At 51.1% G+C, this 115,343-nt stretch carries 93 protein-coding genes and 2 pseudogenes (2 of these 95 only partly in view); 21 read left to right on the plus strand and 74 right to left on the minus strand.

What is annotated here, in order from left to right:
* From prpC to ACKGJP_RS21155, 8 genes are all read right to left on the minus strand, one after another.
* Positions 1-762, minus strand: the 5' portion of a protein-coding gene (prpC, locus tag ACKGJP_RS21120) for a 2-methylcitrate synthase (RefSeq protein WP_409340778.1). 375 nt of this gene lie to the left of the window's left edge; the window shows 762 of its 1,137 coding nt (coding positions 1-762); it begins with the start codon at positions 760-762; the stop codon falls past the left edge of the window.
* Positions 749-1,687, minus strand: coding sequence for a methylisocitrate lyase (prpB, locus tag ACKGJP_RS21125; protein ID WP_409340779.1), 939 nt, complete (start codon positions 1,685-1,687; stop codon positions 749-751). The genes prpC and prpB overlap by 14 nt, the downstream gene beginning before the upstream one ends.
* Positions 1,684-2,823 carry an acyl-CoA dehydrogenase family protein gene (locus ACKGJP_RS21130; RefSeq protein ID WP_409340780.1) on the minus strand — a complete coding sequence of 380 codons (1,140 nt, stop codon included), beginning with the start codon at positions 2,821-2,823 and terminating at the stop codon, positions 1,684-1,686. Before ACKGJP_RS21130 ends, prpB begins: the two co-directional genes overlap by 4 nt.
* A 135-nt stretch (positions 2,824-2,958) precedes the next feature.
* Positions 2,959-3,822: a 3-hydroxybutyryl-CoA dehydrogenase gene (locus tag ACKGJP_RS21135; RefSeq protein WP_409340781.1), complete on the minus strand. Its 864-nt coding sequence runs from the start codon at positions 3,820-3,822 to the stop codon at positions 2,959-2,961.
* A 249-nt stretch (positions 3,823-4,071) separates the two neighbouring features.
* Positions 4,072-5,265 carry an acetyl-CoA C-acetyltransferase gene (locus ACKGJP_RS21140; RefSeq protein WP_409340782.1) on the minus strand — a complete coding sequence of 398 codons (1,194 nt, stop codon included), beginning with the start codon at positions 5,263-5,265 and terminating at the stop codon, positions 4,072-4,074.
* 12 nt (positions 5,266-5,277) lie between these two features.
* Entirely contained in the window at positions 5,278-6,432 is a 1,155-nt protein-coding gene (locus ACKGJP_RS21145) for an acyl-CoA dehydrogenase family protein (RefSeq protein ID WP_409340783.1), read from the minus strand.
* A gap of 274 nt (positions 6,433-6,706) precedes the next feature.
* Positions 6,707-6,901 (minus strand): DUF4177 domain-containing protein, encoded by a 195-nt coding sequence (locus tag ACKGJP_RS21150; RefSeq protein ID WP_409340784.1) that lies wholly within the window; start codon positions 6,899-6,901, stop codon positions 6,707-6,709.
* Between the two features lie 30 nt (positions 6,902-6,931).
* The gene (locus ACKGJP_RS21155; protein WP_409340785.1) at positions 6,932-7,324 is read right to left on the minus strand and encodes a hypothetical protein; all 393 of its coding nucleotides are present in this window, start codon (positions 7,322-7,324) and stop codon (positions 6,932-6,934) included.
* Positions 7,325-7,620: 296 nt separating this feature from the next.
* On the opposite strand from ACKGJP_RS21155, the gene ACKGJP_RS21160 reads away from it, so the two are divergent.
* Together ACKGJP_RS21160 and ACKGJP_RS21165 are read left to right on the plus strand one after the other, a co-directional pair.
* Entirely contained in the window at positions 7,621-8,223 is a 603-nt protein-coding gene (locus ACKGJP_RS21160) for a TetR/AcrR family transcriptional regulator (RefSeq protein ID WP_409340786.1), read from the plus strand.
* Positions 8,220-8,645 (plus strand): DUF3995 domain-containing protein, encoded by a 426-nt coding sequence (locus ACKGJP_RS21165; protein ID WP_409340787.1) that lies wholly within the window; start codon positions 8,220-8,222, stop codon positions 8,643-8,645. The genes ACKGJP_RS21160 and ACKGJP_RS21165 overlap by 4 nt, the downstream gene beginning before the upstream one ends.
* A gap of 92 nt (positions 8,646-8,737) precedes the next feature.
* Here the strand turns inward: ACKGJP_RS21165 and ACKGJP_RS21170 are convergent, their stop codons facing one another.
* Positions 8,738-9,475, minus strand: a complete 738-nt coding sequence (locus tag ACKGJP_RS21170) for a gamma-glutamyl-gamma-aminobutyrate hydrolase family protein (protein WP_409340788.1) — start codon at positions 9,473-9,475, stop codon at positions 8,738-8,740.
* 297 nt (positions 9,476-9,772) lie between these two features.
* Between ACKGJP_RS21170 and pyc the strand changes: the two genes are divergently transcribed.
* Positions 9,773-13,240, plus strand: coding sequence for a pyruvate carboxylase (pyc, locus tag ACKGJP_RS21175; protein WP_409340789.1), 3,468 nt, complete (start codon positions 9,773-9,775; stop codon positions 13,238-13,240).
* Positions 13,241-13,350: 110 nt separating this feature from the next.
* Here pyc and ACKGJP_RS21180 read toward each other — a convergent pair whose 3' ends face one another.
* From ACKGJP_RS21180 to ACKGJP_RS21190, 3 genes are all read right to left on the minus strand, one after another.
* Complete coding sequence (locus ACKGJP_RS21180; RefSeq protein ID WP_409340790.1) at positions 13,351-13,929, minus strand: permease; 579 nt, start codon at positions 13,927-13,929, stop codon at positions 13,351-13,353.
* 114 nt (positions 13,930-14,043) lie between these two features.
* Complete coding sequence (locus ACKGJP_RS21185) at positions 14,044-14,631, minus strand: WHG domain-containing protein (protein ID WP_409340791.1); 588 nt, start codon at positions 14,629-14,631, stop codon at positions 14,044-14,046.
* A gap of 3 nt (positions 14,632-14,634) precedes the next feature.
* Positions 14,635-15,366, minus strand: a complete 732-nt coding sequence (locus ACKGJP_RS21190; protein WP_409340792.1) for an MBL fold metallo-hydrolase — start codon at positions 15,364-15,366, stop codon at positions 14,635-14,637.
* A 789-nt stretch (positions 15,367-16,155) separates the two neighbouring features.
* On the opposite strand from ACKGJP_RS21190, the gene ACKGJP_RS21195 reads away from it, so the two are divergent.
* Positions 16,156-16,278, plus strand: a complete 123-nt coding sequence (locus tag ACKGJP_RS21195; RefSeq protein ID WP_409340793.1) for a hypothetical protein — start codon at positions 16,156-16,158, stop codon at positions 16,276-16,278.
* Positions 16,279-16,489: 211 nt separating this feature from the next.
* On the opposite strand, the gene ACKGJP_RS21200 is transcribed toward ACKGJP_RS21195, so the two are convergent.
* The 7 genes and pseudogenes from ACKGJP_RS21200 to ACKGJP_RS21230 form a co-directional block, all read right to left on the minus strand.
* Complete coding sequence (locus ACKGJP_RS21200; RefSeq protein WP_409340794.1) at positions 16,490-16,966, minus strand: UPF0158 family protein; 477 nt, start codon at positions 16,964-16,966, stop codon at positions 16,490-16,492.
* Between the two features lie 128 nt (positions 16,967-17,094).
* The gene (locus tag ACKGJP_RS21205; RefSeq protein ID WP_409340795.1) at positions 17,095-17,418 is read right to left on the minus strand and encodes a hypothetical protein; all 324 of its coding nucleotides are present in this window, start codon (positions 17,416-17,418) and stop codon (positions 17,095-17,097) included.
* 201 nt (positions 17,419-17,619) lie between these two features.
* Entirely contained in the window at positions 17,620-18,468 is an 849-nt protein-coding gene (locus ACKGJP_RS21210; RefSeq protein ID WP_409340796.1) for a GNAT family N-acetyltransferase, read from the minus strand.
* A 163-nt stretch (positions 18,469-18,631) separates the two neighbouring features.
* Positions 18,632-19,135: a GrpB family protein gene (locus ACKGJP_RS21215; RefSeq protein WP_409340797.1), complete on the minus strand. Its 504-nt coding sequence runs from the start codon at positions 19,133-19,135 to the stop codon at positions 18,632-18,634.
* A 107-nt stretch (positions 19,136-19,242) separates the two neighbouring features.
* The gene (locus ACKGJP_RS21220; RefSeq protein WP_409340798.1) at positions 19,243-19,530 is read right to left on the minus strand and encodes a hypothetical protein; all 288 of its coding nucleotides are present in this window, start codon (positions 19,528-19,530) and stop codon (positions 19,243-19,245) included.
* 389 nt (positions 19,531-19,919) lie between these two features.
* Positions 19,920-21,229 (minus strand): annotated as a pseudogene (locus ACKGJP_RS21225) (IS110 family transposase).
* Positions 21,230-21,350: 121 nt separating this feature from the next.
* Positions 21,351-21,728: a winged helix-turn-helix transcriptional regulator gene (locus ACKGJP_RS21230; protein ID WP_409340799.1), complete on the minus strand. Its 378-nt coding sequence runs from the start codon at positions 21,726-21,728 to the stop codon at positions 21,351-21,353.
* 128 nt (positions 21,729-21,856) lie between these two features.
* Here ACKGJP_RS21230 and ACKGJP_RS21235 point away from each other — a divergent pair, with 128 nt between their 5' ends.
* Complete coding sequence (locus tag ACKGJP_RS21235; RefSeq protein ID WP_409340800.1) at positions 21,857-22,900, plus strand: zinc-binding alcohol dehydrogenase family protein; 1,044 nt, start codon at positions 21,857-21,859, stop codon at positions 22,898-22,900.
* A gap of 602 nt (positions 22,901-23,502) precedes the next feature.
* Here ACKGJP_RS21235 and ACKGJP_RS21240 read toward each other — a convergent pair.
* Positions 23,503-23,917 (minus strand): annotated as a pseudogene (locus ACKGJP_RS21240) (transposase); the annotation flags it as partial.
* Here ACKGJP_RS21240 and ACKGJP_RS21245 point away from each other — a divergent pair.
* The 3 genes from ACKGJP_RS21245 (at position 23,862) to ACKGJP_RS21255 (ending at position 27,389) form a co-directional block, all read left to right on the plus strand.
* Positions 23,862-24,287, plus strand: coding sequence for a hypothetical protein (locus ACKGJP_RS21245; RefSeq protein WP_409340801.1), 426 nt, complete (start codon positions 23,862-23,864; stop codon positions 24,285-24,287). The pseudogene ACKGJP_RS21240 and the gene ACKGJP_RS21245 overlap by 56 nt on opposite strands.
* The gene (locus tag ACKGJP_RS21250; protein ID WP_409340802.1) at positions 24,288-24,464 is read left to right on the plus strand and encodes a helix-turn-helix domain-containing protein; all 177 of its coding nucleotides are present in this window, start codon (positions 24,288-24,290) and stop codon (positions 24,462-24,464) included.
* A gap of 258 nt (positions 24,465-24,722) precedes the next feature.
* Positions 24,723-27,389, plus strand: a complete 2,667-nt coding sequence (locus tag ACKGJP_RS21255; protein ID WP_409340803.1) for a hypothetical protein — start codon at positions 24,723-24,725, stop codon at positions 27,387-27,389.
* A gap of 327 nt (positions 27,390-27,716) precedes the next feature.
* Here the strand turns inward: ACKGJP_RS21255 and ACKGJP_RS21260 are convergent, their stop codons facing one another.
* From ACKGJP_RS21260 to ACKGJP_RS21440, 37 genes are all read right to left on the minus strand, one after another.
* Positions 27,717-28,094, minus strand: a complete 378-nt coding sequence (locus tag ACKGJP_RS21260; RefSeq protein ID WP_409340804.1) for a hypothetical protein — start codon at positions 28,092-28,094, stop codon at positions 27,717-27,719.
* 106 nt (positions 28,095-28,200) lie between these two features.
* On the minus strand, positions 28,201-29,583 hold the full coding sequence (locus ACKGJP_RS21265; RefSeq protein WP_409340805.1) for a sensor histidine kinase: 1,383 nt from the start codon (positions 29,581-29,583) through the stop codon (positions 28,201-28,203).
* Positions 29,580-30,290 (minus strand): response regulator, encoded by a 711-nt coding sequence (locus ACKGJP_RS21270; RefSeq protein ID WP_409340806.1) that lies wholly within the window; start codon positions 30,288-30,290, stop codon positions 29,580-29,582. Before ACKGJP_RS21270 ends, ACKGJP_RS21265 begins: the two co-directional genes overlap by 4 nt.
* Positions 30,291-30,405: 115 nt before the next feature.
* Complete coding sequence (locus ACKGJP_RS21275) at positions 30,406-31,377, minus strand: carbohydrate ABC transporter permease (protein WP_409340807.1); 972 nt, start codon at positions 31,375-31,377, stop codon at positions 30,406-30,408.
* Positions 31,378-31,396: 19 nt separating this feature from the next.
* A complete protein-coding gene (locus ACKGJP_RS21280) occupies positions 31,397-32,263 on the minus strand; it encodes a carbohydrate ABC transporter permease (RefSeq protein WP_409340808.1) in 867 nt (288 codons plus the stop codon).
* Positions 32,260-34,512 (minus strand): DUF5696 domain-containing protein, encoded by a 2,253-nt coding sequence (locus tag ACKGJP_RS21285; RefSeq protein WP_409347222.1) that lies wholly within the window; start codon positions 34,510-34,512, stop codon positions 32,260-32,262. The genes ACKGJP_RS21280 and ACKGJP_RS21285 overlap by 4 nt, the downstream gene beginning before the upstream one ends.
* 2 nt (positions 34,513-34,514) lie before the next feature.
* Positions 34,515-36,656 carry a YIP1 family protein gene (locus ACKGJP_RS21290; RefSeq protein WP_409340809.1) on the minus strand — a complete coding sequence of 714 codons (2,142 nt, stop codon included), beginning with the start codon at positions 36,654-36,656 and terminating at the stop codon, positions 34,515-34,517.
* 222 nt (positions 36,657-36,878) lie between these two features.
* Entirely contained in the window at positions 36,879-37,793 is a 915-nt protein-coding gene (locus tag ACKGJP_RS21295; protein WP_409340810.1) for a carbohydrate ABC transporter permease, read from the minus strand.
* Positions 37,794-38,738, minus strand: coding sequence for a carbohydrate ABC transporter permease (locus ACKGJP_RS21300; RefSeq protein WP_409347223.1), 945 nt, complete (start codon positions 38,736-38,738; stop codon positions 37,794-37,796). It abuts the gene before it with no gap.
* 13 nt (positions 38,739-38,751) lie between these two features.
* A complete protein-coding gene (locus tag ACKGJP_RS21305; protein ID WP_409340811.1) occupies positions 38,752-41,763 on the minus strand; it encodes an extracellular solute-binding protein in 3,012 nt (1,003 codons plus the stop codon).
* A 123-nt stretch (positions 41,764-41,886) separates the two neighbouring features.
* Positions 41,887-43,011: an ABC transporter ATP-binding protein gene (locus ACKGJP_RS21310; RefSeq protein WP_409340812.1), complete on the minus strand. Its 1,125-nt coding sequence runs from the start codon at positions 43,009-43,011 to the stop codon at positions 41,887-41,889.
* Between the two features lie 234 nt (positions 43,012-43,245).
* Positions 43,246-44,346: a hypothetical protein gene (locus tag ACKGJP_RS21315; protein WP_409340813.1), complete on the minus strand. Its 1,101-nt coding sequence runs from the start codon at positions 44,344-44,346 to the stop codon at positions 43,246-43,248.
* 400 nt (positions 44,347-44,746) lie between these two features.
* Positions 44,747-46,813 carry a NosD domain-containing protein gene (locus ACKGJP_RS21320; RefSeq protein WP_409340814.1) on the minus strand — a complete coding sequence of 689 codons (2,067 nt, stop codon included), beginning with the start codon at positions 46,811-46,813 and terminating at the stop codon, positions 44,747-44,749.
* Positions 46,814-46,846: 33 nt separating this feature from the next.
* The gene (locus ACKGJP_RS21325) at positions 46,847-47,860 is read right to left on the minus strand and encodes a Gfo/Idh/MocA family protein (RefSeq protein WP_409340815.1); all 1,014 of its coding nucleotides are present in this window, start codon (positions 47,858-47,860) and stop codon (positions 46,847-46,849) included.
* A 116-nt stretch (positions 47,861-47,976) separates the two neighbouring features.
* Positions 47,977-49,548, minus strand: a complete 1,572-nt coding sequence (locus ACKGJP_RS21330) for an extracellular solute-binding protein (protein ID WP_409340816.1) — start codon at positions 49,546-49,548, stop codon at positions 47,977-47,979.
* 48 nt (positions 49,549-49,596) lie between these two features.
* The gene (locus ACKGJP_RS21335) at positions 49,597-50,958 is read right to left on the minus strand and encodes an ABC transporter substrate-binding protein (RefSeq protein WP_409340817.1); all 1,362 of its coding nucleotides are present in this window, start codon (positions 50,956-50,958) and stop codon (positions 49,597-49,599) included.
* Between the two features lie 262 nt (positions 50,959-51,220).
* Positions 51,221-53,257 (minus strand): helix-turn-helix domain-containing protein, encoded by a 2,037-nt coding sequence (locus ACKGJP_RS21340; protein ID WP_409340818.1) that lies wholly within the window; start codon positions 53,255-53,257, stop codon positions 51,221-51,223.
* 686 nt (positions 53,258-53,943) lie between these two features.
* A complete protein-coding gene (locus ACKGJP_RS21345) occupies positions 53,944-54,240 on the minus strand; it encodes a hypothetical protein (RefSeq protein ID WP_409340819.1) in 297 nt (98 codons plus the stop codon).
* Positions 54,241-54,479: 239 nt separating this feature from the next.
* Positions 54,480-55,355: a sugar phosphate isomerase/epimerase family protein gene (locus tag ACKGJP_RS21350; RefSeq protein WP_409340820.1), complete on the minus strand. Its 876-nt coding sequence runs from the start codon at positions 55,353-55,355 to the stop codon at positions 54,480-54,482.
* A gap of 34 nt (positions 55,356-55,389) precedes the next feature.
* Positions 55,390-56,775: an ABC transporter substrate-binding protein gene (locus tag ACKGJP_RS21355; RefSeq protein WP_409340821.1), complete on the minus strand. Its 1,386-nt coding sequence runs from the start codon at positions 56,773-56,775 to the stop codon at positions 55,390-55,392.
* Between the two features lie 50 nt (positions 56,776-56,825).
* Positions 56,826-58,541 (minus strand): glycosyl hydrolase family 28-related protein, encoded by a 1,716-nt coding sequence (locus tag ACKGJP_RS21360; RefSeq protein WP_409340822.1) that lies wholly within the window; start codon positions 58,539-58,541, stop codon positions 56,826-56,828.
* A 37-nt stretch (positions 58,542-58,578) separates the two neighbouring features.
* Positions 58,579-60,633: a glycosyl hydrolase family 28-related protein gene (locus tag ACKGJP_RS21365; RefSeq protein WP_409340823.1), complete on the minus strand. Its 2,055-nt coding sequence runs from the start codon at positions 60,631-60,633 to the stop codon at positions 58,579-58,581.
* Between the two features lie 136 nt (positions 60,634-60,769).
* A complete protein-coding gene (locus ACKGJP_RS21370) occupies positions 60,770-61,654 on the minus strand; it encodes a carbohydrate ABC transporter permease (protein WP_409340824.1) in 885 nt (294 codons plus the stop codon).
* Positions 61,655-61,685: 31 nt separating this feature from the next.
* A complete protein-coding gene (locus ACKGJP_RS21375) occupies positions 61,686-62,540 on the minus strand; it encodes an ABC transporter permease (RefSeq protein WP_409347224.1) in 855 nt (284 codons plus the stop codon).
* Positions 62,541-62,655: 115 nt separating this feature from the next.
* Complete coding sequence (locus ACKGJP_RS21380) at positions 62,656-64,341, minus strand: extracellular solute-binding protein (protein WP_409340825.1); 1,686 nt, start codon at positions 64,339-64,341, stop codon at positions 62,656-62,658.
* A gap of 105 nt (positions 64,342-64,446) precedes the next feature.
* Positions 64,447-66,105 (minus strand): response regulator, encoded by a 1,659-nt coding sequence (locus tag ACKGJP_RS21385; protein WP_409340826.1) that lies wholly within the window; start codon positions 66,103-66,105, stop codon positions 64,447-64,449.
* Positions 66,102-67,910: a histidine kinase gene (locus ACKGJP_RS21390; RefSeq protein WP_409340827.1), complete on the minus strand. Its 1,809-nt coding sequence runs from the start codon at positions 67,908-67,910 to the stop codon at positions 66,102-66,104. The genes ACKGJP_RS21385 and ACKGJP_RS21390 overlap by 4 nt, the downstream gene beginning before the upstream one ends.
* Positions 67,911-68,241: 331 nt before the next feature.
* Positions 68,242-68,760 carry a hypothetical protein gene (locus tag ACKGJP_RS21395; protein ID WP_409340828.1) on the minus strand — a complete coding sequence of 173 codons (519 nt, stop codon included), beginning with the start codon at positions 68,758-68,760 and terminating at the stop codon, positions 68,242-68,244.
* A 210-nt stretch (positions 68,761-68,970) separates the two neighbouring features.
* On the minus strand, positions 68,971-71,448 hold the full coding sequence (locus tag ACKGJP_RS21400) for a discoidin domain-containing protein (RefSeq protein ID WP_409340829.1): 2,478 nt from the start codon (positions 71,446-71,448) through the stop codon (positions 68,971-68,973).
* A gap of 24 nt (positions 71,449-71,472) precedes the next feature.
* Positions 71,473-72,342 (minus strand): carbohydrate ABC transporter permease, encoded by an 870-nt coding sequence (locus tag ACKGJP_RS21405; protein ID WP_409340830.1) that lies wholly within the window; start codon positions 72,340-72,342, stop codon positions 71,473-71,475.
* Positions 72,336-73,319, minus strand: a complete 984-nt coding sequence (locus ACKGJP_RS21410; RefSeq protein WP_409340831.1) for an ABC transporter permease — start codon at positions 73,317-73,319, stop codon at positions 72,336-72,338. Before ACKGJP_RS21410 ends, ACKGJP_RS21405 begins: the two co-directional genes overlap by 7 nt.
* Before the next feature lie 72 nt (positions 73,320-73,391).
* A complete protein-coding gene (locus tag ACKGJP_RS21415; protein ID WP_409340832.1) occupies positions 73,392-74,963 on the minus strand; it encodes a hypothetical protein in 1,572 nt (523 codons plus the stop codon).
* Positions 74,964-75,162: 199 nt separating this feature from the next.
* Positions 75,163-77,178, minus strand: coding sequence for a helix-turn-helix domain-containing protein (locus ACKGJP_RS21420; RefSeq protein ID WP_409340833.1), 2,016 nt, complete (start codon positions 77,176-77,178; stop codon positions 75,163-75,165).
* 415 nt (positions 77,179-77,593) lie between these two features.
* The gene (locus tag ACKGJP_RS21425) at positions 77,594-78,985 is read right to left on the minus strand and encodes an MFS transporter (protein ID WP_409340834.1); all 1,392 of its coding nucleotides are present in this window, start codon (positions 78,983-78,985) and stop codon (positions 77,594-77,596) included.
* A 205-nt stretch (positions 78,986-79,190) separates the two neighbouring features.
* A complete protein-coding gene (locus tag ACKGJP_RS21430) occupies positions 79,191-79,562 on the minus strand; it encodes a DnaJ family domain-containing protein (protein ID WP_409340835.1) in 372 nt (123 codons plus the stop codon).
* Between the two features lie 106 nt (positions 79,563-79,668).
* Positions 79,669-80,160 (minus strand): GyrI-like domain-containing protein, encoded by a 492-nt coding sequence (locus ACKGJP_RS21435; protein ID WP_409340836.1) that lies wholly within the window; start codon positions 80,158-80,160, stop codon positions 79,669-79,671.
* Positions 80,161-80,183: 23 nt separating this feature from the next.
* On the minus strand, positions 80,184-80,591 hold the full coding sequence (locus ACKGJP_RS21440) for a pentapeptide repeat-containing protein (protein ID WP_409340837.1): 408 nt from the start codon (positions 80,589-80,591) through the stop codon (positions 80,184-80,186).
* A 209-nt stretch (positions 80,592-80,800) separates the two neighbouring features.
* Between ACKGJP_RS21440 and xerS the strand changes: the two genes are divergently transcribed.
* Positions 80,801-81,880, plus strand: coding sequence for a tyrosine recombinase XerS (gene xerS / locus ACKGJP_RS21445; RefSeq protein ID WP_409340838.1), 1,080 nt, complete (start codon positions 80,801-80,803; stop codon positions 81,878-81,880).
* A 388-nt stretch (positions 81,881-82,268) separates the two neighbouring features.
* Here the strand turns inward: xerS and ACKGJP_RS21450 are convergent, their stop codons facing one another.
* Entirely contained in the window at positions 82,269-83,834 is a 1,566-nt protein-coding gene (locus ACKGJP_RS21450; protein ID WP_409340839.1) for a DUF5050 domain-containing protein, read from the minus strand.
* Between the two features lie 492 nt (positions 83,835-84,326).
* Here ACKGJP_RS21450 and ACKGJP_RS21455 point away from each other — a divergent pair, with 492 nt between their 5' ends.
* Positions 84,327-84,893, plus strand: a complete 567-nt coding sequence (locus ACKGJP_RS21455) for a hypothetical protein (RefSeq protein WP_409340840.1) — start codon at positions 84,327-84,329, stop codon at positions 84,891-84,893.
* Positions 84,894-85,088: 195 nt separating this feature from the next.
* On the opposite strand, the gene ACKGJP_RS21460 is transcribed toward ACKGJP_RS21455, so the two are convergent.
* A complete protein-coding gene (locus ACKGJP_RS21460; RefSeq protein ID WP_409347225.1) occupies positions 85,089-85,337 on the minus strand; it encodes a GNAT family N-acetyltransferase in 249 nt (82 codons plus the stop codon).
* 523 nt (positions 85,338-85,860) lie between these two features.
* Between ACKGJP_RS21460 and ACKGJP_RS21465 the strand changes: the two genes are divergently transcribed.
* From ACKGJP_RS21465 to ACKGJP_RS21500, 8 genes are all read left to right on the plus strand, one after another.
* The gene (locus ACKGJP_RS21465) at positions 85,861-86,364 is read left to right on the plus strand and encodes a MerR family transcriptional regulator (RefSeq protein ID WP_409340841.1); all 504 of its coding nucleotides are present in this window, start codon (positions 85,861-85,863) and stop codon (positions 86,362-86,364) included.
* Positions 86,365-86,366: 2 nt separating this feature from the next.
* Positions 86,367-86,807 carry an SRPBCC family protein gene (locus ACKGJP_RS21470; RefSeq protein ID WP_409340842.1) on the plus strand — a complete coding sequence of 147 codons (441 nt, stop codon included), beginning with the start codon at positions 86,367-86,369 and terminating at the stop codon, positions 86,805-86,807.
* Positions 86,804-87,007 (plus strand): hypothetical protein, encoded by a 204-nt coding sequence (locus ACKGJP_RS21475; protein WP_409340843.1) that lies wholly within the window; start codon positions 86,804-86,806, stop codon positions 87,005-87,007. The genes ACKGJP_RS21470 and ACKGJP_RS21475 overlap by 4 nt, the downstream gene beginning before the upstream one ends.
* Positions 87,008-87,221: 214 nt before the next feature.
* Positions 87,222-88,016 carry an alpha/beta fold hydrolase gene (locus ACKGJP_RS21480; RefSeq protein ID WP_409340844.1) on the plus strand — a complete coding sequence of 265 codons (795 nt, stop codon included), beginning with the start codon at positions 87,222-87,224 and terminating at the stop codon, positions 88,014-88,016.
* A gap of 116 nt (positions 88,017-88,132) precedes the next feature.
* The gene (locus ACKGJP_RS21485; RefSeq protein WP_409340845.1) at positions 88,133-88,522 is read left to right on the plus strand and encodes a DoxX family protein; all 390 of its coding nucleotides are present in this window, start codon (positions 88,133-88,135) and stop codon (positions 88,520-88,522) included.
* A gap of 631 nt (positions 88,523-89,153) precedes the next feature.
* Entirely contained in the window at positions 89,154-90,608 is a 1,455-nt protein-coding gene (locus ACKGJP_RS21490) for a DUF5050 domain-containing protein (RefSeq protein WP_409340846.1), read from the plus strand.
* 362 nt (positions 90,609-90,970) lie between these two features.
* Positions 90,971-92,173, plus strand: a complete 1,203-nt coding sequence (locus tag ACKGJP_RS21495; protein ID WP_409340847.1) for an IS110 family transposase — start codon at positions 90,971-90,973, stop codon at positions 92,171-92,173.
* 381 nt (positions 92,174-92,554) lie between these two features.
* A complete protein-coding gene (locus ACKGJP_RS21500) occupies positions 92,555-93,325 on the plus strand; it encodes an amidohydrolase family protein (RefSeq protein WP_409340848.1) in 771 nt (256 codons plus the stop codon).
* A 573-nt stretch (positions 93,326-93,898) separates the two neighbouring features.
* Here ACKGJP_RS21500 and ACKGJP_RS21505 read toward each other — a convergent pair.
* The 14 genes from ACKGJP_RS21505 to ACKGJP_RS21570 all read right to left on the minus strand — a co-directional run bounded on the left by ACKGJP_RS21505 (position 93,899) and on the right by ACKGJP_RS21570 (position 110,073).
* A complete protein-coding gene (locus ACKGJP_RS21505) occupies positions 93,899-94,030 on the minus strand; it encodes a class I SAM-dependent methyltransferase (RefSeq protein WP_409340849.1) in 132 nt (43 codons plus the stop codon).
* A 117-nt stretch (positions 94,031-94,147) separates the two neighbouring features.
* Complete coding sequence (locus ACKGJP_RS21510; RefSeq protein WP_409340850.1) at positions 94,148-94,471, minus strand: hypothetical protein; 324 nt, start codon at positions 94,469-94,471, stop codon at positions 94,148-94,150.
* 98 nt (positions 94,472-94,569) lie between these two features.
* A complete protein-coding gene (locus tag ACKGJP_RS21515) occupies positions 94,570-95,727 on the minus strand; it encodes a trans-sulfuration enzyme family protein (RefSeq protein ID WP_409340851.1) in 1,158 nt (385 codons plus the stop codon).
* Between the two features lie 105 nt (positions 95,728-95,832).
* Positions 95,833-96,849, minus strand: a complete 1,017-nt coding sequence (locus tag ACKGJP_RS21520) for a Gfo/Idh/MocA family protein (RefSeq protein ID WP_409340852.1) — start codon at positions 96,847-96,849, stop codon at positions 95,833-95,835.
* Positions 96,850-96,869: 20 nt separating this feature from the next.
* Entirely contained in the window at positions 96,870-97,955 is a 1,086-nt protein-coding gene (locus tag ACKGJP_RS21525; RefSeq protein WP_409340853.1) for a Gfo/Idh/MocA family protein, read from the minus strand.
* 22 nt (positions 97,956-97,977) lie between these two features.
* The gene (locus ACKGJP_RS21530) at positions 97,978-99,435 is read right to left on the minus strand and encodes a hypothetical protein (protein WP_409340854.1); all 1,458 of its coding nucleotides are present in this window, start codon (positions 99,433-99,435) and stop codon (positions 97,978-97,980) included.
* Between the two features lie 12 nt (positions 99,436-99,447).
* On the minus strand, positions 99,448-100,851 hold the full coding sequence (locus ACKGJP_RS21535; RefSeq protein WP_409340855.1) for a hypothetical protein: 1,404 nt from the start codon (positions 100,849-100,851) through the stop codon (positions 99,448-99,450).
* Positions 100,852-100,959: 108 nt separating this feature from the next.
* Positions 100,960-101,985, minus strand: a complete 1,026-nt coding sequence (locus tag ACKGJP_RS21540; protein ID WP_409340856.1) for an ABC transporter ATP-binding protein — start codon at positions 101,983-101,985, stop codon at positions 100,960-100,962.
* 1 nt (position 101,986) lies between these two features.
* On the minus strand, positions 101,987-102,988 hold the full coding sequence (locus ACKGJP_RS21545) for an ABC transporter ATP-binding protein (protein ID WP_409340857.1): 1,002 nt from the start codon (positions 102,986-102,988) through the stop codon (positions 101,987-101,989).
* Positions 102,989-103,014: 26 nt separating this feature from the next.
* Positions 103,015-103,875, minus strand: coding sequence for an ABC transporter permease (locus ACKGJP_RS21550; RefSeq protein ID WP_409340858.1), 861 nt, complete (start codon positions 103,873-103,875; stop codon positions 103,015-103,017).
* A 67-nt stretch (positions 103,876-103,942) separates the two neighbouring features.
* Positions 103,943-104,899 (minus strand): ABC transporter permease, encoded by a 957-nt coding sequence (locus tag ACKGJP_RS21555; protein WP_409340859.1) that lies wholly within the window; start codon positions 104,897-104,899, stop codon positions 103,943-103,945.
* A 90-nt stretch (positions 104,900-104,989) separates the two neighbouring features.
* Complete coding sequence (locus ACKGJP_RS21560) at positions 104,990-106,642, minus strand: ABC transporter substrate-binding protein (protein ID WP_409340860.1); 1,653 nt, start codon at positions 106,640-106,642, stop codon at positions 104,990-104,992.
* Positions 106,643-107,029: 387 nt separating this feature from the next.
* On the minus strand, positions 107,030-108,277 hold the full coding sequence (locus ACKGJP_RS21565; RefSeq protein ID WP_409340861.1) for an MFS transporter: 1,248 nt from the start codon (positions 108,275-108,277) through the stop codon (positions 107,030-107,032).
* A gap of 875 nt (positions 108,278-109,152) precedes the next feature.
* On the minus strand, positions 109,153-110,073 hold the full coding sequence (locus tag ACKGJP_RS21570; RefSeq protein ID WP_409340862.1) for a methyltransferase: 921 nt from the start codon (positions 110,071-110,073) through the stop codon (positions 109,153-109,155).
* Between the two features lie 262 nt (positions 110,074-110,335).
* Between ACKGJP_RS21570 and ACKGJP_RS21575 the strand changes: the two genes are divergently transcribed.
* From ACKGJP_RS21575 to ACKGJP_RS21585, 3 genes are all read left to right on the plus strand, one after another.
* Entirely contained in the window at positions 110,336-111,778 is a 1,443-nt protein-coding gene (locus tag ACKGJP_RS21575) for a hypothetical protein (RefSeq protein ID WP_409340863.1), read from the plus strand.
* A 155-nt stretch (positions 111,779-111,933) separates the two neighbouring features.
* Positions 111,934-112,944 (plus strand): ABC transporter substrate-binding protein, encoded by a 1,011-nt coding sequence (locus ACKGJP_RS21580; RefSeq protein WP_409340864.1) that lies wholly within the window; start codon positions 111,934-111,936, stop codon positions 112,942-112,944.
* A 304-nt stretch (positions 112,945-113,248) separates the two neighbouring features.
* On the plus strand, positions 113,249-114,742 hold the full coding sequence (locus ACKGJP_RS21585; RefSeq protein ID WP_409340865.1) for an ABC transporter substrate-binding protein: 1,494 nt from the start codon (positions 113,249-113,251) through the stop codon (positions 114,740-114,742).
* Between the two features lie 59 nt (positions 114,743-114,801).
* Here ACKGJP_RS21585 and ACKGJP_RS21590 read toward each other — a convergent pair whose 3' ends face one another.
* Positions 114,802-115,343 carry the 3' portion of an NAD(P)/FAD-dependent oxidoreductase gene (locus tag ACKGJP_RS21590; RefSeq protein WP_409340866.1) on the minus strand. It continues 511 nt past the right edge of the window, so 542 of the gene's 1,053 nt are visible here — the last part of the coding sequence; its start codon lies beyond the right edge, outside the window; the stop codon is at positions 114,802-114,804.

Below are 115,343 nucleotides of genomic sequence, written 5' to 3' on the forward strand. Positions count from 1 at the left end.
CATGATCAACCGCTTTTGCGACAGCATCGCCAGGATCCCTCCCTCCGCCTCGTCCGGCGAGCGAAACCGGTCGATCAGCTCCATCGCCGCCTCGTTCGCCCCTCCGTGAAGAGGCCCCCGAAGCGTGCCGATCCCGGTCGTTACCGCCGAATACATATCCGACAGCGTGGAAGCCGTCACTCGGGCCGCGAATGTCGATGCATTGAACTCGTGCTCCGCGTACAAGACGAGCGACACGTCCAGCGCCTTCGTATGAATGTCATCCGGTTCTCGTCCGTGCAGCAGCCTCAGAAAATGCCCGGCGACAGTCGAGTCGGCAGTTTCCGTATCCAGCCGCTTTCCCGAAGCATGGTAGTGGTGCCAATACAGCAGCATGGAGGCGAAGCTGGCCAACAGCCGGTCGGCAATGTCCGTTTCAGACCGGCCGTCTTCCTCCGGCTCGAATGCCGCAAGGGCGGAGCAGCCGGTTCGCAGCACATCCATCGGGTGCGTGCCGGCCGGCAGCAGCTCCAGCATCGTCCGCAGCCGGTCGGGGAGCCGTCTGAAGCCGGCGAGTCTTTTTCGGTAGTCCGCCAGTTCTCCCGACGCAGGAAGCCTGCCGTAAATAAGCAGGTATGCCGTCTCCTCGAACGACGCCTCGCTTGCCAAATCGTCGATCGAATAGCCCCGGTAATGAAGGCCTTTGCCCGATTTCCCTACTGTGCAGATGGCCGTACGGCCGGCGATGACGTCCGCCAGCCCTCCGGACTTATGAGCCGTCATTTTCATTCCCCCTTTCCGCCCCGAACAATCGGTCCAGCTTCTGCTCGTACTCGTAATAATGAAGAACCTCGTAGAGTTCCGCTCTTGTTTGCATAAGCCCAACCGCGCTTTGCTGCGAACCTTCGTTCCGCAATATTTTATACACCTGCATAGCGGCTGCGCTCATGGCGCGAAAGGCCGACAACGGATATAAAGCGAGCCCGACTCCGGCTTCCCCCAGCTCTTTGGCGGTAAACAGCGGCGTTTGGCCGAACTCGGTAATGTTGGCAAGAATCGGCACCTTTACGGCTTCGGCAAACTTGCGGTAATGATAGAAGGAGGCGACCGCTTCCGGAAAAATCATATCCGCTCCCGCCTCGACGCAAGCGCATGCCCTCTCGATCGCCGCATCCAGTCCTTCCGCGGCCAATGCGTCGGTCCGGGCCATGATCGTGAAATGCGGATCCTCCCGTGCGTCCGCCGCAGCCTTGATGCGATCGACCATCTCCGTCCGGCTGACGATCGCTTTGTTCGGGCGATGCCCGCACCGTTTCGCCGCCACCTGATCTTCGATGTGGACGGCGGCCGCTCCCGCCCGTATCATCTGCTTCACGGTGCGGGCGATTTGAAAAGCGCCACCGAAACCGGTGTCGGCATCGACAAGAAGCGGAAGCTCCGTCACGCTCGTTATGCGACGCACGTCCTCCAGCACGTCGTTCAGCGTCGTAATGCCGAGGTCGGGCATCCCGAACGAAGCGTTCGCAACGCCGGCTCCCGACAAGTAAAGGGCGCGAAACCCGGCCCGCTCCGCCAGAAGCGCCGAGTAGGCATTAATCGCACCGACGACCTGCAGCGGTTTCTCGACTGCCGCCGCCTCTGTCAGCCGCAATCCGGGGGACTTGCTCATGGATACGTTCACCGCCTTCGCCCAAAATACTGCCTTCATTTGTTCAGCAGCTGATTGCCGATCACGATCCGATGAATTTCATTCGTTCCTTCGTAAATCTGGGTAACCTTCGCATCGCGAAACAGCCGTTCGGCCGTATGCTCCTTCATACCTCCGGCAGCGCCGAGCAGGCGCACCGCTTCACCGGCAATCGCTACCGCCGTGTCGGAGGCGAACATTTTGGCCATCGACGCTTCCTTCGTGCAGAGCAGCCCTTCCTGACGCAGGTAAGCGGCACGATATACGAGCAGCCGTGCGGCTTCCGCCTGAGCGGCCATCTCCGCCAGTTGAACGTGAAGCGGCAGCAGCCTCGCACCCGATCGCGGGGCGCCGCGCTTCAGCAAATGACGTTTAGCGGCTTGAAGCGCGGCTTCGGCGATACCCAGCGCTTGCGCCCCGATCCCGATTCTGCCCCCGTCCAGAGAGCCTTTTGCAATCGCGAACCCTTGGCCTTCCTCACCGAGTCTTCGATCCGCCGGAATAAGCACGTGATCGAAAATAAGCTCGCACGTATTCGATCCGTGCAGGCCCATTTTCTTTTCCTTGTTGCCGATGCGAAAACCGGGGCTATCCTTCTCCACGAGGAACGCCGTTATGCCCATGGCTCCTTTGGCAGGATCCGTTACCGCAAACGTCACATACAGGTCGGCTGCCCCGGCGTTCGTAATGAACACCTTCGTCCCGTTCAACAGATAACCGTCCCCGTCCCGCACCGCCGACATGCGGATCGAAGCGGCGTCCGAGCCTGCTTGCGGCTCCGTCAGCGCGAACGCGCCGAGCCATTCGCCTTTGGCCAGCTTCACCGCGTATTTGCGTTTTTGCTCATCCGTTCCGTATTGCACGATCGGCGAGGTTGCAACGGAAGTATGGACGGACAGGATGACGCCGACGGCGGCGCTCACCCGCGATATTTCGTTAACAGCCAACACGTATGAGATAAAATCGGCCCCCGCCCCTCCCCATTCCTTGGCGATGGGAATACCCATGAGCCTCTGAGCTGCCATACGGCGGATCAATTCGTGCGGAAAGGCGTCTTCGTTTTCCATTCGTTCGACGGCAGGACCGACTTCATGAACCGCGAAACGGCGTGCCGCTTTTCGTACCTTTGCCTGCTGTCCGGTTAATCGGAGCTCCATCGATCGCCCCTCCCTTCCGCAAGGCTTCTGTCCATGACAGGAGGCAGACTGCGCTTTATTTTCCTTGCAGCACAGACTTCCGTGCGTATTCCGCCGAAGAACAGCGGCTGCAGTACCGTATGCATGCTGCCGTTCTCATGCCCGAACGGAGTCGTAAGAATAAAACCCTTTACCCGCTTTGCGTCCCAGCCAGCCGGCCGAAACGTATTTGCGCAGAAGCGGACAAGGGCGGTATTTCGGATCGCCGAAGCCCTGAGCGAGCGTCTCCATGATCGACAAGCACGTATCCAGACCGATGAAATCCGCCAGCTCCAGCGGGCCCATCGGATGATTCATCCCCATCTTCATAACCCGGTCTACATCCTGCGGCGATGCCACCCCTTCATAAACGGCGTAAACGGCCTCGTTTATCATCGGCATCAAAATGCGGTTGCTTACGAAGCCCGGGAAGTCCCGCACCTCGACAGCCGTCTTGCCGAGTTCCGCCGCGAGGGCCATGATCCGGCTGCATGCGTCATCCGAGGTTGCGATCCCGCGGATCACTTCCACGAGCGGCATCAGAGGCACCGGATTCATAAAATGCATGCCGATCACGCGCTCGGGCCGTTCGGCCGCTGCCGCAATATCCGTTATCGGCAAAGAAGACGTATTCGTCGCGAGCACGGTGCCGGGCGGGCACAGCCGGTCCAGCTCCTTGAACAGCATCCTTTTGATTTCCAGCCGTTCCGGTGCGGCCTCGATCACGACATCGGCTCCTCCGGCATCATTCAGATCCGTAGTAGGGACGATCAGCGCCAAGCAGGCCGACTTTTGCTCTTCCGTGACGCTCCCTTTCTTGACCATTCGGGAAAGAGAGCTACTGATTCCTCCGACTCCTCGGTTCACCGCTTCCCGATCAATATCGTAGAGCGTGACCGGGAAGCCGCGCTGCGCGGCCGTCTGCGCAATTCCGCCGCCCATCTGGCCGGCGCCGATGACCATGATGCTTCGGACGCCCATCCTCTCACCCCGGCTTCCGTCAATGATGAAATGAGTGATGCTCAAAGGTTATTCGACACAAACATTTCATGGAGTATTGTCGTGCAAACTGACATAAGACGGAATCTTACCCGTTGTGCTCCCCAATTGGTAAGGAGAACCTGACATGATTACAGATTTTAGCGCCGTATACACTCTTAACTCATACCAGAGCCATTTCCTGTTTCTAGCCGGAAAAGAGACTTTGGCATCGTCAAATTCGTACTCCTCTCACCCCTCTACCCGGACCAAAACGGCGTCGCCCTGAGCGCCTCCGCTGCAAATCGCGGCAATGCCGAGACCTCCCCCCCTCCGCTTCAGCTCGGCGATGAGGGTTAAGACGATTCTCGCTCCGCTTGCTCCAATCGGATGCCCTAGCGCGATAGCGCCGCCGTTTACATTGACCTTTTCCGCATCCCAGCCGATTATTCGTCCGCTCGCAAGCACGACCGCGGCAAAAGCTTCATTGATCTCAAACAAATCGATATCTTCCAGCTTGAAGCCGGTTTGCTTCAGCAGCTTGCGGACCGCCAGCGCCGGCGTAACCGCAATCGCTGAGGCTTCCGCCCCGACGGCGGCGTGCCCTAAGATTTGTGCAAGGGGCGTATAGCCGCCTTTTCGAGCATATTCCATCGACGTCAAAATCAAAGCCGCCGCACCGTCGTTCATCCCCGGCGCATTGCCCGCCGTAATCGTCCCGTTCTGGTCGTAAACGGGAGGCAGCCTCGCCAGCTTGCCCGCGTCCGTATCGGCCCGCGGACATTCGTCGGCATCCATGACGGCCGGGACGCCGCTGGAAGCAGGCAAAGCCGAAACCGTCACCGGGACGATCTCCTCCGCGAACTTCCCCTCGCGAACGGCGGCGAGCGCTCGAAGGTGGCTTCGCAGCGCCCATTCGTCCTGCTCCTCCCGGGTGATGCCGTATTCTCGCGCGGCCTTGCTGCCATGAGCAGCCATAGGGACGTTATCGAAGGCGCACGCCAATCCGTCATGGATCATGAGATCGGTCAAGACCGCATCGCCGAACCGCAGTCCCCAGCGAGCCGCCGGAATGGCGAAGGGAGCGCCGCTCATGCTTTCCATGCCGCCCGCAAGCATGACCTCCGACTCCCCGGCCAGGATGCTTTGATGGGCTAACGTTAGAGCGCGCATACCGGAGGCGCATACTTTGTTGACCGTCTCCGACGGTACGCTCCAATCGAAACCGGCTAATCTCGCGGCCTGACGGGAAGGGATTTGCCCGGCACCCGCCTGCAGCGCCATGCCCATGATAATCCCTTCGACCTCGTTCTCCGATAGCCCCGCCTTATGCAAGGCTCCTTCCATGGCGGCAGCCCCCAGTTCTACCGCTTTAACCCCCTTGAATCCGCCCCCGAATTTGCCGAAAGCCGTTCTCGCGCCGCCGATAATGACCGTTTGCCGCATTCGGGCACCTCCCTAGCCATCCGTCAACATCCGCTTTATTTCCTCTTCGTCCGTCCCCCCGGTTACGCCGTTTGCCTGCAGCCATTTGGCGTCACGCAAGAAGCGTTCGACCCGGTACTCCCTCATATACCCGTAGCCTCCGAACACTTGCACCACCTCGATTCCGATTGCGGCGGCGGCGTTTAGGGAATATCGTTTCGCCATTGCCGCTTCTCTGGCGAAAGATAACCCCGCGTCCAAACGCCACGCCGCTTGATACGTAAGCAGCCGCGCGGCATCCAGCTTCACCGCCATATCGGTAAGCTTGAACGAAATCCCTTGCCGCCTGCCTATCCGTTCTCCGAATTGTTTGCGCTCCTTTGCGTATCCGACGGCCGCCTCCAGCGCGCCTTGCGCGATGCCTACCGCCTGTGCAGCCGCGCTTAGTTGACCGGCGGCAAGCGTAGACCTGAGTATTTCCATTCCTTGCCCGGCTTTCCCGATCCGACTGCTTTCGGATAGCCGGCATGCCGTAAAACGCAATTCGTTCATGGACATAGACCGAAGCCCCAGCTTCCGCTTTTGAGATTTGCCGGCATCATATCCCGCATCTCCTTTATCCACGACGAAAACGGATAGCCGATCCCACTTCTTCCCATACGGTTCCCGCTCAAACGCATAGACGAGGAATAAATCCGCCTCCTCCGCACCGTTCACATACGGATGCGTCCCTTCCAGTACGAGGCTTCCGCCGCTTTCCGGCCGAACGTTTATACCGTGCGTCCGTACTCCCCGCCGACCGGATCGATAAGGAAAAACGGAGGCGCCAAGCTTCGTTCCGCCGGCTAACGCATTCAATACATCCCCTTTCTGCTTCTCGTCCCCGTACCTGCATAACGGCCACCCCGCATGAGCCGTGTGGCCCCCTAGAACGGCCGCCGTCGAGGCGCAAACCCTGGCCAGCTCCTCCGTTACGACGGCGAAAGTCAGCATATCACTCCCCGCTCCGCCGTATCGTTCCGGCCAAGGAATACCGGCAAGGCCCAGGGCCGCTATTTGATCGAACAGCTTGCGATCGAACTGTTCCGCTTCGTCGCGTTCCCCGGCGCCAGGGGCGACCTCCTTCTCTGCAAATTCGCGAATGACCGTCCGGGTCATCTCCAGCTCTTCGGGCAAACGAAACCGCATCTCCCCCTCCTCCTCAAACGTTTCCCTTAAGAAACGCAGCATCGTATACGGCAAACCGGATTATTGCTGAGCTGCCTTCCGATGTGGACAAAGTTCGACGGTTTTTGCGTGTATCGTAGTATATGAACGAAATGGAAGCTCCATGATCGCTTTATGGGCGTAACCTTATTAGAGGCCGGCCATTCAGACCGAATTTACTCCAACGGCAAAAGCCACCTCTCTTTTCCAGGCAAACGAAAAGAGCGCCTATTTGGCGCTCCCCTTCTCGTCAAGCCTATCGTCTTCTTTTGAATACCGAAATCACATCCCGAGACGATCCCTCGGCCTTGCTTGTATCGAAACAGGAAACGAGCTCCCAGCCTTCACGGCCTAACGCGTTCAACTGCTCTTCGAATTCCTTTTCGTCGATTTTACCGCCCAGAAAGCCGCCGGTTTTGTATTTGTGCGTTTTGTACTCCCAATGTTCCATGTTGGTTCCTTCCTTTCGCCCGGATATGTATTAATCGGTCGGATACAACTTGTCAGCCATCGCGTCATACAGAAACATTTGATCGTTTCCGCACGCCTTCGCATGATAGAAATAGTAGTCGGCTCTTTTCTCGAAAAAATTGTATTGCGTCTGCCGGCTGCTCGATACGATCGCAACTTCTTTGCAGCCTTGCGCCTTGTAGTGGGACTTCACCAGTCGTATTCCTTCGCGCTTGTTCATCGGATCGTGCATCGGACCTTTATAGTAGACGACCCCGATCAAGACGGACAGCACGACGGCTACAGCGGCGTATACCCGCTTGTCCGCCTTCTTTCCCGCGGCGATTGCGCTTTGATAGAAGGCCAAACAGCAAACCATAACGATCAGAATGAACAGTACGCCGACCGACACGATAAAGATCACAGCCGTCCCTCCTCGCGTTCCCGCTTATCGCCCACGCGCATGCGCGGCATCCCTTTTACCATTCGATAACCGCGCGCATTTTTCCTCTATCGCTTAGGCGTTTCGGCTAACGCATGTCCAAAAGGGGGTGGCTAAAGCATGCCGTATCCGCTATCGCTTATACGATTTCTTACCGAACAGGTTTCATAACCGCTTGAAAATAAATGAAGTCCGTATATAATTATGACTATGGTCATTATATGACCGAAGTCATTTTTTTTAAAATAGCACATCTCAAGAAGGAGTCGGCTCCCGCCATGCTGAGATCGGCCAGAAAGCAGCAATTGAAAGACCAGATTTTCATGCAAGCGTTACGCCTGTTTAACGAAAAAGGCTTCGACAACGTCACGGTTGAGGAAATTACGCAAGCTTGCGACATTGCCAAAGGGACGTTTTATAATTATTTTCCGAGAAAAGAATCCATTTTGCTCCATTTCGGCATGATGCAGCTCGATTCGGTCAACCAAAGCATCAACCGTTATGCGGATATACCCGATCTGAGAGAAAAGCTGATGCTCCTTTTTGGCGATTTGTTTCAGCGCTACGCCGCGCAGCCGGGGATGATCCGGCAAATGATCGCCGAGCTGCTGCGTTCCGGTCTACTCATGCAGGAAGAAATAAGCATGATCCAAGCATTCCGGAATGCGCTCGTCCCCCTGCTGGAAGAGGCGCAACGTAACGGCCAGCTTCGGGAGCGTGCGGCATGCGAGGATGCTGCCGCCGTCCTGACCGGCGTCTATTTCAATGCGCTGATGGTTTGGCTTTCGACGGACGGCAAGGCCGGTCGGTTGGAGGACATTTTCCGGAGACACTTCGATATCGTTTGGGAAGGAATGCAGGCGGGAGGCGGCAAGGGATGAACGTATGGTTCGCCGTTTCGGCGCTGCTGTTAGCTTTATTAAGCGGAATTCACGTGTACTGGGCATTCGGAGGGAAATGGGGCTCCGACGTAGCCGTGCCCGTTACCTTGTCCCGGCAGCCGGCTTTCGTTCCGGGCAAAATCGGAACCCTCATCGTCGCATTGCTGCTCCTTGCCTCATCTGCGCTTTTGGTGATCGAAACCGGCCTCGTTACCGGTATATCCGAGTATTCGCCGGCTACATGGGGCTGCCTGGTTTGCGCCGTCGTCTTTGGGCTAAGAGCGGTCGGCGATTTCCGCTATGTCGGAATAGCCAAAAAAATTCGCGGCACCCGATTTGCCGTCTACGACAGTTTTTTGTTTACCCCGCTATGCGCGCTGCTGTCCTTGATGTTTTTTATGGCAATTGGAACGGGAGGCTGACCGACATGACAAAGGAACGGTTTCTGATCGCCGGCGGCGGCATTGCCGGCTTGACGGCAGCCATTGCCCTGCAGCAGTTTGCCATTATTTTCTCAAGTATTGCGCTCCAGATTCCCCTCTACCCGAATGCTCTCCGCGCGGCTTGCCTCCACGAAAGCCTCGAACAGCTTGCGCGATACCTCATCCGTTCCTGCCGTGTCCTCGGGATGCCACTGTACGCCGAGTAGGAACGGGTGCTTCTCGCCTTCTACCGCCTCCACGATCCCGTCGTCGGAGCTTGCGGTGACGCGCAATCCGGGCGCGGGCTCCTTCACGGCTTGATGGTGAAACGAGTTCACTTTAAATGCCGATACACCCGCTATTTTATGCAGCAGGCTTCCCTCCACTGCCTTTACATTATGCGACAAATGGCATCTCGGCGCCCTTTGGGTGTGCTGGTGAGTGTTCGGACACTGGGTCGCGATATCTTGATATAAGCTGCCTCCAAGCGCCACGTTCAGCACCTGAATGCCCCGGCATATGGCAAAAATCGCTTTTTCCCGTTTCACGAACTCGCGCGCCAGAATGATTTCGACCCGGTCCCGTTCCGGCGTCACCCGGCCCAGTTCTCGATGCGGCCGCTCGCCGAAATAACCCGGATCGACATCGGCGCCGCCCGACAGCAGCAGACCGTTTGCCGTTTCCGATAACGCAGCGATGTCTTCCTCGCTCAATCCGAACGGTACGATGACGGGTATGCCCCCGGCTTTCCGGATTTGATCGGCATAGGCATGCTTAAGCGTAGCAAGCTCATCCTCGTAATTAGGCGTAATAGCGATGATCGGTTTCATCGGCTTCCCCCATTCTAGTCAAGTCGGCATACGAACATTTGAGCCGAAACCGGCACTGTTCGGTTCCATCATATCGCCTTTCCCGCCGCTTCTCAATCGCTAAACAAGCACGGTCACGCCGTTAATTAGACGCCTGTCAATTAATCGACTAATTTATTTTAATATGACATACTAATTCATTTTCGTGTTATGATTATGATTATGATTATGATTATTGGAAGAAGTCTTTGTGTTTCTTAATGCGGCATGAGTATAATGGAAGTACAAGTAAACCACCAACGGAGGAACAGGGATCCTATGAATGAAGCGAGGAACATCAGAAGGTTCAAAAAAATTCTTGTAGCCAATCGCGGCGAAATCGCAATCCGGGTTTTTCGTGCGTGTACGGAGCTAAACATCCAGACGGTTGCCATTTACTCGGAACAGGATAACCTTTCGCTTCACCGCTTTAAAGCGGATGAGGCCTATTTGATAGGCAAAGGGAAAGGCCCGATCGAGGCTTACTTGGACATTGAAGACATCTTGGAAGTGGCGAAGCGCCACGATGTCGACGCGATTCATCCCGGCTACGGCTTTCTGGCCGAAAACGAACAGTTCGCCAAACGCTGCGAAGAGGAAGGCGTCGTCTTCATCGGGCCGAAATCGGAGCATATCCGCATGTTCGGCGATAAAGTCATCGCGCGTCAAATGGCGATTCAAGCCGAGCTTCCCGTCATTCCCGGAACGACCGATCCCATCGCCTCGCTTCAAGAAGCCATGCTGTTCACCAAGGAGCACGGCTACCCGGTCATCATCAAAGCTGCATCTGGCGGCGGCGGACGCGGCATGCGGATCGTACGGGATGCGGACGAGCTTCAGCCCGCACTCGAAAGAGCGCGTTCGGAAGCCAAGTCAGCTTTCGGGAATGAAGCCGTTTATATCGAGAAGTATTTGGAGAACCCGAAACACATCGAAGTGCAGGTGCTTGCCGACAACTACGGCAATGCCGTCCATTTATTCGAACGCGATTGCTCCATTCAGCGCCGTTATCAGAAGGTCGTCGAGGTTGCGCCGAGTCTGACGCTTACCGAAGAGCAGCGAAACGACATTTGCCAGGCAGCGCTTCGCCTTGCGGCGAACTCCGGCTACATCAATGCCGGTACGGTGGAATTCCTCGTTACGAGCGACGGCCGCTTCTATTTCATTGAAGTAAATCCGCGTATCCAGGTCGAGCACACGATTACGGAACTCATTACGGATATCGATATCGTACAATCCCAAATTCATATCGCCGAGGGCTATGCGTTGTCGGACGCGCAGATAGGCATCGCTTCCCAGTCCGCTATCCGGATCAACGGCTTCGCGATTCAGAGCCGGGTGACGACGGAGGATCCGGACCGCGGCTTCGTGCCGGATACGGGCCGGATCGTCGCTTACCGTTCGGGCGGTGGCTTCGGCGTTCGTCTGGATACGGGCAACAGCGGGGTCGGGGCCAACGTAACGCCTCACTACGACTCCCTGCTTGTCAAAGTATCGACGCATGCGAGCACCTTTGAGCAAACCGCGCGCAAAATGCTTCGTACGCTTAAGGAATTCCGGATTCGCGGCGTCAAAACCAATATTCCTTTCTTGGAAAATGTGGTGCAGCATCCCGACTTTCTAAGCGGCAACTACAACACCTCCTTCATCGATACGAAGCCGGAACTGTTCGAATTCGTGCAGAAGCAGGACCGCGGCACGAAATTGCTCAAATATATCGGGCTCACGACCGTCAACGGGCACCCCGGCATTCCGAAGCTTCAAAGAAAGCCGGAGTTCGACGAAGTGAGAATCCCGAAAATCCCGCTCAAACAGCCCTATATTCCGGGAACGAAGCAAATATTGGACGAGCAAGGCGCTTCCGGGCTAGTAAAATGGATCAGCGGACAAAACCGCGTCCTCGTCACCGATACGAGCTTCCGCGACGCGCATCAATCACTGCTTGCGACGCGCGTTCGCACGTACGATTTGCTGCAGATCGCCGAAGAAACGGGCAAAACGGCTCACGATCTGTTCTCCTTGGAAATGTGGGGCGGCGCAACCTTCGATACGTGCATGCGTTTCTCGAACGAAGATCCTTGGGAACGTCTGATCAAATTGCGCAAAAAAATACCGAACATTCTATTCCAAATGCTGTTCCGCGGGGCCAATGCAGTCGGCTATGCGAACTACCCGGACAATGTCATCAAGAAGTTCATTCATACGTCTGCGCATGCGGGCATCGACGTATTCCGTATTTTCGACAGCTTGAACAGCATCGACAACATGCGTCTGGCCATTGACACCGTATGCGAAACCGGCAAAATTGCCGAAGCCGCGATCTGCTATACCGGCGATATTCTCGATCCGAACCGCGCCAAATACAATTTGAAATACTACGTCAATATGGCGAAGGAACTGGAGAAGGCCGGCGCCCATATTCTCGCGATCAAGGATATGGCATCTCTGCTGAAACCGTATGCGGGCTACCAGCTGATCAAGGCGCTTAAAGAGGAAGTCGGCATTCCGATCCACCTTCATACGCACGATACCAGCGGCAACGGCGGAGCGCTTCTGCTCAAGGCCGTCGAAGCAGGCGTGGACATCGTGGACGCGGCAATCGGCTCGATGTCGGGCATGACGTCGCAGCCTAGCTTGAACTCGCTTATTTTTGCTCTGGAGCATGAGGAGCGCGCAACGGGACTTGATGACCGTTCCTTCCAGAAGCTTTCCGATTATTGGGAGGACGTGCGCCGTTACTACGCTCCTTTCGAGTCCGAAATGAAAGCGAGCAGCGCCGAGATTTACCGTCACGAAATGCCGGGCGGCCAGTACAGCAATTTGCAGCAGCAAAGCAAGTCCGTCGGACTCGGCAGCCGCTGGGAAGAAGTAAAAGAAGCTTACAGCACCGTCAATCAGATGTTCGGCGACATCGTCAAAGTCACCCCTTCCTCCAAAGTAGTCGGCGATATGGCTCTGTTTATGGTCCAGAACAATTTGAAGCCGAACGATGTGATGGAACGCGGTGAATCCCTTGACTTCCCGGAATCCGTCGTACAGATGTTCCAGGGATATTTAGGCCAGCCGCAAGGCGGCTTCCCTGAGGAGCTTCGCGACATTATTCTTAAAGGACGCGACTACTTCACGCGTCGTCCGGGAGAGCTGCTGCCGTCCGTCGATTTGGACGAACTCCGCGGCAAGCTCGAGAAAGAGCTGAACCGCGATATTACCGATTACGATTTGATGTCCTACATCATGTACCCGAAAGTGTATGTGGAAATGCTCAAAAAAGCCGAAGGGTTCGGCGACTTGTCCGTCCTCGATACGCCGACATTCTTCTACGGCCTGGCAGTCGGCGAAGAAGCCGCGATCAGCATCGAGCAAGGCAAAACGCTCATTGTCAAGTTGGTCATGATCGGAGACATTCAGCCTGATGGCCACCGCACCATCTATTTCGAAATGAACGGGCAGCCTCGTGAAATTGCGGTTAGAGACGCATCCGCCAAGGTCACCCAGCAACACAAAGAGAAAGCGAATCCGAGCGTACCCGGTCATATCGGGGCCAGCATGCCGGGCAAGGTGCTCAGCGTGAAGGTTAAGCAAGGGGAAGAAGTGAAGAAAGGCGACCCTCTTCTCGTCAGCGAAGCGATGAAGATGGAGCTCGTCATTCAAGCTCCTTTCGCCGGAACGGTCAAAGAAATCGTCGTGAAGGCCGACGAATTCATCGAATCGGGCGACCTGCTTATTGTCTTGGAGCCTAAAAGCTAAACCAATTTTTCCGAAACGCCCTCTCGTCTTCCAACAGGAAGACGGGAGGGCGTTTTTGCGGCGGAGCCGTTCGAACTATGCGATCCTTTATCTCGCCTGGGAACTATCTCTCATCCAATGCCAATCACATCGGAGGCAAGCGCGGCGACGAGCAAAACGCTTAATGCGGCTGTTGCGGCAACCCTAAGCCTATTTGTTTTTGCGTCATGGCCTCGAAGCGACGCAGCCGATCGGTAATACAAGATCGCTCCGGCTGCGATAAGCGCAGCTTCCACCGCAATCTCGGCATAAGGATATTGCCATAATCCGAAGCCAAAGGTCGGCAAATCGCCCCAGTTGCCGGGCAGCAAGGGCATATCCGCCCGATGCACCAACAGATCGAGCAGCCAATGGCTGAATACGACGGATCCGATAGCCGCGCCGCCTCTTTTCCCCCACCTTTTCCCCGCCATGAGCCCGGCAGCAAGCGCTATCAATAAGGCTCCGAGCAGCGAATGGGTGTAATCGGCATGAATGATATGCTCTCCGAAGCCTCCATCCGCTACCGGCTCCATCGTTTCGATACCGGATAGGAACAAGGGTACAAAAATGACATCAAGCAGCTGAGTGCCGAGCATGAGCGCCCAAAGCGGCGTCTCCGGCGATTTCGCTTTTACGGCTGCGGCCAAACCGAAATGTCCTGCGAACATATTCCGCTCACCCCTTTCCATTCGCGCGGCGTAATTTGGCATCCAGCCAGCCGCAGCCTATCGTAAACAACAAAAGAAACACGATGAAACTCATCTCCGTCATCTCCTTCGCCATCACCGGCGGGTATCGGGGGCAGCAGTCATTGCACGCATTCCTGCAAGAAACGTATCGATTAACATTTGCAGCGTCACATCCAAGCTCAAGGGCAGTCCGAAGCCCCCCTTTTGCTCCAGCGAAGCAAAACCGTGCAGCACGCTCCGTAAGCCTCTAACGGCATGAAGCGCGGCATCGTCCATCAAATCGTATTCCTGCAGCACGCGCAGGACGATCTCGACAGACTCCGTGCCGATTTGCACATACTCCGGATCCGCGGCGTCCGGAGGCAGCAGCGTCGATTCATACAAGCCCGGATGGGAACGCGCGAAGGCGATATAGGCATTCGCAAAGGCGCGAACCGCATCGTCGCCGGACTTCCCGACCGCTGCGCGCGTCAATTCCCCGTTCAATTTCGTCAGACCGTAAATGGCCAGCTTGTTTCGCAGTCCCGGCAATCCGTTTACATGATTGTATAGAGACGGTGAACGTACGCTCAGCTTTTGCGCCAAAGATGCGAGCGTTACCTCAGAGATTCCTTTCGTATCGGCAATCTCCGCTGCAGCCTGCACGATCGTCGGCAAATCAAGACCGATTCTTGGCGACATGGTTCATAGCTCCTTTGCGATGTTGGTTTTGACTAGCTTACGTTCCGCTTCCTTGACGGCACGGTCCATCTTGGCCCCCGGCTGCTTCAGCATCCGTCCGTGACCGACGGCTAGCAGCGTCGGACGAAGATCTCTCAGCTTGCGGGCGCTTTCGAGCGCGATATCCTTGCTCCAGGTAGCCATTGCGGGGAAAGGGAACCATGGGCGAAATTGTCCCGATACCGCCATCCCGCCCCGAGTTTGAAAGGCATCGCCCGCGATCATGGCGCCGTTACGGGTATCGAGAAAAGCCATCGAACCCGGCGTGTGGCCCGGCGCTGCTATGGCGAGCAGCGAGCCGATGCGATCGCCGTCATGCAGCAATACTTCCGCGCGCGTTTGCACCTTTTTGGGTACGTCGCCGCGTATCGGCGTTTCCGGTTCGTTCGGGTCGAGCGACGTATCGCCGCTCAGCAGACGAGCGTCGCGCTCCGATATGTGTACGGTGGCATTCGGCAGCGTTTGCTTAAGTCCATCGAGCGCGCCGACATGGTCGCCATGCGCGTGGGTCAGCACGATACGCGTAATCGGTTTCCCGATTTTCTCAGCCGCCCGCAAAATACCTTTGACGCTATACGGGAGTGCGGCATCGATCAGCGTCAAGCCGTCCTCCTCCTCGACGATATAACAGTTAACCGGAAAGAACCGGGGCATAAACGTCAATTGGTAAACCGTACTCTCCACTATCGTTCTCATGTTACCCTCTCCCATTCATTATCGCTGTTAGCATTAAAACTAATATCATTAGTTTTATTATAACTAATACCATTAGTTTTGCAACATGTTTTTTGGAATGCTTGTCCCTTACCCTTTGCTCCTCTTCAGTACAACGACAAGAAAATCCCCCTCCAATCAGTCCGACTCATGGGCACGGTGGTATCACCCATCGTTGTTACACCTGGTCGTTCGGAAAATATCTTCGTTGAAGATTTGAGAACCATTACAATCGAAAGTCTTACAGGAGTACTACCTGAAGCAAGCGCTACAGGTAGTTTAGTATTAGATTTACACTATTGCGTAACATGCTAATTAAGTTGCAAATGTATTTAGGCATAGATTAACATAGGTATCATAACGAGTATATTCAAACGAATAGAGATGGACATTGCCGCCGGTTTTCTACCTTTATCTTTTGGCTTCAGCATAAACTTCAAACATGCACATCTGGGATTCGCCTTCTTTTTGCGAAACCGTTCTCTTCGGAGTCAAAAGGCAAGGTCGAACGTCTAAACGGCGTTGTGCAAGGATTCCTGAGCGGGGTGCAGCTTGAGAAGCCGCAAACGCTGGGTCAGTTCAACATGTGGTTTCAGGCTTGGCTCTAAATATGCCACTAGAATAGCCGCATTCCGCCCTGGAAGAGAAGAAGCCGGAACCGGCTTTTCGGAGTGACACGAAAACGCTGCGGTTCGCCCCGCCTGAACTTCTCGCAAATGCGTTTCTCCACTGCGAGGATCGGAGGGTGAACAAAGCCGGCTGCATCGCTTCATGGGCAAAAAATACAAGGTCGGCATCCTGTTCATCGGTCGAACCGTTCAGGTGGTCTATGCCCCTTCGGACATTACAGAAGTGACGATCGAATACGAGGGCCATACGTGCCATCTTAACTAAGAAAGAAGCTCTTCGCTTAGTCTGAATTAGCAACCCTTAGCCATTGGGGGAAACCTTCCCATATAATGCGGGACGGTTATTTGTTGTCCCCTTTTATGAGTATACCATCCTTCATTTCGTTCATTAATGATTAAATATTGACGGCCTATTAGCTGGTATAGCATAACCAGCGTATATTTATACACCCATAGCGTAAGATTTGGGCTCGTTCTTATTCCTGGATTTCAATATCGTGGTCTTTACACCAATCAATAACTAATTCTTTAATCTTACTTTCTTTGAAATTGTACCAATTTTTAACGATACCATGCTCTAATATTCCATCTTTAAATCTTCGATATGCTCCTCTTCCTTGAATGGCATCATAAAGGTCTTTACGAATGTTTTGATCTTCTAGAGTCCCAATAAACTCCTCCATGATTTCATATTCGTTATAGTCATTTCTAAATGTGAAATCAACGTAAATCCCATTTTCATCCTCAATAACGCTTATGGCTTTTTCAATATTCTCCCTTTGCCATTCGGGAAATTTATCAAGTGGCTTATCATCTTCAGCAGCTCCAATTTCTTCTCTTGTTAGTGTAAAAACTTCCCCTGATTTAGTGTTTATAAATGTAAATGTATCATCAATTTGGATTTCAATTTCTCCGATTAGATCGTTCAACTTTACTGGTTTGTTATTCTTCATTTGCCTTATGCCCCTTTCGATACATACATCTTAGCCAAAAAAATAAACAAAGCTACCTTATCGGCAACTTCGAACATGCATTGATTAAATGAATTCAATTTCATGGCCATCGAACTATCGTTCTCCGTTTAGCTTAACAAGATAGCTCTTAATTTCGTATGAATTTCGTTACCGATTTTACTTGAAAAGATTTCAATAAAGCTTATTTTGCCCTCACATACTTCGATTGTTCCTATTCCCTCAAAAGCAAAACCTTCAAGTTTCTTCTCATTATCTATATATTGTGTAAGGTAAAAAGAACCACAATCAGGTTCTCCACACTCACACATCTCTTTGATTCTAAGGTCATCAACTTGAATTGCTAATTCAAGCCGAGAATTACTAATAAAAAACTCTTTAATTCTATGTGCTAAAGAAGGTAAAACTTTAGTCAGTAACGGATTGTTTTCCATTTCTCACTAATCCTTTTCAAGTCTTTTTACAGCAATTTTATCACTTGGTTGTATTACAGTATACTGCCCGTTAGGTGAGAACAAGGCTGCTGATCATGCCGGCAGCCTCGTGGTGTAGTTTATTGAACAAGCGTACCGAGGGAGTTCAACTACAACTCGTTCGTACACCATTGTGTGTAGAGACAAGGGAATACAGCAAAATCACAGCGTTTTCCGCATGAATTCCATAATATATTTTTCTTTAAAACCAAGGCTGTCATACAGATTTCTGGCATAGTTCCCGACAACACACCAAAGGTCAACTTCCGCACTGCCGCGTTGATAGATTTCGTTGCATAAATACATAACAAACTTTCTTCCGATCCCAAGCCCCTGAAAGTCTGTACGGACGGAAATACTGTTGATTTCATTTCCAGAAAGGTGGCTATAAGCGACGATTTCCCCATTTACTTCGTAGACATAGCGGGTTTCCGCATCTTCTTTCCATTCTCTTCGCTCTTTTTCACTGGGCTTGGCAATCACAGAATCGGGAAAGCACCCTACCCGGACACGCATTTCATGAAAAGCTGTAGCGTACAACGCATGACTGGCAAGATAATCATCGTCCTTATACTGCCTCACCGGAAGCTCCTCCAGTAGAAAGGGGTCTCCGGTTAGCTGCATTAAAGCCGACGAAAAGTATTTGTCATAACCGAGCTTGTGCGCAAACGCAAGAGATGATTGATGACCAGCACGAAAGGAACTCCTTACTTTTTGGGTTCCGCCCGCCCGCAATTTGGTTTCAGCATATTTTACCGTTGCCGCACCAATTCCATGCCTGCGAAACTGTGGAGCAACAAACACCGTTAAATAGGACTGAGATGCAGGCTCGTTCACTTGAGCCAATGCAACAAGCTTATTCTCAATATACGCGGTAATAAACAATTCTGGATTTTCAGCAAGCACCCGAAGGATGTCTTCACTCGCGTCGACGTCTAAGCTTAATAATTCTCTTGTGACATTATAATCTTTTCCGCTGAAGTGTTCGTATCGGATACCTGCGATGTTCATCAGTCTTCGATCCCTCCTTTTTTGAATTATTTCTGTTATTTATGTTTCAAATAGGCATACCTCTATCAGATAACAATTTACACTTTAATCTTGGTTTATAGGTGGTAATTTTTGATTATAAGTATTCTGCCCGTTCACCCGTTAGCTGAACGGTATCTTGCTTTTATTTCCACCCGGTACGTGTAAGTATTCCTTCTACAAAATCGGTTTTTGCATTGGTATAAGCCTTGCGGTCATTGTGAAATTGTTGTGCCAGCTTTAACTTTATTTTACCGTACTCTTCAGCTTCTTGAGCATGGCTTCTCAAATAATCACGGAACATGATATGGCGTTTATATTCAGCGTTATCGACCGTACAAACGTAAAGATGATGCCAAGGTACTCCGCTAGGAGGAACGAAAGCTTCACGACCTTCAATTCCAAAATCACCTTCATGTACGTAACCCAGGGCAGCTAGCTTTTCAATAGCTATCTGAACATCGTCACGTGTAGCCACCACAACGTCCATATCAACAATTGGCTTGGCGGGTAACCCTGGAACGGACGTACTCCCGACATGATCTATTGTCAAAACAATATCGCTTATGGATGGAGCCACAAAATCCCGTAGTGCTTCAAACATCTTAACCCATTTAGGGTCGTATTCTACAACCGTCACACTTCTCATGGTAATCCTCCTAAACAGTACTGCGTATTCCTGCTCGTCTAACTGAGCGAGGCTGCCGAATTTTCTACACGGCAGCCTCGTAGAAGTTTATTGAGCAAACGTGCCCGTTAGTTCAGTGGCTTTGATGCATAGAACAACTCATTTTCACACTCTAAATACCTTAATGTTCGCTCAATATCGTCTACAACATAACTCCGTACAATTATCATATGTTTGAAGAACAATCCTGGGGGGTTGATATTCTTATGTGAAAGATTATTTTTTAGCCTGTCAGGTGTGTATAAGATACTCCACCGCTTGCTTCCATCTTCAAAAGTCATGATAACCTCGACCCAATTCCATTCATCTGAAGGACCCAGTGGATCATCATCGAAACGCCAGTTCAATAATTTCATGAAATCCTCCAAAAAATATACTATCGTACCCGTCCCTCAGTATTAAGGATTTATCTCACATAAACTCAATCATTCGCAGGATTTCATCACTTTGGAATACAGTGGTAGTAAGGATATTAAGTTGTTGCGACCGCAAGGTGCCCTTTCGAGGCATGCGGGAATAGAAGAAACATCTGGAACATTTCCCCATTTAAATATCTACTGCACGCATACTCCACAATTCCCTGGAGATTGACCATCCCAAGGCTCTACGGGTCGATGCCCTTACATTCCTTCGTTACACCTTTCCAAGGTGTGGAGACCGATAGCGTTTAGCGGATGGGTCTGTGCCCTTTTCGGGTACGAACTCGGTCCTCCGTGCTTTCTTTTTTCAAAATCCTGCGAATGAATCAATTTACGTTACTTCGAAAATGGCAGGCAGCCTGAATGTATGTGAGGACCGTTTTTTCAGGTGTAAACGATTCATCGTGCTGTACCATTCCGACTAAGATTCGCGCCAGTTTTCCAAGCAGTTTGAATATGTATTGCTGTTTACTCATACGTTTAGCTTGTACATTATTTTCATGCAATTGCCGAAAGACAGGGTTTGTTCCCACTAATGTAAGGGTAGCCAGATACATATATTTTCGCAGTGTGGAATCTCCTCGTTTGGAAAGTACGATCTGGCCCTTGCGCTTTCCCGACATGCTCTCTGCCAGGTTTAAACCAGCTTTCCATAGCAACTGACGCCCGTGAACATACTGTTTCAAATCGCCCGTACCAGCCAGAATTGCTGCGATATAGATCGTCCCTAGACCTTTAACGGAGCGAAGCTGGCTAGTAATTGGAATCTCGCCGAGTAAAGTTGCAATTTCTTGCTCAATCTGATCCAATATACCAGCAATGCGCTCGTACTCTTCTAATAAGCGTTGTAGATCCTGTCTGGCTTCACTGAGTGCTACAGACTCTCCCACGCTTTGTGCCGCTTTAGAGAGTAGTTCAGCTGCCTTCAGAATGCCCGTTGACCGCCAGCTCGTTTCATATATTTTCTCCAACCTGTAATAACCTCTGCCGTAGATTGGCCTTTTAGATCAAACGGGGATGGGAACTCTTTGAGTGTCGCTATGGATCGCGGACAGGTCCAATCTTTAAATACCGAGGCATACTCAGGGAAGCGAATATCCAACCAGCGAACAATCCGATTCTGCATCCGAACACTATTTGTGACCCAAAATTCCCTATCGCTCATTATCGTGCGTAACCGTTGAAAATGAGTTGCTTGTCGGATGTATTCATAATAGTAGCCGCGGCTGACAACATCTGCAATAACAAGAGCATCTTTTGGGTCACTCTTGGAAGGACAATTATCTCGGTTCTCTTTGTTTCGTTTCGTTGTTGCAGGGTTGACTAAAACAACATTTACGCCTTTCTCAACAAGCCAGTTGGCCAAACTATACCAGTAATACCCCGTCGGCTCCATGCCAATTAGGATGTTTTTTAGCCGGTGTTTTTGTTGCAAGGCATCTATCCAGCGCTGCAATTTTTCAAATCCTTGGAGAGTGTTTTTGAACGAAAGATGCTGACTAGTGAGGACGATTCCACGATAATTCGTAGCTTGAGCTACGTGAGTTTCCTTTGCCATATCGATACCCACAACAAGATGGGAAGTGGTAATTCGTTCAATACGTTGATTTTGTCCGTCTGATTGCTTAAACTTCATAATAAGAGCGCCTCCTTGATGGTGTTGGGTATTTACCCGTCGACAAACCCATCATACCGAGGCGCTCCTTTTTTGACAAAGCCCATTTCTTAGCCTATACAGGAATGTTTAGCGTAATGATTTAACTATCCTCCACTTGTATCGTGCGATTTTCATCAAGCCGCACTTTATAAGACTCCCCCCATGCTTTCATAGACATAATCACCGGTTCCACAGTCCTTCCGAAATCAGTAAGGGAGTATTCCACTCTTGGCGGAACCTCTTTATATATTTCTCGATGAATGATGCCGTCCCGTTCAAGCTCTCTTAACTGCAATGTGAGCATAAACTGCGTAATTCCTGGATTGAGGCGCCTGAATTCATTGAATCTTTTCGTTCCGTCCAGGAGCTGATAGAGAATGATCCCCTTCCACTTTCCTCCTATAACATCCAGCGTTGTTTCAACCGGACATGCTTGCATATCTGGACGCATTCCATATTTGTTTCTTCGGTCTCCCATCAGCTTATCCTCCCAAAGGTTTGATTTTTAATACTATACCATAAAAATATGCGTACTTACTTAAAGTAATCTAACTGATATACAATGCTACATGTACAACATTTGCTATTTGAGAGGATGGGATACCTATGAATACTCGCCAAAAGATGAAAGCAATCGGTGCTTACCGATACCTCCCAATATCTGATCCGGAAAGCCTTATTGATCTGTATTTGGATAAACCGGAACCTACAGGCCGCGATTTGCTTGTAAATGTAAAAGCTATCTCTGTCAACCCTGCAGACGTAGGCGTTCGCGAAAAACATAACTACCAAGCCGAATCACCGAAAATTCTTGGTTGGGATGCTGCTGGAATCGTAGAACAAGTCGGTCCTGACTGTCAATTGTTTAAACCAGGGGACAAGATCTATTATGCGGGCAGTGTGGCTCGACCAGGCACTAATAGCGAATTTCACTTGGTTGATGAACGAATTGTAGGAAAAATGCCAAGAAGTTTGGATTTCGCCGCCTCCGCCGCATTGCCGCTTACCTCGATAACGGCATGGGAGGGCCTATTTGATCGTTTAGGAATTAGCCTAAACACAAATGAAAACAAAAGTATACTTATTATCGGCGCAGCTGGAGGAGTAGGATCGATTGCCGTTCAACTTGCCAAATTAGCAGGTTTGACAGTCATCGGTACTGCTTCGCGTCCGGAGTCAACTCAATGGGTCAAGAGATTAGGTGCAGATTTTATCATAAACCACAACAACCCTTTCCAACCTCAGCTCAAGGAATTTGGTATAGATACTGTAGATTATATTTTCTGCTTGAATGATACTGTACAACATCTAGCGAATATGTCGGAGGCCATTACCCCCCAAGGTAAAATTTGCTGTATCGTTCCTACAGATAAGGCTACCTGGGCAGGAAGCTTGAAAATGGACTTGCTGTTTTCTAAAAGTGTAACGTTTGTATGGGAGTTCATGTTTACACGGCCATTGTTTCATACCGAGGACATGATAAAACAACACGAATTGCTGAATGACCTGGCAGACTTAATCGATGATAGAAAATTAAAAACTACACTAAACGAACGACTAGAACCCATTAATGCAGCAAACCTGCGTTTAGCACATGAGAAGTTGGAAAATGGACGGTCTATTGGTAAAATTGTTTTAGAAAACTTCTGATACCTACGAAGAAGGCACGTTTGGTTCCAAAAAGCGGTATACGTATAGACAAGACTAAGGCCCTTGCCATTTTGGGGCCTTTTTGTGTACAACGGTATGGTGCAGGCGAGAGAAAATCCTCCCAAACTTTATAAAAAACGTTGCCGTTACTGTGATACGGTTTACCGCACATGATCTTAAACTATCCTCCCTCTATGGAGAATCGCTTTACTCTTAGATACTCATGTTTTCTTAGAATTTGACCTTGTTGCATCGTTAAAAGACAACTTATTCATGGAATCAAATTGAAACTGAAGAATATTGTGGGACTGCGGAAAGCGCAAAAACATCCTCACCTTGTCCACTTCTCTGTAAAAAGTGGTTACTCCGGTAAAGTATGGTTGCACTTATGGATCTCCACACTTTCTCATGGTGGTCAACCCTCCCATGTCTCACAGAGTCTACGCTCCCACATTCCTTCATTCAACCTGTCCATGAGGTGGAGGTCAGATATGCTGCCCGACAGGATCTTCGTCCGTATGAATAGTGCTGTTCCGACTCATCCGTGCTTTCGTTGTCTGTTGTTTGTTACGACTTCAATTTCTAAGAAGATGCTACTGCATTTAAGCTGCTAATGGTGCTTCTATATATCGAGGGATATCCTGCATCATTTTTTCTTCGCTGAATTCATGGCCTTTTTTCATGATGCCAAACATAATCCGAATGAGCTTGTTACACGGCGCAATGAGCGATTGCATTTTTTTCAGTGGAGTATCCGGCCGCCTGGTGTAATACTCGTGCAAAGCTTTAAACGCTCCATTCTTCGCTACGAGTGGCATCATCACACGGAAAAGCAAGGCACGAAGTCGCTTCCTGCCCCTCTTCGTAATCTTGGTCTGCCCTTTGTGTTTACCTGATGTGTTTTCTTTTAGATTCAGCCCTGCGAGCTTAATGATCTGCTTGGGATGACGGTACTGGCGGAATGTCGCCAACTTCAGCGAGGAAGCCAGCTATTGTATCCCGGCCACCCCCTTTAATTAAAGCGTCGGCAGGTCAATATGTCGATTTTGCGAAAGAGATCGTCGCCAAGACGGTGAAAGTGCTGATCGCCATGAACCTGGACATCGGCGAAATGCTTGAGCGCCATTTTCCCTATCAGCGAATCAAGGAATGTTTTACGCCGGAGGAGTTTGCGGATTTTTGCGAGTGGTTTCTGACGGAAGCTTTGCGGATGATCCAGGACAAGAAGGAAGGCAGCGATCCGGCGATCCGGTTTGTGACGGACTACATGGAAAACCATTGCGGAGAAGACATTTCGCTGGAGATGACGGCCAAAAAAATCAACATGTCCGCGAACTATTTCTCGAAATATTTCAAGGAGAAAACCGGGATGAACTTCTCCGACTAATTGACCGAACTGCGCATCCGCAAAGCCAACGTTTTGCTGGTGGAGTCCGACCATATAATTCAGCATATCGCCGAACAAGTCGGCATCGTCAATGTCAATTCCTTCATTCGGATGTTCAAGAAGGTGACGGGAATGACGCCCGGAGAGTATAAGCGGCATCATCAGATGGGAAGATAGCTTTAATCTGAATTCGACAGCAAAATCAAAAGCTGACGTCCTGTCTTGGGACGTCAACTTTTCGTTTACCGTGTTAAACGACTTCCTGACGAACTGGCTTTAAGCCTCAACTGCGATTGTTTAATGGAATAACGGTACAGCCCGCAGCCGTACCGTCTTTTCTTTGTAACCTATTGTTCAAACAATAAACTATTTGCTATAATAAATATTATATATAATATAAAGTGTATTCAATATTAAACATACGCGGAGGTAACTATGTTGTATCCCGGCTATGCAGAAAACAAAGATGTCGAACCGCTGAGTCTCCCCCATTTTCCAACCGTTCAGCAAACGGTGGTATGGCGCAATTGGGAGCTTGTTCCGCTGGACAGATTGGCCAAGATTCTCAAAACGACGGAAGAAAATGTGCTTACGCTTGCGCGGGATATGGGTCTTCGCGTTCCTCCCCGCATCGACGAACAATGGCTGATCCGCGGGTATATTACGATCATACGTACCAATTGGCATATTCTGCCCTACAATCAGCTGCTGGAGCTGCTCGGTTGGAGTCCCGACATGCTTGCTTATGCGCTCAAAGAGGACGATTTTCTTTGGGTCAAATTGGGCAATGTAAAGCCTGCGGTCGAGCCGGTCGCTTACATACCGCTTACACGGGAAGAGGTGCTTCGTACCCGGGAAATACGCGAGACGATCGATGCCCATTTTCCGGATAGCCGGGACGAAAGTCCGATCAAGCCTTTTGATTTCTTGAATAACTTTACATCCGATAACAAATCCGCTGAGCCGTGGACAGTTTCGGCAAATCCCGACGAAGTGCTGTTGAGCAATGAATGGACGATCGTCTATCCCGAAGGGCGGGAAAGGGTCGAAACATTTGCGCGCCGCTTTGTAGCCGAACATGAAGCGGTATGGGGAATCCGGTTATCCGTTTCGCCCGTTCCTTGCTCCGGCGCCCAAGTCGGTGCAAACACAGCCGTTCAACGCGGCATCGACGACGTCCCTCAGCGGATCCTCTCGCTATCCATTAAGCCCGATTCCGCTTTATTGTCCGAGAGCCATCGTATCCGGGTGAGCGCAGAACGCATCGATATCCAGGCCGTCGACGAAGTCGGGCTGCTAAGAGGCTTGAACTGGCTGCAAAAAAAGATGGAAGAGCGCAACGCGCCTTATCTCGAGCCTAAATCAACCGTGCGCAACACCCGCTTCGATCTGCGCTATGTGTATTCCTACTTCGCCGTATACGGAGATCCGCTGCTGGACGCCGACATCGACCCTTATCCGGAAGAGCTGCTGTCGCAGCTTTCCAAGCTGGGCGTTAACGGCGTTTGGCTGCAGGCCTTACTTTATAAGCTGGTTCCTTTCGAACGCGCGCCGGAGTTATCCGTCGATTGGGAGAAGCGCATTGAAGGCTTAAAGAGACTCGTCGACCGCGCGGCGGACTACGGAATCGGCATCTACTTATACTATAACGAGCCGCGTGCGATGCCTTTGCCATTTTTCGAGAAAGTCCCGGATTGGAAAGGACATGCCGATCTTGAGGATGCATCGCTTTGCACTTCGCATCCGGAAGTTCAAGACTATCTCAGAACGGGTACGGCGCGGTTGTTTACGGAAGTTCCGAAGCTCGCCGGCCTCTTCACGATTACCATGTCAGAAAATTTGACGAATTGCTTTTCCCGAGCCGGCGGCGGAAACACGAATTGTCCGCGCTGCGCAAGCCGATCGCCACATGAGGTCGCATCGGAGGTCAACCGGATCATTGCCGAAGCTGCGCATAGCGTGGCGCCCAACGCCAGAATCTTATGCTGGACTTGGGGATGGACGAAATGGCTCGGATGGAGCCCCGAAACGATAGATGAAGCCATCGGTTTGCTGCCCGATCGCGTAAGCGTGATGAGCAACAGCGAGGAAGGCCTGATTACGAATATCGGCGGCGTCGAAGGACATGTAGTCGACTACTCCATTTCGCAAGTGGGCCCCAGCGAGAAATCATTGCGCATTTGGAGCAAGGCAAGGCAAAGAGGTTTGTCCACTGTAGCCAAGGTGCAGTTCAATATCACCTGGGAATGCGCATCCGTTCCTTACTTGCCTACTATGGATCTGCTGGAGCGGCATTTAAACAACCTGCAAAAGTCGGGCGTAAGCGGACTAATGCTCAGTTGGACGCTCGGCGGCTACCCTTCCTTGAATTTGGAGTTCGCTTCCCAATATTACTGGGACACGGAACAATCGAGCGTCAATGGGCCCGAGCTTGTCGCCGGCAAAGTATTCGGCGCAGAAGCAGGCGCCGTCGTCAGGGAAGCTTGGAGCGCATTCAGCAGCGCATTCGGGCAGTTTCCTTTCGACGTTGGCGTTGCCTACACCGCACCGCAAAATATAGGGCCGGCCAATTTGCTGTACGACAAGCCGACAGGCATGGCCGCCACCATGGTCGGCATTCCCTACGACGATCTGAAGAGATGGCGATCCATCTATCCGGAGGAAATATTCGAGGAACAATTTCAAAAGGTTGCCGACGGCTGGAAACGGGGTATCGGTATTCTTCAGGAAGCGGAACCGCTCATCGACTGCTCGGACAGCAGGAAGAAGGCCGCATTCTTCGATTTGTTGCATGTGGTAAAGGCGGCTTACTGCCATTTTAAAACTTCGCATTTGCAAACGAAATTTGTAAGACTAAGGGATAAGCTGGATACCGCCATAGACGAACCGCAATTCCAAGCCATCAAAGCTCAGCTTTACGTCATTATCGAAGAGGAGATCGAACTGGCCAAAGAGTTGTACGATATCGTCCGGAACGATTCCCGTATCGGCTTCGAGGCGAGCAATCACTACTTCTATACGGCGCAGGATCTCATGGAAAAAGTAATCAACTGCATGCATGTGCGTCAAAGGCTCGAGGAACGCAAATTGCAGTTAGGTTAGAAGCAAAAAACCGTTCGACGATTACCGCTTACTTCTCCCCCCTGGTTTTGATTATGTCGTGGACAATGAATGAATCCTGATGCAGAACGATTGTGGAACGAATCAAGGAGCAGTTTGCCGCAGCAACTGCTCCTTGATTTATTCTGTAAACAATATGTTTTTAAAGTACAGGGGTGAGCATAAAGTCCGCCACGGCCGCCCTTACCGCATTAGCCGATTTATAACGTATCTTATCGAACGGTTTGAAATCGTTCGTGCTGACATACGACTAGACGACCGGAGCTTCCGCGACCGAGACATTCAAGGTCAGTTCCGGCGCATGACAAGTCAGCACAAGGCCGCCTGCCCCCGACGCATCCAGCGCGTTCGCATTGTTTCGGCGCCGCCAAGCTCGCCGCGCCGCACCTCGGTCCGCAAGCCATTCTCCCGCTTCGTTTGAAACAGCCAGGTTAACTGTTGCGGTTCGTCCAGAACGATATAGTCCCGCATGCGGATCGGCTTTCCTTTCTCCACGAAGAATTCGCGCGTGTAGACCGCTATTCCCGCCTCATCCGGATAAGCAGCGGCCAGATCGAGCCGGATCCGGCCTCTCTCTGCGGCCTCGCTCCAGCTCGCCGATTGGATTTCTTCGCCAGTGTACCGGAACGAAGGCACCGACATCGGATAGCCGATGTTGTCTCGCTGCCCGTTCCCGCCGATGAGCAACCGAGTTCCTTTCCATCCAAGCTCGCCCAATAGCTCGGAAGGAGCGGACGCGCCCCCTCCGTCGGATGAAAATCATAGGGCCCCGTTCGCTGTGCCGCAAACAGACTCATATCCGCTCCCCCCGATACGGGTCTGACTTGTTTGGCAAAATGACGGTGAACCGCGAGCCTGCTCCGAGCTTGCTTGCCGCTTCGATCGTGCCGTTGTGCGCCTCGGTCAGCGCTTTGGCGATGCTGAGCCCGAGGCCGACGCCGCCGCTGAAGCGGGAGCGGGACTTGTCTGCCCGGTACAGCCGATTGAAGATGTAAGGCAAATCTTGCTCGCCGATGCCGATGCCGTTGTCTTCGACCACGAATAATGTGCTGTCGACGTTCCAGGAGACGGCTATCGCCACCTTGCCGCGCTCCGGCGTATACTTGATTGCATTGGCTATGAGGTTGGACAACACCTGAACGATTTTGTCTTTGTCCACCTCGGCGTAGCAGGGAACGTACGCGGGCTCGAATGTAAGCTTGATTTGTTTGCTTTTGGCAAGTGACATAAAGTGGGAATGAACCGTTCTGGCGAGATCGACCATGTTCGTCCGGCGGATGTTTAACGAGAAGCGCGCGCTTTCCGCTTCGGAGAGCCGCTCCAGGTCGTTGACAAGGCGCGACAGCCGGATTAGCTCGTCATAAATGTCCTGAAGCCGGCTCGGCTCCGGCTCGTATACGCCGTCAACGATCGCTTCGATTTGCGTTTGCAAGGTAGTGAGCGGCGTACGCAGCTCATGCGTCAAATCCTCCATTAAGGCGTGTCGCCAATCCTCCTGTTTCTTCAACTCTTTGGTCATCCCGTGCAGCGTCGCGGCCAGGCGCCGGACTTCCTCCGGGCCTTTAAGCGGCGGGGAGACGTCACGGTTGCCTTTACCGATCTCGTCCGCCATACGGAACACATCGCTCAGCCGTCTGGTCAGCCCGCGCGAAATGAAGTAACTGAGCAGGATGGAGAGCGCGACAACGCCGCTCAACAGCAGCTTGGAGCGGAACGAAATCGATTCCATAAATTCCTTGTAAGCGGGCTCCAGTTCTTTGTTGCTTTCTATATACTCCATGCGCAAATAGCCTTGCACGTCGCCGTGCGCGGTGTAGGGCGATTCTATCGATTTGCCGGACACCGGGAGATCGGCCTTGATATACGTATCGAACCATACTTCCTTGCGGTCCGCGCTTTCGAAGCGAAGCAGGATGCCGTACAGGGCGGAGCGGCGCTGCAGCCATAAACGCTGCTCGTTCGTGAGCGGGCCGCCGACGATGCCGTATTCCCGCATGTCGTCCATGACGAGGTAGCTGTTTTTGGCGATCTGCGTCGCTTGAAACCGCGTGAACAAGCTTTGCCAATTCGTATTGTTGACGAACGAAATTAGCAGCACGATGCCGATCGAATAGATCAAGAAGCTGGCAAATAAAATAAAGCTCATTTTGCGGAAAATCGGAAATAGTTTTCTCATATCCCGGCATTATCCGGCTGCAGCGAAAATTTATATCCGGAGCCGACGACGGTGACGACGTATTGCGGGTTTGCCGGGTCGGGCTCGATTTTTTTGCGCAAATTTTTGACATGGGTGTCGATGGCCCGCCCGTCTCCCTGAAAGCGATACCCTTGAACGATATAGGAAAGATCGTTGCGGCTGAATGCTCTGCCGGGCTTGCGGATCAGAACGGAAAGCAGCTTGAACTCGGTGGATGTCAGCTGCACGAGCCCTCTGTCCGTCATCACTTCGCGGGTATCGGTGTCGACGATCAGCTTGCCGCCGTTGAACCGGACGATTCTCTCCCCGTCGGGCGCGGGCTTGGCTGGCGCAATACGGCGGAACAAAGCGTGAATGCGGGCGATCAGTTCCTTCGCCCGGAACGGTTTGACGACATAATCGTCAGCGCCCAGATTCAGGCCGTTGATCGTATCGATTTCTCGGGATTTGGAGGTGAGCATAATGATCGGGACGTTCGATTTCTCGCGGATGCGGGCGCATACCTGCTCGCCAGGTATTCCTTCCAGCATCAGGTCGAGAATGATCAGATCGTGCTGAACACAATCGAACTTCTGAACCGCCTCGATTCCGTTCGAGGTATAATCGGTTGTCCAGCCTTCTTTCTTCAAGTAGGCGATCAGCACGTCGCGGATTTTGGGTTCGTCTTCAACAATCAGTATATGCAACGGGCATCCTCTCCTCAAATTCTTTTGACAATAAAACAATTTCCACGGCAGGATCTGAAAATCCTGCCGTGGAAATCGAGTGGATCGATGCAATTGTGCCGGCGCCGCAGTTTGACTATTCAACCAACCCCGTACGCTCAACGCCTTCCACGAACCAGCGCTGTGTGAACATGTAGAGGATCAGCGGGGGCAAGATGATCAGGAAGGATGTCGCCATCTTGGTCGGCTCGTCAAAGATCGATGGTCCGGATTCGTTCGCATTTTGCTGAAGCGCTGCTGCGATTTGCGAGATACCCATCGAAAGCGGGAGATACTCCTTCACGCCGGTCAAGTACATGCTCGGCAAGTAGTAGTCGTTCCAGGTCCATACGAAGGAGAACAGGAAGACGACGAGAATAGCCGGTTTTGCCAGCGGAAGCATGACTCGGAAGAAAATTTTGAAGACGTTGGCGCCGTCGATTTTCGCCGCTTCCTCCAGCTCTTTAGGCTGCGTGGAAAAAAACTGACGATAAATGATGACGAACAAGGCGCCTTTAAGCCCGTGTCCGAATAAGGCGGGAAGAATGATAGGGAAGTACGAATTCATAAGCTTCAGTTGGCTGGCCGCGATCAGATTCGGCAGGACGACGACCTGCGTCGGGACGATAAACGTCAGGATGAGACAGAAAAACCAAAACTTTTTGAACGGGAATTCAAGCCGGGCGAATGCGTAGCCGGCTACTGCGCATGACACCGTCTGTAAGAGCGCCACGGTAAGCGACATGAGCAGGCTCACCGAGATCGCGGTCGGATATCTCAGCTTCACCCAGGCGTCCTGAAGGACACCGGTGTAAATCGCTCGCGGCACCCAACTGACTGCAGGGTCAAGCAGATCCGACGAGTTTTTCACCATCGTAGCGATCATGAACAAGATCGGGTTTAAGTAAATGTAAGCGACATCGATCAAGATCAAGTACAGAAACAGCCGGAAAATGAGGCCCTTGTCCGCCTCCTTGCCAAGCACTGCATAACGGGCTTTGGTAAGTCCGGATCTCCAGTTCAATCGCTCGTAGCGTTTTTCCTTGAAGGCCGCCGACAGTTTGATCATCGTAGTTCTCCTCTCTTCGTCAACGGGTGTCCGCCGCTTTGTTCACTTTATTGAAAATACCGATGATGATACCCAGGAAGAGCAAAATGATGACGAAATAGATCCATGCGAGCGCGCTGGACTGACCGTAGCTCGACGTTGAAACCTGGGTCAGAATCGGGTTCGTCGGGAACGTGAACAAGTCGACGGTCGTGTAAATCAGATTGAGCAAAATAAACGGTGTCATGCCCGGCAGCGTAATTTTCCAGAACACTTCCCAGGGAGTGGCGCCATCGATCCGCGCCGCTTCATAAACCGAGCTGCCGATCGTCTGGCGTCCGGCAAGGAAGATCAAAATCTGCACGCCGGAGTACCACAGGATCAGGACGAACGAGCCCATAACGGCTACGATCGGCGCGGCCCATGCGCCCGTCAGGTTTTGCTGGACGAGAGCGGTGAGGTTGTAGCGCCCGAGAAAGCCGAGATCGCCTTCCCCCTGTGTGATAAATTCCCGTACGACCTGCCCGGTCGTAAAGATGACGGGCAGGAAGAAGATCGAACGGAAGATCGATCTTCCCGGGAACTTCTGATTCAGCATGATGGCGACGAGCAGCGAGAACACAAGGATGATCGGGATCATCATGAGCGCTTGGCGCAAGAACGGGAAGAGCTGATTGTACAAAATGTCGCCGTTCTCAAGCAGGATATACTTGTAATATTTCAGCCCGACAGGAATGCTTTCGACCCCGGTACCCAGGATACGAACCTGATGGAAGCTCATATAGAGCGAATAGCCGAGAGGGAATGCCATAAAGATCAAAAAGCCGAGTATCCAGGGCGCAATGAATATCGAACCTTCAATCTTGCGGAGATGACTCGCTGCTATTCGTTTCTTGTTGGCGGTCATGGCGTCGTCCCTCCCTTCACGATCAAATAATCAAGCGGTTGAACGGTTATGCCGCCGTTCTGGTACGGCTCTGTACCGTAGTTTACGATGATCCGCTTGCCGCCTGCATAAGTCGTTTCCTTCACTTCCGGCGCCAGCTCGCGGTGGTTGACGATAAATTTGTCCTGCACGTCGCCGAGTGCCTCATTCATTTTCTGATATTCCTTGACCGCTTCCGCCTCCCAATCGCGATAATCCGGACTGTAAGGGTGGATGCCGGTGTTAGCGTATTTGAACCGATCGGCGTTCTCATACAAGAACAGGAACGATGGCGCCGAACCGAATTCCAGATCGCGCAGAAACTGTTTCCGGTATTCGTCGCGATTGTTGGCTGCGAACGAGGTATAGGAGACAAGTCCGTGCAGCGAAATTTGCGCGAACGGGATCGCCGCAGCCGAGAACGAGTCGAACGAATAGTCGTCGACCAGGCCGTCGATCGCGCTGACATGCGGCACGGCGAAAAAGTTCGTATGCGCTCCGAACGGCGTGTTCGCACCGCGTACGTCAAGGCCGCCGTCACGGAATTTTTGCAGGAACGACTGCTGAAGCTTGCGGTTTTCCTCCCGGCTTGCCGGGTAATTCGTGTTATAGTCACTGAACACGGCGGCTCCGAGTCCTTCCGCCGTAATGCCGTTTGCGCCAAGCCCTTTGATATAAGCGATCTCGCGGTCGAGCAGCGGAGCGAGGAAGCCCATGCTGACGAGCTGGCCCATTACCGTGCCGCCGAGATCTCGCAGACCGTGACGGTTCCGGTTGAACTTGCCGGCGTCTATTGAATGGTAAGTATAGTTCGTATTCAAGTAGACCGGAATATCCAGCGTACGGGCGTATTGGGTAAGCTGTTTCATCCCTTCCGCGCCACCGAGCCGGTTGTCGACCCGGAGCGGAGCGCCCTGGGCGTCGTAGCCGTCTTCCTGCCAGCCGAGATAGTTGACGACCATATTATCGATTCCGAGGCCGTACAGCCGCTGCACCATTTTCATCGCGTCCGAGGTTGTCGTCGTCCGCAAGTAGCGGTCCTTGAGCAAGCCGTCCTCCTGGACGCCGCCGATGATGTTGAGGAGCAGCGGCATTTTGTCGCTCTTGGGCGAAAGGGACTTCAGGCCATGCGTTTGCATCAAATATTCGCGATAACGTTCCGCCATGCCGACGTAACCGGCTTTCGGCTTATCCAGAAGCACGTAGCGGACGGCGCGGTCGCCTGTGAACCGTTCTTTCTTGTTATAAGTGGTAAAGGCTCGCCCCTTCGCTTCGTTCGTTACTTGCAAATACGTGGAACGGTAGTTTTGCTGGGCGGTGATCCAGTTGTATCCACTGAATACGCCCGATGGCGAGCCGACAATCTCAGCCTGCTCGGCGCCGTCTTCGACGATGGCGAGATAAGCGCGTTCTTGCGATTTCGCGCCGTATACAGGCATCACAACCTGATGGCGGGAGTTCGGCTCGCTGTTCACTTTAAACGACAAGTCCTGGCCGTAAATCGGCTCCTGGTAAATCCGGTTGACGTTCGTGCTGTGCTGCTCGTAAGGAATAAGGGCGCCGGAGCCGTCCGGCACGAACAAGTAGCCTTCCTGGCCTTCGGAACGCTCCGCTCCGAAGAATGGATACAAGCGGACCCAGAGGAGGCTAAGCTTGCCTTCCTTGATGCCGGAATCGATAATTTTGGTGACTACGGAATCGCCGTCCACCTTTACTTCGATTGGAATCGAAATTTCCTTCGATGGCATATCAAACGTTAAACGGAAGCCGCCGTCGATCACGGCGACGTCCTTGACTGCCCCGCGTTCTTCCAGCAGGCTGGAGTCTTTTGGCGGAGACGGCTTGCCGGACAGATCGATGTAGCGGAACATAACGGGGGAACGAAGATGCACCCGCCACTGGCCTTCCTGCGTTTCATTCGCCCATTGCTCCGGGCTCGGGTAAGAACGCCATATGTTGCCGTTGCGTTTGTCGATAACCGCGAAATGTCCGGTCGCCTCATCCATTTTCAGCTCCAGCTGCGGCGTTTGGGCGATCGACTTCATAGCGGCTTCGTTCGGCAGCTCGGCAGGTCCCTTGTCGACCTTCACGGCTCCGGGAGCCGCCGCGGCAGTCGCAGCCGCCGCCTGTTTGTCAAGCATGCCCGTTTCGATGCGAGGCAGAACGAATACAGCGAGCGCCGCGATTAGAGCGGCAACGATCCAAGCCGTTGCCGGTATGCGTTTGATCATCGTCACCGCAGCCTCACCTCCTGGTAAACTTCATTCAGGAAGTCCTTCAAATCGCTGCTAAGGCCCAAAATAACGAGCAGGAGCACGGCGAGGATGAGGAACGTCACGATGGACAGCGCCAGGTTGACGATCGTTTCTCCGACCGAGTAGTTTTGCAGCGATTGGACTTTCCAGAAAAACATAAGACCTGCCCACAGATACATCATGTTAAGGATAAAATCGTAAATCGCCAGTTCGGAATTCGTCATCATGTTGGAAATGACCGCAAGCGGGATGCCGATCAGGATAACCGGCATAAGGGCGTATGCGCTGCCGATGAACACATCCTTGAAGCGGCCTTCGCCGCGATAAATCGAGCTGACCAGGTAGTTCGAGACGACCCAGCCGAGCCAGATCAGCGCGAACTGCGCAAAATGCGAGAACATTTGAAACCGGTGCAGGTCGGTCATATTAAACGAAAAGCTGGTGTACAGCCGCATAATGAGCAGAGCCGCGTAAGCGCAGGCCAGGACGGCAAACGCGCTCCAATAGCTTCCTTTGTTCTCGTAACGCAGAGCGGTGAAGCCGTCGATCGGATGCTTCAGCATGTAGAACATATGGCGGAACTGCACGGCGGCCGAGTTTTGCGACCGTTTGCGGTGCTTCCAGGCGTACCGCCATTTGGTTTTGCGGGTTAGCCGTTCGAACAAGGCAAGTCCGATGACGAGAACGAGCGCGCTGGTAGCCAGCAGCGAGAAATGTTTCTGGAACCAATTCAGCCGGATTTGCCAAAACGCATTGGAAAATCCTTTGTGGTCTTCGGCGCGTTTGAACAAATCGCGGGCTTCCTCATAGTTGCCCTGCTTGTAGGCGGCTTTGGCGAGACCGAGTATGGCCGGCGAGAAGTTGGCGTTCAGACGGAGCACCTCGCGCCACGGGCCTTCGCTTTCTTCGTAACGACCGGCAAGCGTCAGCTTGTTCGCCTCGTTCACTTTTTGGCCGAATTCCGACAGTCTGAACATTTGCACGACGCCTTCCTGGCCGTCCAGCAAATACAGGTCGTTTCGCGAGCTGGCGTCGATGGCGACCGGACTTTTCATCAGCCCGAGCTGTGTGGCGCTAGCCGAGGAAGGGCCTGCCCAGAAGAACAGCAGGTTTCCGTTTGCGTCGTACTGATTGATATAGTTATAGGAAGAGTCGATTGCTGTGATGTTGCCATTCGAGTCGACGGCCAGGTCGACCAGCTGCGGCGAAACTTGACCGCTGGTAGCAAACTTAACGTCCATTCTCCGGACTTCGCCGTATACGTTCGTATCGCTCTTGAGCAGGTTCATGCCGCGGATGCTCAGCTTTTTGATCTGATTGCTTTTGATGCCCTGCCCGGACGTAGTCGTGTACAGGAAGCCGTCGTCGTCCACCGCCACGCTGCTGATGGCGCCGGGGAGCTTGCTGATCTCGTTCGCGTACATCTCTTTCGTATAGAGCATCCGTTTCATCGCGTCCAGCGGTGAGAATATGGTTGCGTTGGCTCCGTAGAAGCTTTGGAAGTTACCTTCCGGATCGAGCTGCAGCAGCCCCTGGTAGCCGCCGAGTACGGCGATGTACAGAAAGCCGCGTTTATCGACGACGAGCCGGGTCGGATCGTATTTGAACGACTCCGGAATGAAGCGGGAAGACGGTCTGCCGTACGCCTTCACCGTTCCGTCCTTATTCACGCGCACAATCCGCTGGTTGCCGGTGTCGGCGATGTAGACGATGCCGTCGTCTGTGACGAATACGCCTTCGGGCTTGCTCAGCGGTTTATCGTTTACCGTAACCTGGATGTAACGAATCCATTTGCCGCTCGCGTCGAATTGCACGATCCGGTTATTGCCGGTATCGGCCACGTAGATGTTATCGCTTTTGTCGATAAAAAGATCCTTCGGGTTTTGCAGCGGCGAAGCTTTGACAGCTCCGGGTTTGTCTTTATCCGGCACGGTTAAATCTTTGCCGAACATGCCGACCGGCGTGTACGCCGGCTGCGTCCAGATCAGGCGCCCTTGCTTCTCCTTCGAGTTCGTCCAGTACGGCACTTCCGCGAATGCGGTCATCGGCATAGCCGCGGCGGAAACGGCGAAAATCAGGACGAGAAGCATCAGGAGCCGCCGTTTTTTGTTCAGGTTCATGGTCAGACCTCCGAATCCGTCTATATATTCGGCACAAAAGCTTCAGAAGGCACGTTGCACTGCACAAGGACATACATGGCCCGCTTCAGACATCTTGTTTTACGTTTCCTTGATTGTATGGGCCTTCGGGTTGTGGAAACGCAAAGCCAAAACTCGCCAGCCATGTATGTTCCTTGTTCCGTTTCACTCAGCCTTTTCTGTTTCTTGTGCCGAACATAGTCCTTATTTAATGCCGGAATGCGCCATCGTGGCGATGACTTTCCGTTGGTAGAACAAGAAGAACAGCAGGTTAGGCAGGAAAAGGACGAGCGTTGCCGCCGCCGCCGCGCCTTGTCTCGCTACCTGGTTCGCCGCCCCGCCCAAAATGGTCTGGAGGAAAAACGGGAACGTCTTCATCGCTTCGTCCTGCATGAACAAGCGGGACGGCTCGATATTGCCCCAGGCGCTCTGGAACGTCAAGATCGCCACCGTAGCGACGGCGGGCATAATCATCGGGATGATGATTTTGTAGAAAATGGTCCACTCGCGGGCGCCGTCCATCTTGGCCGCCTCCAGCAGCTCGTTCGGCACCTGGTCGACGAACTGCTTCATCAGGAACACGCTGACCGGAGCCGCCAGGTAAGGAAGCAGATGCCCGAGATAGCTGTTCATGATGCCGAGCTTCGATACAACGAGATAGCGCGGAATCCCTACGGTCTCGCTCGCGAACATCAGGGTGAGAATGATCGTCGCGAACAAGAAGTTATGCCCAGGAAACTTGTGCTTGGACAAGGGATAAGCGCACATGGCGCTGACGACGACGACGCCGATCACGGTGAGCGCCGTCGCCGCGACGCTGTTGAACAAATACCGGGTAACCGGCACGGCGGAGTTGCTGGACAGCGTGAACAATTCGATAAAATTTTGCAGCGTCGGTTCCACTACGTAAATGCGCGGCGGATAAACAAACAGCTCATGGAAAGGCTTCAAGGAGTGCGAGAATATAAACACCAGCGGGATGAGCATAAAAATCGCGAGCAGCGACAGGATGAGATACAGCACTTTTTGAAAGCCGTCGATCCGATTCAGCTTGTTTTTCCGCTTGATCCGCATCGATATCCAGAGACGTTTTACCGGGTTGGTTGCGCTGACAGCCATTTACTCATCACCTCGACTTCCGAATAATCGGTGACTGAGCTTGTTCGCCGCATACATCATGATCAGCAGGAACAGCGAGATCGCCGACGCGTACCCCAGTTCGAACCGGATATCCCCGTAATCGCTAATATGGCTCATAAGGACATGTCCTGCGTATTGCGGCGTCGGAGTCGTTCCCGATAAAGTCGCTCCGATCTCGCCTGCTTTAAACGTGCCCACAATCGCCAGCACCGCGCTGAACAGCATTTGCGGCTTCATGGACGGAATCGTAACATACCAGATTTCTTGCAGTCTGCTCTTGATCCCGTCGATGCGACCGGCTTCGTACAGCTCTTTGTTGACGTTCAGAATACCCGCAAGCTGAGCGAGAAAGCCGATTCCCATACTGGCCCATAGCGTAACGGCAACCATCGAGCCCATTAAATATTTGACGTCGGTGACCCAAAGAACAGGTTTGTCGATAAAGCCAAGCTGCAGAAGAATGCTGTTCAGGTAGCCGATCCGGTCGCCGTTTAGCAGCGGGAGCCAGATGGCGGCAAGCGCCGGACCCGCCACGAGCGAAGGGCTATATATGATGAGCGCGTAAACGGTTCGTGAAAACCCCGGCAGCTGCGAAATGAGCCAGGCGAGCAGGAAGGAGGCGATATAGCCTCCCGGCCCGACAAGAATGGCGAACTTGATTGTATTCGGCAGCGCGTGCTTCAGAAAGATCAAGTCTTGCGACAGCAAATACAGAAAGTTTTGCCAACCGACGAAGCGCGGCGGCTGCAGCCCATTGAAGTACGTAAAGCTCAGCAGAATCGCCACGATAATCGGAACCAAAATAAACAACGTAAAGCAGATGACGAATGGCGCAATAAACAGATAAGACCATCGATAGGACCAGATCAGCTTTCTATAGCTCGTCAACCGTGCTCCGTATCCCGGTTTCAGGTTCAAGGGCACGGAAACGTCGCTTTTACTTGTTGACAAATCGGTCCACCCCTTCCCACGGTTTGGTTACTTGAGGCAGGTCAAGCGTATGCAGCACAGTGCCGTCTGGCGCGATGAAGCCGAATTCTTGTTCTTTCCGCACCATCTCGCGGTCGATATTCACAACGGCTTCCTCCAGCGACTCGCGGTAGTTCATGCCATCGACGACCGTCCGGTTCCAGGCGTTGTTCAGTTCCCTCGTCACGAAGTAAGCGCCCGGCGGATTGGCCATTTCTTTATACCATTTCCACTGCTCGAGAATGACGTTGCGATCATCTTTCGACCACGGAAGCCTTGTGAACGCTTCGACATTGGCGGTAGGCCAGCGGAAGGTGATGCCGTTGAACGATTCGAGATCCATGCCGTACCGCTCCTGCGTATCGGCCGAGAGCAGCCATTTCATATAGTCCCACGCTGCATCTTTTCTTTGCGAATCCTTGTACATAAACGCCGACGTTTGACCGCCTGAGGACCAGCGCGCGACCGTGCCGTCCGCTTGCTTGATACCTGGCAGCGGAGCGATGCCCCACCATCCGGCCAGTTCGGGAGCCGCTGCGGACAACTGGATGTAAGTCGTATAGTCGGCAATGCCGATCGGCATATAGCCTTTACGGAAATGCTGGTAGAAGTTCGGGACGCTCTTCTCCAAATCATAAATGTTGAACAGGTCGGTCCATTGCTTGAAGCCCTTGAACGCCTCCGGCGTACTCAGCGCCGTTTGCATGCCGTTCTTGGTAAAGAAGTCGGCGCCGTTCTGATAGAGGAACGTAATGAAGTCGTTTGTCGGAACGTAGAAATTGTAGCCGTTCTGCTGCAGTGTCGGCAGCATTTCGTACACGTCGTCCCATGTGTTAGGAATGCTCAGTCTGAGCTGCTGCATAATATCTTTCCGGTAGAACATCACTTTGAATTGCTGGGTTTCCGGCAGCGCGTAGTATCCTTTGTTATAGAAGAAGGGCATAAGCGAGCCGGGTGCAAACTGGTTCTTGATTTGCTCGAAATCCGGAAACTCGCTTAAATCCTGAAGCGCGCCCCGCATCGCGAAGTCGATCGATTTGTCCTGCGGCTGTCCGAGCACGAGATCGGGTGTAATCCCTGCGGCGTTCGCATAAATCAGCAGGTTTTCATCGGCCAGCAGGTTGACTTTGACCCGAACGCCGGTCTGCGGCGTGTACAGCTCGTCGCTAAGCTCCTGCAGCAGGTTGACAAAATCGCGGCCGCGGGCGACCCACACGTTAAGCGCATCCTGATCGAGATCGGTAATGTCCTCTTTCTTGATGAAGGACAAGAAGAAATTTGTAATGGCCGATTTCGTTTTCTGGAAGAAGCTTGCTTCCATCTTCGGCATATTGGCGCCGACCGGAACGATATAAAACTGATCGAGCTGGAGCGGGGACTTGACCAGCGTTTCGCGCATGCCGCCGATTTTTTCCTGCAGACTTGCGATTTCATCCATGTAATACGGAATTTCGTTCGGATAGCGCAAGTAACTGTCCAGGTCCCGTTCGACGCTCTGGATCGTCTGGTACACGTTATCCGGCTTGCCGTTCGCTTGCAGCTGCGCCTCGGCCATGACGACCAATCGCTCGCGCACCGCTTTCAGCTTCTCTGGCAATTCGGGAAATTCCTCTGTGATTTTCCATGTACGGTTTACGTCGACGACGGCGCCTGTCAACGCTTTTAATTCGGCTGTTATTTCGCGAAGCAGATTGGTCGTTTCCTCGGCTTGCATGATGACAGTCTGGAAAGGCGAAGAGGTCGCCGTCATCGCGATCGTATGCTTGCCTTTGGCCAAATGAAATTCGAACGGCTTGCCCGACTCGTCGGAAAGCGTTAACCCTTTCCAGTTGGACGCGAACGGAAATTTATATTCCAGCAGTTCGCGGAACGGAATTTCGCCGTCGATGCGGACCGTCCGGTAAGCAGCCATGTTTGTCAGCGTATTTTGGAGAGCGCGCATGGCGATTTTATAACGTCCGGTTTCCGGTACCTCGAACGTCCAAGATACGGACTGACCGCCGGTTTGCCAACGGGCGCCTCCTACCGTATTGAACCGTTCTTCCCCCTGGGACAACGGGACAGACAGCGGGTCCTTGTTCACGACCATTTGAATGGCGACGTCATTTTTACTGCTCATTTCCTCAGCCTGGAAATTCACAATTTTGCCTGAAGCGGCTTTCGTTTCCGGCAATTTCGTGGCGTATTGCTTGTAATCGGCGAGCGGCTGCGGAGGAGCGATTCCAAGCGAGGCAATCGCAATCGGCTCGCTGCCGGCAAGCCGGATCGTATGCTCGCCTGCCGTCATATAAAACGTTAACGGCTCGCTGTACGCATTGAGGGAATCCCGGAACGGTTCGTCCAGCCACTCGTTTATGGCGACCGACCGCGGCCGGATGTCGTCATCCTTGAAGTCCCGCTTGATCGGCAACTCGTCCTTGAACAATCTGCGGAAGACGACCGCTCTCGCTTCGCGGAACGGGAACTCGCCGTCGACGGTGACGGCCAGCTGCACCGGTCTGCGGTTCAAGGAGGAGGTACTGCCTGGATCGTATGGATGATATTGCAGATTCATCTGGTACAGCCCGGCTTGATCAACGCGAACCCGGTATTCGATCCAGTTGTCGCGTTCGCTATTCCAGAGCAGCACGTTGCTTTTTCCCTCATAGGAACCTATTTGTGCTTGCTTAGGCTCCGATTGGCCGGAAATATCGCCGCCGTTGATCTTATATGCTGCGGTCCCGGGTGTGTAGCCTTTTGCGGTCCAGTCGGCCCGCGTTTGGGCGAAATAGGGCTCGAATTTGCCGAATATGCCTCTCGCGGTCAAGCTGTCCGGCTTGGCCGCTGCCGAATCGTTCGGCGTGTTCGCCGCCGCCGGGGCGGCGAATGCCCGCTGCAGCTGCAGCGGCGAAGGAGCGACGAAACCGGGACCGAGCAGGACGGACATCGCGAGGACGACGGCTGCGATCGCCCGTTTATTTTTGCTGCGCGTACGTTGCAAGGGAGATCCTCCTTCCTTCCTACATCAGAAAATATAAGCTACGCATATATCTGTGCTGATTTCGCTAGGGCGTGTCTGAATACTCCGAGGGGAGCAGATTTTGCCGAATTTTTTTATCCTTGATTACGAATCGGTAAGCCGCACTCCGCTATCCCGATCGAAGAACAGCGCCTTGTTCATGTCGAAGGCTACCGATACTTTCATCTCGTCGTCGTAATCGTTGCGCGGACTTGTACGCACGACAAGCGTATTCGGACCGCCGATGTCCAGATGAAGGAAGCGGTCGGCGCCCATCAGCTCGTTAAACTTGTGTATGCCGCTGACGACGGCGTGAGGGAATGCATCGAAAACGATTTGCTCGACGCTGATATTCTCGGGACGAACGCCCAGCGTGACGACTTTGTCGATCAGCCGCTTGTCGATCAGATCTTTGGCTTTGCCTTGCGGGATTTCGAGGGAGAACCGGCTCGTGTGGAACTCGACTTTGCCGTCTTGCCGCTCTTTGAGTCTTCCGTCAATGAAATTCATCGGGGGCGAACCGATAAAGCTGGCGACGAAGGTGTTGCTCGGATTGTTGTACACTTCCTCCGGCGTATCGACCTGCTGGACGATGCCGTCCTTCATTACGACGATCCGGGAAGCCATCGTCATCGCTTCCGTCTGATCATGCGTAACGTAAATCGTTGTAACCTCGAGCTGCTTGTGCAACCGGATCAGCTCGGCGCGCATCTGCACGCGCAGCTTGGCGTCCAGGTTCGACAAAGGCTCGTCCATAAGGAACACTTCGGGATTCCGCACGATCGCGCGGCCTAGCGCGACCCGCTGGCGTTGGCCGCCGGAGAGCTGCTTCGGCTTGCGTTCCAGGTACTGCTCGATCTCGAGAACGCGCGCCGCCCGCTTAACAGCGATGTCGATCTCATGCTTCGGCATTTTGCGCAGGCGAAGGCCGAAGGCGATGTTCTCGTACACCGACATGTTCGGGTACAAGGCGTAGTTTTGGAACACCATAGCGATGTCGCGGTCTTTCGGAGGAAGGTCGTTAACCAGCACGTTGTTGATGTAAATTTCTCCCTTGCTGATGTCCTCCAGACCCGCGATCATGCGGAGCGTAGTCGATTTGCCGCAGCCCGACGGGCCGACGAACACGACGAATTCCTTGTCGTCGATTTCCAGGTTGAAATCTTTGACGACGGGCAGCTTGTCTTTGCCGTAATGCTTGTAGACGTGGTTGAACAAGATTCGCGACATAAGCCGGATACCCCCTTTAGAATGGATGAAAAGAAAGCGTTTGCGAATCGTTATATTCTTTATTATAAGAATCCGCTGTGAAGTTTTTGTGAGGAAAACGGGATTAGATTAATGCAAACAAAACCAGCCCCTTGTTTGTGAGGCTGGCTCTTACCACTTTTGATAATCGTTATGCCGGCTACACCGCCCGAATCTCTGCTTCTGATAACCCGGATGCAACCTCAGCGCTAGAAATCAAGCAAATCTTATCGAATATAAATCCGCGTCGCGCATCCGCACGGTTAATACTACTTCTTGGTCTGCAAATTTTGCAAGCTCGCCATTTTCGAAGGTGATCACCCGGTCAATGGAATCGCCGAAAATCTCGCAGCTTTCAATTGTTTCTCCCGTGGACGACTGCAAAGTGAAGTACATATATCCCCGTGCCGATGTCGAAAAGTTAACCCGCATCTCCCCGTTTGTAAAGGTAAACGGCTTGGTGGTTATGACTTTTTCGGCATAACCGGCGTGCAGCGAAACGAACCCGTCGCAGCGTATGGCATATCGCCACAATTGTGCCGGCACACCCATCCAATGGTTGTCGAAACTGTATAACGACAACTCGTGCGGTTCGCCTTCTACAAGGGGAGGCGTTTCGATCAGCCCGCGTGCCGGAAAGCAGTCGCCGTAAACCCAATTCGAACCGTTTTCCATACCGGGGCGCATAAAAGCCTCGTCATACCGCGTAAAATGTAACCCGTCGCGGGAAACCATAAATACGCAGTCTGTAACCGCAAGTCCGTAGCGCCTGTGATTTTTCGAGGGCGACATGCGTTCAAGACGTTTGTCTTTTCCGCCAAGCTGGTCAAAATTGCTGCTCCATTCAGGGCGTTCTACATATCGCGACGGAAAACCTATATACATATGCGGCGCGCGGACATACGGCGAAACGCAGTTTGTATAAAGCGGATAATCCTCCCCCTCTCCAAAATTAATCGGTTCGGGATCGCTCCATTCTTTGCCGTCTGCTGACCAAATGTAACGGATATCGCGGATTCCGGCGTTCCAGTCGTCGCCTATGATATTGTGGAACCCGCGTATATATCCGCGATAGATCCCCGCAAGCTCATCCCAGAAAATAACGTTGAGAGAATCCATATATCCTTTTGTAGTGATAATATCGCCCATTGTAAAGTGAAGTCCGTCAGGGCTTGTGAACATCCGCAGCTCGATTCGCTGTCCAAGCTCCGGATTATTGTATTTGCCAACGCCTTTATATCTCTCGGATGCAGGAACAGCAGGGTTATCATCGCGGAAGACCATAAAGTTATCGAAATTATTCGTATTTTTGTCCAAAATAATATTGTTCTCGCGCGAGCCCTCCCATTCGCAAATTCCGAGCGCAGGCTTTGTCCATGTAATGCCATCGCGGCTTTCGGCATAACAAACACGAATACCGTTCGTCGAGTGATCCTTTTTGTCGGGGCTAAACATCTGCCAGGCAAGATAATACATCTTGTATATGCCGTTGTCATATAAAATATTGTGATAATTGCAGCCGTCGCCCTCCCACGATGCATCGTGGTGGATAGCGATTTCGCGGCGAGTCGGTCCATGCAAGCGGAATTCTGCCGTCGTTTTGGCATTGTCAATCAAATAATCGTCGAAAAAGCATTCGCGTCTGGATGAAATGTTTATCATGTTATACTCCTTTATTTCCCCATATTTTCAATTTTACCAATTGGAACAGCCCCTTTTATGTCCATGCAGTTCCATTCCAGTATTTCAAAACACTTGAGATCACCGCTACTTGTCCAACTCTCGATTTGAAAGCTGGCGCTGTCGCCCAAACATTTCGGCTGCCATTTACGGTATCATCGCCGGCAGTCGCATTTGCCCCTTGATAAATATAAGAAGTTCCGGCAGCTTCAACAAAGTTGTCAAAAGATGAAAATTGAGCGTTATTGTCCGATACGATGTACCACTGCCATCCGCCGGACACTTTCGACTTAATCGTGTTCCCTTTAATCATGCCCCCTGTAGTGGCGGCTCCTAAAATATGAAACACATAACCGCTCCCAGCGACATCCCGAATAACCGTATTCCCCTGTACGACCGCATCCGCTGAACTTCCGCTAATCCTAAAGACGCTCCCGGAATTACCTGTTAAATTTGCGAGCGTATTACCCGATATATCGGCAGCATACGAATCGATACAAGAAATTGCCCCGCTTGGCGGATTCGAGCAGCCATCCAATCGATTGCCTTTTACCGTTGCATGATTGGACCTGTATAATTGGATGAAATAAGCGCTAACGTCTTGAATCGTATTCCCAATGATGTTTGCATAATTTGCCCTGTCTGTGTGAATCCCTTGTCCGACTTTGTAAATATTGTTTGCTGATAAAATGACATGCTGCGCATCATTTAAACTAATCCCTGTTGTACTATACGTGCCATTAAACAATCCGTGAATGATATTGCCGACAACGGAAATTTTACTATCAAGACTTTCAACACCTAGCGCCGGATATGTATCGAGAGTGATCCCGCCAACTTGATTCCCGATACAAATATTTGATGATACGACACTATTTAAAGTATTTACTGAACAAACAATACCCCAACCACCCTGATTTGCAGAATCCTTTTTGTTGCCATAGCACAAATTACCAATAATGCGTGTTTTCTTAGTTGTATTGCTTACCACAATTCCGCTGCGTTGAGCATCATGTGACGTGACGCCGCTAATATAAACATCTTCACCATTTAAAATTTGAATATTATCATACAAAGATGCATTCTTATACTCTCCGCCGGTAATGGAAACTTTCGCAAGTGGTGTAATGGCATATAATCCAATCCTACCGCCATCCACTTCAATGTTTTCACATATCAGCTTTTTCTTGGCTCGGGTCACAATGTTGATGGAAACAGATGGTTTAAACTTTGCGCCCCTTAAAATTAATGAATCGCCTGAATGTTTAATAGAGCAATGAGATTCGGACGTAATGGTTCCACCAGCATTATTAGCCTTGTTTTGATCAATTTCAATGTCACCATCAATAATTAAATTATAAGCCGTGTTTAAGAGAGTTGTGTTTGACCCTGCAAATAATGTAATGCCGCCAGAACCGATCAGTTTAATATCGCCAATCGCGGTCAAGCCTGATGTGCTGATATTCAAGCCGCATAAGTTGATAGGTAATTTTAATGTTGCAGAAACATCAAATAATGCTTGGAGTTGTGCGTATTCATTGGTACCATCACCCTTTAAACCCGCAAGAATTGCTAATAGTTGATCATAATAACCAACAAGCACCCAGCCATTCAATGTGTAAAATCCGTCATTTATTTTCGATTTATCAGAATTGTAAATATACATAGCGCCAGTGGTTTTCATTCTGATCGTTCTGGTTTGAAAAGTACTATCCAGAGCTAACATTTCCGAACTCGATTCAACGGTATAGACGGATGAATCATTAAGCTCTTGCTGTGTTTTTCCGCTGCTATCGAGAATAACGCTCGCGGGATGTGCTTCAGCCATATCACGGCCTACCAGCTCGTTATGGTCAAGCTTCTTCGCTATTCCCGGGGGAATTTGTCCCTTGTCGTTAGCCCCTTCGTATACGGCACCGGTAACCGATGAACCCTCTTTCCCTTTCCCGTAAACCGTTGACGATCCCCCGAGTATACTGCCCGCGGCTAAGGCCACACCGGCCATACCGAAGGACGTTAATAGCTTTCTGCGGCTTATATGGCTGCCGGACTCCTCCGGCCGTTCCTGCTCCTGCTCCAAACCTTTCCCCGCCTGCTTCTCCATCTTTTATTCACCTCATCCAAGTGGATTTTTCGGTCAACGATTCGTCTTTACCGATTGGACGGCTCCGCCATTTCGATGCGACCGGATCAAGGCATCGGCTACATATACCGAACAGAGGCCGTCTTCGAGCGTACAGACCGGTACGGCGCCATTTTGCGAGATATCGACGAGATGCTCCACCGCCAGCTGAATCAGGCTATCGCGCGCCAGCAGATGGGTCTCCTCGCGCTTCAGCGTCAGGTGTATGCCTTGAACCGACGCATGCTTCGCAACCGAATAAAAGCGGATGTCATCGCCGGTCCGTTGCAGCTCGATTTTGCCTTTGTCAAAGTACAGGTCCATCTCGAACATAAGAAAATGGCGGTCGTCAAACGCCTCCGCGTACCCAGGGACGCCATTATCCAGCGAAAACAAGAAAGAAAACGTCGGGTCTCCTTTGCTATCCATGTTCGTGGCGACTTGCCTGACGACTTGGACTTGAGCGATCGGCCCCGCCGCAAACCGTATCAGATCAAACAGATGGGAACCGTTGTTGCCGATCCCTCGCGTATACCGCACATGGATGTTGGTCAGCTTGCCGAGCTCCCCGGACATTACCGCTTGACGAATTTGACGAACGCCTACGCTCCATCTTCGCGAAAAATTGACGACAACCGTTCGCTTATGGCGCTCCATGAGCTCGGCGATTGCCTCCGCCTCCTGAACTGTCGTCGCAACCGGCTTTTCCAGAAAGAGGACGCGCGCTTGCGAATGGGACAATACCGTCCGCAGCAGCTCCAGACGCACATGCTCTGGCGTGCAAATACTTATCACATCAAGCTGCTGCTCGCTGAGCATCGCCTCCAAGTCCGTGTAAAACTTCGCTTCCGGCGCGATAAGGGCGAGCTGCTCGCCCTGCTCCCGGCGTACGCCTGCGGCTGCCGCAAATTCAATATGCGGGTTTAACCGGTAAGCCAACGAATGGCTTAATGGCACATCTTTTCGCGGTATATCCGCCCTCAATCCGATATAGCCCAGCCCGATAACGGCAGCACGGGTTTTTCTCATCGCGATCCCTACCTCGCCATCCCTGTAATATGGTCCAACCATGTTGCGCCGTAAAGCGCTGAACCGTGGAATGGCGCTTTGACCTTATTGGCTATGCGCCACTCCAGACCGTTCGGTTACCGGGATACCTTCGGGCTCACGGACGCGGCATACTGCTTATTGCGATCGTCGATCATTTGCGAGCCTCCCATTTCGAGCCAACGCGCTATGATGCCGTCCCAGCTGTCGACGCGTATTTCACCGTTTAACACCCGCACCTTCTGCTCGCTAAGATAAGCGTTCAAAGCACCAAGCTTCGAATACGACTGCCATTTGGTCGTATCGTAATACACGCCATAATCGATCGGTTCGAATCGCGGCAGCCGGTTTACCTGCTCCCGCTTCAAATTGTATTCTGCGGATGTCCATGTGTTAATCGGCCATACCGGTTTGCCCGGCCAGTTAATAAACACCGTTTTGTATTTGGCGTAATAATGCGCTTTGGCCAAATCGGTTTTGTCCTCGGAAATAAATTCGACCATCCCGTCCGGAGTCGCCGTGTAGTTGTCGCCTTCGATCCCGAACGAGGTCAGCATGTTGCCTTCGTAAGTTCCCTGGTAGTCAAAAAACTTCATCACCGCTTCGGGGCTGGCATTCTTTTTGTAAATGACCCAGACGGAGTGCGTGACCGGCGAAGCAGGCAAACGATTGAGGCCTTGTTCGCCCTCAAGCACAATCGGAACATAGCTGTAGTCTGACACGGATTTCCTCAGCACCTCGCCGGCGTTTACGATCGTTCCCGAAAACGAGGCGGCAACCGCCCCTGCCCGGTTATCGGCAATCAGCTCCTGTTGTTTGTTTGCAGCCGACAACAGTAAGTCCGACCACAAATATCCTTTCTCGTTCCAACTTGCGAGCTTGGCAAGCAACTGCTTATAAGCAGGATGAAGCTCAGGCGGCTTCAGCTTCCCGTCGGCGTCCTGCCACCAGGCATAACCTTGCGGCAGAAAGCTCGAGCCGAGAACGCCCTCCAGCATGTTATACGCGCCGTCCGATACGACGGTAAGCGGCACGGTGTCCATCTTGCCGTTACCGTCGGGGTCTCGCTCCTTGAACGCTTTCAACACTTGCTCAAATTCGTCTATCGTTCTCGGAAGCGGCAACTGCAGCTTGGCGAGCCAGTCGGCGCGGATTTGCAGCGCATTGAGCGTATACAGACCGTTCTCGATCGGAATGCCGAGAATATTCCCTTCATAGGTCGCCAGCTTGAACGCTTCGGGTACGATGTTTGTCTTGAGATGGGTCCCGTACCGGTCAAGCAGATCATTCAGCGGCAAAAGGAGCCCTTCGTTAAACGCCTGTACCGCCTCGGTTATCGATAATTCGGCGAAGTCCAGCTGCTCGCCGGAGGACAGCATGGCCGCCCGCTTCGACCGGCACGGCCCGCCTGGTCCCCCATCCGAGAAAACGAAGCGCACATCAACGCCCGTTTGCTCCGCTATTCGATCATGCACCCGCTTCTCCTCAGCCGTTTGCCGGTCAAAGGAAGGGTTGCAATTCAGCCCGACGATGCGAATTCCGCTCGATATCGGTTGACCGTCGTTCGAACCGGCTTGCTCCGGAGCAGTAGAATCGCAAGAAGTTGTTATGAGGACAAATACCGAAAGCATCGCAGCAAGCATCGTCCTGATCCCTCTGAACGAACGCATCGAATCCATCCTCCCCCTTACGATCCCAAGCTGATCTGCGGCAGCCGTTTACTTCTTGTTCAACTCCTGCAGCTTTTTCGCAGCGCTCTCTTCCGACAACCGCAATGCGGTATTCAAGTCGATCTCGCCTATCATAACCTTATTCATATTCGCAACATACAGCGAGGAGATCGGGATTTCATTGACGCTTTTATATGGAACATCCGCCAATTTGTTGTAGAAGTAAGCTCCCCAATTTTTATCCTTCGCCTTCGTACCCTGACCGAACTCTTTCCTGACATCCAAGCTTTTCACCACGGGCATAAAGCCTTTTTTGGCAACTTCGATCTGGAATTCGTCCGATAGGAGATACTTCAGCATATCCATTGCCGCATCCGCGGTTTTTTTGTCTGCCATCCGGGTAATTCCGAAATATTGCGTATACGGCTGTCCACCCACCTTCGGCAAATCCTGGAACGACGGAAGAGGCACCCAATCCCAGTTGAATTTCTCTAATTGATCCGCGCGGCTATTGGCCACGAAAGCGGTCATCCCGCCAATCATCGCGACTTCCTGGTCTTTGAAAAAGCCGTCGATGGCATTGTGCTTCTTCAAATACTCCTTAATGCCGGGTACCTCGGCAGGGGCGATCAGCAGCGTCTGATAAAATTTCTTCCAGCGTTCGTCCTTGTTGATCGTAGGCGTCTGCGTCTTCTCGTCAACGAGTGGAATGGACAGCGGATTCATGGACAGCATGTAATTCGTAAACGGCAAGTATCCGGCATACGTTTTTTCGCCCTCGGTCCGGGTCAGCTTGCGCGACATCTCAAGGACTTCTTCCCAGGTTACGCCTTCTTTCGGATAAGGGACGCCGAATTTATCGAAAATATCTTTGTTATACATGAGGCCGAGCGTATCGGCAACGACGGGAAGCGCATACATGCCGTAGCTCGATTTCTGGATGCCGCTAATGTTCGACGGGTCGATTCGGTTCAGATCGACCTGGTGCTGCTTGATCAGTTCGGACATGTCAACCTGCAAATCGTAGGAGATGACCTCGTTTTCGAAATAACCGACATTGGCGAAATAAACATCGTAACGAGTATTGGCGGCGAGCATGCCGGGAACATCCATCCCTTTGCCCGTATTCTGGATGTACTTGATCGTGTCGTTGGGAAATTTCTTTCTCAGGCTGTTGCCGAAACGATTATCGAAATCGGCCGGCGTCATCGCGTTCTGCGAGTAAAAGACAACTTCGGCGGGCTCCCTCGGTTTTTGTGTTGCTGCCGCTTTCCCTTCCTTGTCTTGGCCGCCGGTGGTTGTTTTATCGCCGTCGGTCGTGACCGTACTCCCCCCGCTGCAGCCTGCCAGCAACAAAGCACCGGCCAGCAGCAACGACGAAATCACTGTAAAACGTCTCTTCATCTTCATCGGACCATCTCCCCTTTTTCCTTCGCCATATTGATCCCAGCCCCGGACGCCGGAACAATTTCAACCTACCCCATCTTCGGCGATTTTTTCAATCACAATATATTAAAACCGTTGCAGCGAGCGGCTTTTAGTCCCAAGTTCAACGAGTTGAATATTGTGATACAAAAAATATCCACCGCTTCATCCCCCCCGCCATTTCATTTTCACGGGAAGTGAAGAAGCCGACAGTGTTTCCTGTCGGCATGCGAGTCGGACTGATCGTTCAGCTATCGGTGAGTTGCGGCTTTTTCTCCATGTTCCGCGTAAACAACAGCTCTCTGTACTCGGAAGCGGTGATGCCGGTGTACATTTTGAATACTTTAGCAAAATAACTGTTGCTGTTGAAGCCAGAGCGTGTGCCGATGTCGGCGATTTTCGTCCGGGAGTCGGCTAGCAGCCGCTTCGCTTCCTCGATACGGAATTCGTTCAAATATTCGATCGGAGTCCGGTTGTACCTTTTTTTGCATACGGTAATCAAATGCTGCTTCGATAGGCCCAAGTGTTCAGCCATCTCATCCAGCGAGAAGTTTTCCGTGTAATGCGCGACTATATAGTCATGGATTCTGTCTGCATACTCTTTCGTTTCCTCGGCATAATCGCGGAAGCTATGAAACTTCGCAAACAGGAATTGCTTCACAGCGGTGACGTTCATAATCCCTTTGTCCGTAATAAGCTGGTTCAATTCATTTAAAAACGTTGAGCTATGCTGGCCGAACATGCGAAGCAGCAGCGTAACCGTCTGATAAAAATTAAGATTATACTCCACGACAGTCAGTTGCCCGGAAAATAGAGCGTTCAGCGCCTCCGTAAAGCTCCGTTCGTTTTGCTGCCGGATCGCCAGCTCCAGTTCCTCAATAGCGGCCGTTTTCATCGGAACCTCATAGTCCATCGGCAGCTTGTTAAAACAATAGACCGGACTGTCCGCCGTATAAATGCGGCCGATGTTGTAGGCGTACAACGCTTCGATATAAGACTTATGAACGTCTTCCAATGAATGAATGCCGCCGATGCTGATGACGACCGAATCCAGCTCGGCAGGGTCTAGTGTAAGCAAAAGCTCGGTCATAAACCGGTTCATATCTTCATGCTCGAGCTGGAACAGGACGAATTCATCCCCGTTTGGTTCCTTGAACGGCTCCAATCGGAACGATGACGGCGCAGACATGCGCTGAATCTGGGAAGCGGTAGTTTTCCCGGGTTTCTTTCCTTCTTGCGGATGCTTTAGGGTGATGATCGCTACAACGAGATAAGGCGACATCTCAGGCAATCGTTGAACGAGGTCCGGACTGACCGGAGTTTCCCCGCGAATGAAACGGCCAAGCAGCGATCTTCTTTGCTGCTCTTCGCTTTCCATCACTTTGGCGACAACGCTGCGGAAGGGCTTGTACAGCTCGCGTGCCCCAAACACGATAAATACCGCGATGACACCGATGACGGTGAACAATACCGCCAGCAATTTATTTTTGAGGGCTCTTGCCTCTTTGTACAACAGCTGCGTATTCACTTCGCGGACTAAAGCCCAGTCAAATGCCGCAAGCTTGATCTGGTCGACTTGAATATTGGCATTTCCCGTTTGCTCCGGCAGCACGGTACCGATCAAGGTTTTGTCACGGTGATACATAACGGTGCCTTTCGCATCGGTCAAAAAGTAGTTGTACATCTGGGTGTTGCCATTCAGCTCGCTCAGAAAGGACGTATACATTTTATCCAAATCTACATTAAAGATGATATAGTTCGGTTCCTTTGGCAGCCCGGGAAGCTTATACACGATGGATGCCATCTGTTTGCCTGTCTTCGAATATCCTGCCTTAATCTCGTACTGGTACAAAGGGATTTGCGGCGTTTGCGAGGCAATCCACGGAATCGCGCTCCGCTCGGGATTACGCTCGATTCCGTAATTGGAAATCAGCAGCGTCCGGTCGGCGCCGTTATACAGCATATATTCGGTAACGAAAGGACTGACATGCAAAAGTTTGTTCAGCTCAAGCCAAGCCTTCCAGTGCTCCGTCGTCGTCTGAAAGCTGGTGAAGCGGGCATCGCCGGCGGTCGTGCTGGTGAAATCCATAATCTGCTGCAGCATCCGTTCCATCAGTGTCCCGGTGCGGGCCAGCTCGGTTCCGTTTTTGGCGTCGACCAGACGGATCGTTTGCTTCATAAACAGATTCGTGTTGTAAGCGCTTGACAATAATGCCGGAATGAGCGACACAACGATCAGCACGATTGCCACCCGGTACAAATAGGAGCGGGTATCACGTTTCAACGCCGATTCCCCCTTCATGAACAAAAAAGGAGCCCAAGCTAAGCCGCTCCTTCCCGTTCGTCATACAATTGGTCATACCATAGTATAATGTGTACTTTTAGTCTACTAGTTTTATCCGGGATCGTCAATCGCAGAATACTTCGTCCTTATAGCCCTTCTCGCTAATCAACTGATCGCGAAGTTCATTGACGGTCGTCTCCAACGGATTGTTTCCCGCTGGGCGCTATTGTAAAATGACGGTATAAAACATTAAGGCTGCTTGCGGTCTGCGAGAGACATAATGAACCGAGAATTCAGCGTGTCTCTTCTGTTGTTACCGCCTCCTTTCCGGGAGCGCTTGACTGGCTAGATGGCTTCCGTTCTATACCCTAATTTTCTGACATGACCAGACCGCTTGGCAACAGGGTCGGGAAGCCCGCCGTTGCCGGGGTTCGTGTCGATCTGCCTGTTTTAGCCCCCCTCACTACAAGGTTTCTGGTCGCTCGGCGTTGCATCGACTCTTTTCGTAAGTCCATCCTAATACCAATTTCAAGTTAAATCAAAGTCGCAGAAGTTGCTTCTGTGGAGCATCGATTTTTGACCGGGGTCTTACTCGCGCCTCACCCCGCTTGCGGCTACCCCCTTGACAAATAATAACTCAAGAGCAAGCAAGAGAAGCCAAGCGAGTACCCATGCTGTGGCTGAATCTATGCTTGCTCTTGCTGTTCCTGCGTTCGGCTCCGGCGGTTGTCGGGTTCCGGGAGGACTGTTGTCCCGAACGGCTCCCGGTCATGATGGTTTGCACGGTCGGACGGCTCCGGTTCCGGTGAGACTACTCCCCCGAACCTCCCCGTTCCCCATGCCCATGCCGCCAAACCCGTGGATACCCGGAACGCCAAGGAAAGCCAAGCGAATTGCTCCCAAAGCCGATCGTCCACTTGCTCCGCACGAAAGGTTGCGCCGCGCCTGTTTGTGGCGGCCAGCGGCAGGGCGCATGATGCCATTCAACAACCACCTGACCCGACTGCCTCACCGTGGCTGGCTCCGTGGTTCTTGCAACTGCTTTCGTCGGATTCTTGTTTGCAAGCTGTTGACAGAAAAGCCAAAAGAGGGCCGCAACAGGTCACTTGCTCACAACCTGTCACAGCCCCCAAACCCGCGTCCGACGCGGCCTCTCGGTGCTTACTCGTTCCCCGTAGCAATCGGATTCTCACTGTAGGAAATCCAATGTTGTGCAGCAAGATTATCGATAGCTGCGAATAAATTCCACCGCCCGGCGAATATCAGCCTCCGGGTTGTCGCCCACTTCGCGTTCGATGGTCAAATAGCCCGTATACCCGATCTCTTTGAGCGCTCCGAAATAGGCGTCAAAGTTTACGGAGCCTTCTCCGAGCGGAACCTCCCTGAATATTCTGCCGCCCTCCATCATCGCAGCGGTTTCCTCGTTGTCCATCGGATTGAAACCAAGCGGACTGTAAACGATGCGCGGATCGACTTTGCGGAGATTTACCCCGTCTTTGGCATGGGTGTGGACGATGTAGCTTTTCAACAAACGGACGCCTTGCGCCGGATCGTCGCCTGTCACCATTACCATGTTGGCCGGGTCGAAATTGACCGAGACCCCTTTCGAGCTGAAGGAATCCAGGAAACGTTTCAGCCGCTCGGCCGTTTCCGGACCGGTTTCGATCGCAAAATAAGCTCCTTTGCTAGCAGCGTATTCGGATAGCTTCTCGCAAGCTTGCCGCATTTCCACGCAAATCGGATCGTCCGCATCTTCCGGAATATGGCCGATATGCGTCGTCACCACATTCGTCCCCAGATCCACGGCGAGATCGAGAATCCGCTTGGACTTCTCGATTTTATCCGGATTGACCTTTCGGTCCTGGAAACCGTAGCCGCCTAAATCCCCGCACAAAGCCGATATGTCCAGCCCGAGGGAGCCGATATATGCCTTTAATTCCTTTCTTGCGGCCTGCGATAAATTGTTCGGGTCCATTTCCCCGCGAACGGCGTGCATTTGCACGCCGTCCGCACCGACCGCCTTCGCTTTCTTCAACCCTTCGTTCACGCCGACCCGGAAGCTGTCGACGATGACGCCTATTTTGTTTGGTAAAGTCATGAAAATTCTCCTTAAGGGATATTGAGGCCCTTCGCTACTTGGCGCCTTTGGCGCCTTTGGCCACTTTCGCCTCTGCGATTTTTTTATCGGCCCTCTCCATGGCCTCGCGGAAGGCCTGGTTCATTTCCATCCTGGCGTGAACGACGTTAGCAAAGATGTTTACAAGTTCATTCTGAGCAATATCCCTATAGGGGGAAGTCGGCTCATTCGGTACCGGCGTAAACTGCTTTGGCAGCAGAGCGCCGACATTCTTACCTTTATAGAAAGCGGACTCCTGTCCGAATGTCCCTACGATCGATTTGTCCTTTAGCACCGGCAGCAGACTTCCTTGTTTGGTAGCCGTTGCCTGAAACTCGGCGGAGGTTAAATAAGCCATCGCTTGAAAAGCTTCTTCCTTGTGTTTGCTCGTATTAAACATCGAAATAACGAACGGATACGGCTGATAGCCGACGCCAGGTTTTTCTTTTAACGAAGGAAAGGAAGTGAAATCCCATTGATCTCCAAGAGCCGCGAGCTGCTTCTCATCAATCAGTACGCCGCCCGGCTCGAGCATAGCGACCGTTTGGTCTTTTAAGAACATATTCAAGTTGGCAGCCTGTAACACTTTGTTCATATCGTAGCCGGGAAGGTCGTATATGCGGAAGATGTCCTTCAGATAGTTTTTATATTCCAACGTGTCGAATGCAAGCTTCTCCCCTGAGCTGTCGAACATTTTTTGTGACACTTGATTCAGTCTCATTAAATGAAAACCCGAAAGCATAAAGCCGCGGTATTGTACGCCGTTTTCATTGCGTGTCAGCTTTTTGGTCGTCTCGTATAAGTCATCCCATGTCATACCGTCTTTCGGCAAAGCGACGCCGAACTTTTCGAATATGGCCTTGTTGTAATAGATCGTATTCGGCGACATGTAGATCGGAAGGCTGTAAAGCTCCTTATTCGTCGACAACATTTGGGCGACTTTAAGCGCCTCCGGGTCCAACTGATTCAAGTCATAGTTGAATGTCTTGATAAGCGGCGTCAAATCGTACTCGCCTTTAAATTGACGAATCGTCGTTTCGAATCCGACACCCGGGGTGGTCATTATCAAATCCGGCACATTGCCGGTAACGACCCGCTGCGCCAGTTCCTCAGCCAGTGGCTTTCCCGTAGAGCCGATCGCCTTAACTTTGATATGCGGATACTTTTTCATAATCGGTTCCGCGAACACCTTCGCCGTTTGTTCTTCGCTCCAAGCGCCGTTGTAATGCATAATCGATATTTCCACAGTCTCTTTCGGCTTAGGCGATTCCGTGCTTTTCGGCGTCTCCGTGCCTTTTGATGCTTCCGTCCCCTTTGGCGCTTCCGTATTCCCGCTGCACGCAGCCAGCAAAGAAGCAGTCACCACACTTACAAGCGCCAAACGTCCCCACGATTTAACCATTTCCATAACCCCTCCTAATAATAATTGATATTATGGTCTGACCACATGATTTATGGATGTTGGTCATTATCCGTTATAGCTGCTGTATCCAAATCTGTCCTTAACGTCCCGTCTGCCTCCAGACAATTCAACAGCCACGCCTGGCCTGCGGCAACTCCGCTGCCGGCCATGCCCGTGAAATCGCAGTTCATCATTTTCGGCTTTTTGGCGAAGACCACATCGCTAATCGAGGCAAACGGAACAGACGCCTGCCCTCTTTCATTCATAAAATGCGTGTCGTTGCCTTCAATGACACGTGTAATATGCGAGCCTTTGAAGGAGGTGGAACAGGAATAAAGATTGCTTTGCATGACAAAATTGGCATTATCGTTTACGCTATTCGAGCTATCTATAAGAACGACGCATGACCCCTCTTTACTATCCGTGTACCCGTCCTCCAGCATAAAAATATTGTTGCAGACGTTCACGCTCCTATTCGAAAGCGTAAATTCGATAAAGCTGGTCGTACAATTCGAAACGATATTATTGGAAATATTCGTATTCCTAACTCCGTTTACAACGATACCTTTTTCACAATTGTCAACGAAGTTATTAGTCGCACTGCAGCTTTTACTAATAATCGACAACCAGATGCCCATGCCGTAACCGAGCGGATCGCCTTCGTTTCTTCCGTTCCTGACTGTATTGTTGGCAACGATAACGGCCGAGCTGCCTATCCCAAAATCCCCGCCATACACAACAATACCGTGAGAAACAAAGCCGTCGACATCATTGTTCAGGATCGATCCGTTGTTGGTAGCAGAAGCAAATACGCCGCCGTTCCAGCAATGATTGAATGTATTGTTCTCGATGACATACGAGTCGGAAACATGCGGACTGGTTTTCGAGTCATAGCGCATATCCCAATGCAGGCAAATCCCGCACGTACTGTCCCGAAATTGTGGTGATACGCTAGTCGGGATGACATAGCCCACATTCCTGCATGTATTAGAGCTAAACTCAAAATTTGTATTCCACCCGTAATAGTTCACAGAATTATTGTACGTATCCTCAAATAGACAGTTGGATACATTACAATTTGTGGTTCTATAAAAGAATATGGCTCCACTCGCAATCAATTCAAATACGGTAAACTTGCTATAATCATGGCTGTTTTTGGACCCAACGAACTTGATCCCTTTAAAGGTAACGTTTTCAACTCCACCTGTTTTGGGGATATGGTCCGAATGATCACTTTGTGTCGTTAACCCTTGAGTAACCCAAAAGATTTGAGACAACACAATAAAATCCGAGCCGGAACCATGCTCATATTTAAATCCTGTATGTGTCCCTGCGATATGCTTGAAAATCCGCATAGGCTCTATTTGAATAACATCCCCGCTCTTCCCCGTTACAACCAATAACTCCGATTCGGTGCTTTTTATAGAGATAACATCGCCTACATGTACACCATCCGGATTTTGTACCGTTACACTTGTACCGTTCACAGATGCGGCACTGGTTGTTTTTGTGTAACATACATCTTTAGCTTTAATAACTGCATGATTCCCGATAATCGTAATATTGGATGGTACTACAACAGCCCTACATCTATAGGTGCCGCTTGGAAAAAACAAAGTACCGCCTGTGGCTCTTATGGATTCTATTGCAGCCCGGATCGCATCGGTATCATCCATTTCTCCATCGCCGGCCGCACCAAATGACTTCACGTTTGCTACTTGATCCGAAAGCGTTGCTGAAAGCTCTTCCTGCAATTCCTTAGACATGTCCTTTAGCTCCTTTTATCTGATATACACACTACGATTACATGACAGCACCAGAGCTATCCTTCCAGCCCGCCCCGCTCCACCAGATCGGCTTGCCCAAGGTCGTATCGAAATAAGAATAACCGACCGGCACACCGGTTGGGCGGACGCCCGTGGCGCCGCTGTTTACTACGGCAACTTCCTTGTCATTGTAGGTCATGACCGAATCGGCCAAAATCGTCCTCGTCTTTCCGTTATTGTCCATGCAATTCAATAGCGACGCCTTTCCGGCCGCAACCCCGCTCCCGCCCATACCTGTGAAATCGCAATGCAGCATTTTCGGCTTTTTGGCGGAAGTCACATCGGTGACCGAAGCAAACGGCACGAACGAATGCCCCTTTTCGCCGACAAATAACGTGTCGTTGCTTTTGATTACGCTGACAATACTGGAACCTTTGAACGAGCCGGACAAGGCATAAAGATTGCTTTGAAACATAATGCTCACATTGTCGTTAGCGCTTCCAGAGCTGTCCAGCACAACGATGCTCGAGCCCGTTTTGCTGTCCGGGTACCCGTACACCAGCATAAAAATATTGTCGGAAACCTTCACGCTCACATTTCGAAGCTTAAATTCGATAAAGGCGGTTGTACAATTCGATATCGTATTGCCCGTAATATTCGTGTTACTCATGCCGTTCACAACAATGCCTTTTTCACAATTGTCAATAAAGTTATTTGCCGCACTGCAGCTCTTGCTAATAATCGACAGCCAGATGCCCATACCGAAACCGAGCGAATCGCCGGTGTTTCTTCCGTTCCTGATCGTGTTGTTGGCGACGGTGACAGCCGAGCTTCCAATACCCAGGTCTCCGCCGTACACGGCGATACCGTGAGAAACGAAGTCGTCGACATCATTGTTCAGGATCGCGCCGTTATTCGTAGCGGATGCGAATACGCCGCCGTTCCAGCAATGCTTGAACGTATTGTTCTCGATCACGTACGAGTCGGAAACATGAAGACTGGTCTGCGAGGTATAACGCTGATCCCAATGCATCGTCACTCCGCTGGTGCTGTCTCTTATTTGCGGCGATACGGTTGTCGGAATGACGTAACCTATATTCCTGCATATATTGGAACTAAACTCGAAATTCGTATTCCAACCGTAAAAAACGACAGACGCACTGTACGTATCCTCGAAAATGCAGTGCGAGACGTTGCAATTAGCGGTTCTATAGAAAAATACGGCTCCGCCCGAGACCAAATCGTATACGGTAAACTTGCTGTAATCGTTGCTGTTTTTGGACCCTACGAACGTGATCCCCGTAATGGTTACGTTTTCGACTCCGCCTGTTTTCGGGGTACCGTCCATTGCATCGCTATCCGTCGTTAAGCCTTGCGTAACCCAAAAGATTTGCGGCATCACGGCAAAATTCGCGCCGGAAGCATGACTCCATTTGAATCCCGTATGCGTCTCGGAGGCTCCTTTAAAAATCCTCATCGGTTTTACTTGAATCGTATTCCCTGTTTTGCCCGTTACGATGACCAGATCCGTTACATTACTCTTTACGGAGACGACATCGCCTATGTTTACGCCATCGGGATCTTGAACGGTTACGCTTGTTCCGTTCGTGCTTACAGCGCTTGTCGTTATGGTATAAAATACGTCTTTCGCTTTTATAACCGCATGATTCCCTTGAATCGTAATGTTTGACGGTACTACGACAGATCTGCATCTATAGGTGCCTTTCGGAAAAAGCACGGTGCCTCCGGTAGTTCTTATGGATTCTATAGCATCCCTAATGGCAGCGGTATCATCCGTCGTGCCGTCGCCGGTCGCACCGAAGGACTTCACGTTTGTGACAATATCCGCCAAACGCTCTGAACACTCCTGTGTAAATTCCTGCATCATTTCTTCCACGTTTCTCTTAATACCGACTGCCTTCCCGTTTACGCTATCCACTTCATCATCGCCTTGACGGGCCAATACCTTTTCGCTTCCTAACAATGCCCCTGCCACCACTGCCGACCCCGCTACGCTTAACAGTTTCCGCCTGCTCATCTTCGTATCAATGATATGGCTATTCGAATTGGATTGCTGCTTTTTCTCAGTCATGATTTTAGCTCCTTAAATTAGGATACTTTCGCAATCATCAGACCCATCTTGCATCATGCTACAATCTCCCGCCTTTTAAAATTATCTGCCGCAATATATCTACATGGGCTCACCTCCATACTGTAGTCCGCCGTTTTCATTCTTTTACGCTCCCGAGCACGATGCCCTTCATGAAAAACCGCTGCAGGAACGGATACAACAATAAAATCGGCAAAGATCCGAGGATGATATGTGCAGCCCTGACGTTCTGATTGCCGGCTTCCTTGATCATTTGCAGATCGCCGCTCGCCAGCAGCCTCGCATCGACGTTGATGACCACCGTCTGCAAATAGCTTTGCAGCGGATAATGCTCCGGCTTATTCATCAGGATCAATCCGTCGAACCATGCGTTCCAATGACCTACGGTCGTGAACAATGTCACGGTCGCCAGCGCCGGCAAAGAAAGCGGGACATGTATGCGCCACAGCGTCTTCCAATGGCCGGCCCCGTCCATAAATGCCGATTCTTCCAGCTCCTTCGGCAAGCCGCGAAAAAAATTCAAGAGCAGGATGATGTTAAACACCGGCACGGCCCCGGGCAGCACGAGTCCCCAGATCGTGTCGAGCAGCCCGGCCGCTCTAACCGTCATGTACCATGGAATGAAGCCGCCGCTAAACAGGATCGTAATGACAAGCAGCCATACATACATCGTCCTGAAACGAAAATGTTTGTTTTCTTTGGCCAAAGGATACGCCGCCATGATCGTAAGCAGCATGCTGATCGGAACGCCGAGCGCCACCCGTTCCAGCGTAACCCGCAAGGAGCGGTGAAATTCCGGTTTGCTCAGTACGAAATCATAAGCTTGAAGGGTGAATTTGACCGGAAGCAAGGTTACCGTCCCGGCTCCCGCCGCGCTGCCGGTGCTTAGCGAGACGGCAAGCACATGTATCGGCGGAATCGTGCACAACACCGCAATCGTAATCAAGGATACATAAATGACCGTGCTGTACAAACGACTGACCCAGCCGAGCGAGATCGGCACGAAACGGTCACCCCCTTTCCCCGTAAACGGATCAAAAAATGCGATAATTGGCCAATCGATAAGCGAGCAAGTAAGACGCGGAAATAAGCACGAACGAAACGAGCGATTTCATGAGCCCCACAGCGGTAGCCACGCCGTATTGCGCATCAATCATGCCGATCCGGTACACGAAGGTATCGATGATATCGCCGCTTTCGTAAACAATCGGACTGTATAGATTGAAAACCTGATCGAATCCCGCGTTCAACACGCTGCCCAAGCTTAACGTCATCATCAATACAATGATCGGCATCATGCCTGGCAGCGTAATATGAAGCATCCGCTGCCGACGGTTGGCTCCATCCATAACAGCCGCTTCGTAAAGCGAAGGATTAATCGCGGTAAGAGCCGCCAGATAAACGATCGTGCTGAAGCCGAATTCTTTCCATACGTCGGATGCAACCAGTACATAAGGAAACCACTTGTTATCGCCCATAAAAAACACAGGCTTTAAACCGATCCCCGTAATCGCCGTATTTACGATGCCTGTCAAAGACAAGAAATCGATCAGCATGCCGCCAAGAACAACCCAAGATAAAAAATGTGGCAAATAAATCAGCGTTTGGATGCCGTGCTTTATCCATTGCTTGCGCATCTCGTTGAGCAGCAGCGAAACGGCGATAGGTACGGCAGTTCCTGCAGCTATTTTCATAACGGCAATCGATACGGTGTTCCATAAAATACGCAGCACTCCGGGCAGCTCCATCACATACCGGAAGTTGTTGAGACCGACCCATTCGGAGCGGGCGACTCCTTTGGCAGGGCTAAACTCCTGGAAGGCGATTACGATTCCGAACATCGGAACATAGCTAAATATCAAGATAAGTAACAGGGCGGGCGCAAACATGAGGTGCAGCGGAAGCTCCCGCTTCCACTTGCCCGATCGTACCGGTTCGATTGCGCGCGTACTCGCTGGCCCCGGCCTTTTGATGCGCAAGTCTTCCCCTCCGCTTCAAGCAGCTTCACTTCTGTTTCAAGTACCAATCATTCACTTCTTGCGTAATTTGGCTGCCGCCAAGCCGGTTCCTTTGTTCGACAAACCGGTCGAATTCGTCAATCGGCGCCCCCATAATTATTTTTGTAAACGTTTCCATTTCTAACGCGAACGCTGTAGAACCTTTCAAGGCCATCGTTTTGGTCGGCGTCCCGAAGAATGCGTTTTTGACCTGCTTTTTCTCATTCAAATACCGGTCGAGAATGCCGAACGATCCGCTATCGCTAAATACGCGATCCATTCCCCAGTCGTTAACGTCGCCGTTTGTCCGGTAATTGACGATCATGTCGTAGATTTTTTTCTGATCGTACCTTAACTTGGATGCATCGCCATTCATCAGCGTGGCGGTTATATTCCGCTGCGTATTCAAATTGACTTCAGGCGGCCATACCTTGAACGGAGCATATTTGAACGTTTCCAACCCGTTGTTGTTGAAAAACACCGGATTCGGATGATCACCATATCCCTTTTCCGCGTAGAGGTTGATCATCTTGATCAGCGCTTCCGGGTGCTTCGTCCCTTTCTTCACGACATAATAGTTATAGATCGTTGTTGCCGGAGTTTGCACCAAAGCCGGTTTGTCATCGACGGAAACGAGCGAATACGGTCTCCATTCTGCTTTGGGGTCGTTTTTCTTGTTGTCGCTTAGAGGAAACATCGGGCTTGCCATGGAGCCGAACATGAAACCGATTTTGCCTGCTTTCACGTCTTCCGTCGCTTTGTCAAAAGGCTTGACGCCGAACTCCTTGTCGATCAAACCCGCTTTGTACATATCCTGGAGCTTCTGCAGCACCGGTTTTATCTCCGGTTGAACGCTGCCATAAACGAGCGATCCCGATGCATCCTGCAAATAGATTCTTGGATAAGCGTGATGGCCGCTGAAAAATCCTTCTACATAAAGCTCCTTTGACAAAAACATGCCGTACGTATCATGCTTGCCATTGCCGTCCGGATCTTGCTTGGCGAACGCTTCGGCAATCCGTACCAGATCGTCCATCGTCTTCGGTTCGGGTATATGCAGCTTTTGCAGCCAATCGGTCCGAAGCCAGATCATCTGGGCGTTTTCAATCGTTGCGCCGCTTTCCGGAATCGCCATCAGCTTGCCGTCGATCGTCGCCGCTTTCAGCGCGTTGGGACCGTCCTCGAGATGCAGCTGCTTCGTAAGCTCAGAAGCGTACATTTTGTAAATATCCGTCAGATCCATCAGCATATCGGCATCCGCAAGCTGCTTCAATTGACGCGAGTTAACCAGCGAAAATTCCGGCACATCGCCCGAAGAGACCGCAACATTCATCTTTTGCTCGGCTTGATTGCTTCCGACTACCCAGACGTATTTCAGCTTGATGCCCAGCTCGTCCAAATACGCTTTCGTCCAAATATTGTTTTCAATCGTATCTCCCTTATCGTACTTGTAGGAAGCATCGACGATACGGGCGCTCGTAATCTCGATCGGCGGGTCGTATTTGCCGAGCGGTGAGGAGGCAGACGGGCTTTTCGCTTCCTTGCCGCCGGTTTCTATTGGGACAGCTGCGGAAGGTTTGCTCCCGTTTCCTTCCTCTTCCGATCCCGACGTGGAACAAGCTGCTGTGAAGAAAAGAAGCTGCGACGCTGCAATGACTGATGCCATTCGGGTCCACATGGCCGTTCCTTTCATCGTTGTATCCCCTTTGCAAACAATGTTTGTTTGTTTGTTAATATGATTATAGAAAGAGAGCGGAGCTGCGGCTATCGTACATTCTCAACTTTCGTCAACCGATTTCTACTTGTTGAACCGGTCCCGATATTCCTGCGGCGTGATGCCTTCCCTGCGCTTGAACAGCCGGGCGAAATAAGTCGGCGTTTCGATTCCGATGCTTCGGGCGATTTCGTGTATTTTGAGCTGCGTTTCGGCGAGATGCGATTTCGCACGCTGCATCCGAATATCGTTAATGTAATCGACCAGTCCGATTCCTGTCGACTGCTTGTATAGCCGCGACAAATAAACAGGGTTCAAGTACACCACATCGGACAGCGCCGTCAGCGATAAATCCCGGTCAAGATTATCCGCTATATATTGATGCAGCTTGCGGATAACCTGGTGAGTCCGCTCGCGCTGATCCGCGATGCTTTCGTCCAAGAGCCGTGCGGACAGCTTGATCAAATCGTCAAGGGCGATCGCATAGGACTTCTCCGCACGGAATTCCAGAATTGACTCGATTCCGGTATCGGCTTGCAGCAAATGAGGCGCCCAGCGGCTCATTTCCGACAATAGGTGGGCGGCAAGCGAATAATAAACTTCAAGATACAAGGAAGTAGTGAAACCGGATGCGAGGCATGCTTGAAGTTCTTGAATCACTTCCGCAAACCGATCGTGCTGGCGCCGATCCGTCAATTCAATGTCGCCCAGCCGCCGAATGATCGTCTGCACCGTTTGACGGTGACTGTCCGAAGCAGCGGCGGGGACGTCGGTAAACGGCGTCCCCTCGCACACGATCATCTCGCCGCTGCTGCCGAGGCCTCGTACGAGCAGTTTGCGCAAACGCTCGAATGCTTGATAAAGCCTATCCCACATCACCGGACCTTGGCCGACGGCGAACGAGACGGGAAGTTTGCACAGCTGCTTCACGGATGAGCGGATCATCTCCACCGTTTCCACGATAAACAAGCGGAGCTGCTGCTCCCCGCTGTGACGCTCCGCGTCTTCCGGCATCTCCTCCCTTTCCCGCGCTTGCACGAACATGGCGAAATGGGTGCTATCGAGCGCAATCATATAGAATCGCCCCGAAACAAAATATTCTCCGCTCATATTCTGCAGCGCATAGGTCAACAACGCCCGATCTGCGGCGCTTTCGTAACCGTTCCAATCATCTACGCGTCCGATAATCGGCCAGACCGGCTTGGAAGCGTCGAGCGGAATGTGGAGCTCGGCGAATGTTGACGGCGCGATGTCCGCAGGTGCGAAGATGCCATTGCAAATTTTACGCAGATGCTCCTTGCTTAAAGCGGGGAGCGCCTCATGCAGCTGCTTGCGCGCTTGATCAATGAACGCTTCACTTCGCCGTTCCGCTTCCAGAGTGTCCAACGCTCTTCGCACGGCGTCGATGATATGGTCGTCTTCCTCGGTTTTTAGCACATAATCAAAGATGCCGCTTCTTAAAGCATTGTGAGCGTAATGAAAGTCGTTATGACTGGTCAAAAAAATGACTTTACAATGCGGCCATAAACGGTGTATATCCCGCTGCAGCTGCAAACCGTCCATTCCGGGCATGGCGATGTCGCTTAACACGACGTCGCATTTTGTCCTCCCGAGCAGCTTCAGCGCCATTTTCCCGGAATACGCGCGATAAATGTCCAGATCGGCAATAGCTGATTGTTCGAATAATTCGTAAATGCCGTCGACGATCATTTTTTCGTCGTCCACGATCAGCAGCCTGTTCATGGCATACTCCTCCTCTGCTCTTCCTTCTCGACCTGAGGCTTGGAGGAAAGGGGAAGAACGACTTCCGCTTTCAGCCCGCCCAATCGGCTGCGCTCCAGCCGGACGCCGCCTTCAATGCCGAATTTGATGCGAAGCCTGCGATGCACATTGAACAACCCGGTCGATTCGGGCGGCTCCAGCTCGGCGTCCAGCGATTGTCTTAGGCGTGGCAGCTCGGCGTCCTCCAATGAATCCCCATTGTCTTCTACACCGATAGTTAATACGCCCCCGTCTTCGCTTACATGGAACGAAACGGAGATGATACCGTCCTTCTCCGGGTCGGTCAACCCGTGCTCGTAGCAATTTTCGAGCAGCGGCTGCAGGATCAGACGGGGTACCGGAATTTGCCCTACCCATGGCGGAGGATCGGGAAAATCGATTTCGACGTGCCCGGCGTAGCGGTATTTTTGAATTTCGACATAGGTCCGGGCAAAATCCAATTCATCCTTAAGCGGCACCTCTTGCTGACTGTTATGCGTAATGTACTGGTAATAACGTCCGAGATATTTGGCGAAGCGCATTACATTTTCCGTTTCGTTGACTTTGGCCATACGATAAATGATAAAAAAACTGTTGTATAAAAAATGCGGGTTGATCTGCAGCTGCAGCTGCTTCAATTCGGATATCCGCATGCGGTATTGATGTTCGATCACTTCATGAATAAGAACCTTTAACCGGTCGATCATGCTGTTGTATTGCGAATATAAATAAGAGAATTCATCCCGGTTCATGCGGACGATGGGAGCGTCCAAATTGCCGTGCTCAACCTTTCGGAAAGCTACTACCATCGTACGCAGCGGCCGATGGATCAAACGGTAGATCAGATATGAGAACAGAACGACGACGATTGCCGAGACGATCGAAAGCAGCCGGTAGCCGTCGCGATACTTCCGCAGAGATCCGAGAACGACCTTTTCCGGCAGATAGGTAAGCAATGTTGCGTCGAGTGATGGGGATTGTTCGTAAGCTACGATATACGGCGTTCCGCCGACCGTAACGGTCCGGTAACCGGACCCGCCGGAAGCTTCGCGCTCCGAGCCGGCTAACAGTCCGAGCCCTCGCGCCAGCTCGGCCGCATCGATATCGCCTTCACCCGACTGACGGTCGGAAACTTGCCAGCGTAAGCGGTTGTCGAATAACGCAACGCCGCCCTTCGCATTGTCGGAGAGCCGGCGAAGAACACGGCTGATTTCCGCCTTGTCGATCTCAACCGCAATAATAAATTGCTGGTCTTCCCGCCTGCCTATTTCCGGATAGGGGACACTGATGAATAAGCGGTCGCTGTAAGTCAGAAATGGCGATACATAGCGGTTTGTCGGCTGCGAAAGCTCACGGAACGCGCCTGGATCGATCGGATCGATGATATTGTCTGTGGATAACGTCCGATCGATCGATGCGATCAAAATGCCGACGTTCAAAATATATGGATTCGATGTTTTTAACAAGCCGAGACGGCTTCTAAGCCGATTGATGACGATAGTCTTGTCGAAGTCCTCCATAATGGCGGCAGAGTTGCTCAGCTTAGTCAAATCGGCATCGTTGACGAATTCCTGCTCGAGACGAATGATGCGGTCGAAGTCCGTTTCGAGAGAGTCCATATGGAACTGTACCCGCGAATATAGCGAGGCTGTAATCTGGTCCTTCACGCTGCGGGACGCCGAATCGTTCATATTCAAGCTTAATGCGTACAGCGGAATAAGCACGATCATAAAGGCAAATACCAATTTCGCAAAAATCGAACGCATCATATTACTGATACGCTTCATTTCACGCCCCCTTTTCTCCGTAACCCGCTTTGGACGAAAGAAATCCGCCCCGTTTCGGCAAAGATCGAGTCTTTCGGAAGTCTTTTTCTCTATCATAAGAATAATAAGGAGACATGACTATCGGACAATCTATACAATCGATGTCCGATTTCAACTAGTACTGAGTAGCTGGAACTATCCGACAGTTTCAACCTGGTGAAAAAGGGGTAAGGGGGTATGTTGTCATGTTCTTGTCACCTGTGGGGCATGTTGTCGAGTTCTTGTCATTGACCCAAGACAAGAACATGACAACATAAATGAAAAGAGCCGCTGATATACGCGACTCTTAATGTTATAATTTTCTTGTCAGCCGACACCGGGGGATATATCGAGCGCCGTTGCGCATCGGATAAAATTCCGGATGGGAGACGGCGAATTCCGCCGGCATCAGCCACATAACGCCGACGTACCGTTCGAGAAATTCATATACGCCCAAGCGGGTTCCCCATGAGCTGGGGCCTATAATCGTCATGTGATTGCCTTGCGACGCGATGATGAAGCCGTCGTTGTCCATCCCTTGCAGCTGCTGCGAGATGCCGGGATCGTCATCGGGCGCGGAGAGTCCGACATAGATGAGGATGCCCTCATCGTTGTTCCCTCCCGCAGCGAATGCCGCATCTGTCACGATAGGCAGCACGGTGCCAGTCGAGCGATGCACATAGTCCACCAGTGTATCGGCCGCTTCCCATGTCTGGTTGTCGGCGTATACCGACACCAACACGGTCGCATTCGCCTGTCCGTCCGCTACGATGCGCAGCGGGGCCGGAGGATCCTCCTCCGAGTAGGCGATGAGCTGAGTGGCGGTAAGCATCTATATGAGCATGGTTACAGCGAAAAACGCAATCCGTTTTTTTTCCGTTTTCGGTATGAACCATGGATAACGCCTCCCTGGGTTGGATCCGGGACAGCCGGCTCGCAGCTGCCCGTCCACTCGAGATTTACGTTATTTCTTCTGAGCCTGAGCTGATTTATCGACAACTCGGGACCGGTATACGGCTTGACGCTTTGAATCAGCCGATTGTCAATCAGCAAACCGGTAGGAAAACAATTGTCCGTTTTTTAGATAAAACCTGATTCTGATCACGCTGCCTGTAAGTTCAGCAACGCTATTATGGTCAGACCAAATTACAAGATTATGCATCTGATCTCCCTGTAAAGCCCTGCACTCCTCCGCACTAAAACCAGGAATCACGTTGCCGCGTTCGTCCAGCAATTCCGCTTTCAAGTAACCATCCGCTGCAATCCGGGCATTCAAGAGCAGTTTGCTGCCAGCAAACTGAATAGGCTTCGTCGTAAGCATTCCCTCCGATTGACCAGCGTCGACGGACACGAAGCGATCCCGCTTCCATTTCACCAACCCGATTTCGCCCCTGAACTCGCCTGTCCCCGTCTTGTGATCGAATCGCCCGGTAGATTGTCCTGCGCGCGGATGTCCCTCCGGATAGATTTCATATAGATGGGCCGGTTGGGTGTGCGTATAGTTCGAACCATTGTAATACAGCCATACTTCATCCCCTACGTCGAATGCTTTGGAAGCGGTATAGATCCATCCGCAATCCCAATCGGATACTGCGGCGTTATCCTGTACCGTGGCTTCCGGTCCCGCTGTCCTTACTTCGCCGCGCCGAATAACCGGTTCCCGGAGATCCCTCGACCAGTTGTTGCCATCGCGTGAGAACGCCAATTGCACGTCATCGATTCCATCATCGACGGTGTAGTAATACGCTTCTTCATCATTCGCATAAAAGACCCAAGGGAATGCAATCAGCCCGCTCTCATGCGGGTACAGCCCCGCCCCATAAATATCAGTCCGCATAAGGGAGCGGTTAACCGGAGCTTCCATCAGCGGCTCGATCTCCTCCAGCTTCTTGGCTACCTGATCCACAAGCTGATCTTCCGCATCCGTATTCAAGCTGCGGTAGGACGGCGTCCACGTTCGAAAGTCGCTGCTTGTAGTCGTGTAAAAAAATCGGCGTACGGAATGAAAATAACCGGGATCCGTGAAACTGCACTTATGCAAAGCTACGTACTTCTCGCGATAAGGGTCCCATACCGCAGAGGCGACGTCGTGGCCCGAACCGAAGCTCCCTGCGAACGTCCAGTTGATCCCGTCCGGCGAAACCATGGTTTGGTACCGTTTATCCCAAGTAAACGTGACCATCCGGTACCGTTCATTTCGGGGTGCGGATTTATCCTTCATGACGCTGGCCGTCTCGACGGCGCCGCTAATCGCTACCGCGTTGGCAGGCTCCCCGTTGTTCGTGGAAGTCCCCGTTAACGGTTTGCTCCAGTTGATCCCGTCCTCGCTAGTGGCATACAGAAGGGGCCATCTATGCGGGAAATATTCGGTACTCCCTCCCGTGTCGGTAAAGTACCACATCTTGAACAGTTGCTCCTCTTCATCGAATAGCACGTCACCCCACATCACCTGCCGGTATCCCTCCCAGGGGCGGTCCATGGTGAGGACTGGTTGATCCCCCTGCTTGACACCCGGATGCAAGGTATAGCTCACGCCATCAATGGCCTCCACCAAATCCCGCGAGATAAACAATTCCGTTCGAGAGCCAACGGCGAATGGCTGTGCTGCAGGTAGCGGCGCTGTGGAGATTCCTCCTTCCGAGCCATCAAGAGCTGGACTGAACGCCTTCACTCTGAATTGGGGGTTGTCGTAGAGCTCGAAATGCGATTCTCCGTCCCTGAAGCGTGTATTCACTTTAAAGTATCTGGCCTTGATCGGATCCGGCTCGAACGAGTAGACCAATTGTAAATTGGCGATCTTCTGGGTAAAGGCCACATGCTCCACTTGCGAATAGGTCACATTATCATCGCTCCAATATAAGGCATATTCTTCGCCTTTGCCCGTCCCCTTGGAGCTGGAGTACCGGTTAATCAGATCGATCCTCGCTACCTCTCGAGCCTCTCCCAAATCGATGCCCACGCTGTTTCTCAAGACATCTATGGCAAATGTTGCCGTGCTGCCCCATTCCTCAAGAGCTCCGATTTCGGGGATGAGGTCTCCGCTTCTAAATCCGATTAATGCGGGCAATTGGGAACCGACGCTGACGTCGACCGCATAGGCTCTAGTGTCGAGCTGCAGCAGGCGAAGTGGGAATCGCCCGTTTCCTTCCTCGGAAGGAATGTGAATTTTAATAAATTGCGCTCGCACACCCGATAATGCAAAGCTGTCGACGGTTCGTCCCTCTATAACCTGCGAACGGAATTGGAAGGATTCGATCTCCGTGTACGACATATTGTCCAAGCTGGCATACAAGCGATACATGTTTGCTTTTCCGATTACGGTCACACCGGCGCACCATAATTCGATCTTATCGACTTGGGTCACCGATCCGAGATGAATACCTAAGCTTCGGCCCATATAATCGGCTGTAAGCGCAAACGGAAAGCCCCAATTCCCGACCGGCGTCGTTTCCGGACTTTCATCCCGGTCCACGTACCCCGCGGTTGCCGGTAGTTGAACATAGGGAATGATGACGTTCATAAGCCCCCAACACCTCATCTTTCGTTATCCTTTTACTGATCCGACAATCATGCCTTTCACAAAATAGCGCTGCAAAAACGGATACACGAGCAGGATTGGCACCGTTGTAATCATAATCATCGCGGCGCGGACGCTATCCTTGGAAAGCGCGGCGAGCAGCCCCAGCGATTCGGCCACCCCGCTCATATTCGGATCGAAGGCGAGCAGCATGGACTTCAGCAGCAATTGCAGCGGCCATTTGCTCTGTTCGGACAAGTAAAGGGAAGCCGAGAACCAGCTGTTCCAATACCCGACCGCATAGAACAAGCCGATGGTCGCAATCGCCGGCATCGACATCGGCAATGCGATTCTAGCGAATATGGTCACATCATTCGCCCCGTCGATGCGCGCGGATTCTTCCACTTCCGGCGGGATCTCCATAAAGAAGTTGCGCAATAAAAAGGCATACCAAACATTGAGAAAAGACGGAATCATAACGGCCCATAATGAATTTTTCAACCCGAGAGCGGTGATAAGAAGGTAGGAAGGAATCAACCCCCCGCCAAAAAACATGGAGGCCAACAAAACCGCCGTCACCACGTTACGATAAGGCAAGTATTTTTTGGACAAAGCATAGGCAATCGAGCCCGTAAACAGCAAGCTAAAGAGCGTGCCGAAAAACGTAATAAAGAAGCTGTTACCGAAGGCCTGATACACTCTGGAGCTGCCTGTCAGCAAATAAATATAAGAATCAAACACGACATGCTGCGGAAAAAAGGTAACGCCATTTCGCATGATGTCCTCATTGGACATAAGCGATTGGCTGATGACGAACAGAAAAGGGACGATGATCGAACAACATACCAAGATGAGAAAAGCCGCATTCACATAATCGAACAGCTTGAGCCTTACCATATGCCCTCCTTCCCGAGGCGTTTCACGATATAGTTCGTGCCGAGCAGGAAAATGAGCCCTACGACGTTTTTGAACACGCCTACCGCTTGCGCATAAGAGTATCTTGAATTTTCTAACCCTTCCCGGTATACATACGTATCGATAATATCTCCTACGGAGTATACATTAGGGGAGTACAAAAGCAGCACTTGTTCGAACCCGGCATTCAAGATGCCGCCGACCGCGAATATGAATAGAATGGAGATAATGTTGGCCATCCCCGGCAAGCTGATATGAATCATTTGTTGAAACCGGTTAGCGCCATCTATTTTAGCGGACTCGTATTGAGCCGGATCGATTCCCGCCAGTGCAGCCAAATAAATGATGCTTCCCCAACCAAGTCCCGCCCAAATATCGCTGGAAACAAGAATGCTGCGAAAAAAATTCGGTTCGGAGATCAAATTGCTCTGGGACCCGCTGAACTCCGCAACCATCTTGCCGATCAAGCCGCTTGTAGGGGACAACAACGATAGAATCAGGGCGGAAATAATCGCCCAAGACAGAAAATGCGGCAAATAACTGATCGTTTGAACGGCTTTCTTGAACTTGGCGTTTCTTAATTCGTTCAACAGAAGCGCAAACAGGATTGGCGCTGGAAAACCGAAAATGATCTTGTAGGCGCTGATCAGCAGCGTATTGGTAAGGATACGCCCGAAATAATAGGAGTTGAAAAACTGGACAAAATTGTCCATCCCCACCCATCTGGCATCGATAAACATCGATTCGACACCGCGAAACGGGCTGAAATTCTGAAAGGCAATCACAATGCCGTACATAGGCACATAATGGAATAACAGCACATGCAGCAATCCGGGAAGCAGCAAGAGATACAGAAATTTGAACTTCCACAGGTTGCGGAGGAAGCCCGTTTTCTTCGTTCCCAGCGGATTTTGCGTTCGGCTGCCTTTGCTTAATGAAGATACAGGGATCGATTTCAAAACGGCTCACACCTTTCCATAAGACGGCTCTGCTTCCGCTGAGACTAACGGAAGCAGAACCCGTTCATTCGCTTACTTGGCAGCCGCCGCGAATTGCTCGTTTCGGTCGTCAATCATTTGTTGCCCGCCAATCTCCAGCCATTTCTTCACAATGTTATCCCAGTTCTCAACCGGAATTTCTCCGTTGAATACTTTTACCTTCTGCTCTTTCCAATACGTTTTCAGATCCGTCAGCTTGGAGAATGATTTCCATTTGGCATTGTCGTAAAGCACTTTGGCGTCAATCGGTTCAAAGCGCGGCAGATTGTTTACTTGCTCCCGCTTCAAGTTGTATTCCTGATGTACCCAGGTATTCGCAGACCATACGGGTTTTCCAGGCCAGTTGATGAACACCGTCTTGTATTTGGCGTAATATTTGGCCTTGGATAGATCCGACTTGTCTTCAGCGATAAATTCGATCGTATTGTTCGCTCCCCGATTGTAGTTCTCGCCTTCAACCCCGAAGTAGACCAGGTCGCTCCCCTCCGGTGTTGCCTGGAAATCGAAATATTTCATGACGGTTTCGGGACTGGCGTTTTTCTTGAAAATGACCCAGGCCGACGTGGCGGCAGGCGATGCAGGCAATTTATTGATCCCCTTGCCCTCTAAAGCGACGGGGACATATTTGGCATCCGGCACCGTCTTCCTAAGCACCTCAACCGCGTTTACGATCGTTCCGGAGAATGTGGCTGCCACGGTTGCCGCTTTGTTCTGTGCGATCAACTCTTGCTGCTTGGGCGCTGTAGAGAGCAGCATATCGGGCCAGATATACCCTTTTTTCTGCCACTCTATGAATTTGGCCATCATTTCTTTATAACTCGGGTGAAGCTCGGGCGGTTTAATTTTGCCGTCGGTATCTTTCCACCATTCCGTAGCTGCCGGCATGAAGAATGGAGCGAAGACATATTCCAACATGTCAATATTCCCGCCTGATCCCGTTGACAAAGCATAGGTATCGGCCTTTCCATTTCCGTCCGGATCGCCGGTTTTAAACGCTTCCAGGATCTTTTCATAATCGCTAATGGTTTTCGGCATCGTTAAATTTAACTTGGCCAGCCAATCGGTTCGGATTTGCAAAGCGTTTGGCGTGATTACAGGGGTCTCAATCGGAATACCGAGAATTTGGTTTTTATATGTCACTCTTTCAAAAGCGGCAGGCACTACATTTTTCTTCAAGTTCGCTCCGTATTTATCCAGCAATTCGTTGAGCGAGAGAATGACGCCGTCATTGTAAGCTTGTATCGCATCCGCTATAGACATTTCCGCGAACTCCAATTGTTCGCCTGAGGAGAGCATCAAATTGCGCTTGGTGACGCACTGGCCGGCCTCCGAGAAGACGATGTTGACATCGGCGCCTGTTTTTTCCTGAATAATATCGTGCACATGCTTCTCTTCCGGCGTCTTCCGATCGAATGTGGCATTGCAATTCAGCCCTACGACCTTGACAGGAGTTTTGGCCCCCCCGGCAGCGGCGCTATTGGCCGGTGCTTTTTCCCCCGTAGATTGCGGATCTTTGGCTCCTGACGAGCTGCATGCCGCCGATATTGCCATGACGGACGCTAACAAAACTGAGAGCCATAGCCTTCCCCTTCTTTTCTGTTCCACGCTTCATTCCTCCTTATTGGTTCCCGGCCCCCCGGGTTAGCTACAACCTACATCAGCCCCTGCCCGCAATTCAATCCTAATATATTAATCCGTTGAAACGACGGGCTTTTCATCCCTGTTCAACGTGTTTAATATTGTATTACAACCCGGTTCCAAAACAAAAAAAACCGACATCAAAGTCGGTTTCGTTCAAGCTGATTCAAGTATTGCGGTTGACTCGCAGCTCTTTGTACTCGGACGGCGTGATCCCCGTATATTGCTTGAATACTCTGGCAAAGTAGCTGTTGCTGTTGAATCCGGTTTTCAAGCCGATCTCGGCAATTTTCGTGCTCGTATTTGATAATAGATACTTTGCCTTTTCGACCCGATACTCATTCAGGTATTCAATCGGTGTTCGATTATAACTTTTTTTGCAAACTTGAATCAAATGCTGCTTACTAATCCCGATGTAGTCCGCCATTTCGTCAAGGGAGAAATTATCCATATAGCGGGCCGCGATGAAATCGTCAATCTTGCGGGTGTAATCCTTCGTATCGACCGCATATTCCCGAAAGTTATGGAACTTGGTAAATAAAAATTGCTTGATGGCCGTTACGTTCATGTTGCCCTTTTCCGCAATCAATTTATTCAATTCATCCAGGAACGCCAAGCTGTTCTGCCCGTACATCCGCAGGAAAAGCGAAATGACCGTATAAAAATTCAAATTGTACGCGACCACCGTAATTTGCTCGGAGAACAAAGCGTTTAAGGCGTTCGTAAAGCTCCTCTCGTTTTGCTGTTTAATCGCCAATTCCATCTCTTCCACAGCCGGGGTCTCGACTGCCGTGTTATGGTAATCCATCGGAAGTTTATTATAACAATACAGCTTCGAATCGAGCGTAAAAATCCGTCCGACATTGTATGCATACATGGCTTCGAGATAAGACTTGTGCAAGTCATGGAGCGGATGAATGCCGCCGATGCTGATCTCCAGCCGTTCCAGCAGGTCTTCTTTGAAGCTGAGCAAGAGACCGGTAGTAAAGCGGTTCACGTCTTCATGCTCCAGTTGAAACAACACGATGTACGTTTCATTCGACTCTTCAAACAGTTCATACCGGAATGTCCCGTCTAAACCGTCTACAACCGATTTTCTCATGTGCGCGGGATCATGGCCGATTTCATCCATCGACGGCAACGTTTTGATGATCGTCACAAGATGTGATCTCGCATATGTTTTTGTTAATCGTTCAATGTCCGGATTAATGCCGATCTGGCCCATCAAAAGGCGATGCAGAAGCGTTTTTCTCAGCAGCTCTTCGTTTTCATTAACGCGCAGTACAATCCGGTGAAATGGTTTATACAGCTCGCGGAATCCGATCAGGATCAGAACTAGCATGAAGACGACAACGGCCGCGACCACGATCAACAACGTATTTTTTAATTTCGCGACATCCCCGTACAACTGCTTCGTATTGACTTCGCTAATTAATCGCCAATTAAAGGCATTAAGTTTGTAGTCGTTCATTTGGATGGTCTTTGGGTCCCGCTCGATATCGGAAAGGTTCATCCCGAATTTTTGCGGCTCCCGATGAAACACGATTTTACCGCCAGCGTCTGTAAGATAATAATTATACAGCTCGGCGTTCACGTTCAATTCTTGCAAAAAGGAAGCATAAATCTTATCAAGATTCACGTTATAAATGAAAAAATTTTGGTCTCCTCTTGAAGAAGGAAGCCGTTGAACAATAGACGCAACATGGGCCCCTTGCTTGGACTTGCCCTCTACGATCTCGATTCCGTATAAGGACATCCCGGATGCGACGGAGGCGATCCACGGTATCTGACTGTTACTGGGATTTCGTTCGATTCCATAATTGGAAATAAGCAATATATTCTCATTAGCATTGTAATACAGAATTTCCGTGACATAGGGATTGGCATAAATTAAGTTGTTAATATCGCCTAATGCCTTCCATTGTTCGAAATCCGTTCGAATATTGGCGAAACGGCTGTCTAGCGTAATGGAATTCGTGAAATCGATAATTTGTTGAAGCGTTCTCTCCATCAATGCGCCGGTTCGAGTTAATTCGTTTTCGTTTTTCGAATTGATAAGCTCCACTGTTTTGGTTAAGAACAAATTAATATTGTAAGCGCTAACGATTAGAACTGGAATACTGGAGACGACCGCCAAAACGATTATCACTTTGTAGATGTACGATTTCATATCTTTCGTCACAACTACTCCCCCTTACATACCTGCTGCTGAAATCCTCGATCGGCTTACACACACTATAGATGCACTAGTATGGAAGCGTCAAGAAGGTCATTCCGAATCTACCACCGCCTAATTGTTAACGATTTGGTTTAGCATGATTTCTACATACACCATAAATATAATATAGGATATATAATCGGACAATATTATATTTGCGTTGTATAGCTACATTCGCCCATTACGAGGCAGGAAAGCATACTCATGGATCAATTGTCAAATGACTTTTGCTTTATATTCTCGATTCGATTTTCTATTTCAATTACGGTCAGAAAATGGATAAACGCTTTAAAAATCGCGCTTTCTGCAGCATATCATGAACGCTTCTAATGATTCGAATCGAAAAAAGGCCGGCAACCGCCGACCCCTTAGCTTGTTCTTACTGGGCTACATTCCGTTCGGCCCGCAGCTTCCTCGCCGCTCCTCCGAATTGCATGTAATAGAACGTGGTCACCACCATAACCAATACGGCTAGCGTCAGAAAAATGTTGCTGTACACGTAAGCCGCGCTGTTGTGCTGGAGCGGATTCCAATGCGAAACCGCTCCGAAGTCCAGCGTCTTGCCAATAAGCGCCGTCGCAGTCGCGCCGGAAATGAAATTCAGCATGGAGAACATGCCCATTCCGACGCCGACCTGTTCCTTGGAAAGCGTCCGCGAAATCGTATTCGACATCGCAATCTGCATGAACGTCTGCCCTACGTTGCCCAAAATCAGAAAGACCGCAATGATGACTGGCGACATCCCGACTACGGACGACAAGCTCAGGAAGCCGGCGAAAATAAGCGATGCCGCGGTAAAAACAAGGAACGGATTCCCCTTCTCATCGGCGAGCTTACCGCCTTTTCGCCCCATTACGGCCGACATGATTGCGCCGGGAAACATGACGAAGCCGATGAACGCCGGCGACATTTGGTTTACAGTCGACAGCAGCTGAGGCGTCATGAACGGTATGCCGAAGCTTAGGCCGGTCATCACGAAAGCGACGGCGAGACCGAACGAATATTGCTTATTCCGAAAAATGGCGGGGTTCACGAACGGCTCGGCGGCATAGCGAATCCGCAGTAGAAAGAGTGCAAGCAATACGGCTCCCGCGATAAAGAGCCAGCCGTTTTGCTGCGTAATAGCCAGAAGCATGAACGCTACCGTCCCGGCAAGCAGCCCCCCGCCAATAAAGTCGATTTTGGCGGCATTTCCTTTTTCATCGTCCAAATATTTGCGGTAATACGGCAGCGTAAACAGCGCGAAAATCGAGATGGCGAACAAAAACCGCCAGCTTGCCACGCTTGTGACGAAGCCTGAGACGATCGGTCCGATCGCCGTGCCGAGCGCCAGCCCGACTGCGACCGTCCCTAAAGCGCGACCGCGCTTCTCCGGCGAGAAATATCGGACGGGTACGATCATCGCCGTTGCCGGGATGACGGATGCGCCTGTTGCCTGGAGGATTCTGCCGACGATAATCATCCAGTATTCCGTAGCGGCTAGCCCGACTACGGACCCTGCCGCGAAGAAAAGCAGTCCGAAGGTCAACAAATCCTTCAACCGGTATTTATCCGCCAGCTTCCCGAAGGTGACCGATCCGATCGCATACACGATCATGTAGCTGGTTACAATCCAGCTTACTTGAGAAGGCGCAAGTTCAAACTGCTTGCTAATAACCGGCAGCACTACATTGAACATGGATGCGTTCATAACGGAAATAATTAAAGTAAATACAAGAACGCGCAGCAAATTTTCTCCGGCGTTCGTACGGGCTGCAGGGTTGGATTGCATGTGATCCCTCTTCTCTGTTCTGCATTTCTGGCATGGCCGCATTTTTTTGAAACATAACATACATATTTGTTTACTAATTATGATAACTGCCTGCCGTTTTGTCAATATATTCTTCTGCAAAACAAAAAAGCACTTCAAGCGAAGTGCTCTTCTACTAGTCTAATCCGTTTCCGCGGCTGTGGGCTGCCATTCGGATTCGGCGCTTTTAACTAAACTTGCCATTAACCCGGTCTCGATACGTGTCGAAAGCCGATGACAGATTCATTTGACGTTCGTCCATCAGCATGCTGAAGCGGAGCTTCTTGGCCGTCCATTTGCGCTCGAGCTCCGTCCTCTCCCCGTCGTTCAAGCAGCAGCGGATCAAGTCCTCGAGCTGAAGCATGTCTTTGCGAAGCTGCATTTCCTCCGGCAGAACGCCGGCGTTCTTCAATACTTTATAGCTCATTCGCAAATCCTCGGGGATGTGAGTAAGGTCTTCCAACGCAAGCGGCTTCCCTTTTCCGGGCAGATCGTCAAACTCCCCTTTGGCTATGGCTTCGGCAATTCTCCGTTCGGTAATGCTTTCGAATATATCCATCTGGCTCTCCTCCCCGTTAGGCGGTTGATTCCATTATGATCGGTTCGAAGGCAATGGTCAACGCAGCGTTTCGTGAACAATTGTATGAATCTGACGATCGCAACTCTTACTTAAGCACAGCTTTTATCGGAGCGTAAATGTCAAAATCGAAGAAGTCGATAACGTCAGCCGGAATGAGAAACGGATTGACCGGATGCAAGCGATTCGCTTCAAAGCTGTATGAGCCTTCAGCCATATCCCGTTCATGCTCGCCGTTCTTAAACCATTCGTCCAAATGCCGATAAACCGCATCCATCTCCCCGCGGTCCCCTCGAACCGTAATTTTCGCGTACTTTTTAGCCGGGAGCGTCAGCGTCTCGATACCTTCAGGCAGCTCCTCGAACGAACCGATCTGTGTGCCGACCCAAAGCGTATGGACGCCGGTAGCCCACTGCCATTCCGGAACGAACACGTATCCATGCTCACCATCGAGTTCGGCCTGTCGTTCGGACAACAGCTCTTGAATCTCCTTCCACGCTTGCCTAACGTCACGCCCGTTTTGATTCGTCCGCAAGACGACTGCTCTTACTTCCGGCTTGTGCACTATGGTTACATTCACGATAGCCCCTCCTTGTTTGATCATTATTTCTTGTATTCCCGTAAAAGGTCTTCCACGAGTATGCCATTGATTTTCATACCCTTCAGTTCGCAATTCGAGATTTCTACGTCGCTGAGATCGCATTGCAAGAGCTGACTGCCCCTAAGCTCGCAGTTCTCGAATCGGACCGGCAGCTCGGCCGTTTCCGGATGATAATGAAAATCTCCTTCTTTGGGAATGCCGATATTGTGAATGTAAGCTCCGCCCAGTTGGGCTCCGTCAATCTCCAGCCTGCTTAAATTCGCATTCGTTATTTTGGTTTTGGCGAGCGAGACGTCTTCAAAAAGCAAGTTTTCCGCACCAGTCGCCACGAAGGTAGAATGATCGAAGCATGCATGCTTTGCATCGATCACTTTCCAGACATTCGCTATTTCCAAGCGTTCCTGTTCCACTTTCGTTCACCTCCGCCTTCCTTGGTTTATAAAACGGACTACCTCAAGTATACATGAAAAAAGAAATCATTTAACAATTTATTCCACAATTTCCTTCACTCCGAATCATACCCGCCTCCGAAGAAAAAGGTTGCCTCCGACTCGACAAAGATTGGAATCTTGTTAACGATTTCCTATAATAGAGCTATGACATGCACAAGGAGAAGCCGATGAACGTTATTAAAGTGAAAGACCGACAAGAGCTGGAGAAAAAGCTGCCATCGATGCCCTGGTATGTCGATAAATTTATTCATTATAAACTGCCCGATCTGTCTCCGTCTTCCCTGCTGGAATATTTGAGAGATTACGAAACGTTCCTGAGCTGGCTGATCGCCGAAGGATTGACCGAGGCTGCGACCATTCGCGACGTTCCGATCGAGACGCTGGAGAAGCTGCACATGGAGAGCATCGATCATTTCCGGATGTTTCTGCTGACCAAGCCGGCGCACGCGAACACCAAAACGACGATCTCCCGCAAGCTCTCGTCGCTGCGCTCGTTATTTCATTATTTGAGCCAAATCGCCGAGGACGAGAATTTCTATCCGCTGCTGAAGCGGAACGTTATGGCGAAGGTCGAGATCAAGCGTACGCATAAGCCGAAGGATACCGCGGTCAAGCTGGAAGGAAAGCTGCTGCAGGAGAACGAAATCAGCGAATTTATCGGGTACGTGCACGAAGGCTACGGCGTCGACGCCGCAACGAATAAGCAAGCGATGTATGCCTACGAGCTTAACAAAACGAGGGACGCGTGCATCATCACGCTCATCCTGAACTCAGGCTTGCGCGTCTCCGAGGTCGTCAACCTGAACGTCGATGACATCGATCTCAAGAAGAAACTCGCCTACGTATACCGCAAAGGCAAGAACGACGACACCTTCAAAACGCCGGTCTACTTTCGCCAGGAAGCCGTGGACGACTTGACCGCCTATATGGAGCAGCGCCAGTTCCGTTACAAGCCGGCCAAACGCGAAAAAGCGCTGTTCGTCGCTCTTGCCAACGGCAAAATCGAAGGTCAGCGCATGACCAAGCGGGCGATTCAGGAAATGGTGATCAAATACGCCAAACGGTTCGGCAAGCCCTATTTAAGCGTGCACAAGCTTCGCCATTCGTTCGCAACCGACTATTATTTGAGCAATGACCTGTACAAAACGCAGGAGCAGCTCGGCCACGCATCGCCCGAAACGACGCAAATCTATGCCCATCTGACCGATAAAACGATGGCTGAGGCGATCGACAACCGGAAGGAGTAACGGCTTGCTTAGCCTTACAGCAGCCTATCTAGCCGCAGATTGGCGCTGCGGGCTTTTGGTTTTATGATGCAACGGTATTCAAATGAACCGGGTGTCTTGAGAAAATAATGTGTTAGACTGGACAGCTTGATTTTACTGGATTTATTAGATGAATTATCGTCAGCCCTCTAAAATTAAGTATTAGACTGCCGCTGTTGTATTGAGCTAACGTTCCCCGTTACCGGAATGGAGTCTGTCTTTCTACTTATGATACGGTTCACCGCGTTGTCTGTAACGGCAAGTTTTAGGGCCATCCTTTGTGGATGGCCCCTTCTTTGATCTTGATTTCTTCCCCGTAAGCACAGTGACGCATCCGGCATCCCTTCAGCAGGGTGAATCAAACATTCCTTCACCTAATGTATTCGATTGAGGAATCTCGGGCGGTTTCGAGTAATATTCCATCATCGGATGTAAGCACGCGCGAGATCGGATCTGTCAATTTCAACGTCAGGTGTCCTGAACTGTCCAGCAGTACGACGCCGTAGTCATCGTTTTCGCCAAACCGACAGATAAGCCGATCCTTCAACACTTGCACTTCTATGACCGGTGTTGTCCATACGAGCGGGTCTTCCCCGTTCGGATCTGCCTTGTACAAATCGTACTGGTTTGTTTCCTTCTTGGTTGTGTAAAATACATTGCCGTCGATGCTGTCAAACCATGACACAGCATGGTGGGATAGTTTCATTTCGCCCGTCCCGTCTAGCACCGAAGAATATAGCGCGTTGTCCTCGTCTTTTACATAGTACAGTTTGTTATTGATCATCCGGAACGAGCTAATGCTCGAATTGACGATCGTATCACTTTTATTCGTTTTTAGGTTGATTTTACAAAGTGAATTCTGGTTGGCAGGGCCTCTTAAGCACAACACGTAGAGATCATCCCCGACCACAGAAGCAGCGGTTGAAGGAACGCTGCGAGGAACCTGATTGGCGTACATCTTCACATTCGGGTCGCCACCGCCTACAATCTTGCTATTCGTCTCATCCTGACCCGGTTGCGATAAATACATGTAGCCGCCGGGGAGATTGAGGATTAATGTCCCATACGGGGTATCGAGGAAATCAATATACCCTCGATGTAGCAGCTCCGCTTTCCCATCGTCACTGATTTTAACGTAGTAATCCTGACCAGTAAATCCTCCCCCGAGGTGATAGGTAAACCAAAGCGTATTATCACGGTTTTGAAAAGTTACGACCTTTGGATTCCTATCAGAGCTGTAGAAGTTATAGGAATAAATCTCTTCCTTGTCGGAAGGATTCTGCACGGGAGCACGATATATATGGTTCGTCATACCCGTCGTCTCCACGAAATAATAATATCCTTTGAAAAGGGCGACATCGTTTTCACCGGCAGATGTAGGAAGCATGGCCGTTTGCACCTGCGGGTTATGGGACGAGATGCTAAGGCCGTCAGTGTCGCTCCACTGGTAATCCCATCCGAATTCGTTGTGCGCAAAGCGCCAGGTCAACGGAAAATATGTGACATCTCGAAAGCTTAGCAATGGATATTCTTCTTTTTTGTTGTCGATTGACTTCCCATTTATAGTGACAACTGTTGAGGGAATCTCCGCCGTGTAAGCCGTTGCGTTGCGTTTCTCTGACGTGTAAGTAACATACGAGGTCGTGACAGGACTTGACTTAATGTCCAAGCCGTCGTCCTGCGACCAAGTCGCCTCTAAACCAAGAAGTCTGGAATCGTACCAAGTCATCGGAAAATAGGTGATATCGTGATAAACCAGCAGGGGGTATTCGCGGTACTGACTTTCGACCGAATGACCGTTGAGGCTCACCGCAAAATCCGGCAGCGTAACCCTCACGCTCCCATCTGCGGCTGCGGCATAACTGTAGCCCGCAGTCGTCAATAAGCTCATGCATAATGAAAATGCAACCATAAATCCAGCCAACTTTTTCCCCATAGTCGCCCCATCTCCTCTCCACTTGACTTAGACGTTGAGATTTTACAAAAGTTTTAATTTTCTAGATAAATCTGGTTCAAGGAAATTTTAGGACATATATCATATTCGTGATCTATTATCTAGACCCCTTTTTCGAGGGGTCATTTTCATTTTCATTTTCAGGAGGTTAAGAATGAGAACTATCAAGTCTCAGCAGGACCGTGACATCCTGCGCCACGCAGGAACACTTTCCAAAGCACTCCTCGACCTGGTCGAGGACTACTTCAACTAACAAAAGGTTGAACTTGACGAGGATGAGGAAAGCGAGTTTCGCTTAGACGTGTGCGGCTACATCGTCGTTCTTGAAACGGGAGACAACGTACACGACCTCGGTAATGTCGGGCTTCACCACGAAGTCGGCGGACTGCTGGGAAGTTACCCCGAGTACGTCGAACTACTCGACCTAGGCGAAGGGTTCCAGGCTCCGTCCGAGCCGATAAGGTAGAGAGCTTCTTGTTCGAAAGGCTTGCTGAAGTCGTCAGAAGGCCCAAGCTGATCGAAGACATCGTAACCAAGCTCAACAAGGACAGGACAAAGAGCGTTGTACCGCTCCAGAAAGAACTCGCGGCGATCGAAAAGGAGTTGGAGTCCATCGAGAGGCAGCGCAAGAAATACTTCAAGCTGTACGAGGCCAGCGACGTCGACGATGACCTGTTCGTCGAGCGCCTAAACGAGCTGAAGCAGCAACAGGAGCAGTTCACTCAGCGCAAAGCCGAGGCAGAACGGCAACTGGCGGACAGCACCTCTGACCCCATCCCGCTCCAGCACGTCCGCCAGGCGCTCTCCAGATTCCAGGAGATGCTCGAAGCTTCACCGCCCGAGACGCAGAAAACGCTCTTCCAAACGATGGTCAAGCAAGTTCACGTCAAGGACGGACGCACTCCCCAAGGAATCGAGCTGGAGATCGACGCAAAACTGCAAAAGCATTTTTTTGAGTTTGCCCCTTCCGCACAAACTGCGGAGGGGGCTTTTGCTTCTCGCAAGCAAAAGTTCCCCGCCAAGTACACCATCGTCATTTGACCTCAAAAAAGCCCGCAAAAGCGTCCTTGCAGCGACGTTTCGGAGACGAGTGACCTACCCCAAACCTATGCCGCTCAACACGCTTTAACAGGCTTCTACACGTTTCACCTCAAAAAACTTGCCGTTACTTGTGGTACGGTTCACCGTAATGTATCTAAACACAAAGTAAAGTTTGACCACAAAATATACATCAGTTTATAAAGACAGAGCCACTCCTGACAATAGAGTGGTTTCATTGTAATAGCCACACGACCCAACAAGTATATTGTCCTCTTTACTGGCAATACCCCATCTGATACCTTGCCTATCCTCAAACCTATTATTCCATCGCTTAACCAATTCAATTGCTTGCTGAATATCAGTAAAGCTGTCTAGATCATAAAACTTAGTCACTTCATCTTTAGAAAAGTACTCAAATATTTCATTTGCATCGTGAATAACAATTCTTTCAAAATGAAACGTTCAGTTTCAAGTATTGGGAAGTCATATTCCGGTGCTCCTAATTTGGGATTTTGAGTAGGTACTACCAATACCCTAATGATCTGCGATAGCTATTGACCAAATGTTCTCTGTTCGACTATTTATCTTCTTAATTTATATATTCCTAAGTTTGAATTATACCATATATTGCAAGTAACCTGCCCGTTAGCTTAGCGACGACAACTTTAATATCAAATTTAAACGAATTTATTATATTCCATCCGAGGAATTTTTCCGACTATTGGTAATTAATGAAGATCATTTAACGTGACCAAACTCAGTTTCCAATATTCTTTTACTCACCACGTTCATTCCAGAAATGATGGCATGAGGACAAACATCCTGTGTCGGAATAAAGAATTCACTTATCTCACCCTATTATCATGCAAAAGATTAATTTTTCCATTTTCTACTTGAAACTATCGTAACGTAATGATCTATGCTATGGATACCGGTAAAACCTCGCGTGAATAAAAAGGGGATGATCATGAAACGGGAGTGGAAAGTTGGAGAACTTGCAAAATTAGCAGGATTAACGGTTCGAACATTGCGATACTACGACCAGATCGGTTTGTTCTCTCCATCCGGTCATACTGACTCAGGACACAGGGTCTATACAGAATCCGATATTGCACAGCTGCAGCAGGTTCTGTCATTGAAGGAGCTCGGCTTGTCGTTGGATCAGGTCAAATCCGTTATTGACGGCAATCATTTCAGCCTGTTCGACATTGTTTCCCTTCAAATTGAGCGTCTGAAGGAAAGTATAAGTGTGCAACAAAAGCTTTTACAGGAATTAGAGTATGTAACATGCCTTATACGGAGAAAAGAACGATTGACCGTTCAAGAATTCACCAAAATATTGAGCGCCATGAGGGTGAGCCATCATAAATATTTTGCAGAGCGGAAAGCGAGCTGGGAATCCCATCTCGACCGGATTGGTGATTTTCTTGATGAGCATCCAGATGACGATTCCCAAAGGAGGACAAAATAAACATGAACGAACGATCTGTAAACTACTCTACCTTTGTCATTGAGAAAAATTATAATGCATCGCCCGAGCTGGTATTCTCCTCCTGGTCGGACCCGTCAGCCAAAGCCCGGTGGTTCCCGAAAGCCGACGAGTTTGACTTTCGGGTTGGTGGTCGAGAAATCAACCGCGGCGGCCCGCCGAACGGTCCGATTTACACTTTCGACGCCTGCTATCAAGAGATCGTTCAGGACAGCCGCATCGTTTATACTTACACCCTGGACCAAGGAGAGTCACGGATGTCAGTCTCCGTGACGACAGTGGAAATAAAGCAGTCAGGCAACGGCACTCAACTCATCTATACCGAACAAGGAGCCTTTTTCGATGGTCACGATACACCACAACAGCGCGAGCACGGCACAAAATTTATGTTAGATAAGCTGGGCTTGGAGCTGCAGAACGAATGAAGAACGCCTTGCATGGAAATGAAATGAAGGCCGGCATAAGGGGATGGACAGGGCTTGCGGTACTAGCCCTGCCCGCCCTTCTTGTCTCGATCGATCTCTCGGTAATGATTCTCGCACTGCCTCACATTGGACCAATCGGAGAGACTCAGTCTAATCAAGCCGATAGTATTCCAGAAGTTGTACCTGGCGCTGCCAAATAATCGATTTTCCTGAGATAATTACCGGACATGTTCGAAGTCTTGGCGTATATTCTCCGCGTTTATCTAAACGATTTGGGACGGCTCTCGCACCCCGCACCTTCGCTTGAGCTTCGTCCATAACCGGATTACAAAATGATCTTCAACTAGTTAATTTCAAGGAACAATTTTAAAAGAGTATCTATCCAATTCAGTGTTATGTCAGGAGGAAAATACAATGAAAAAAGTAATTTCGAAAGACGGAACCGCCATTGCGTTTGATAAATCCGGGAATGGACCGGCGATCATCCTGGTGTGCGCTGCATTTCAAACTCGTTCGGATCCGATGATGCCGCAGCTTGCTTCGCTTCTTTCACCCCACTTTACTGTCTTCAACTACGATCGTCGGGGTCGAGGGGATAGCGGCGACACGGCGCCGTACGCGGTTGAGCGCGAAGTCGAAGATATCGAAGCTCTCATCAACGAGGCTGGCGGATCGGCATTCGTATTCGGCATGTCCTCCGGTGCAGTCCTTGCCCTCGAAGCGGCTCGCAAGCTTGCTTTCGCGAAGCTGGCATTGTACGAGCCGCCGTTCGTCATTGACAATACTCGTCCTCCACTTCCGGAAGATTACTTAAAGCAACTCAAAGAGCTGACAACGTCGGGCCGCCGAGGCGACGCAGTCGAGTATTTCTTGACGAATGCAGCAGGCGTTCCTGCCGATTTCGTTGCTCAGATGCGAAACGCGCCATTCTGGCCGGCGATGGAAAATGTAGCGCACACGTTGGTCTATGACGGCACCATCATGGGTGACACCATGTCGGGTAACCCATTGCCAGCCGATCGGTGGTCTTCCGTCTCGATCCCTACGCTCGTGGTGGGTGGAGGGGCAAGTCCTGAGTACCAGCAAAATGCGGTGAAAGCGCTCGTGGACAGACTCTCCAATGCAAAGCTCCACAGCCTGGAAGGTCAGGATCATAACGTGGCTCTGGATTTCCTCGCTCCCGTTTTGACTGATTTTTTCTCCAAGTAAATTAAAGGAGATTATAGCAATGAGAAAAATCATTTTACTCATGCACGTATCACTTGATAGCTTTTAGTTCTGGAGTCGTAGGGCTTATCTACGGAGTGAAACGGGGTGAGGTGTAGATGGACAAATTGCGGAAATATGCTGGCTGGATAGGGCTTGCTGTGATAGCGCTGATCTTTATTCAGGCGGCGGTCCTTAAACTAATGGGTGTGCAAGCGATGGTAGAAGTCTTCAATAAGCTCGGTTATCCTGCATGGTTTCGTATCGTAATCGGGACCTTGGAAATTTCCGGATCGATTGCGTTGCTTATTCGGTCTTCTTCGCGTTACGGCGCGATATTATTGGCGTTGATTATGATCGGTGCAATGATATCAACGCTTGTGAAAGGGGCAGCTAGCGATGTGATCGTTCCAGTGATTATGCTTTTTCTACTTGTATGGATCGCAGTAGTCAGGGGACCTATCAATCGCCACATAGCGGAACAACCGTCAGCGAGCAAGGCTAGATAAAAGTCTGCAAACTAAAGAGCTGCCACGGCGGCTCTTTTTTCTACGAAAAAACTTCGACAACATAATCGACTAACAGAAAATCTTCTCCCATTCCTGCTCCAATGCAGTCAGATAAGCATCGGGGTCTCGATTAAAGCGTCTGCTCTAGACTTTCGTACAAACGAGAATCCCACTCTGCTTTACGGGTAGAGCCGACATAAACGTATGTCGGCTCTACCCAATGTGTTCTACCAGAAGACCGGACTCCTTTATGGAATGAGGAGTCCGGTTTTTCGATGGTATAATTATCGCTTAGCGTACGATTATTCCGTTTTGTGAGGTGACCCCTTTATATGAACTAAATTAATGAAATTTCTTGAATTAAGGATTGTACCTGAGACAATGGAATCCCCCTTTCAGAAATAATATTGATTCTTAATGGGATACTTCACATTCTTCCTGGATTATCCTTTAGGGTTTCGCATAACTGCCCGAGGGAGTTTAACAGGTTACCTACCTTGGCAACCTGTGCGTCATGGTGCTATCGGGAAACTTTTTACAATTTCTTGCGTATATTGGGTGAGTTTTTCAAACACAAGTTGTATGTATACGAAGAAACTTACTTTTCTTAACACAGGAGGATTTTCACTTTATGAAACAACTGATTAAGTGCGTTCTTTCAATTATTTTAACGCTTCCTCTGTTCGCACAATCCTCATTTGCAGCCACCTCTAATCTCCATTACAGAATTAGCTCTCCTACTCTTCCTATAACAGTAAATGGATCACCCCTCGATAATGTACACAACCAGTATCCCTTATTTCTCTATGAAGGTATAACTTACTTTCCAATGACTTGGAATAACACGGTTGCATTGGGATTGGAAGTAAACTGGGATCAGAGTCAGGGACTTAAAATTTCCAAACTGCCTTCATGCCAACCATTGTTTCAAAGCCTCCAATCAGAACCAATCCAGCTAACAACCAAGCAAGCCATACTGCCTCCTTTTCCTGTTACAGTTAACGGGAAGATCATCAATAATGAAGAAGAACCTTATCCAATTTTGTTTCTTAACAATATTGTTTATTTCCCCATGACTTGGAGATTTACAAATATCGAATTCAATTGGAGTACCGCATGGGATTCTTTAGATGGATATTCGATTGAAGCTTGTGAAGAACAAACACAGGAATATATGAAAAAGCAAGAGGAGCTGGCCGCGCAGCGCAATCTGCTTATGGGTGGGAATCTCGCCGTTAGTGGGAATTGGATTTTCACAAATCCTTTTAATAATAAACCTTCATTGGAAAAATGGTCGAAAGATGGAGCTACCAAAATCAAGCTGACTGACGACAATGCCACATCGATAAATCTTAAAGGAGATTGGTTGTACTATACGATTGATACAAGGGCATATACCGATGGAGTGCTTCAAGATAGAGGCGTGTATAAAATTCGTCAAGATGGAACAGAGAGGACTAAGCTATCCCCTGTTTCCGCTTCTCAGATTGTAGTTGAGCAAGATTGGATTTACTTTTTGGAAACCAATGATTCCGGTATCAGTCGGATGAAAACCGATGGTTCATTGAGCGAAAAAATCGTCACGGAAAAACATATTCAAAGATTCTTTATCGCTAATAATCAGCTTTTTTACAATCAAAACGAAACATTTGACTTATTTCAAACAGATTTAACTGGCTTGGGGAAACAACAAGTGGATAAAAACATATTCAGTAATCACTTTATAATCGATGGGTGGATTTATCATACTAAGTTGATAAACGACATGGTTGGAATTTATAAAACAAGTCTAGATGGTTCAACCTCAATTAAGCTCTACAGTGTTAATGTTTGGGACAGCAATGGATCCATTAGTTCTTTACAATACCGTGATGGGTGGATTTACTTTTTACAAGGGAAAATAAGTCACGGTTCCCATATTGATATCAATAAAATACGTATCGATGGAACAGGTTATACAAAACATGCCACTGTTGGCTATGGCAAAGAACTATATAATGTTGATCCATTTTTCTATGTCATACAATTCACACCATTTAGTACTGATGAAAATATTACGCTCGTAACAGATTATATGGCACCATGATGAAAACAGCGATGCACTTCTTTGTTGCATCGCTGTTTATGGTTTTTCATGTATCTTCAAGTTAGATCAGAAAGTTAGTCGTTAGGCACTTGAAGCTCTTTGTCACTATCCTGCCCTTTCGTATTATGAGGTCACCAGATCTTTCTAGTGGACCTCATTTTTGTGTGGTCGTAAGATAGCGGTAGCCGGGGATCGAACGTTTCTGCCCGTGGGAGCTAGATCCCGAGAGCTATACAGTTCATCCCCCCTACTTGTTAAACCATGATTAGGCTGGTTGGGACCATGATCCCGAATCACATGCGATAATGTGGACGACAAGAAGGTTAGGGGTTGCCGGCGAATATATTATCGTGAGTGGTTGAATGAACCCTGTCATTGGATTAGATGTATCTAAAGGGGAAAGTCATGCACAAGCTTTTTCAGATCGAGGAACGCCCTACGGAAAGACCTTTCGATTTGAGCACAATCTTGAGGGATTAGCGTCCTTCCTCCGTTTTGCTCAAATCGTGGAGTCTTTTGCTGGGCAACGTCCGGCCATTGTGTTAGAAGCAACGGGTCATTATCATAGTCCAGTTGTACAGTTTCTAGATGATCATCTATATCTGTATATAATTATCAATCCGTTACTTTCACACCAAGCGAAAAAGATGAATTTGCGTAAGGTGAAAACGGATGTGGCTGACGCATACCAGCTGGGTGAATTGTTCTACAAAGAAGAGCTGGAGCCTTACAAAAAACGGGGTCAGTATCTGATGAATCTGCGTTACCTGACACGGCAACATGAGTCACTGACTGAAATGTATGTCCAGGCAAAGCTGCAGTTTCAAGCGGTACTGGATCAAGTCTTTCCAGAGTATCACGGCGTGTTTGGTGACCTTTTTTCTAAGGTGTCGCTTCGTTTCCTGGCTCAGTATCCAACGTCTCAATCGGTGTTAGCGATGTCCGAGGAAAACGTTACGGCGAACATACAACGCCTTGTTGGACATGTCGCCTCGAACCGGTGGTCGCTGGAACGGGCACAGAAACTAAGGGCTGCAGCAGAGCGAAATCCCTTCAGAGAGACCGCTTTTCCGAGTCATTTAATCTCATTGGAGCTTTTCATCAATTTACTTCTTCAGTACCAGGAGCATCTAACGAAACTGGATAAATCGATAGAGGCCCTGGCTGAAGAATTACTGGAGTATGATTTAATCCAATCGATACCCGGCATTGGCACCAAAATTGCTGCAACAATTTTAGCTGAGATCGGAGAAATCGATCGGTTCGATCACGCAAAGAAACTGGTTGCGTTTGCCGGTATTGATCCAAGTGTCTTTTCTTCCGGCAAGTTTACAGCAACCCGAAATACAATCACCAAACGCGGTTCCAGGAGACTCCGGACAGCCTTATATCAAGCTGTGCGATGTGGTTTGCGAAGCTCACGTAATAAGAAAATCAGGGCTTATTACGACAAAAAGCGAGCAGAAGGTAAACTGTTTAAAGTAGCCGTGATCGCATGTGTAAATAAACTGATCCAATGGATTTATGCGATTTTGACCAAGAAAGAACCTTTCCGCTTTGACTGAGTAAACAAAGTTTGGACATCGAGGAAAACCTCCACAAATTCTATGGGGTGGTTATTTGTCATGTGTTTTTACCAGTATAGCACCCTTCGTTTTCTTCATTAATAATTAAATATTGACAGGCTATTAGCTGGTATACTTCAACGATCAGGAGCAGATCGCCGTGGTGTATGCTCCAGCTATAATCATTTCGCAATCGTGCCCGTTAGCGTAATGCCTAATATCGTCGTTTTGCAACCTTTTCCATTTATCTCTGTCTATATAAGCAAGAAAAAATTAGTCAAGCGGAGGGTTAAGGTGAGACTAAAAACTATCGCCGTTATAAGTTAAATTTTTAAATCTTGGAATATTTTGAAGAAACTGGTGAGAGGTAGGGATCATGTATTGAATAAGTGGATAAGGACATTTTCAATACTTGCATTGATTACCGTAGTCGCTTTACTTGGCCTAAGCGAGTATGCCATGCATCAAAGGCCTGGTGATTCATCTGTCTCCAAAGCCAACAAAGTTCCGGATGACAAAGCAGATCTATACCAGAAGTACAAGAATCTCGGTCTGACCGACGTGCATAATCATGATGCATGGAAATATCCAAGATCACTCTCCGTTTGGAACAAGTATCACATCGCTAAAATTGTCCTATTCGGTAGCGTTTCTAACCGAGCGGCATTAAAAACGGACCGTATGTCGTGGAATGCCTATAGGAAATATCCTGAACGTATATACCCCTTCTTTTCGGGTTTTGATATGTATCAGCCGGAAGGTCTACAAACGGTAAGAGACAATTTGGAACAAGGATATTTAGGTATCGGTGAAACATACGCAGCTTCATCAAATACTCCTGGCGCTGATAAACGTGAATGGAAAGGAAAAAACGCGATGGACGGGAATCTGCCAAAGATTTATGAGATCTGTTCGGAATACGATGTCCCTATTTTATTACATATTGATCCGCCAGACGGTATACAACTAACCAAATTAAAGGAAGCTCTCGAAAATTATCCCAAAACTAAAATTATATTTGCACATGCGAATGTATACAATCCGGCCGCGGTCATTGATGCACTTATGGAAAATCACCCAAACTTGTATATTGACTTCTTTGCTGGATTTACCTCATACAATCCGAAAAGTCCTTACACTACGGACAGTTAAATTGATCTCATCGAGAAATACCCGGATCGATTCTTTCTCAGTACGGACAGCGCATTCGATATGACATATAAGCAAGCCATTTCGGCAATGTATGAAGTGATCGACAAGTTAAAGCCCGATACGCGTGAAAAGGTGGCACGAATAAACTTTGACATGCTCATCGATGCACAGAAACCGACAGAAACTCAACTAAAGCACCTTGAAAGTCTAAACAAAGATGTGAAACAGCCGATTAGTCCGATAGGAATGTCACGACATGAGGTTAACAAGGCAATATTCATGTTGGAAAAATAACTTCATGAGATCATCCCATTATCCTGCCCGTTCATATTATGAGGTCACCAGATCTTTCTGGTAGGCCTCTTTTTATATGGGTCGTAAGATAGCGGTAGCCGGGGAAGTGCGGGCGAAGAAAATCAGAACCGTTTTCCAAAGAAAAGCGCATGGTGGGTACGGAACGAAGAACAATCTTTTCTTCAATCCCTGCTTTCCGTTGGCATGCCAAGTGGATTTCCCAAAGAACGCTCATGGATAATTAGCTGCTGGTCGCTGCTAACAACTTTCCGCCCGGCTTCAAAACCCTTTCAATTCCCGAACAGCTTTTTCGATATCGGGAAAGTGATACAACATAAAGTTGGCCATCACCAAATCGAACGAATCATTGTTGAATCGATTCTCGTTTGTAGATGTTTCTTTGTCCCGCATTGGTCCAGAACCGAAATTTTATCGTGCAAATTGCACAACTTCCCTTTAAATTATTTTAGTCTTAGACCACCCATTCATTGAGTGGCTCATTATTTCCCGCTTCCCTTACGATCTTCGTCATTTTTCCTCCAGCGATTTCAAGGCGCTTTCCGCAAGCTCCCGCCAATCGGCAATGAATGGTTGTCCGACCTGCACCCATTCTTTCATGGGCATGTTTTTGCCTGACGGATCCCATAGCTTGGCGCCCTCCTTGCTTAATGCCTCGCGATGCGCAACGCCCTTCAGCTTAAACACCATCTCGTCCCGGTAAAAAGCAGCGAATGCTTTTCCCTTGTGTTTCAAGACTTTCTTTCCGAACATTTGGCCGAACTCGGCTTGATGTGCGGACCGCATTTCCTCGCCAATTGCCGTAAACCGCTCGAATGCTTGGTTGTTTTCCATCTTACTCTCCTTAGAATCGCTCAGTCTCGGTTCCCCCAAATCAATTAGAAGAAGCCGTTTCACCCTACGTGAAAAGGCTTCTTCATCTAAAAGCAGCTTTAGACTTTGCTTAATGCCACTTGCAGGTCTTCAAGCAGCGTGTCCGCATCCTCCAGCCCGACCGAGAGACGGATCTGGCCAATGCCGAAGCCTCGGCTGCGGACTTCCTCTTCGCTGCCGGACATCGCTGCCGCGTACAGATTGCTTTCAAAGCCGCCCCAGCTGCCCCCGATGGAAATATGCCGGAGTCCGTTGACGAACCTTCGCACGCCTTCCTTGTCGGAATCAAGCTCGAACGACATCAGGCCGCTGCTGCCGTTCATCTGCGCCAAAGCCAACTCGCGCTGCCCGAAGCCAGGCAAACCCGGGTAACGCACGCTGCGGATTTTAGGCTCGCCGGCCAAAAACGAAGCAATCCGGCCGGCACTCGACTCGTGCCGCTCCATGCGCAGTGCCAGTGTTCGCATGCCCTTCAACAGTTTGCTCGCTTCGTTCGGAGAGAGGACGGCCCCCACTTGGGGAAGCCCTGTTATTAACTCTCCGGAGCCGATTACCGCACCTGCGACAAGATCGCTGTGTCCGCTTAAATATTTGGAAGCCGAGTGGATGACCGCATCGACGCCGTAGTCCAGCGGATTCTGAAAAACGGGCGTCGCCCACGTGTTGTCGATGACCACCTTGATTCCATGTTTAGAGGCAAGGTCCGTAACGCGGCGTATATCCTGCAGCTCGAAATGCCACGATGTCGGACTTTCCAAATAAATGAGCTTCGTATTCGGTTTGAGCGCTTCCTCGAAATCCGCCGCCTGCAAGCCGGGCACGAAGGTGCTCTCCACTCCGAATTTAGCGAAAGGTTGCCGCAGAAAGTCCGATACCCGCCCGTATACGTTGGCAACGGTGATTACATGGCTGCCCTGCTGCAGCACGCTTAGCAGCGTCGTGTAAATCGCCGCCGTTCCGGAGCCGAAGCACTTTGCGGCTTCCCCTTTCTCAAGCCGGGCAAGCTTCCGTTCAAGCGCCTCAATCGTCGGGTTCGTATTCTTCCCGTACGTATAGCGGGAGATTTTTCCTTGAACGGTCTCCTCCACCGATTCGAAATCCGGATACCGGTAAATCGTGTTCTCGAACGTCGGCGGGACGACGGCGCCATACATCTCTTCGGCGTACTCGTCAATGGCGGTTACGATGTCTTGCACTCTTCGGTAATGATCACGCATGCTTTACACCCCGAATCGGGCTCCTGTCGGAAGGAGCGGATGCTGACAATCGTTCATTCCCAGCAAACGGAGCTGCGTACAGCCGATCAAAGACACCTTCCTTCATCATACAGTGTCCTTGACTCTGACGGTCGTTCCGCCGTTCCGGTGAGACTCCAGTAAGGCCTCCGCCACATACATCGGAAAAATACCGTCCTCGATCGTGCTCACCGGTTCGGCCTCTCCTCTTAAGATGTCTACGATGTGTCCGACCGCGTTCTGAATATTGCTGGATCGGCTGAGCAACTGCTCTTCGGTCCGTTCCAGTACGAGATTGCGAAAGCCGCCCAGCATCGGATGCAGCTCCGTCGTATAGAAACGGATTTCGTCACCGGTTCTCAGCATCTCGATCTTGCCCTGCTCGAAATACAAATCCATTTCGAACACCAGGTAATCCCGGTCGTCGAAGGCTTCCGCGTAGCCGGTAATCCCGCCTTCCTCCAGTTGAAAGGCGAACGAGTAGGTCCAGTCCTTACGCTCGTCCAGGTTGGTCGATACCTGCCGGAGCACGCGTACCTGATCGATGGGCCCCGCTACGAAACGAACCAAATCGAATAAATGCGAGCCGTAATTATAAATGCCTCTGGTATAGCGCAGATGAATTTTCTTCAGCTTTCCGTAACGCCCGGAACGAACCGCTTCCCGCATTTGCGCCGCCCCGTCGCTCCATCTTCGCGATAAATTGACGAGTACGGTACGGTCGCCGTGTCGATTGAACAGCTCTGCAACCTGCTCGGCTTCTTCCAGGCTGACGGCAACGGGCTTCTCCAGAAAAATGACCTTGGCCGCGGAATGCTCAAGAACCGTCCTTAGCAGCTCCAGGCGAATATGGGAAGGCGTGCAGATGCTGACGATATCCAGCCGGTGGCTGCGCAGCATGGTCGGCAAATCCAAATAAAAAGCCGCATTCGGAGCAAGAAGCGCCAGCTTCTCTCCCTGCTCCTGACGGACGCCGCACGCGGCCGTCAGCTCAATGTCCGGGTGTAGCTCGTAGGCTAAAGCATGGCTTTGCGGCATGACTTTCCTGGGAATATCGAACTGCAAGCCGATGTTCCCGAGTCCGATAACTGCAGCATGAAACATAGGTGCCTCCTTCGCGTTCGTTATATGGATATCCAGCTTTTTTCCTTTAACGAGAGCAGCGCCGCTTCCGCCGCGGCAACGGAGGATCTCGCCGCAGAACCGTCGAATAGAGGCAGCAGCGCTTCCTCAACCGGCAGGCCCAGCACCGCATCTCGAAAAGCCGCCATTTCCAGCTCCATCATGCTTGTCAGAAAGGCAGCCTGCTTCGAGCTGCTTTTGCCGTATGCCACACCTCCGTCCGCCTCCGCATAGAACCGGGCTCGCTCCTCGTCCTCTTCCGCCGTACGGCTGAGCAGATGCTCGGTAATCCTATCGTCTTTTTTCAAATAGACCTTGGATTTTTTGAAATCGATTACGACGGCGCCTTCCGTTCCGTTGATTTTGACAACATGCTCCCCCCAGCGAAAGCCGGAACCATACTGCATGGTTCCGACGGCTCCTCCGCCGAACGTTAGCGTAAGCAACAGCACGTCCTCTTCATTGCCGAAGCCTTCTCCGTTATGAGCCAGATTGCCGCCCGCCATGCTGACCGCCTTGGCCTCCCCCATAATCGCCTGAAGCAGGTCGAGCTCATGGATGTGGTGAAAAAGATGGCCGCCGGACGTTTCATTGTTTTTCTTCCAGCTGACCTGTCCTTGTTTGTGCTCCCAGCCCGTTCGTTCCGAATGCGCGACGATCGGCTTGCCGATTACCCCGTCCCGTATCCACTCGCGAGCCAGCCGGATCCCGGGCACGAAGTTATAAATATGTCCGGCCATCAGAAGCACGTTCGCCCTTCGGCACGCCTCGATCATCGCTTGGCAATCCGAAACGGAAAGCGCGACGGGCTTCTCGCAAAACACGTGCTTGCCGTGCCTGGCGGCGAGAATGACCGGCTCCCTGTGAAGATGGCTTGGGGCGGCTACGATGACCGCATCCACATCCCCGCTCGCCGCAAGCGCTTCCAATGTTGCCGCCTCCCGGCAGCCCAACTGCCCGGCGAGCGCCCCCGCACGGCTTCCTCCGTAAACGGCCGTCACTTCCGACCGCTCCAATCCTTGCAAAACATGCGCCAAGCCGCTGCCGAAATACCCGCAGCCGACGATGCCGAACCTTACCTTTTCCATGTCTGATTTGCCTCCTTGCCGCTTAGCCGTTTCCGATATCGAACTTCAAGGGGTTCAAGCAGGATACTTCCTTAAAGCACCAGTATACACCAATATCTTCTTCATGAGGGAAGAAAAACGAATACAAATCGGCATTCACCGCCCGAATCTTGACCCGGATCGCTTGACGTTCGATTCTGTTTAAATCCGGATTTCCCTTCCACTCCACTTTGGCTGCGATGCCGTCCCCAGTAAACGGAACGCAGTCGTCGAAGGAATAGCCTTCGATCGCCAGACCGTTCAAATCGCAAGCCTCGACCTTGACGCTGCCGTTCGCTGCCGAAGCATTGATATAGAGCTCCCCTTTTTCCACGGCAAAAGGTCTCGTCATCAGCTCGCACCAGTCCCGCGTCGCATGCAAATAAACGAAGCCGTCGGGCCGCAAGGCTGCAAGTCCGATGCATTCCTTGGGCACTTCTTCGTAAGGGAGGAGACCGAAGCCGGAATGATCGATGGAAATGGCCGAGTAGTACATCTCCATCCGGTCGGGGCGGTAAATCACATTGGTGGAAGGCATAATGCACTTCGAATCCCATTCGCCTTCCGCTCCGAGCGGAACAAGCTTCTTCCCCTGCATGCAGCGGTGCCAGCCGAAACCGTCTCTGCTATAGGCCAGTTGAATATCCATCGTGCCCGCCATTTTATTGAAGCCGGGGTCGATCCTGTAGTCATACGTATCGTACATGGAGATCGTCCCGATCGTATAAGCGCCGTAAGGCGTCATCTGCATGCCGTAAAATTGCGTGCCGCACTCGTCCAGCTGATCGGGCTCGACGGCCAGTATCGGCTTCGACCAGCTTACGAGATCCGAGCTTTCCGCTACCCATACCCGCCTATCGGGACAGCGCGTGCGGAACGACAGCCGGTACATGCCCGATTCGGGATCGCGGTAAAAACCCGTATGGCAGTCGCTCACCACCTCGATGACGGGCTTCTCGAAGATCGGCGTCCAGTGAATACCGTCGGGAGATGCGTACAAGAAAATGCTGCACCCCTTCGTGTAAGGGGACATGGCTAGCTTATACCGTTTGGACGGATCCTTCTCGGCATAGTCGAGGATAACGGACGGTCCGTGCGTTTTATGCTCATTATCCAGCACGATGTTCGTTCCCGGCACGACATCAAGCTCCGGCTTGATAAATCGGATGCCGTCCTGCGAATACGCATAATTGAGATAGGCGTAAGCCTTCGAATCCGATTCGCCGAAGGCCGGACCGTAAAAGTGCGACGAATACCACGTTTTATACAGCTTCTCGTCCTCGTCGTACAAGGCGGTGCCGTAAAAATGCACGCGTTTGAATTCATGCGGAAGCTCCGGCTCGATGATCGGATTCCCCTCGAATTTGCGCGCTTGTCCCAGTTCTCGCTTGAATCCTTTGACATACTCGTAGGTCCGGTTATCGAAGAAAGTGAACTTGACGTTCGAATTGACGTTCCCCATCGTCCATCCTCCTCAGCCGCCTATGCGAAGCGCATAAATATCGGCATCCTTCAGCTCGAACTTGAACCGTACCGCCTTGCCGGCAAACGCCGACAGGTCTCCGCTCCCCCGCCAGGTGACCTTGCCCTCCAGCTCATCCCCGTAGATGACGTCGCAATCCTCCGGGCTGAAATGCGCTGCGGGCCAGCCGGTTTCGTCAATAATCCCGACGCGGATCGAGCCCGGCGCCGAGGTGGCGTAGTTGAGCATTAGCAACCGGCCCTCCAGTACGATCGGCTTCGTCGTAAACACGGCACCCTTATAGCCGCCATGCACGGATGCAAAGCGATGCCGAGGAACGGTTACTCTGCGGATATAGCAATCGTCCCACTGCTGGTGCTCGTTAATGTACATGGAGAATTCTTCGGGAGACGTTTCGAGTATGCCCCATGCCGGCATCAGACTCCTCTGCGTCCAATTTCTGCGGTCGAGACCCGGTCTCATCCAGGCTTCGAGGAACGGACGGTTCCATTTCAGCCCGTCGCGGCTCGACATCAGCACATTGTCGGATACGCCGACCTTAGCATGCTCGCTTACTTTATGCCTCTCCGGCATGAACCGCATAGGGAAGGACAAGTAAATATGCTCGGCGCCCGGACACGGAATCGTGGCATTCGTATAGAAATGCTCCAGCGGCACGCCTCTGTCGTATACATTGGGCTGGGGCACCGTCCAGTTCTCGAAGTCTTCGGAGGTACAATTCTGAATCGCCCTTACGCCCAGGAATATCGCCGAATCCTCGGGCGCATCGATATGGGCCGACTGCGTGGAGGAAAAAAATCTCGAATAGCAGACGTAACCATTCTTATTCGGGTCCCAGAACACCAGATTATGCGAGTCGAAGGCCCCTTTCTTGATGATCGGCTCTTCCCGGTAAGGCTTGTAATGCAAGCCGTCCTCCGAGACGAACGCGAACAACCCTTCGGGAGCGTAGCCGGCCACCGCTTTATATTTTTCCTCCGGCGGGCAGCCTGGACGTTCGTCGATGAACGGGCTGAAGTTGTGCGCAATCGAGCCGAGCATGACGATATTGTTGCGGGTCGAGCCGTGCAGCTCGTAGATGCCGAGGTCCGGACGCTCCCAATGAACACCGTCGGCGCTCTCCGCATAGCAGCACGATTGGCCTTGCGATTTATCCGAGCTGATGTCGAACGTGCCGCGGTAAAACATTTTGTACGTTTCTCCGTCCTTGAACACGCAGGAATAAACGCCGCTGCCCAGCCCTTCCCACGGCTTCTCCATCCTAAGCACGATTTCCTTGCGCTCCGGCGGATTCAACTTCAGATACGCATTCTCCATCTTATCGATCAAAAAATCGTCCACGAACAATTCCACGCGATTACCGATACGCAACGCTTCGTTTTTTCGGCCGCTCATGCTTGTTCCCTCCCGATCCTATGGCTTCCCTTCTTCGATAGCCCTTCTATCCGTTCGTACTACCTGCAGGTTTTGCAGCAAACTCCGTCATCTCCCCATACCGCACCCTCAACCGCTCACGGTATCGACGAGGTGGCAGGCCGCATAATGATCCTTCGTTCCGGCGACTTTACGGAAGGCGGGTGCCTCCACCCGGCAAATATCGATGCATTTCTCGCATCTCGGGTGAAAACGGCAGCCTTTCGGCGGGTCGATCGGGCTCGGCACGTCTCCTTTTAGTACGATCCGCTCCTTTTTGAGCCCCGGCTCGGGGGTCGGCACTGCCGATAAAAGCGCTTGCGTATAAGGATGCTGCGGCTTGACATAGAGACTTGTGGAATCCGCCAGCTCTACCACTTGTCCGAGATACATGACGGCGATCCGGTCGCTCATGTACTCGACGACGCTGAGATCGTGGGCGATGAAGAGATAAGTCAATTTCATCTGCTGCTGCAGATCCTTCATCAGGTTCAGCACCTGCGCCTGAATCGAAACGTCGAGCGCCGATACGGGCTCGTCGCAAACGATCAGGTCCGGCTTGATGCAGAGCGCCCTGGCGATGCAGATGCGCTGCCGCTGTCCGCCCGAAAATTCATGAGGGTACCGGTACATATAGTCCGCCCGTAAATTGACGGACTCCAGAAGCCGTTCGACGATTTCCTTGCGCTCGGCCTTCGTCCCCATCCGGTGAAGGCGAAGCGGCTCGTCGAACGACTCGTAGATCGTCTTGACGGGATTCAGCGAAGAATACGGGTCCTGGAACACGATTTGAATTTTTTTGCGAACGTCGAAGCTTTCTTTTTTGTCCAGTGCGAGTATATCCCGCATGCCCCCATCGCCCAGCCGGTACAGCATTTCCCCGGAGGTCGGGGATTGGAGCCGGACGATGCATTTGCCCAGCGTCGATTTGCCGCAGCCGCTTTCTCCGACCAGGCCGAGCGTCTCGCCCTTTCGCACGAACAGACTGACGTTGTCCACCGCTTTGACTTGACCGACGACCTTCTTAAGCAGTCCCTTGTAAACCGGGTAATATTTTTTCATATTTCGGATGTCCAATAGGATATCGTCCTCGATCTCGTTGTCCGTTCGATTCATGTTAGGTACCTCCCATGCAGTTCCAGCATCTGACGCGATGTCCGCCGCCCAGCTCGGTTTCTTCCGGTGCGGTTTTGCACAGCTCTGTTGCATAGTCGCAGCGCGGAGCGAACTCGCAGCCTTCCGGCATATCCGACGGATCGGGCGTGCTGCCTCTGATCGTCTTCAGCCGCTCCTCCTTGCCGATTCCGAGTACGGGAACCGAATGCAGCAGCGCCTTCGTATAAGGATGCCGAGGTGTGCTTAGCACCTGGCGGACAGAACCGAATTCCACGATGCGGCCCATATACATGACCGCCACTTCATCCGCCATTTCGGCTACGATTCCCATATTGTGCGTAATGAGAATAATAGAGGTGCCGTATTGCTTCTGCACTTCTTTCATCAATTCGAGAATTTGCGCCTGAATCGTGACGTCCAGCGCAGTCGTAGGCTCGTCGGCGATCAGCAGCTTAGGGTTGCACACCATGGCCATAGCGATCATCGCTCTTTGCTTCATCCCGCCGCTGAATTGATGCGGGTAATCCTTGATCCGGGACGAAGCCATCGGGATGCCGAGAAGCGTCAGCATCTCCACCGCGCGGGCTTCGGCTTCTTTTTTGGATATGCGCTCATGCTGCAGCACATTTTCGATGATTTGATTGCCGATCGTGTATACCGGATTCAAGGAAGCCATCGGATCTTGAAAAATCATAGCGATTTCCTTGCCGCGAATGGAGCGGATGCCCCTTCCGTTCCTGTTCAGCCGGTTAAGGACGATCTCATCGTTACCCGGGTAGTAGGTAATCGTCCCTCCGGTAATCTTGCCCAGCTTCGGCAGCAGCTGCAGAATGGAATGCGCCGTGACGCTTTTACCGCATCCGCTTTCGCCGACGACGCCTAGCGTCCGGCCTCTTTTCACGCCGAACGAAACGCCGTTCACCGCATTGACGATACGCCTTCCTACCTGGAACCGGGTTTGCAGCTGATCCACCTTCAATATGAGATCGCGTTCGGCGCTCACGTGATAGCCCCCTTTCCGTACCGGGATTATTGATTAGGGTCCAGGACGTCGCGCAGCCCGTCTCCGAAAAAGTTGACGCCCATCACGAATAGGGAGATCGCCATTCCCGGCGGCAGCCACAGCCATGGATTGTTCCGGATGACATCTACGGCTTTGGCCGCGTTGATGATGTTCCCCCATGTAGGAATGCCCGAAGGGACGCCCAAACCGAGAAAGCTCAGCCCCGACTCCGCCAAAATATATCCGGCCGATGCAAGCGTAACCGTAACGATGACCGGACTAAGCGCATTGGGCAAAATATGCCGGAACATGATGGAGAACTCGCCGATTCCGAACGCGCGGCAAGCGTCCACGTAGTTCTCTTCCCTAAGCGACAAAAATCTCCCCCGTACGAGCCGATACGTCCCCGTCCAGCCCGTAACGGAGAAAATGAGAATCAGATTGAACAGCCCCTGTCCGATGTAAACGACCAAAATAAGGACGAGAATAAGCTGCGGAAACGTCATGAAAATTTCCGATATTCGCAATGTAATTTTATCGAACCACCCGCCCAAGTATCCGCTGAAGCAGCCGATAACCGTACCGATCAGCGCTCCTCCGAGAGCACCGCTCAAGCCGATCAAGATCGAGACGCGGGCGCCGTACAAAATTCTGGAAAACACATCGCGTCCCAGCTTATCCGTACCGAGCCAATGCTCGCCGGACGGGGGCATGAGCCGGCTGCCGAGATCGATTTCGTCCGGTTTATAGGAAGACAGAACAGGTGCCAGAGCCGCGCATAAAATCATGATCGCGATAATCGCGAACCCGACCATCGCCAGTCTGTTTCTGCTCAGCTTCTCCCAATTGCGAAGCGCCAAACTGGATTTTGCCTCCGCTGCTCCCATGAAAGATGCCTCCTTTCCTTTGCGATTTCCGTTAATTTGCCGTCAGACTTCTACCCGGTCCGGATAGCTATTCGAATCTGACTCTCGGATCCAGCAGCGCCGTCAGCAAATCGACCAGAAAGCTGGCGAACAGCACCATGCACGCCGTCATCATCGTCGTGATCATGACGACCGGGTAATCCTTGGCCGATACGGCGTTCAGGATCATCCCGCCCATTCCCGGCCAGCCGAAGACACTTTCGATGATCACCGTGCCGCCGATCAGGAGCGGCAGCCGGAAGCACAGCAGCAGCACGACCGGCATCAGCGCGTTGCGGAAGGCGTGCTTGATTGTGACCTTCCATTCGGGCAGCCCTTTACTGCGCGCGGTTTTGACGTAGTCCTTCCCCAGCACGTCCAGCATGGTGCCGCGCGTGTAGCGCATGAGCGCAGCCGTAAGCGAGAAGCCTAGCACAAGCGAAGGCATCGCCAAATGCCTGATCCGGTCGATAATGCCGGAATCCGCGTACTCGTATTGCCCCCCTATCGGTAGCCAGCCCAGTTTGATCGCAAAAATTTGAATGGCGATGATGCCGATGAAGAACTCCGGAATCGAGATGCCGATGATGCCGAGCACGGTATTTCCGTAGTCTGCGGCCGAATTTTGTCTGATGGACGAGATCAGGCCAAGCGCAATGCCGAGAACGGACGATACGAGCAAAGCGGCTATCGCCAGCTCGAGCGTTGCGGGAAGCCGGTTCGCGATCATTTTGGTAATGCTGCTTCCGTCGACCAGACTATAGCCGAGCTTCCCTTGCAGCAGATCGGTTAGCCATCTAAAAAACTGGATATATACGGGTGCGTCCAGCCCCATCGCTTTCTTGTAGCCTTCCAGATCGAAATTGGCCGAAGCCAGCAGCTCAGGCGGAATAAGGTAAGTGAGCGGGTCGCCGGGCGTCAGCTGGAGTCCGATAAAAATAATGACGGTGACCAGAAAGAGCATGGGAACGATGGATAAGAAACGAAAGGTAAAATAGTTGAGCATGTGACCGCCTCCTTAGGGATGCCGCCAAATAAAAGAACGGCAAGGCGCCTCGCTCGGTCGGCGCCTTACCGTGCGACATGGATGTGCGCGTTACTTCACTTTGAGCTCCCAATCCTGCTGCTTTCTATCGTAATTGGTCCATTCGTTGCCGAAAATGCCGGCGGTTTTCAGCCGCGATTCGTTGACGAGGACGTATTGCTTAATCGAGAATAGCGGCATATGCCAGAGGAACTGGCTTTCCATTTCTTGCAGTTTGCCGACGGCTTCCTTCCGCTTCTGCGGGTCGGACGCCCTGCGCAGTTCGTCGATGAGCGGATCCCATTTGTCCTTGGCGCCCCCAAGCACCTGCATGCCGAGCGGGCTGTCGGTATGGAACAAGCCGTAAGCTTCCTCGAGCGCCATGGCGGAAAGACCGGCATAGAGGAAATCGTATTCGCGCTTCGTGTAGATCAGCTCGAGCAGATTGCCCTTCATCAGGGAGGTTTCGACTTTCACGCCGACCTGCTCCCAGTAGAACTTGATCGTGTCGATAAGATCGACCGACTGCTGATCGGTATAGTAATACTGAAGCTTGATCGTCTGGCTGAAGTCAAAATTCGCTTCCTTCAGCAGCTTCTTGGCTTTCTCGGCGTCAAATTCGTATTTGACGACTTTGTTGTTGAATTCCGGCATGCGGCTCGGAATTTTGGTTTCGAGCAGCTCGGCTTGCCCCTTAAAGAGCTTTTCGGCGAGCGCTTTACGGTCGATCGCGTATAGCAAAGCTTGGCGGATGCGCAGGTCGGCAATTTTCTTGTTGCCCTTGCCGTCGGTGCCCGTCATGTTGGCCTGCAAGTACCGGTCGAAAAAAATATCGACGGGATAGGCGTTATACGCCGGGTTTTTAAGCGCCTCATTCACCAGATCCAAGCTCATAACCTGCATATAATCCAGTTGATTCGCTTGCGCTTTCGTGACGATTTTATCCTCCGTCATCGTTTGCAGCTTAATTTTTTCGATTTTGGGCTTCGTCCCGTAAAAATCCTTGAACACTTCCAGCATGGCGTAATTGTTCGGCTGAACTTCGGTGATCCGGTAAGGGCCGTTGCCGACCGGCTTCTCCCAGAAGGCTGAAAGGTGCAGCTTAGCGGGATCCTCTTTCTCGAGCAGATGCTTAGGATAAGGCGGCCACTGCGCCATAACGAGCTGAAAAACGCCGACCGGCTCGGTCAGCTTGATCGTCACTTTGCTGCCATCGATCGTAACGCCCTTCAAGTCGTTCGCCTTCCCCGTCTTCCAGTCGTCCGCCCCCGCGATCTTGCCGAATGCGCCCGAAAATACCGCATTGATCGATGCCGATTTGAGAGCCATGCCGAGGCTCCATTTGACATCCTCTGCCGTAAACTTCACGCCGTCATGCCATTTGACATCGTCTCGCAGCGTAAAGGTATACGTCAGCCCGTCGGAAGAAACCGTAAATTCCTTCGCAAGATCTTTGCCTACCGGCTCCACTTTCTCGTTCAGCATGAGCAGCCTGCGGAACAGGTTCGTTTTGAGAAAGCCGCCGTAATCCGCCCAAGAAGCACCGAATTTGTCATCCGGTCCTCCTGCCACTAACAGGACCTTCTCGCCCATCGGATCCGGCGCCGCCGCAGTCGACTTTACGATTCCCCCGCCGGTGCCGCCTTTCGAGTCCGATTTCGTGCATGAAATCAGGATGCTTGCGAAGAAGACGATGGAAAGCATGACAACCAACGCTTTTTTCATAGCCAACCTCCCTGTTTTCTTTTTAACAAAAGGCTCGCGGCATAAGCCCGGCCTTATATGCAACCGCTTCAGGTTAGCAAAGCGGGAGCTTCGTGCTGCAGCTGCCTGTTTCCGTCTTTGCTGTATCTATACGTGAGACTCCGTCACAATATGCTTCGCTGCATTCCCTTCTCGAAACCATCGTTATACCCCCGTACAATGCTAGGACACCCTAATGTTCTGGCAGAGAACAGCTACGTAAAACATTGGCCCTGAAGAGCGAGCCGCCGCATTACCGGAAGCTCGAATTAACGGATTAGACATACTTGCCGAGATTGAAATAAAACCAAATGACCTTAAAACCGTCACTTGGTTTTTTGCGTTTGGCTTTTGAAAACGCATGATTGCCTATGCATCCTCGGAATCCTTATGATTCAACGATTGCTGTGCGATTGCCGGACGAAGCCTCGCCACAAAAAACAGACCGCCAAGCTGAAGCATGGCCATGACCAGCCCGAAAGCCGCAGGCTGCCGGTCGATCAGCAGACCGAACAGCGGAATACTGAGCGTAGCCGGAATGGCCGCCAGCGTGAAAAGCGTAAAGTGGCCTTTAAACGTTGTTCCGTCCGACCGCTCGAACAAATCGTTCAGGAAATACACATAAGCCATGGGAGCCAGATTCGTGGCGATCAAGACGATAATAAAATAATCAAGCGGCAAAAATAATGCCGTAAACGGCGAGCCGAGTCCGACGATCCCGATCGCGAGAAGAATCGCCTTATTGCCGTAGCGTCTGGCTAATTGTCCGCAAACGTAGTAGCTGCATGCCTTTACCACCGTTCGGATAAAGATACCGGATGCCAAAATGTCTTTCATCCGAGCCGCATTTTCACGAAACCCTAGGCTGATATACAGTCCCGTTGCCGACCAGCAGAACGCGAAAAGAATAACCGCAGCGAAAAAGACCCGAAAATACGGCTGACGTTTGATTGCTGTCCATTCCTCCCGGTATAACGAAGCGAAGGTAGCCCGGTTCCCTGCTTCCCCGCCGTTCACCGGCACTTTATCGAGCATCAACGTCGTAAGCAAGTGAAGCGCCGCTACGATCGCCGCGAAAATAAAAAGGATATGGTAGTTCGCGATCGTACCCGCAGCAGGTCTGCCAAGCACCCACTGGATGCCGACGCTGACAACGGTCGAGCATAGCTGGCCGATCGCCAGACTGTTGCTCATAACCACTACGCGCGATCGGCTGTCGACATTCCGGTTAAGCAATTCATATAGAGGAAGGGAAAGACTCCCCACGCAAAAGTAGTAAGCAAAAATGGAGAACAAGACGATGTAGATCACGACGGCCGGGACCGGCATGTATAGAGACAGCGCCAATCCTGCGATGCTCGTCAAACTGAAAAAGCTGAAGAGGATGAACATTTTTTTATAGTGCCGGAATTTGCTTAACAAATAAGCGGAAAACACGGCGCTCAAGATCGCGCCCAAATTGACGAGCGAATCGACGCTGCCTGCCTGTGACGGATTTCCGCCCAAAATCATGATGAGCGACGCCGAAATGCTGGAGTCCAGCAGCATCGTCAAGATAACGCCGTATAAGGAAAAGAGCAGATACGTCAGGACAAACTTTCGGTTTGCCGGCTTCACGCAGGATACCCCTCGCTATTTCGGAGTCTTACGCTTGTTCCGTCCATGGTAATCCCGCCTTTTCTCCATCATGCGTGCTCGCTTGATGTATGGGACTTGTCGTAATCAATATATGAAACCGTTGTTTCAAATTAGTACCGGTCACTGGCAGCAGCAAGGAAAACCGTCCGGAAATCGCGGACGGTCCTTTGGTGCATGGCTCTACGTTTGTGCGTGTGGGAGGGAATGGGTAGGGGCTTTCAACCGCTCTTGAAATCGTGTGATCTGGAATTGGATTTGCGGGTATCACACGATTTCAAAGGCGGCCCGTAAACTTTGCAGCCCCTACCCATTCCCTCTGCTCTCCTTTGCTGCTTCCTGTTACGCCTTTGTTCCCTACCGATCTTCCAGCCGGTATTCATTACCATGAACACCGCTGTCCTTGTCCAGACGGAACGTAGGATGCGTTATTCGCCGCATTCCCTCTCGATTTCATTGCCAAGCGGAACTGCAGTACGCTATTCGCCTCTTTTTGAATGATACATTGGTGTTTTGCCGAAAATAACGCACTCTCGTTCCGTTAAGCGTCGATTACCCGCTCGAAACAAGAAATAAAGGACTGACGTTCCGCTCATTCCTTATTAAAGACCCATCCTGCTGGTTCTTTATGATGGGAGCCCTATCCAATCTTTTACTTGAAATTGGGAATCCCTGCACGCTTCCATACAGGAAAGATTTATACTTTCTAATTCAAGTAAGGGTAACACCATATAAATTGTTTATCTTCAAGGAAAAACGGCTTCGCTGTCTTTTGACGGCGCGTTTACCGAGATTTAGAGCGACTTCCACGATAAAGCAAAAAAACCGCGTATCCGCGGTTTTCGTTCGATTCGAAACTATTCGGCTGCTTGCAGGGGTTGCTTCTCCGTTTCACTTGAATCCCTGATCACGGTACCGAACGTAATTTTCATGCTTGGGGCATGCGTGAAGCGCGAATTGACGCTAAACGTGCTCGACAGCAGCGCTTCCGCTTCATATTGCTCTTCCGCTTCCTGCCGGGTCGTTCCCCTGCTCAGTAAGCGTTCTATATACGCATCGCGATCGCCCGGATCATCGCCGAAACCGTCCGTACGAATGGCATCGAACAGCCGCTGCCGCAGCGTTCGTTCCATGCCGGGCTCGAGAATGACTACCTTGTCGCTCATCCGGCACTGAATTTCCTTAACGCCCAGTTGACCGAGCTCATGCGGCAGTGCGGCACCGATGTTGCCGTCCTTCCCTCCGCGCCTCGCGTCTTCCTCGAATAATTTCTGGAGCACCCCTAGTCGGATATACTGGGATTGATCGAGCTCCCCCATATAGAAATCCGCCATGCAAGCGATCCAATGCGGCTCGAAGCAAATGATTTTCCCGCCGTCCTTGACGCAATCGATCATTTTCCGCAGCGTTTCCAGCGGTTTGGTCATATGCAGCAGGAACGCATGGCATAGGACGATATCGAAATCCCGTTCTAGGACAGCTTTATGAACATCGCCCAAAATAAAAGCTGTTTCGTAGGGCAGCTCGCCGAACAGCTCCTCTGCCCGGCTTAGCAGTTTCTTTCCTTGATCCACTCCGGTATAGGACGACCCCTTCGGCAGAAGGGGCAGCAGCTTTAGTCCCAAATAGCCGTAGCCGCAGCCAAAATCAAGCAGACGCACCGGCTTCGTCAGCTTCCACACAGACTTTACCAGGAACTCCAGATAATCATCGTTGTAATATAAATCCCTCGTTTGCCGCAAATACTCGATCCTCTCATCCCACTCGCTTGCCGCCATTCGAAAGCTCCTTTCGATATCCGCGTCCATCACGTCCCTCATTGTAATGGTCTGGAAGAAGCGATGTCCATAGAAGAAACGATTATAATGAACTTCCCTTCATTCGATAGGATAAAATGGCAGAAATGTCCTGCGTTCATTCGCTTTATATACATCCAGCACCTTTACTATTGTCAACAATCCTACTGTTGATTAAAAGAGTGAAATCTACTATACTTGCATTGTTTGTATGGATTCATTCCAAAGAAGGAGCGCTCGGCACATGACATCGCTACATGCCCAAGCTAATGATGATTGGAATTCCCTAACCTTCTTTTATAAGTACGCTTGCCATTTGAAAGCATCCTGTTTCCCCGTACTTACGGCCAATCGTAGAACGTATCGAACGACGGAACGGGAAATTTTGCTATTCGGCGACAGCCACAGCTGGGGGCAAGGCAGTCCCGATTTTGACGGACTTCATTTCTATTCGCCGCACATGGCCTTTTCGTACAATAAAGGGTATTACGCAAGATTGAGCAAACACGTGCAGCAAAAGCTAGACTTCCCGGCATCGGCAGTATTGCCCGGATCGACGGAGATCCCGCTGCAAGGCCGATTCTGTGAGGCCGCATGCGATTTCTATCCGCCTTATGAAGCAGCCGGCTTCTACGCGCCTGAAGCGAATAATGACAAAGCCAAAGAGCATCTAGGTTATTTGGCTGAGGACGGCAAATTCGGAAAGAAGGTCTTTGTTTTATCGCCTTTCACGGAAAGCGCCATGCATGATGCGGAAGGACATCTTACGCTCAAGTCGCCTGTCCGCAAACTATTTGTCGGAATTGTGGCGGGTCCGCACGGCTCCAAGCTCGAAATCGCGTTGGCGGCTTCTCCTTACAGCGTTATCCCCCCCGGCTTTCCCAAAGTATATCGGGTAGCCGCCGGCCGTCTAGCGGAGGTTGACAAGCACGAAGCTGAAATCGGGGTATCCGGCTCCGTCATTCTGGATACCTACCGCTCGACCGGGCCGGCTGACTGCGTCTATTGCGTCGATTATGGCATGAAACAGACGGGAATCTTATCTTTGCGGTATGCGGGCGAGCATCCGTCGGCTTCAGGTTGCGAGCTTGGCAGGCTTACGCTTGATGCACCGGCCGTCCTGATTCGCGGTATCGTTTTTGACGGCAACCGGATTCGCAATTTTGCTATGGGAGGACATACCGTCGGTCAATGGATAGGCGACGGCACCGCAAGCTTTCATGACGTGTCTTATCCGCATACGGACGAATTGCTTAGCTACGTGCCTTTTACCCCGACGCTTGCGATCATTCAAGCACCTGTCGTCAACGAATACCTTAATCAGACGGAAATCAGCGATTTTCAACGGAATCTCAGCAGCTTGATCGGGAAGTTGAATGCGCATTTGAACGATGGCCGTGAACGCAAAACGGATTTTCTGATCTTTACGACACCTGGGGATCAAAGAAACGTGTTCCAAGGCGAGCCCTCGAAACCGATCCCCTATTCCGCTTATTTTGAAGCGGTCAACCAATTTTGCTTGACTCATCAATATGGTTTTATCGACTTTCAACGTTATTTTGCCGATGCCGTGAAAGCGGGCATGCTCGATCACGATCTGCTCTATGACGACGCGATCCATCCAAGCCCGTTTGTCAACGAATGGATAGCCAAAGGATTGATTAGCGCGTTGGACATGCTCTGGTAACCGGCAGATAGGCACCCGTACCATCTGTTTTGTACAAAATAAAAATGCGGCTTTTTCTTTGTCCATTGAGTAGCGAATGCCGATCCGGTATGATTGGTCTTGTCGATAATGAGAATCATTATCTATAATATTCGACTCTATTGGAGGAAGGAAACATGAACAAGGTAACAAGAAGAACGGCTCTGCTATGCACGATCGCTATCATGGGGGCAATGCTGTTGGCCTGCGGCGCCAAAACAGATAAGGAAGCGGCCGGAACAGCCAGTCCGTCCGTCTCGCCTTCGGGTTCGCCCGCAGCTTCCGCTGCGCCGAAAGAATCCGCAGCGCAGACGACACGTAAATATAAGGATTATAAGGGGCATGAGATCGCGATTCCGACCGCTCCGAAGCGGCTGATCTTTTTCGGCGAGACGATCGGCGATCTGGTTGCGCTCGACTACAAGCCGGTAGGCGGCGGTCAAACGTTTATGCAAGGGGCCGTTTTCGAGAAGCAGCTACAGTTTGAGGATGTCGGCTTTCCCTTGAATTTGGAGAAGGCGCTGAGCCTGAAACCCGATCTCATCATAACGGGCGATACCGATGAAAAGGCGTACGAATCGCTCTCCAAAATCGCGCCTACGCTAATGTTCGATACATTCGCGCCCTTAGAGGAAAGGATCGTTCTACTGGGAGATCTCATCGGGAAGAAGCAGAAAGCCGAGGAATGGCTCACCGCTTATAAGAAGAAAACCGAAAGCATGTGGGCCAAACTTCAGGCTGCGGGTATGAAGCCGGGCGAAACGGCAACGGTACTGACCTACTATCCCGGAAATAAGCTGTTCATTATGGCTCGCGCCGGACTTCCGCAATTTATTTACGACAAGAATGGCTTTAAGACGACGCCGAAGGTGCAAGCCGTACTTGATGCCGACAAAGGCTTCGAGCAAATCTCGCCGGAGGTGCTCCCGGAGTTTGCCGGCGACCGGATATTCATCCTGAATCCGATCCCTGACGAAGCCAAGCGGTCGACCGAAGATTTGCTGAAAAGCCGGATCTGGCTCGATCTCCCTGCCGTGAAGAAAGGCAATGTCTATTTTATGGATATCCAAAAATCGAACAGCGACGCAGCGACTAGGGATTGGCTGATTGAAGAACTGCCGCGACTGCTTACGGAGAAGTCGAAATAGCGTCGTCCCGGCTTGATCATCCATGATTCAGATGCAAGCGAATAAAGAAGCTTCTCAACCCTCGTTGAAAAGCTTCTTTATTTTGATTATAATAGTTGTGAACGATAATCATTCTCAATAAAAAGGGAGGTGGAGTTATTGATCCGCCCGCAATCTTCCCCCGTATCTTTGCGTACCTTGTTATTTCAGTTATCCGGCATAGAGCTTGTCATTCGGCCCGTCGGCTGGAAATCCGGCATCCTCGCTGCGGATCTCCATCAGCTATTGATTATTACGGACGGAAGAGGCAGTTTACATATCGGCGATGGATTTGCTGTTGTCGCCGGACAAATGCTATCTGCTTGCGCCGGGAGACATTCTGCAGCTCGAGAACGGCTACGATAGCGCCCTTCGCTTCTATCAGATCACGTTTACGGCAATCCGAACCGAGCGCACGAGACACGTGTCGCATAATGAACGCCTTATCCAAGACCGGTATGAGTTGGCGGCGTATCCGTTCAACCGGCTGGAGCGGTTGTCCGAGGAGCTTTATGACGGAAGAAACAACCGCTGCGATATCGAATGGTTTAAACAGCATATGAAGTTCCAGGAGCTGCTCGGCTTTCTGCTGGAGCACAACCTTCATTCCGAGCATTTATTTAATTCCACGCGTTCCGTCGAGAGCACCATCCGATATTTGCAAAACCATTACATGCACAATATTACGGTCAAACAGCTTGCCCAGCTTGCGAGCGTGTCCCAATGGCAGTACACCCCGATTTTTCAGGAGTTAACGGGGAAAAAGCCGCTCGACTACCTCACGGAGCTGCGCATTAACCGTTCGAAGGAGCTTCTGCTAAACTCCAGCGAGCCTTTGCGGGAAATCGCGAAGCAAGTCGGCTTTACCGACGAATATTATTACAATCGCCGCTTTCGCCAGACTACGGGAACGACGCCGAAGCAGTATGCGCGGCTGATGCGGCGCAAGAATATAGTCAGAGACTGGACAGGGCACGAAATTGAGATTCCCGTCCAGCCCAAGCGAATCATCTTCCATGGCGAAACGTTCGGCGACCTGCTCGCCCTCGGGATCATCCCGATCGGCTGCGCGTCCGCATGCCTGCTAGGAACCGTTTATGAGGATCACGCCGAGCTGGTTCAAGATGTCGGCTTTCCCATTAATGCTGAGCGATCGGGCTCTCTTGAGCCGGATTTAATCATCATGGCCAATCCCGATGAAGCGCAGTATAAGCAAATATCCAAAATAGCGCCGACGGTAACCTTCAATTCCTTCGCGCCGCTCGACCAGCGTCTGTACACGCTCGGCGATATGCTCGACAAGAAGCAGGAGGCCGAGAAATGGCTAACGGCCTTCAACGCCAAATCCGCCGCGATGTGGCAGAAGCTGCAAACGTGCGTGAGGCCCGGAGAAACGGCGTCCGTGTTCATCTTCGTTCATGGCGCCCGCTTATTCGTGATGGGAGCCGTCGGCTTCCCTTCCTCCCTCTATCATCCGCACGGCTTCCGCCCGGTAGATAAAATTCAAGAGCTTTTGGATGCCGGTCACGGCTTTATCGAGATTCTTCCATCCTCGCTACCCGTCTATGCCGGGGACCGCATCTTCATGCTTATGCACGATCGCGAAGATTCCAGCCGCGCCGCCCATGCCTTGATGGACAGTCCGCTTTGGCAAGCGATGCCTGCCGTCCAGAAGGGCCACGTCTATCTCGTCGATGCCGCGATGTGGAACTCGAACGACGCCATGACGCGGGAGAAGCTGCTTGACATGCTACCCGGTTTGCTGCGTAAAAGCTCGTAACTTTTGCTGAAAATAGAAAGGTCCGATTCCTCTGTGGAATCGGACCTTCTTTTACCCTACTAACGCCCAGCCCTGTACTCATCGTCATCCAGACCAAGCTGCTTATTTCTCTCCTTGAACCGGATATTATGCGAAGAGACGTAGGCGACCTTAGGAGCTTCCGGATCGATAAACAGCTTGGCGCTGTTGACCGCAAGCACGGCGTCCGTAAAGGCTCCGGCGATCAGCCTGACTTTACTGGCATGATTGACGAAATCGCCTGCAGCGAAAATGCCCGCCAAATTCGTCTCCCGCTTGTCGTTGACGAGGGCGATATCGTCCTCCATCTTGAGCCCCCATTCGGCCAGCGGGCCGTAATCGCATTTCAGGCCGTGGTTGACGATAACCGCATCGACTTCGAGGCGCTCTTCTTCACCCGTTTCCACATGCGAGACAGTCACCTCTTCGATCGCCACGCCGCCGCTATGCAGCTGCGTGACCGCAAAAGGCGTCTTTACGCTCACAGCGGATTGCTTCATGCGTACGACGTTTTTCTCATGCCCCCCGAATTCGTCGCGCCGGTGAACGATCGTCACGCAGTCTGCGATCGGCTCGAGCTCAT

It is taken from the genome of Paenibacillus litoralis (assembly GCF_046244365.1).
Taxonomy (GTDB): domain Bacteria; phylum Bacillota; class Bacilli; order Paenibacillales; family NBRC-103111; genus Paenibacillus_V.

What these genes read in the sequence shown, in the direction of transcription:
- ACKGJP_RS21580 (WP_409340864.1), top strand. Translation starts at nt 111,934, where the DNA reads ATGAACAAGGTAACAAGAAGAACGGCTCTGCTATGCACGATCGCTATC.
- ACKGJP_RS21130 (WP_409340780.1), bottom strand. Translation starts at nt 2,823, where the DNA reads ATGGAGCTCCGATTAACCGGACAGCAGGCAAAGGTACGAAAAGCGGCA.
- ACKGJP_RS21490 (WP_409340846.1), top strand. Translation starts at nt 89,154, where the DNA reads ATGAAACAACTGATTAAGTGCGTTCTTTCAATTATTTTAACGCTTCCT.
- ACKGJP_RS21265 (WP_409340805.1), bottom strand. Translation starts at nt 29,583, where the DNA reads ATGAGAAAACTATTTCCGATTTTCCGCAAAATGAGCTTTATTTTATTT.
- ACKGJP_RS21395 (WP_409340828.1), bottom strand. Translation starts at nt 68,760, where the DNA reads ATGCTTACCGCCACTCAGCTCATCGCCTACTCGGAGGAGGATCCTCCG.
- ACKGJP_RS21530 (WP_409340854.1), bottom strand. Translation starts at nt 99,435, where the DNA reads ATGGGGAACGTCAATTCGAACGTCAAGTTCACTTTCTTCGATAACCGG.
- ACKGJP_RS21290 (WP_409340809.1), bottom strand. Translation starts at nt 36,656, where the DNA reads ATGAACCTGAACAAAAAACGGCGGCTCCTGATGCTTCTCGTCCTGATT.
- ACKGJP_RS21205 (WP_409340795.1), bottom strand. Translation starts at nt 17,418, where the DNA reads ATGGAAAACAATCCGTTACTGACTAAAGTTTTACCTTCTTTAGCACAT.
- ACKGJP_RS21515 (WP_409340851.1), bottom strand. Translation starts at nt 95,727, where the DNA reads ATGCGTGATCATTACCGAAGAGTGCAAGACATCGTAACCGCCATTGAC.
- ACKGJP_RS21450 (WP_409340839.1), bottom strand. Translation starts at nt 83,834, where the DNA reads ATGGGGAAAAAGTTGGCTGGATTTATGGTTGCATTTTCATTATGCATG.
- ACKGJP_RS21285 (WP_409347222.1), bottom strand. Translation starts at nt 34,512, where the DNA reads ATGATCAAACGCATACCGGCAACGGCTTGGATCGTTGCCGCTCTAATC.
- ACKGJP_RS21400 (WP_409340829.1), bottom strand. Translation starts at nt 71,448, where the DNA reads ATGAACGTCATCATTCCCTATGTTCAACTACCGGCAACCGCGGGGTAC.
- ACKGJP_RS21465 (WP_409340841.1), top strand. Translation starts at nt 85,861, where the DNA reads ATGAAACGGGAGTGGAAAGTTGGAGAACTTGCAAAATTAGCAGGATTA.
- ACKGJP_RS21180 (WP_409340790.1), bottom strand. Translation starts at nt 13,929, where the DNA reads ATGTTCGCAGGACATTTCGGTTTGGCCGCAGCCGTAAAAGCGAAATCG.
- ACKGJP_RS21210 (WP_409340796.1), bottom strand. Translation starts at nt 18,468, where the DNA reads ATGAACATCGCAGGTATCCGATACGAACACTTCAGCGGAAAAGATTAT.
- ACKGJP_RS21185 (WP_409340791.1), bottom strand. Translation starts at nt 14,631, where the DNA reads ATGTCGCCAAGAATCGGTCTTGATTTGCCGACGATCGTGCAGGCTGCA.
- ACKGJP_RS21520 (WP_409340852.1), bottom strand. Translation starts at nt 96,849, where the DNA reads ATGTTTCATGCTGCAGTTATCGGACTCGGGAACATCGGCTTGCAGTTC.
- ACKGJP_RS21480 (WP_409340844.1), top strand. Translation starts at nt 87,222, where the DNA reads ATGAAAAAAGTAATTTCGAAAGACGGAACCGCCATTGCGTTTGATAAA.
- ACKGJP_RS21165 (WP_409340787.1), top strand. Translation starts at nt 8,220, where the DNA reads ATGAACGTATGGTTCGCCGTTTCGGCGCTGCTGTTAGCTTTATTAAGC.
- prpB (WP_409340779.1), bottom strand. Translation starts at nt 1,687, where the DNA reads ATGAAGGCAGTATTTTGGGCGAAGGCGGTGAACGTATCCATGAGCAAG.
- ACKGJP_RS21570 (WP_409340862.1), bottom strand. Translation starts at nt 110,073, where the DNA reads ATGGCGGCAAGCGAGTGGGATGAGAGGATCGAGTATTTGCGGCAAACG.
- ACKGJP_RS21485 (WP_409340845.1), top strand. Translation starts at nt 88,133, where the DNA reads ATGGACAAATTGCGGAAATATGCTGGCTGGATAGGGCTTGCTGTGATA.
- ACKGJP_RS21170 (WP_409340788.1), bottom strand. Translation starts at nt 9,475, where the DNA reads ATGAAACCGATCATCGCTATTACGCCTAATTACGAGGATGAGCTTGCT.
- ACKGJP_RS21145 (WP_409340783.1), bottom strand. Translation starts at nt 6,432, where the DNA reads ATGCGGTTTCGTTTGCCCGAAGAGCTGGAGATGACCCGGACGGTCATT.
- ACKGJP_RS21385 (WP_409340826.1), bottom strand. Translation starts at nt 66,105, where the DNA reads ATGAACAGGCTGCTGATCGTGGACGACGAAAAAATGATCGTCGACGGC.
- ACKGJP_RS21365 (WP_409340823.1), bottom strand. Translation starts at nt 60,633, where the DNA reads ATGACTGAGAAAAAGCAGCAATCCAATTCGAATAGCCATATCATTGAT.
- ACKGJP_RS21350 (WP_409340820.1), bottom strand. Translation starts at nt 55,355, where the DNA reads ATGACTTTACCAAACAAAATAGGCGTCATCGTCGACAGCTTCCGGGTC.
- ACKGJP_RS21360 (WP_409340822.1), bottom strand. Translation starts at nt 58,541, where the DNA reads ATGTCTAAGGAATTGCAGGAAGAGCTTTCAGCAACGCTTTCGGATCAA.
- ACKGJP_RS21215 (WP_409340797.1), bottom strand. Translation starts at nt 19,135, where the DNA reads ATGAGAAGTGTGACGGTTGTAGAATACGACCCTAAATGGGTTAAGATG.
- ACKGJP_RS21275 (WP_409340807.1), bottom strand. Translation starts at nt 31,377, where the DNA reads ATGATCAAACTGTCGGCGGCCTTCAAGGAAAAACGCTACGAGCGATTG.
- ACKGJP_RS21195 (WP_409340793.1), top strand. Translation starts at nt 16,156, where the DNA reads ATGGGCAAAAAATACAAGGTCGGCATCCTGTTCATCGGTCGAACCGTT.
- ACKGJP_RS21255 (WP_409340803.1), top strand. Translation starts at nt 24,723, where the DNA reads ATGTTGTATCCCGGCTATGCAGAAAACAAAGATGTCGAACCGCTGAGT.
- ACKGJP_RS21325 (WP_409340815.1), bottom strand. Translation starts at nt 47,860, where the DNA reads ATGAGAAAAACCCGTGCTGCCGTTATCGGGCTGGGCTATATCGGATTG.
- ACKGJP_RS21245 (WP_409340801.1), top strand. Translation starts at nt 23,862, where the DNA reads ATGTCGCCAACTTCAGCGAGGAAGCCAGCTATTGTATCCCGGCCACCC.
- ACKGJP_RS21525 (WP_409340853.1), bottom strand. Translation starts at nt 97,955, where the DNA reads ATGGAAAAGGTAAGGTTCGGCATCGTCGGCTGCGGGTATTTCGGCAGC.
- ACKGJP_RS21585 (WP_409340865.1), top strand. Translation starts at nt 113,249, where the DNA reads ATGGATTTGCTGTTGTCGCCGGACAAATGCTATCTGCTTGCGCCGGGA.
- ACKGJP_RS21375 (WP_409347224.1), bottom strand. Translation starts at nt 62,540, where the DNA reads ATGTTTGCGCCCGCCCTGTTACTTATCTTGATATTTAGCTATGTTCCG.
- ACKGJP_RS21135 (WP_409340781.1), bottom strand. Translation starts at nt 3,822, where the DNA reads ATGGGCGTCCGAAGCATCATGGTCATCGGCGCCGGCCAGATGGGCGGC.
- ACKGJP_RS21495 (WP_409340847.1), top strand. Translation starts at nt 90,971, where the DNA reads ATGAACCCTGTCATTGGATTAGATGTATCTAAAGGGGAAAGTCATGCA.
- ACKGJP_RS21330 (WP_409340816.1), bottom strand. Translation starts at nt 49,548, where the DNA reads ATGCGTTCGTTCAGAGGGATCAGGACGATGCTTGCTGCGATGCTTTCG.
- ACKGJP_RS21550 (WP_409340858.1), bottom strand. Translation starts at nt 103,875, where the DNA reads ATGGGAGCAGCGGAGGCAAAATCCAGTTTGGCGCTTCGCAATTGGGAG.
- ACKGJP_RS21560 (WP_409340860.1), bottom strand. Translation starts at nt 106,642, where the DNA reads ATGAAAAAAGCGTTGGTTGTCATGCTTTCCATCGTCTTCTTCGCAAGC.
- ACKGJP_RS21505 (WP_409340849.1), bottom strand. Translation starts at nt 94,030, where the DNA reads ATGCGGGACAAAGAAACATCTACAAACGAGAATCGATTCAACAATGAT.
- ACKGJP_RS21390 (WP_409340827.1), bottom strand. Translation starts at nt 67,910, where the DNA reads ATGAAGCGTATCAGTAATATGATGCGTTCGATTTTTGCGAAATTGGTA.
- ACKGJP_RS21235 (WP_409340800.1), top strand. Translation starts at nt 21,857, where the DNA reads ATGAATACTCGCCAAAAGATGAAAGCAATCGGTGCTTACCGATACCTC.
- ACKGJP_RS21430 (WP_409340835.1), bottom strand. Translation starts at nt 79,562, where the DNA reads ATGGATATATTCGAAAGCATTACCGAACGGAGAATTGCCGAAGCCATA.
- ACKGJP_RS21405 (WP_409340830.1), bottom strand. Translation starts at nt 72,342, where the DNA reads ATGGTAAGGCTCAAGCTGTTCGATTATGTGAATGCGGCTTTTCTCATC.
- ACKGJP_RS21140 (WP_409340782.1), bottom strand. Translation starts at nt 5,265, where the DNA reads ATGCGGCAAACGGTCATTATCGGCGGCGCGAGAACGGCTTTCGGCAAA.
- ACKGJP_RS21220 (WP_409340798.1), bottom strand. Translation starts at nt 19,530, where the DNA reads ATGAAATTATTGAACTGGCGTTTCGATGATGATCCACTGGGTCCTTCA.
- ACKGJP_RS21535 (WP_409340855.1), bottom strand. Translation starts at nt 100,851, where the DNA reads ATGAGCGGCCGAAAAAACGAAGCGTTGCGTATCGGTAATCGCGTGGAA.
- ACKGJP_RS21295 (WP_409340810.1), bottom strand. Translation starts at nt 37,793, where the DNA reads ATGGCTGTCAGCGCAACCAACCCGGTAAAACGTCTCTGGATATCGATG.
- ACKGJP_RS21345 (WP_409340819.1), bottom strand. Translation starts at nt 54,240, where the DNA reads ATGGCATCATGCGCCCTGCCGCTGGCCGCCACAAACAGGCGCGGCGCA.
- ACKGJP_RS21355 (WP_409340821.1), bottom strand. Translation starts at nt 56,775, where the DNA reads ATGGTTAAATCGTGGGGACGTTTGGCGCTTGTAAGTGTGGTGACTGCT.
- ACKGJP_RS21230 (WP_409340799.1), bottom strand. Translation starts at nt 21,728, where the DNA reads ATGGGAGACCGAAGAAACAAATATGGAATGCGTCCAGATATGCAAGCA.
- ACKGJP_RS21160 (WP_409340786.1), top strand. Translation starts at nt 7,621, where the DNA reads ATGCTGAGATCGGCCAGAAAGCAGCAATTGAAAGACCAGATTTTCATG.
- ACKGJP_RS21510 (WP_409340850.1), bottom strand. Translation starts at nt 94,471, where the DNA reads ATGGAAAACAACCAAGCATTCGAGCGGTTTACGGCAATTGGCGAGGAA.
- ACKGJP_RS21540 (WP_409340856.1), bottom strand. Translation starts at nt 101,985, where the DNA reads ATGAATCGAACGGACAACGAGATCGAGGACGATATCCTATTGGACATC.
- ACKGJP_RS21190 (WP_409340792.1), bottom strand. Translation starts at nt 15,366, where the DNA reads ATGAGAACGATAGTGGAGAGTACGGTTTACCAATTGACGTTTATGCCC.
- ACKGJP_RS21335 (WP_409340817.1), bottom strand. Translation starts at nt 50,958, where the DNA reads ATGAAGATGAAGAGACGTTTTACAGTGATTTCGTCGTTGCTGCTGGCC.
- ACKGJP_RS21310 (WP_409340812.1), bottom strand. Translation starts at nt 43,011, where the DNA reads ATGTCGCGAATCTTGTTCAACCACGTCTACAAGCATTACGGCAAAGAC.
- ACKGJP_RS21425 (WP_409340834.1), bottom strand. Translation starts at nt 78,985, where the DNA reads ATGCAATCCAACCCTGCAGCCCGTACGAACGCCGGAGAAAATTTGCTG.
- ACKGJP_RS21320 (WP_409340814.1), bottom strand. Translation starts at nt 46,813, where the DNA reads ATGGAGAAGCAGGCGGGGAAAGGTTTGGAGCAGGAGCAGGAACGGCCG.
- ACKGJP_RS21555 (WP_409340859.1), bottom strand. Translation starts at nt 104,899, where the DNA reads ATGCTCAACTATTTTACCTTTCGTTTCTTATCCATCGTTCCCATGCTC.
- ACKGJP_RS21280 (WP_409340808.1), bottom strand. Translation starts at nt 32,263, where the DNA reads ATGACCGCCAACAAGAAACGAATAGCAGCGAGTCATCTCCGCAAGATT.
- ACKGJP_RS21200 (WP_409340794.1), bottom strand. Translation starts at nt 16,966, where the DNA reads ATGAAGAATAACAAACCAGTAAAGTTGAACGATCTAATCGGAGAAATT.
- xerS (WP_409340838.1), top strand. Translation starts at nt 80,801, where the DNA reads ATGAACGTTATTAAAGTGAAAGACCGACAAGAGCTGGAGAAAAAGCTG.
- ACKGJP_RS21150 (WP_409340784.1), bottom strand. Translation starts at nt 6,901, where the DNA reads ATGGAACATTGGGAGTACAAAACGCACAAATACAAAACCGGCGGCTTT.
- ACKGJP_RS21575 (WP_409340863.1), top strand. Translation starts at nt 110,336, where the DNA reads ATGACATCGCTACATGCCCAAGCTAATGATGATTGGAATTCCCTAACC.
- pyc (WP_409340789.1), top strand. Translation starts at nt 9,773, where the DNA reads ATGAATGAAGCGAGGAACATCAGAAGGTTCAAAAAAATTCTTGTAGCC.
- ACKGJP_RS21470 (WP_409340842.1), top strand. Translation starts at nt 86,367, where the DNA reads ATGAACGAACGATCTGTAAACTACTCTACCTTTGTCATTGAGAAAAAT.
- ACKGJP_RS21380 (WP_409340825.1), bottom strand. Translation starts at nt 64,341, where the DNA reads ATGAAAGGAACGGCCATGTGGACCCGAATGGCATCAGTCATTGCAGCG.
- ACKGJP_RS21475 (WP_409340843.1), top strand. Translation starts at nt 86,804, where the DNA reads ATGAAGAACGCCTTGCATGGAAATGAAATGAAGGCCGGCATAAGGGGA.